The organism is Streptomyces avicenniae, assembly GCF_000719135.1.
GTDB lineage: Bacteria > Actinomycetota > Actinomycetes > Streptomycetales > Streptomycetaceae > Streptomyces > Streptomyces avicenniae.
On the sequence record NZ_JOEK01000004.1, the window covers coordinates 1 to 115,343 of the forward strand.

The 115,343-nt window shown below is 74.6% G+C and carries 91 protein-coding genes, 3 pseudogenes and 1 riboswitch; of the genes and pseudogenes, 63 read left to right on the plus strand and 31 right to left on the minus strand.

Features of this window, described 5'->3' with window-relative positions:
- Window positions 1–490, plus strand: a pseudogene (locus tag IF27_RS31940) (Crp/Fnr family transcriptional regulator); the annotation flags it as partial.
- Between the two features lie 351 nt (window positions 491–841).
- On the opposite strand, the pseudogene IF27_RS31945 reads toward IF27_RS31940, so the two are convergent.
- A pseudogene (locus tag IF27_RS31945) lies at window positions 842–1,249 on the minus strand (DUF6643 family protein); the annotation flags it as partial.
- 99 nt (window positions 1,250–1,348) lie between these two features.
- Between IF27_RS31945 and IF27_RS08795 the strand changes: the two are divergent.
- The 3 genes from IF27_RS08795 to IF27_RS08805 are packed head-to-tail and all read left to right on the plus strand — an operon-like array spanning window position 1,349 to window position 3,916.
- Complete coding sequence (locus IF27_RS08795; protein WP_110945701.1) at window positions 1,349–2,632, plus strand: TerD family protein; 1,284 nt, start codon at window positions 1,349–1,351, stop codon at window positions 2,630–2,632.
- Window positions 2,629–3,408: a glutamate racemase gene (locus IF27_RS08800; RefSeq protein ID WP_052848869.1), complete on the plus strand. Its 780-nt coding sequence runs from the start codon at window positions 2,629–2,631 to the stop codon at window positions 3,406–3,408. The genes IF27_RS08795 and IF27_RS08800 overlap by 4 nt, the downstream gene beginning before the upstream one ends.
- A gap of 10 nt (window positions 3,409–3,418) precedes the next feature.
- Window positions 3,419–3,916: an NUDIX hydrolase gene (locus tag IF27_RS08805; protein WP_052848870.1), complete on the plus strand. Its 498-nt coding sequence runs from the start codon at window positions 3,419–3,421 to the stop codon at window positions 3,914–3,916.
- A gap of 54 nt (window positions 3,917–3,970) precedes the next feature.
- Here the strand turns inward: IF27_RS08805 and IF27_RS08810 are convergent, their stop codons facing one another.
- The 3 genes from IF27_RS08810 to dhaK are packed head-to-tail and all read right to left on the minus strand — an operon-like array spanning window position 3,971 to window position 6,008.
- Window positions 3,971–4,381, minus strand: a complete 411-nt coding sequence (locus IF27_RS08810; protein WP_052848871.1) for a PTS-dependent dihydroxyacetone kinase phosphotransferase subunit DhaM — start codon at window positions 4,379–4,381, stop codon at window positions 3,971–3,973.
- Complete coding sequence (gene dhaL, locus IF27_RS08815; RefSeq protein WP_052848872.1) at window positions 4,374–4,994, minus strand: dihydroxyacetone kinase subunit DhaL; 621 nt, start codon at window positions 4,992–4,994, stop codon at window positions 4,374–4,376. The genes IF27_RS08810 and dhaL overlap by 8 nt, the downstream gene beginning before the upstream one ends.
- Window positions 4,995–5,015: 21 nt before the next feature.
- Window positions 5,016–6,008, minus strand: coding sequence for a dihydroxyacetone kinase subunit DhaK (dhaK, locus tag IF27_RS08820; RefSeq protein WP_052849063.1), 993 nt, complete (start codon window positions 6,006–6,008; stop codon window positions 5,016–5,018).
- Window positions 6,009–6,298: 290 nt separating this feature from the next.
- On the opposite strand from dhaK, the gene IF27_RS08825 reads away from it, so the two are divergent.
- Together IF27_RS08825 and IF27_RS08830 are read left to right on the plus strand one after the other, a co-directional pair.
- Window positions 6,299–6,994: a hypothetical protein gene (locus IF27_RS08825; RefSeq protein ID WP_190232869.1), complete on the plus strand. Its 696-nt coding sequence runs from the start codon at window positions 6,299–6,301 to the stop codon at window positions 6,992–6,994.
- Window positions 6,995–7,098: 104 nt separating this feature from the next.
- The gene (locus IF27_RS08830) at window positions 7,099–7,716 is read left to right on the plus strand and encodes a sigma-70 family RNA polymerase sigma factor (protein ID WP_110945702.1); all 618 of its coding nucleotides are present in this window, start codon (window positions 7,099–7,101) and stop codon (window positions 7,714–7,716) included.
- Window positions 7,717–7,749: 33 nt separating this feature from the next.
- Here IF27_RS08830 and IF27_RS08835 read toward each other — a convergent pair whose 3' ends face one another.
- Window positions 7,750–8,400, minus strand: coding sequence for a TetR/AcrR family transcriptional regulator (locus IF27_RS08835; protein ID WP_052848874.1), 651 nt, complete (start codon window positions 8,398–8,400; stop codon window positions 7,750–7,752).
- Between the two features lie 110 nt (window positions 8,401–8,510).
- Between IF27_RS08835 and IF27_RS08840 the strand changes: the two genes are divergently transcribed.
- Window positions 8,511–9,539, plus strand: coding sequence for an alcohol dehydrogenase catalytic domain-containing protein (locus tag IF27_RS08840; RefSeq protein ID WP_110945703.1), 1,029 nt, complete (start codon window positions 8,511–8,513; stop codon window positions 9,537–9,539).
- Here the strand turns inward: IF27_RS08840 and IF27_RS08845 are convergent.
- The 3 genes from IF27_RS08845 to IF27_RS08855 all read right to left on the minus strand — a co-directional run bounded on the left by IF27_RS08845 (window position 9,529) and on the right by IF27_RS08855 (window position 12,639).
- A complete protein-coding gene (locus IF27_RS08845; RefSeq protein WP_052848875.1) occupies window positions 9,529–10,755 on the minus strand; it encodes an ATP-grasp domain-containing protein in 1,227 nt (408 codons plus the stop codon). The genes IF27_RS08840 and IF27_RS08845 overlap by 11 nt on opposite strands.
- Window positions 10,752–11,840 carry a pyridoxal-phosphate dependent enzyme gene (locus IF27_RS08850; RefSeq protein WP_052848876.1) on the minus strand — a complete coding sequence of 363 codons (1,089 nt, stop codon included), beginning with the start codon at window positions 11,838–11,840 and terminating at the stop codon, window positions 10,752–10,754. The genes IF27_RS08845 and IF27_RS08850 overlap by 4 nt, the downstream gene beginning before the upstream one ends.
- Before the next feature lie 106 nt (window positions 11,841–11,946).
- Window positions 11,947–12,639 carry a class I SAM-dependent methyltransferase gene (locus IF27_RS08855; protein ID WP_052849066.1) on the minus strand — a complete coding sequence of 231 codons (693 nt, stop codon included), beginning with the start codon at window positions 12,637–12,639 and terminating at the stop codon, window positions 11,947–11,949.
- 408 nt (window positions 12,640–13,047) lie between these two features.
- Between IF27_RS08855 and IF27_RS08860 the strand changes: the two genes are divergently transcribed.
- The 13 genes from IF27_RS08860 (at window position 13,048) to IF27_RS08920 (ending at window position 29,729) form a co-directional block, all read left to right on the plus strand.
- Window positions 13,048–14,067, plus strand: a complete 1,020-nt coding sequence (locus IF27_RS08860) for an AfsA-related hotdog domain-containing protein (protein WP_052848877.1) — start codon at window positions 13,048–13,050, stop codon at window positions 14,065–14,067.
- Window positions 14,064–14,732 (plus strand): HAD family hydrolase, encoded by a 669-nt coding sequence (locus tag IF27_RS08865; protein WP_223290968.1) that lies wholly within the window; start codon window positions 14,064–14,066, stop codon window positions 14,730–14,732. Before IF27_RS08860 ends, IF27_RS08865 begins: the two co-directional genes overlap by 4 nt.
- Window positions 14,729–16,375 carry an FAD-dependent monooxygenase gene (locus IF27_RS08870; protein ID WP_052848879.1) on the plus strand — a complete coding sequence of 549 codons (1,647 nt, stop codon included), beginning with the start codon at window positions 14,729–14,731 and terminating at the stop codon, window positions 16,373–16,375. Before IF27_RS08865 ends, IF27_RS08870 begins: the two co-directional genes overlap by 4 nt.
- 8 nt (window positions 16,376–16,383) lie before the next feature.
- Window positions 16,384–18,738, plus strand: a complete 2,355-nt coding sequence (locus tag IF27_RS08875; RefSeq protein WP_190232870.1) for an MMPL family transporter — start codon at window positions 16,384–16,386, stop codon at window positions 18,736–18,738.
- Window positions 18,735–19,781 (plus strand): NAD-dependent epimerase/dehydratase family protein, encoded by a 1,047-nt coding sequence (locus IF27_RS30915; RefSeq protein WP_190232871.1) that lies wholly within the window; start codon window positions 18,735–18,737, stop codon window positions 19,779–19,781. The genes IF27_RS08875 and IF27_RS30915 overlap by 4 nt, the downstream gene beginning before the upstream one ends.
- A 72-nt stretch (window positions 19,782–19,853) precedes the next feature.
- Window positions 19,854–20,993: an alpha/beta hydrolase gene (locus IF27_RS08885; protein WP_052848881.1), complete on the plus strand. Its 1,140-nt coding sequence runs from the start codon at window positions 19,854–19,856 to the stop codon at window positions 20,991–20,993.
- A gap of 260 nt (window positions 20,994–21,253) precedes the next feature.
- Window positions 21,254–23,512, plus strand: coding sequence for an MMPL family transporter (locus IF27_RS08890; protein WP_052848882.1), 2,259 nt, complete (start codon window positions 21,254–21,256; stop codon window positions 23,510–23,512).
- Between the two features lie 192 nt (window positions 23,513–23,704).
- Window positions 23,705–24,904, plus strand: a complete 1,200-nt coding sequence (locus IF27_RS08895) for an MFS transporter (protein WP_052849068.1) — start codon at window positions 23,705–23,707, stop codon at window positions 24,902–24,904.
- 263 nt (window positions 24,905–25,167) lie between these two features.
- Window positions 25,168–25,353: a hypothetical protein gene (locus IF27_RS08900; RefSeq protein ID WP_052848883.1), complete on the plus strand. Its 186-nt coding sequence runs from the start codon at window positions 25,168–25,170 to the stop codon at window positions 25,351–25,353.
- Between the two features lie 68 nt (window positions 25,354–25,421).
- Complete coding sequence (locus IF27_RS08905) at window positions 25,422–26,210, plus strand: hypothetical protein (RefSeq protein WP_052848884.1); 789 nt, start codon at window positions 25,422–25,424, stop codon at window positions 26,208–26,210.
- Window positions 26,207–27,145, plus strand: coding sequence for a DUF6895 family protein (locus IF27_RS08910; protein WP_052848885.1), 939 nt, complete (start codon window positions 26,207–26,209; stop codon window positions 27,143–27,145). Before IF27_RS08905 ends, IF27_RS08910 begins: the two co-directional genes overlap by 4 nt.
- A gap of 239 nt (window positions 27,146–27,384) precedes the next feature.
- Window positions 27,385–29,208 (plus strand): serine/threonine-protein kinase, encoded by a 1,824-nt coding sequence (locus tag IF27_RS08915; protein ID WP_052848886.1) that lies wholly within the window; start codon window positions 27,385–27,387, stop codon window positions 29,206–29,208.
- Window positions 29,209–29,231: 23 nt separating this feature from the next.
- The gene (locus IF27_RS08920) at window positions 29,232–29,729 is read left to right on the plus strand and encodes a hypothetical protein (RefSeq protein WP_052849069.1); all 498 of its coding nucleotides are present in this window, start codon (window positions 29,232–29,234) and stop codon (window positions 29,727–29,729) included.
- Here IF27_RS08920 and IF27_RS08925 read toward each other — a convergent pair.
- Complete coding sequence (locus tag IF27_RS08925) at window positions 29,726–30,823, minus strand: aminoglycoside phosphotransferase family protein (protein ID WP_052848887.1); 1,098 nt, start codon at window positions 30,821–30,823, stop codon at window positions 29,726–29,728. The two genes, IF27_RS08920 and IF27_RS08925, sit on opposite strands and share 4 nt — an antisense overlap.
- 234 nt (window positions 30,824–31,057) lie before the next feature.
- On the opposite strand from IF27_RS08925, the gene IF27_RS08930 reads away from it, so the two are divergent.
- Window positions 31,058–32,539 (plus strand): DNA-binding protein NsdB, encoded by a 1,482-nt coding sequence (locus IF27_RS08930; protein ID WP_052848888.1) that lies wholly within the window; start codon window positions 31,058–31,060, stop codon window positions 32,537–32,539.
- Between the two features lie 76 nt (window positions 32,540–32,615).
- On the opposite strand, the gene IF27_RS08935 is transcribed toward IF27_RS08930, so the two are convergent.
- Window positions 32,616–33,791, minus strand: coding sequence for a SpoIIE family protein phosphatase (locus IF27_RS08935; protein WP_190232872.1), 1,176 nt, complete (start codon window positions 33,789–33,791; stop codon window positions 32,616–32,618).
- Between the two features lie 388 nt (window positions 33,792–34,179).
- Between IF27_RS08935 and IF27_RS08940 the strand changes: the two genes are divergently transcribed.
- Window positions 34,180–35,616 carry a HEAT repeat domain-containing protein gene (locus IF27_RS08940; RefSeq protein WP_052848890.1) on the plus strand — a complete coding sequence of 479 codons (1,437 nt, stop codon included), beginning with the start codon at window positions 34,180–34,182 and terminating at the stop codon, window positions 35,614–35,616.
- Between the two features lie 22 nt (window positions 35,617–35,638).
- Here the strand turns inward: IF27_RS08940 and IF27_RS08945 are convergent, their stop codons facing one another.
- Window positions 35,639–36,091: a Crp/Fnr family transcriptional regulator gene (locus IF27_RS08945; RefSeq protein ID WP_052848891.1), complete on the minus strand. Its 453-nt coding sequence runs from the start codon at window positions 36,089–36,091 to the stop codon at window positions 35,639–35,641.
- Between the two features lie 188 nt (window positions 36,092–36,279).
- Here IF27_RS08945 and IF27_RS08950 point away from each other — a divergent pair, with 188 nt between their 5' ends.
- Genes IF27_RS08950 through IF27_RS08970 form a run of 5 tightly spaced genes read left to right on the plus strand, consistent with a single transcriptional unit; the run spans window position 36,280 to window position 47,918 of the window.
- Window positions 36,280–38,733 carry a SpoIIE family protein phosphatase gene (locus IF27_RS08950; RefSeq protein WP_052848892.1) on the plus strand — a complete coding sequence of 818 codons (2,454 nt, stop codon included), beginning with the start codon at window positions 36,280–36,282 and terminating at the stop codon, window positions 38,731–38,733.
- A 13-nt stretch (window positions 38,734–38,746) separates the two neighbouring features.
- Window positions 38,747–40,804, plus strand: coding sequence for a SpoIIE family protein phosphatase (locus tag IF27_RS08955; protein ID WP_052848893.1), 2,058 nt, complete (start codon window positions 38,747–38,749; stop codon window positions 40,802–40,804).
- Between the two features lie 48 nt (window positions 40,805–40,852).
- Entirely contained in the window at window positions 40,853–42,418 is a 1,566-nt protein-coding gene (locus IF27_RS08960; protein ID WP_223290970.1) for a hypothetical protein, read from the plus strand.
- Entirely contained in the window at window positions 42,415–43,266 is an 852-nt protein-coding gene (locus IF27_RS08965; RefSeq protein ID WP_052848895.1) for a hypothetical protein, read from the plus strand. Before IF27_RS08960 ends, IF27_RS08965 begins: the two co-directional genes overlap by 4 nt.
- Before the next feature lie 11 nt (window positions 43,267–43,277).
- A complete protein-coding gene (locus IF27_RS08970; protein WP_052848896.1) occupies window positions 43,278–47,918 on the plus strand; it encodes a hypothetical protein in 4,641 nt (1,546 codons plus the stop codon).
- Between the two features lie 34 nt (window positions 47,919–47,952).
- Here IF27_RS08970 and IF27_RS08975 read toward each other — a convergent pair whose 3' ends face one another.
- Window positions 47,953–48,192 carry a hypothetical protein gene (locus IF27_RS08975; RefSeq protein ID WP_338058202.1) on the minus strand — a complete coding sequence of 80 codons (240 nt, stop codon included), beginning with the start codon at window positions 48,190–48,192 and terminating at the stop codon, window positions 47,953–47,955.
- A 275-nt stretch (window positions 48,193–48,467) separates the two neighbouring features.
- Here IF27_RS08975 and IF27_RS08980 point away from each other — a divergent pair, with 275 nt between their 5' ends.
- On the plus strand, window positions 48,468–50,900 hold the full coding sequence (locus tag IF27_RS08980; RefSeq protein ID WP_052848898.1) for a sensor histidine kinase: 2,433 nt from the start codon (window positions 48,468–48,470) through the stop codon (window positions 50,898–50,900).
- 34 nt (window positions 50,901–50,934) lie between these two features.
- The gene (locus IF27_RS08985) at window positions 50,935–51,381 is read left to right on the plus strand and encodes a roadblock/LC7 domain-containing protein (RefSeq protein WP_052848899.1); all 447 of its coding nucleotides are present in this window, start codon (window positions 50,935–50,937) and stop codon (window positions 51,379–51,381) included.
- 473 nt (window positions 51,382–51,854) lie between these two features.
- Here IF27_RS08985 and IF27_RS31505 read toward each other — a convergent pair.
- The 3 genes and pseudogenes from IF27_RS31505 to IF27_RS09005 all read right to left on the minus strand — a co-directional run.
- Window positions 51,855–52,810, minus strand: a pseudogene (locus IF27_RS31505) (phosphotransferase family protein); the annotation flags it as partial.
- 41 nt (window positions 52,811–52,851) lie between these two features.
- Window positions 52,852–53,229, minus strand: a complete 378-nt coding sequence (locus IF27_RS09000; RefSeq protein WP_190232874.1) for a hypothetical protein — start codon at window positions 53,227–53,229, stop codon at window positions 52,852–52,854.
- 75 nt (window positions 53,230–53,304) lie between these two features.
- Window positions 53,305–54,054: a M15 family metallopeptidase gene (locus IF27_RS09005; protein WP_052848901.1), complete on the minus strand. Its 750-nt coding sequence runs from the start codon at window positions 54,052–54,054 to the stop codon at window positions 53,305–53,307.
- A gap of 220 nt (window positions 54,055–54,274) precedes the next feature.
- Here IF27_RS09005 and IF27_RS09010 point away from each other — a divergent pair, with 220 nt between their 5' ends.
- From IF27_RS09010 to IF27_RS09020, 3 genes are all read left to right on the plus strand, one after another.
- Window positions 54,275–56,305, plus strand: a complete 2,031-nt coding sequence (locus IF27_RS09010) for an acetoacetate--CoA ligase (protein ID WP_052848902.1) — start codon at window positions 54,275–54,277, stop codon at window positions 56,303–56,305.
- 85 nt (window positions 56,306–56,390) lie between these two features.
- A complete protein-coding gene (locus IF27_RS09015) occupies window positions 56,391–57,326 on the plus strand; it encodes a hypothetical protein (RefSeq protein ID WP_052848903.1) in 936 nt (311 codons plus the stop codon).
- Window positions 57,327–57,528: 202 nt separating this feature from the next.
- Window positions 57,529–58,197: an NAD-dependent epimerase/dehydratase family protein gene (locus IF27_RS09020; protein WP_052848904.1), complete on the plus strand. Its 669-nt coding sequence runs from the start codon at window positions 57,529–57,531 to the stop codon at window positions 58,195–58,197.
- Window positions 58,198–58,348: 151 nt separating this feature from the next.
- Here the strand turns inward: IF27_RS09020 and ptsP are convergent, their stop codons facing one another.
- Complete coding sequence (gene ptsP, locus IF27_RS09025) at window positions 58,349–60,016, minus strand: phosphoenolpyruvate--protein phosphotransferase (protein ID WP_110945723.1); 1,668 nt, start codon at window positions 60,014–60,016, stop codon at window positions 58,349–58,351.
- Between the two features lie 152 nt (window positions 60,017–60,168).
- Between ptsP and clsA the strand changes: the two genes are divergently transcribed.
- The 9 genes from clsA (at window position 60,169) to IF27_RS09070 (ending at window position 69,479) form a co-directional block, all read left to right on the plus strand.
- Complete coding sequence (gene clsA / locus IF27_RS09030; RefSeq protein ID WP_052848906.1) at window positions 60,169–60,780, plus strand: cardiolipin synthase ClsA; 612 nt, start codon at window positions 60,169–60,171, stop codon at window positions 60,778–60,780.
- Between the two features lie 135 nt (window positions 60,781–60,915).
- Window positions 60,916–63,411, plus strand: a complete 2,496-nt coding sequence (locus IF27_RS09035) for a mannose-1-phosphate guanyltransferase (RefSeq protein ID WP_052848907.1) — start codon at window positions 60,916–60,918, stop codon at window positions 63,409–63,411.
- Between the two features lie 54 nt (window positions 63,412–63,465).
- On the plus strand, window positions 63,466–64,470 hold the full coding sequence (locus tag IF27_RS09040) for a DUF881 domain-containing protein (protein WP_223290971.1): 1,005 nt from the start codon (window positions 63,466–63,468) through the stop codon (window positions 64,468–64,470).
- A complete protein-coding gene (locus IF27_RS09045; RefSeq protein WP_052848908.1) occupies window positions 64,467–64,799 on the plus strand; it encodes a small basic family protein in 333 nt (110 codons plus the stop codon). Before IF27_RS09040 ends, IF27_RS09045 begins: the two co-directional genes overlap by 4 nt.
- Window positions 64,800–64,857: 58 nt before the next feature.
- The gene (locus tag IF27_RS09050; protein ID WP_052848909.1) at window positions 64,858–65,784 is read left to right on the plus strand and encodes a DUF881 domain-containing protein; all 927 of its coding nucleotides are present in this window, start codon (window positions 64,858–64,860) and stop codon (window positions 65,782–65,784) included.
- Between the two features lie 156 nt (window positions 65,785–65,940).
- The gene (locus IF27_RS31510; RefSeq protein WP_110945706.1) at window positions 65,941–66,645 is read left to right on the plus strand and encodes an FHA domain-containing protein; all 705 of its coding nucleotides are present in this window, start codon (window positions 65,941–65,943) and stop codon (window positions 66,643–66,645) included.
- A gap of 80 nt (window positions 66,646–66,725) precedes the next feature.
- Window positions 66,726–67,199: a bifunctional nuclease family protein gene (locus IF27_RS09060; protein WP_052848910.1), complete on the plus strand. Its 474-nt coding sequence runs from the start codon at window positions 66,726–66,728 to the stop codon at window positions 67,197–67,199.
- A gap of 146 nt (window positions 67,200–67,345) precedes the next feature.
- On the plus strand, window positions 67,346–67,945 hold the full coding sequence (locus IF27_RS09065) for a MerR family transcriptional regulator (RefSeq protein ID WP_110945707.1): 600 nt from the start codon (window positions 67,346–67,348) through the stop codon (window positions 67,943–67,945).
- 70 nt (window positions 67,946–68,015) lie between these two features.
- Entirely contained in the window at window positions 68,016–69,479 is a 1,464-nt protein-coding gene (locus IF27_RS09070; protein WP_052849072.1) for a DNA polymerase IV, read from the plus strand.
- On the opposite strand, the gene IF27_RS30065 is transcribed toward IF27_RS09070, so the two are convergent.
- Window positions 69,377–69,772: a PRC-barrel domain-containing protein gene (locus tag IF27_RS30065; RefSeq protein ID WP_190232875.1), complete on the minus strand. Its 396-nt coding sequence runs from the start codon at window positions 69,770–69,772 to the stop codon at window positions 69,377–69,379. The genes IF27_RS09070 and IF27_RS30065 overlap by 103 nt on opposite strands.
- 198 nt (window positions 69,773–69,970) lie before the next feature.
- A riboswitch (glycine riboswitch) is annotated at window positions 69,971–70,068 on the plus strand.
- A 193-nt stretch (window positions 70,069–70,261) separates the two neighbouring features.
- On the opposite strand from IF27_RS30065, the gene gcvP reads away from it, so the two are divergent.
- A complete protein-coding gene (gene gcvP / locus IF27_RS09080) occupies window positions 70,262–73,189 on the plus strand; it encodes an aminomethyl-transferring glycine dehydrogenase (RefSeq protein WP_052848912.1) in 2,928 nt (975 codons plus the stop codon).
- Between the two features lie 76 nt (window positions 73,190–73,265).
- Here gcvP and IF27_RS09085 read toward each other — a convergent pair whose 3' ends face one another.
- Window positions 73,266–73,835: a hypothetical protein gene (locus tag IF27_RS09085; protein WP_052848913.1), complete on the minus strand. Its 570-nt coding sequence runs from the start codon at window positions 73,833–73,835 to the stop codon at window positions 73,266–73,268.
- A 268-nt stretch (window positions 73,836–74,103) separates the two neighbouring features.
- On the opposite strand from IF27_RS09085, the gene IF27_RS09090 reads away from it, so the two are divergent.
- Window positions 74,104–75,582, plus strand: coding sequence for a glutamate-cysteine ligase family protein (locus IF27_RS09090; protein ID WP_052848914.1), 1,479 nt, complete (start codon window positions 74,104–74,106; stop codon window positions 75,580–75,582).
- Between the two features lie 68 nt (window positions 75,583–75,650).
- Window positions 75,651–76,499, plus strand: coding sequence for a CPBP family intramembrane glutamic endopeptidase (locus IF27_RS09095; protein WP_110945724.1), 849 nt, complete (start codon window positions 75,651–75,653; stop codon window positions 76,497–76,499).
- Window positions 76,500–76,561: 62 nt separating this feature from the next.
- Here IF27_RS09095 and IF27_RS09100 read toward each other — a convergent pair whose 3' ends face one another.
- Window positions 76,562–77,254 (minus strand): DUF4232 domain-containing protein, encoded by a 693-nt coding sequence (locus tag IF27_RS09100; protein ID WP_052848915.1) that lies wholly within the window; start codon window positions 77,252–77,254, stop codon window positions 76,562–76,564.
- A gap of 229 nt (window positions 77,255–77,483) precedes the next feature.
- Window positions 77,484–78,179, minus strand: coding sequence for a pyridoxamine 5'-phosphate oxidase family protein (locus IF27_RS09105; RefSeq protein ID WP_052848916.1), 696 nt, complete (start codon window positions 78,177–78,179; stop codon window positions 77,484–77,486).
- A gap of 65 nt (window positions 78,180–78,244) precedes the next feature.
- Here IF27_RS09105 and IF27_RS09110 point away from each other — a divergent pair, with 65 nt between their 5' ends.
- Both IF27_RS09110 and IF27_RS09115 read left to right on the plus strand, forming a co-directional pair.
- Entirely contained in the window at window positions 78,245–79,585 is a 1,341-nt protein-coding gene (locus IF27_RS09110) for an aminotransferase class I/II-fold pyridoxal phosphate-dependent enzyme (protein WP_052848917.1), read from the plus strand.
- A 73-nt stretch (window positions 79,586–79,658) separates the two neighbouring features.
- Entirely contained in the window at window positions 79,659–80,522 is an 864-nt protein-coding gene (locus IF27_RS09115; protein ID WP_052848918.1) for an IclR family transcriptional regulator, read from the plus strand.
- A 49-nt stretch (window positions 80,523–80,571) separates the two neighbouring features.
- Here the strand turns inward: IF27_RS09115 and IF27_RS09120 are convergent, their stop codons facing one another.
- Window positions 80,572–83,928 (minus strand): FG-GAP-like repeat-containing protein, encoded by a 3,357-nt coding sequence (locus IF27_RS09120; protein ID WP_190232876.1) that lies wholly within the window; start codon window positions 83,926–83,928, stop codon window positions 80,572–80,574.
- Window positions 83,929–84,602: 674 nt separating this feature from the next.
- Between IF27_RS09120 and IF27_RS09125 the strand changes: the two genes are divergently transcribed.
- From IF27_RS09125 to IF27_RS09135, 3 genes are read left to right on the plus strand one after another with little or no spacing between them, the layout of a single operon-like run.
- Window positions 84,603–92,126 (plus strand): ricin-type beta-trefoil lectin domain protein, encoded by a 7,524-nt coding sequence (locus IF27_RS09125; protein WP_052848920.1) that lies wholly within the window; start codon window positions 84,603–84,605, stop codon window positions 92,124–92,126.
- An 11-nt stretch (window positions 92,127–92,137) separates the two neighbouring features.
- Entirely contained in the window at window positions 92,138–92,470 is a 333-nt protein-coding gene (locus IF27_RS09130; protein WP_223290974.1) for a DUF2283 domain-containing protein, read from the plus strand.
- Window positions 92,442–92,984, plus strand: coding sequence for a DUF4265 domain-containing protein (locus IF27_RS09135; RefSeq protein WP_190232877.1), 543 nt, complete (start codon window positions 92,442–92,444; stop codon window positions 92,982–92,984). Before IF27_RS09130 ends, IF27_RS09135 begins: the two co-directional genes overlap by 29 nt.
- Window positions 92,985–93,051: 67 nt before the next feature.
- Here IF27_RS09135 and IF27_RS09140 read toward each other — a convergent pair whose 3' ends face one another.
- Window positions 93,052–94,125 (minus strand): enoyl-CoA hydratase/isomerase family protein, encoded by a 1,074-nt coding sequence (locus tag IF27_RS09140; RefSeq protein ID WP_052848922.1) that lies wholly within the window; start codon window positions 94,123–94,125, stop codon window positions 93,052–93,054.
- Between the two features lie 233 nt (window positions 94,126–94,358).
- Between IF27_RS09140 and IF27_RS09145 the strand changes: the two genes are divergently transcribed.
- Both IF27_RS09145 and IF27_RS09150 read left to right on the plus strand, forming a co-directional pair.
- Window positions 94,359–95,180, plus strand: a complete 822-nt coding sequence (locus IF27_RS09145; RefSeq protein ID WP_052848923.1) for an FAD binding domain-containing protein — start codon at window positions 94,359–94,361, stop codon at window positions 95,178–95,180.
- On the plus strand, window positions 95,177–97,894 hold the full coding sequence (locus IF27_RS09150; protein WP_052848924.1) for a molybdopterin-dependent oxidoreductase: 2,718 nt from the start codon (window positions 95,177–95,179) through the stop codon (window positions 97,892–97,894). The genes IF27_RS09145 and IF27_RS09150 overlap by 4 nt, the downstream gene beginning before the upstream one ends.
- Here the strand turns inward: IF27_RS09150 and IF27_RS30070 are convergent, their stop codons facing one another.
- Both IF27_RS30070 and IF27_RS09160 read right to left on the minus strand, forming a co-directional pair.
- Window positions 97,895–99,181, minus strand: a complete 1,287-nt coding sequence (locus IF27_RS30070; protein ID WP_110945710.1) for a methyltransferase domain-containing protein — start codon at window positions 99,179–99,181, stop codon at window positions 97,895–97,897. It abuts the gene before it with no gap.
- Between the two features lie 170 nt (window positions 99,182–99,351).
- Complete coding sequence (locus IF27_RS09160; RefSeq protein WP_110945711.1) at window positions 99,352–99,840, minus strand: hypothetical protein; 489 nt, start codon at window positions 99,838–99,840, stop codon at window positions 99,352–99,354.
- Between the two features lie 77 nt (window positions 99,841–99,917).
- Here IF27_RS09160 and IF27_RS09165 point away from each other — a divergent pair, with 77 nt between their 5' ends.
- The 5 genes from IF27_RS09165 to IF27_RS09185 all read left to right on the plus strand — a co-directional run bounded on the left by IF27_RS09165 (window position 99,918) and on the right by IF27_RS09185 (window position 103,787).
- Complete coding sequence (locus tag IF27_RS09165; protein WP_052848926.1) at window positions 99,918–100,748, plus strand: HipA family kinase; 831 nt, start codon at window positions 99,918–99,920, stop codon at window positions 100,746–100,748.
- Window positions 100,745–101,131: a DUF3037 domain-containing protein gene (locus tag IF27_RS09170; protein WP_052848927.1), complete on the plus strand. Its 387-nt coding sequence runs from the start codon at window positions 100,745–100,747 to the stop codon at window positions 101,129–101,131. The genes IF27_RS09165 and IF27_RS09170 overlap by 4 nt, the downstream gene beginning before the upstream one ends.
- A gap of 87 nt (window positions 101,132–101,218) precedes the next feature.
- A complete protein-coding gene (gene fabG, locus IF27_RS09175) occupies window positions 101,219–101,980 on the plus strand; it encodes a 3-oxoacyl-ACP reductase FabG (protein WP_052848928.1) in 762 nt (253 codons plus the stop codon).
- Window positions 101,981–102,097: 117 nt separating this feature from the next.
- Window positions 102,098–102,769, plus strand: coding sequence for a uracil-DNA glycosylase (gene ung, locus IF27_RS09180; RefSeq protein ID WP_110945726.1), 672 nt, complete (start codon window positions 102,098–102,100; stop codon window positions 102,767–102,769).
- Window positions 102,770–102,881: 112 nt separating this feature from the next.
- The gene (locus tag IF27_RS09185; protein WP_052848930.1) at window positions 102,882–103,787 is read left to right on the plus strand and encodes a Gfo/Idh/MocA family protein; all 906 of its coding nucleotides are present in this window, start codon (window positions 102,882–102,884) and stop codon (window positions 103,785–103,787) included.
- 28 nt (window positions 103,788–103,815) lie between these two features.
- Here the strand turns inward: IF27_RS09185 and IF27_RS09190 are convergent, their stop codons facing one another.
- Entirely contained in the window at window positions 103,816–104,727 is a 912-nt protein-coding gene (locus tag IF27_RS09190; RefSeq protein WP_052848931.1) for an undecaprenyl-diphosphate phosphatase, read from the minus strand.
- Window positions 104,728–104,898: 171 nt separating this feature from the next.
- On the opposite strand from IF27_RS09190, the gene IF27_RS09195 reads away from it, so the two are divergent.
- The gene (locus IF27_RS09195) at window positions 104,899–105,750 is read left to right on the plus strand and encodes a spermidine synthase (protein ID WP_052848932.1); all 852 of its coding nucleotides are present in this window, start codon (window positions 104,899–104,901) and stop codon (window positions 105,748–105,750) included.
- Window positions 105,751–105,769: 19 nt separating this feature from the next.
- On the opposite strand, the gene IF27_RS09200 is transcribed toward IF27_RS09195, so the two are convergent.
- A complete protein-coding gene (locus tag IF27_RS09200) occupies window positions 105,770–106,828 on the minus strand; it encodes a DUF8017 domain-containing protein (RefSeq protein WP_190232878.1) in 1,059 nt (352 codons plus the stop codon).
- An 82-nt stretch (window positions 106,829–106,910) separates the two neighbouring features.
- On the opposite strand from IF27_RS09200, the gene IF27_RS09205 reads away from it, so the two are divergent.
- Window positions 106,911–107,366, plus strand: a complete 456-nt coding sequence (locus tag IF27_RS09205) for a DUF4442 domain-containing protein (RefSeq protein WP_052848934.1) — start codon at window positions 106,911–106,913, stop codon at window positions 107,364–107,366.
- A 92-nt stretch (window positions 107,367–107,458) separates the two neighbouring features.
- Window positions 107,459–108,112 (plus strand): hypothetical protein, encoded by a 654-nt coding sequence (locus IF27_RS09210; protein ID WP_052848935.1) that lies wholly within the window; start codon window positions 107,459–107,461, stop codon window positions 108,110–108,112.
- Between the two features lie 11 nt (window positions 108,113–108,123).
- Here the strand turns inward: IF27_RS09210 and IF27_RS09215 are convergent, their stop codons facing one another.
- Window positions 108,124–108,984, minus strand: a complete 861-nt coding sequence (locus IF27_RS09215; RefSeq protein WP_052848936.1) for a DMT family transporter — start codon at window positions 108,982–108,984, stop codon at window positions 108,124–108,126.
- A 125-nt stretch (window positions 108,985–109,109) separates the two neighbouring features.
- Between IF27_RS09215 and IF27_RS09220 the strand changes: the two genes are divergently transcribed.
- From IF27_RS09220 to IF27_RS09230, 3 genes are all read left to right on the plus strand, one after another.
- Complete coding sequence (locus IF27_RS09220) at window positions 109,110–109,685, plus strand: helix-turn-helix domain-containing protein (RefSeq protein ID WP_052848937.1); 576 nt, start codon at window positions 109,110–109,112, stop codon at window positions 109,683–109,685.
- Window positions 109,686–109,708: 23 nt separating this feature from the next.
- Window positions 109,709–110,263, plus strand: coding sequence for a YbaK/EbsC family protein (locus tag IF27_RS09225; RefSeq protein ID WP_052848938.1), 555 nt, complete (start codon window positions 109,709–109,711; stop codon window positions 110,261–110,263).
- A gap of 131 nt (window positions 110,264–110,394) precedes the next feature.
- On the plus strand, window positions 110,395–111,192 hold the full coding sequence (locus tag IF27_RS09230) for an SDR family NAD(P)-dependent oxidoreductase (protein WP_052848939.1): 798 nt from the start codon (window positions 110,395–110,397) through the stop codon (window positions 111,190–111,192).
- Here the strand turns inward: IF27_RS09230 and IF27_RS09235 are convergent.
- The 4 genes from IF27_RS09235 to IF27_RS09250 form a co-directional block, all read right to left on the minus strand.
- Window positions 111,168–111,530, minus strand: a complete 363-nt coding sequence (locus IF27_RS09235; protein ID WP_052848940.1) for a deoxyxylulose-5-phosphate synthase — start codon at window positions 111,528–111,530, stop codon at window positions 111,168–111,170. The two genes, IF27_RS09230 and IF27_RS09235, sit on opposite strands and share 25 nt — an antisense overlap.
- A 48-nt stretch (window positions 111,531–111,578) precedes the next feature.
- Entirely contained in the window at window positions 111,579–112,220 is a 642-nt protein-coding gene (locus IF27_RS09240) for a response regulator transcription factor (protein WP_052848941.1), read from the minus strand.
- Window positions 112,208–113,464, minus strand: a complete 1,257-nt coding sequence (locus tag IF27_RS09245) for a sensor histidine kinase (protein WP_052848942.1) — start codon at window positions 113,462–113,464, stop codon at window positions 112,208–112,210. The genes IF27_RS09240 and IF27_RS09245 overlap by 13 nt, the downstream gene beginning before the upstream one ends.
- A gap of 76 nt (window positions 113,465–113,540) precedes the next feature.
- Entirely contained in the window at window positions 113,541–114,317 is a 777-nt protein-coding gene (locus IF27_RS09250) for a nucleotidyltransferase domain-containing protein (RefSeq protein WP_052848943.1), read from the minus strand.
- Between the two features lie 55 nt (window positions 114,318–114,372).
- On the opposite strand from IF27_RS09250, the gene IF27_RS09255 reads away from it, so the two are divergent.
- The gene (locus IF27_RS09255; protein ID WP_052848944.1) at window positions 114,373–115,233 is read left to right on the plus strand and encodes an arylamine N-acetyltransferase family protein; all 861 of its coding nucleotides are present in this window, start codon (window positions 114,373–114,375) and stop codon (window positions 115,231–115,233) included.
- Window positions 115,234–115,343 lie beyond the last annotated feature (110 nt).

Consider the following 115,343-nt stretch of genomic DNA (forward strand, 5'->3'; position numbering starts at 1 on the left):
GGTGAACAGCCGGGAGTTCGGGTTGTTGCACAACGCGGACGTGCGGCAGCGCATCCACACCCGTACCGGCCCGCCCACCCCCGACGACCTCGACGAACTGATCTCCCGCCGCCGCAAGACGCAGTACCTCCTGGCGCATCCCCGCACCATCGCCGCCATCGGCCGCGAGTGGAACGCCCGCGGCATCTACCCGGCCCAGACGGAGCTGGAGGGCAGCGTCCTGCGCGCGTGGCGGGGCATCCCGATCCTCCCCTGCAACAAGATCCCCATCACGCCCGAGGGCACCAGCTCCATCCTCGCGCTGCGCACCGGCCAGGAGAACCAGGGCGTCGTCGGGCTCCACCAGACCGGCATCCCCGACGAGTACGAGCCCAGCCTGAACGTCCGCTTCATGGGGATCAACGACCAGGCGGTCATCTCCTACCTGGTCAGCGCCTACTACTCCGCCGCCGTCCTCGTCCCCGACGCCCTCGGCATCCTGGAGGACGTCCGACCAGTAGCCGGGCGACTGGTACTGGTGCTGCTGCTGGGGGCGCTCCTGCGCCGGGTAGGGGTTCTGCCCGCCGCCCTGCCCCTGGTAGGGCGCGTTCTGGGGCTGCTGCTGCGCCTGGAACGCGCCCGGGTAGGGGCGGGGTGCGGCCGGGTGCGGCGCCGCCGGACGCATCTGCTGCGGCACGGGCGCCTGGGGCACGGGCGACGGGCTGCCGGGGAACGGCGGGCGCGGCGCGGCGGCCTGCTGCGGGAAGTACGACCCCGGCGCCTGCGCCACCGGCGCGGGCAACTGCTGGCGCGGGGGCGCGGCCTGGTACGCGGGGGCGCCCTGCTGCGGGAACGAGGGGAACCCCTGTCCCGAGGGGACGGGTCGCATCCCCTGCGGGGACTGCTGGAACGGCTGCGAGGGGGCCGAGGGCAGCGCCGGGAGGGCGGGCAGCGCCGACTGCGGCGCGGGGTGCTGGAACCCCACCGACGAGTCGTACGCGGCGGGCACGCGGATGGGGGCGATCTGCGGGGTTCCCCGCTCGGCCACCAGCCTGTCGTAGATCGGGGTGTCGGCGAACGACGGTGAGGAGTACCCACCGCCGTAGGGGCGCGGGGAGGTCATACCCCATAAGTTAAGCCCACGGTGTGCTTGTTGGGGAGTCTGACGAGAGGCTGATTTGGCCGGTCCGCGCCGGGTGCCGGTCCCGCCTTCACGGTAATCCGGAAAAACGCCGAAAAATCTCCCATGCGTGCCCCGGTCACGCCCCATCCGGGGTCGCCCCCGGGGTACTCGCGCACCGGGATGGCATAGTGGGCAGTGGCTGCGGAACACGTGGCGTGACGACGCCCCACGACGGAGGAATCCCCGATGCTCAAAGGTGCGAATGTCCCGGTGACCGCGCGGGCGGTCCGCGTCGAGATCGGCTGGGCCGCATCGCCTGGGACACCGGACGTGGACGCCTCGGCCCTCCTCCTCGTCGGCGGCCGGGTGCGCTCCGACGCCGACTTCGTCTTCTACAACCAGCCCGCGCACACCTCGGGCGCCGTCCGGTACGAGGGCAAGCAGCCGCAGGGCGGCGCCGTCGCCGACCGGCTCACCGTCGAGCTGGACACGGTCGAGCCCGCCGTCGAGACCGTCACGCTCGCCGCCTCGGCCGACGGCGGCACCTTCGGGGAGGTCCCCGGGCTGCACATCCGCCTGACCGACGCCGCCAGCGGCGCCGAGATCGCCCGCTTCGACAGCACCGACGCGACGTCCGAGACCGCCTTCGTCCTCGGCGAGCTGTACCGGCGCCAGGGCGGCTGGAAGTTCCGCGCCGTCGGGCAGGGGTACGACAGCGGCCTCGCCGGTCTCGCCACCGACTTCGGCATCAGCGTGGACGACGCGCCCCCGCCCCCGGCCGCGCAGGTCACGCCGCCCGCGCCCGCCCCGGCGCCGCTGCCCCCGCCCCCCGCCGGCGCGGTACCCGCCGCCGTGCCCCCGCCGCCCGCCGCCGCGGCCCCGCCGCCCGCGCCCGTCCGGCTGAGCAAGGTCACGCTCACCAAGGCGTCGCCGACCATCTCGCTGTCCAAGCAGGGCGCCACCTCGGGCCAGATGCGGGTCAACCTCAACTGGGAGCAGCGCCAGACCCAGGCCAAGGGCTGGAAGGAGCGCCTCAACAAGGCGATGTCCGGCGGCCTCGACCTCGACCTGTGCGCGCTGTTCGAGCTGACGGACGGCCGCAAGGGCGTCATCCAGTCGCTGGGCAACGCCTTCGGCTCCCTCCACCAGGCGCCGTACATCCACCTCGACGGCGACGACCGCACCGGCGCCGTCGCCCAGGGCGAGAACCTCACGATCAACCTGGACCACTCCCGCGAGCTGCGGCGCGTCGTCATCTTCGTGACGATCTACTCGGGCGCGGCCAGCTTCCAGGACATCTCCGCCACCGTCACGCTCACCCCGGAGAAGGGCGCGCCGGTCGATTTCTCCCTCGACGAGTGCACCGTCGCCTCGCCCGTCTGCGTGCTGGCCGAGCTGACCGGCAACAACGGCGAGCTGACCGTGAAGCGCGAGGCGCGCTACCTCGTCCCCGACCGGGGCGTCAGCCCGCAGCGCACCGTGGACCACGCGTACGGCTTCGGGCTCCAGTGGACCCCGGGCCGCAAGTGAGGATCGCGCTCGTCGATTCGGGGCTCGGCCTGCTGGCCGCCGCCGCGGCCGTGCGCAGGCAGCGGCCTGACGCCGACCTCGTGCTCTCAGGGGACCCGGACGGCATGCCCTGGGGGCCGCGTACCCCCGAGGACATCACCGCCCGGGCCCTGGTCTGCGCGCAGGCCGCGGCGGCGACGGAGCCGGACGCCCTGATCGTCGCCTGCAACACGGCGTCGGTGCACGCGCTGCCCGCCCTGCGCGCCGCGCTCGAACCGGCGATCCCGGTCGTCGGGACCGTCCCGGCGGTCAAACCGGCCGCCACACGCGGCGAGCCGTTCGCCGTCTGGGCGACCCCGGCGACCACGGCCAGCCGCTACCAGCAGCGGCTGATCGCCGACTTCGCCGCCGGGCTCCCGGCGGTCGGCGTGCCCTGCCACGGGCTGGCCGACGCCGTCGAGCGCGCCGACGACGCCGCGATCGGCGCCGCCGTCAAGGCCGCGGCAGGACTGACACCCCCCGACACCCGTACGGTCGTCCTCGGCTGCACGCACTACGAGCTGGTCGCCGACCGCATCCGCGACCACCTGGCCGCCGCGCACGGCGTCACCGTCGCCCTGCACGGATCGGCCGACGCCGTGGTCGCGCAGGCCCTGCGCCGGGCGGGGGCCGGGCCGGAACCCGCCGCGCCCGCGACGGGCCGCCTGACGGTGTTCGCGGCGGGCCGCCCCGCGGCGCTCCCGCACGCCGCGCTGGCCTACCCGGAGGGGCAGTTGCTCGCCGTCGGCCCCGCGTAGGCTCCCCGGCATGGCAACCCCCGACTTCATCCTCCGCCTGCGGCGCAGCATCGGGAACGACCTGCTGTGCCTGCCGGGCGTCAGCATGGTCGTCCACGACGACGCGGGCCGTGTCCTGCTGGGCCGCCGGGCCGACACCGGCCACTGGTCCATCCCCGGCGGCATCCCCGAGCCGGGCGAGCAGCCCGCGCAGACGGCGGTCCGTGAGGTCCTGGAGGAGACGGCCGTGCGCTGCGTCGCCGTACGCGTCCTGCTGGTCCAGACGCTGCCCCCCACCGTGTACCCGAACGGCGACCAGGTGCAGTTCACCGACATCGCCGTGCACTGCCGCGCCGTCGGCGGCGAGGCGCGCGTCAACGACGACGAGTCCCTCGAAGTCGGCTGGTTCGGGCCCGACGAGCTGCCGCCGGGGCTGAGCGAGTTCGCGCTGGAGCGGATCAGGCTGGCGGGGGACGACCTGCCGACCTGGTTCGAGCCCGCCGGGCCCGTCCCCGCCGTGGGCGGCTGAGCCGCCGCGCCGCGCGGCCGTACGTCGGGACCGCCCGCACGGCCGCGCGTGCGCTCAGAGCTTGCGGAAGTCGTACGCCTCGGCCGCCGCCTCCGCGACGGAGTTGAGGTCGCCGCCGCCCGACGCGGTCACCAGCGCGGCGACCGTGCCCTCGACGAAGGGCGCGTCCACCAGCCGTGTCCCGGCGGGCAGTTCGTCCCCCTCGGCCAGCATCGCCTGCACGGTCAGGACGGCGCTGCCGAGGTCGGCGAGCACCGCGACCCCGGCGCCGCCGTCCACCCGGCGTGCCGCCTCGGCGATCAGCTCCGAGCTGGTCCCGAGCCCGCCGTCTGGCGTGCCCCCCGCCGGTGCCACCGGGGCGAGGTCCCCGCCGCCCGCCAGCCCGGCGGCGAGCTCCGCCACCGACGCGGCGACCTCCGCGCTGTGCGACACCAGCACGATCCCCACGCGCGCCCGTTCAGCCATCGCCTTCCACCGTCCCGTCCTGCCCGGCCGCCGCCTCGTCCAGGGCGCCGATGAGCAGCGCCGAGGAGGCCGCGCCGGGGTCCATGTGTCCCTTGCTGCGCTCGCCCAGGTAGCTCGCCCTGCCCTTGCGGGCCTGGAGCGGGACGGTCGCCTCCGCGCCGCCGAGTGCCGCCGCCCGCGCCGCCGCGGTGTCCGGCAGGGCGTCCACGGCGGGCAGCAGCGCGTCGAGCATCGTCTTGTCGCCCGCCGCGCCGCCGCCGAGCCTGGCGACTGCCTCGACGCCCGCGCGCAGCGCGTCCCGCAGCTCCTCGCCGCTCACTTCCGCCCCGTCGCCCAGGGCCTTGCCGGTGCGCCGCAGCAGCGTGCCGTACAGCGGTCCCGAGGCGCCGCCGACCGTCGAGACGAGCGTGCGCCCGGCGAGCTGGAGGACTGCGCCCGGGGTGTCGGGGGAGTCCGCGTCGAGCGCGGCGGTCACGGCGGTGAAGCCGCGCCGCAGGTTGCTGCCGTGGTCGGCGTCGCCGACGGCCGAGTCCAGGTCGGTCAGCCGGGCGGCGTCACGGTCCACCGCGGCGGCGGCCAGCGTCAGCCAGCGCCGGAAGAACCCGGCGTCCATCGCAGCCACTTCGCGCTCCTCTCAGCGGCCCCAGCGCAGCCCCGCCGTGCTCACCGGCGCGTCCCACAGCCGCAGCAGTTCGTCGTCCACCTCGCACAGCGTCACGGAGCAGCCCGCCATGTCCAGCGACGTCACGTAGTTGCCGACGAGCGTACGCGCCACCTCCACGCCGCGCCCGCGCAAGGCGCGCTGCACCTCGGCGTTGAAGCCGTACAGCTCCAGCAGCGGCGTGGCGCCCATGCCGTTGACGAGCGCGAGCACCGGGCCGGACGGCATGCGGTCGGCCAGCAGCACGTCCACCGTGTAGTCCGCGATCTCGGCCGACGTCATGACGGCGCGCCGTTCGCGTCCCGGCTCGCCGTGGATGCCGATGCCCAGCTCCAGCTCGTCCGAGGGGAGGTCGAAGGTGGGGCCGCCCTTGGCGGGCGTCGTCGGCGCGCCGAGCGCCACGCCGAAGCTGCGGGAGGCGTCGGCCACGCGCTGCGCGATCGCCGTGACGCGCTCCAGCGGGGCGCCCTCCTCGGCCGCGGCCCCGGCGAGCTTCTCGACGAACAGCGTGCCGCCGGTGCCGCGGCGGCCCGCCGTGTAGAGGCTGTCGGTGACGGCGACGTCGTCCTCGACGAGCACGCGGGTGACGCGGATGTCCTCCTCGTCGGCCAGCTCGGCGCCCATGTCGAAGTTGAGGACGTCGCCCGTGTAGTTCTTGACGATGAACAGCACGCCCTCGCCGCCGTCCACCAGCGAGGCCGCGCGGAGCATCTGGTCGGGCACCGGGGAGGTGAACACCTCGCCGGGACAGGCCGCGTCGAGCATGCCGGGGCCGACGAAGCCGCCGTGCAGCGGTTCGTGCCCCGAGCCGCCGCCCGAGACGAGGGCGACCTTGCCGGAGACCGGCGCGTCCCGGCGGGCGACGACCCGGTTCTCGACGTCCACCGCGAGGTCGGGGTGGGCCTCGGCCATTCCGCGCAGGGCGTCGGCGACGACGGTCTCCGGCGCGTTGATCAGCATCCGCATGGCTACCTCCAGCTGGCTCCGGCCGTGGCCGGGCGCGGCCACGGCGCCGCGCACCCGCCAGTATCGGCCGGGGGACGCCGCGGTGCCCCTCCGCCGGGCCGGGTGTCCCGGCCGGGTGTCGGGCCGCGCGGGGCGGCGCGTAGGGTTCCGGCGGGACGGGGGACACCGCGCGCGGCTCATGTGACACAGATCACACCATGACCGTGTCCTGTCATAGCGGTCGAACAGGTGATCTATCGCCATCGCCCGCCCTTCCCGGGGCCGGGGGCCTCGCTGCCACCATGGCCCGCATGGGAGCCGGACCCGCACTCCGCCTCGCCCACGCCGCGCTGTACGCGACGGTGTGCGTCGTGGTGTCCGGACTCGGCCACGTCCTGTCCGCCGGGGACGGCCTGCCGCCGTCGAGCGTGGCCGTCGCGTTCGCCGTGACGTGCGGCGCGGGCTGGTGGCTCGCGGGCGCAGGGCGTGACCTCCGGCTGATCGCCGGGGTGAGCGCCCTCGGGCAGGCCGCGCTGCACGCGGTGTTCAGCGGCCTCCACCCCCTGCCCCCGGCCGCGCCCGCCGCGCCACGGCCCGTCACCCTGCCCGCCCAGGGGCACGAACACGGGCACGGGCACCACGGCGGGCACAGCCACCTCCACGACCCGTACGGCCCCGGTGCCGCGCCCGACCCGGCCGCAGCGGAACCGTTCGTCCCCCTGCTCGACGGGGCGTACGCCGGCGCGGGCATGGTCCTCGCGCACGGTCTGGCCGGGCTGCTGTGCGGCTGGTGGCTGTGGCGCGGCGAGGCCGCCGTGCGCCAGACGGCGCGCAGCGTCGCCCTTTTCCTGTACGCCCCGCTGCGGGCCGTCGAGCGGGCGCGCACCGGCGTACCGCCCCTGCCGCGCGTGAGCCCGCCGCCCGCCCCCCGCCCGGCGCGCAGGCCCCGCGACCTGCTCGCCCTGCACGGCGTGTCGCGTCGCGGCCCGCCGTCGCTCTCGTCCTGAACCCCACCTGTTCCCCGCCTCGCCCGCATGCGGCGCGGGGCGGTCGCCGAGGGGCCGCTGCGGCGTGCCGACGGCTCCGCGAGAACACCGAAGGACGAGTGGCGATGAGCGCTGCCCGGAACACCACGGCACCACCCAGGAGGACCGCACCACCCCGCCGCAGGCCCCCCGTCAGGAGAACGGCCGCGGCCGACGCGCAGATCACCCGGTGGGCACTCGCCGCCGGGCGCGGCGACCGCGAGGCGGCGGAACGGTTCGTCCGTGCCACCTACGAGGACGTACGGAGGTTCGTCACGCACTTGAGCGCCGACGGGGCGGGCGCGGACGACCTCGCCCAGGAGACGTTCGCGCGCGCCCTGGGGAGCCTGGCGGGCTTCGCCGGGCGCTCCTGCGCGCGCGTCTGGCTCCTGTCGATCGCGCGCCGGGTGGTCGTGGACCGCCACCGGCGCGCGGCGACGCGCCCTGCCGTCGCCGACACGGCCGACTGGCTGGCGGCGGCCGACCTTGCCCAGCCGCGCAGGGCGCCGGGCTTCGAGGAGGGCGTCGCGCTCCTCGACGCGCTGCGCGCCCTGGACGGCGGACGGCGGCAGGCGTTCGTGCTGACGCAGCTGGTCGGCCTGTCGTACGCGGAGGCCGCGGCGGTCGCCGACTGCCCGGTCGGCACCGTCCGCTCCCGCGTCGCGCGGGCACGGCGCGACCTCGCGAGCGCCTGGCTCGGCTGAGCACTCCGCGCGCGGCGCCCCCGGCCGTTCACCTCACGGCTCGGGGGCGCCGCCGTACAGCGCGAGGTCCACGAGACCGGTGAGGAAGCGCCCGTCGGGCGGCGGGCCGCCGAACAGTGCGCGGGTCAGCACGGGCGCGCACACCGCCTCGACGACGACGGACGCGTCGTGGCCCGGCGACAGCTCGCCGCGTTCGACGCCCCGGCGCACCAGCGTCTGCGCCAGCCGCAGGCGCTCCTCCCAGTAGGCCGCGCGGTGCTCGGCCCGGCGGGCGGCGACGGCCTCCGGGTCCTCACCTCCCGCGTCCTCGGCCTGCGCCGCCGTGGGCCGGACGGAGAGCTGCAACAGCGCCGCGCCCTCCGGCGTGGCGACCGCGCGCGCCAGGCCCTCGGCGAGGGCCAGCAGGTCGCCGCGCACCGAGCCGGTGTCAGGCAGCGGCAGGACGTCGTCGCTGTACTGCGTCGCGGCGTCGTGGATCAGGTTCTCGCGCGTCCCCCAGCGCCGGTAGAGCGACGTCTCGTGCAGGCCCGTCTCCCGTGCCACGGCGGCGATCGTCACCTCGTGCAGCGGCCGTGTCGCCAGGAGGCGGACGGTGGTGGCCAGGGCCGCCTGGCGCAGCCGTTCGCCACGGCGGCGCAGGGGAGGGGCCGCCTCCCCCGCCGTCCCGTCGTCGTCCTTCCGCATGCACCCAGCCTAACGCAAGGGCTCTTGCGTTGCCCCGATCCGCGCCGTACGTTCAAAGCAAGGAGGCTTGCGTTAGCCCCGCCGACCCCCGCACACCACGGAGAGTGATCATGACGAAGAACGCCGCCCCGACGATGCGCGCCGCGCGGCTGCGCTACCCGGACCTGGAGCTGCGGATCGAGGAGGTGCCCCGCCCCGCACCCGGCCCTGGCGAGGTGCTGGTCGAGGTGAAGGCGGCGGGCGTCTGCCTCTCCGACGTCCACCTCGTGGACGGCACGCTGGGCCGCGGCCCGCACCTGACGGCCGACGCCGTGACGCTCGGCCACGAGGTCGCCGGGGTCGTCGCGACGACAGGCCCCGGCGTCACCGCCTGGCGGCCCGGCGACCGCGTCGTCCTCCAGGCGGGCGAGACGCGCGACGGCCAGGTGTGGACGCGCGGCGTGGACTATGACGGCGGCTGGGCCGAGTACGCGCTCGCCACCGCCACCACCCTCTTCGCCCTCCCCGACACGATCCCCTTCGCTCAGGGCGCGATCATCCCCGACGCCGTGTCCACCCCCTGGGGCGCCATCACCGCCACCGCCGGGATCAGGCCCGCCCAGGCGGTCGGCGTCTGGGGCGTCGGCGGCCTCGGCGCGCACGGCGTGCAGCTGCTGCGCGCGGTCGGCGCCCACCCGGTCGTCGCCGTCGATCCTGCGCCCGCCGCCCGCGCACGCGCCCTCGCCTTCGGCGCCGACCTCGCGCTCGACCCCGCCGACCCCGGCCTCCAGGACGCGGTCCGCGCGGCGACGGGCGGCGCCGGGCTCGCCGCCGCGTTCGACTTCGCGGGCGTGGACGCCGTACGCGAGCAGGCGCTCGGCGCCCTCGGCCCCGGCGGCAGCCTCGTCCTCGTCGGCCTCACCGGCACGCCGCTGCGCGTCACGGACAGCACCGCGTTCAGCTTCCTCGGGCAGCGCATCCTCGGCCACTACGGCTCGGACGAGACCGCCGTCCCGCAGCTCATCGGCCTCACCGCCGGGGGGCGGCTCGACTTCTCCCGCTCCATCACGGACGTGCTGCCGCTCGACGCCGCCGCCGAGGCCGTCGCCCGCGTCCACGCCAAGACGGGCGACCCGATCCGCCTCGTGCTCACGCCGTGACGTCCCGCAGCACAGGACGCACCGTCACGGCCGCGCTCCACGCCCGGTGCAGCGCCAGCTCCGCCGTCTCCGCCTCGGCCAGCACGATGCCCGTGCACCCCCGCTGGTCCCCGACGTGCACCACCGCGTCGCCCGGCGCGCGCGTCGGGTACCAGCCCACCGCGCCGGGGAACGCGCCGAGCCCGTCGAGCCCGTGCCAGCCGGTGAGCACCCCGGGCCGGTCCGCGTAGACGAGGACCATGCCGCACGCCGGTCCAGGCCGCGCCTGGTCCGCGTCCAGCAGCGCGGGACGGCGGCCGAGGACCGTGTCGATCAGCGCGTCGTAGACGTCGGACCCGAGCGACCTGCACAGCGCCTCGCCGACCAGCGCGCCACCGATCCGCCGGTTGACCTCGACCAGTTCGGGGCCCTGCGCCGTCAGGATGAACTCGACGTGCGCGAAGCCCCCGTCGTGGCCCGCCACCGCGAGCACCCGCCCGACCCACTCCGCCAGCCGCGCCTCCCCGCCGGGCGGCAGCGCGACGGGGAACGCGGCGGCCTCCTCCCGCACCGCGGGCCACCGCGACGTCTGCCTGCTCAGCACGCCGAGCAGCCGCGTCCGTCCCCGCCAGGTCAGCGTCTCCGCGCTGTACAGCGGCCCGGCGAGGAACCGCTCGGCGAACAGCCGCCCCGACAGCCGCCGCCCCGCCGCCTCCGCGAGCGCCGCCCGCAGTGCCTCCTCGTCGTGGACGATCCACACGTCACGCGACGACGTGCCCCCCGAGTCCTTGAGTACCGCGGGCAGCCCCACGGCGCGCAGCACCGCCGCCGCCCCCTCGGGCCCCGGCGGCACCGGCAGCGCCCCGCCCGCGCTCAGCCCCGCGTCGTGCAGCAGCCCACGGACCCGCGCCTTGTCCCGCAGCACGCGCACGGCCTTCGGGTCGGGCCCCGGCAGCCCCAGCTCGGCGGCGAGGTCGGCGCCGGGCACGCTCCAGGTGTCCGTCGTGTTGATCAGCCCGGCCAGCCCCGGGAGCGCCCGCAGCGCCGCCCGCACGGCGTCCGTGTCCTGCGTGTCGATGTCCACGACGTCGAGCGTGTCGGGCGGCAGCAGTTCCAGCTCGTGCCGGTAGAACGAACGGTCGCCCGTCAGCAGCACGAGGCGGTGCCCGGCGCGCGCGGCGGCTGCGGCGGTCCTCCCCACCCCGAACGACAGGGCCTCAAGCGCGGCGATCGTCACGGTGTCCCCTCCTCCTCGGCGTGCAGCGCCCCCGGCGGTCCCTGGCGCCCGGCCCACTCCAGCACCGACCACGGCGGGCGCAGCTCGCCTGGCGCCGCGATGCGCACCGGGCGCAGCGCCGCCGGGTCGGGCGCCTCCTCGTGCCGCGCGAAGACGCGCTCCGCGTACCGGTGCCCCGTGTCGGGCCCGAGCACGAGGTACGGGCCGCCGGGACGGCGCGCCGCCTCGTAGCCGCCGACCAGGTACGCCGCGCCGGTGGACAGCCCGGCGAAGACGGCGTGCTCCCGCAGCAGGCCGACCGTACCGGCCATCGCGTGCCGGAAGTCCAGCCAGTGCACGGTGTCGTACAGCTCGTGCCGCACGTTCCCGAACGGGATCGAGCTGCCGATCCCGGCGATGATCGCCTCCGGGTCGCTGAACCGCTCGCTGCCGAACGTCACGCTGCCGAACGGCTGCACGCCGACGAGCCTGACCGCCCGCCCCGCCGCGCGCAGCGCCCGCGTCAGCCCGCCGGTGGACGCGCCCGTGCCCACCGCGCCGACGACCGTCAGCCGCTCGCCCGGCAGCGCCGCGTCCACCAGCGCGGCCAGTTCGCGGTACCCCGCGTGGTGCACCGGGTCGTGGTACTGCCGCATCCAGTACATGTCGGGCCGCCCCGCCAGGAGCCGCCGCACGTGACGCACACGCCGCTCCTGGTCCAGCCGCAGGCTGCTGGAGGGCGGCATCTGGTCCACGGTCGCGCCCAGCACTTCGAGCTGGGCGCGCATCACGGAGTCCACGGTGGTGGAGGCGACGATGTGGCAGCGCAGGCCGTAGCGGTGCGCCGCCATCGCGAGCGCCAGGGCGTAGATGCCGCTGGAGCTGTCGATGAGGGTCTGCCCGGGACGTATCCGGCCGCGCCGCAGCAGGGCGCGTACGGCGCCGAGCGCGGCGTAGACCTTCATCGTCTCGAAGCGGGCGAGGACGGTCTCGCCGTCGAGGCGTACGAGCGCGGGCGCCTTGATCGCGTCGGTGATGTGCTCGTGCACCGGCACGGCGGCCGGTACCGCGGCCGGAGGGGACAGGGGTGTGGGGGCGGATGGCATGACGTACCGGACCTCCTGGGCGTGCGGATGCCGAGCCGGGATGTGCAGCCGTGCGACGGGGGGACGTGGTGCCCGGCCCCGGGCGGGCCGCGCGTCCGGCGGGCGCTCACGGCTTCCTGCCGGTGACGACGAGCCGCCGCGCCCCGGGGCCGTACGGGCCGCCGTCGAAGTCGCCGTGGCAGGCGACGTCCACGAAACCGGCCGCCTCGAACAGGTCGTGCAGCTCGGCCGCGCTGTAGAGGAAGGAGTGGATCGACCGGCTGCTGGCCACGTCACCGCGCACCAGCGTCCAGTCGGTGCGCAGCCGCCGCCAGCTGTCCAGCACGGTGTCGCGCTGCACGACGTACGCGCCGTCCGGCAGGTCCACCACCTGCGGGCGCCCGATCCAGCCCGCAAGCACCTCCTTGCCCATCACGTCCACCAGCAGCCGCCCGCCGGGGGCCAGGCTCTCCCACGCGTTGCGCAGCACGCGCGCGTTGTCGCCCGGCTCGTCGAAGTACCCGAAGGACGTGAACACGTTGAGCACGACGTCGAACGCGCCGGGCGCCACGTACGCCAGCATGTCGGCGCGCACCAGCGTCACGTCCACACCGGCCGCCGCGCAGGCGCGCCCGGCACGCTCCAGCATGCCCGCGCTCAGATCGACGCCCGTCACCTCGTACCCGCGCCGCGCGAGCGGCACGACGAACAGGCCGGGCCCGCAGGCGAGATCGAGGACGCGCGCCCCCGCCGGGAAGTCGAGCAGCGCCGCGTCCCGCACCAGCCCGGCGACCGACGTGCCGCGCTCCGGCGAGAACATCACCGGCGCGAAGTCGGCCCACAACGCCTCGTCCTCGTACCACTGACCGTCCGCGGCCCCGTCCGTCACACCGGTCTCCTCACGTGTCCGCCCTCTGTCTCAGTGGTCGTCCGGCGGCGCGCATGAGTTCCCGGCGTGCCGGGCAGCAAGGAGACAGCGGGCCGGGTGACGGGGCGGCCCGGATCAGGGGAACACGGGGGAAAAGAAGGGCGGGGAACAGGAGAACGACGGGGTGGCGTGACGGCACGCCGTGTCGGAACCGGCACCGCGCGACCCCGCCCCGGCGGTACCGCCGTGCTTCAGCGCGGCTTCAGCGATCCTTCCAGCCAACGGTCAGCGCCGGGCGCCAAGATCCTCCGCAGGGCACCCGGGGGGCTCGCCCCAGCGGACCCGGAAGGAGAGCACGGCATGACCCTGCCCATGGAACTCCCCTCATCCACGCCCCGCGACCGACTCCGGTTCGACGCGACCGTCCCGCGCGCGCTGGTGCACCGGGCGTCGGTGGCTGAGGTCTTCATCACCGACTCCGTCGCTTCCCCGGCGAACACGCCGGACGGCGCGGAGGCGGTCTTCGACGTGGCCGCCCAACTGCCGCGCGGCCACCTCATCGGCGAGAACCCCGCGGCGTACGACTTCCTGCTCATCGTCGAGGTGCTGCGGCAGGCGGGCGTGCTCGTCGCCCACCAGCACCTCGGGGTGGCCATCGACAGCGCGTTCATCTTCAAGTCGATGAGCTACGAGGTCCGTTCGCCCGAGGCGCTGCGCATCGGCAGCCGGCCCGCGCACGTCGTCGTCGGCCTGACCGTCCGGCCGGAGCGCAACCGCGCCGGGCGCGTCCTCGGCTTCGAGTTCGACGGCGTCTTCGAGGTGGACGGCACCGTCGCCCTCCTGGCGTCCGGCGCCCTGGTGTTCGTCAGCCGCCGCGCCTTCGACCTGCTGCGCACCAAGGGCAGGGAACGGGTCCGCGCCGCCGACCCGGGCGCCACGCTCGTCAGCCGCCTCGCCCCCGCCGACCCGGCGGTCATCGGGCGCCGTGACCCGCGCAACGTCGTGGTCACCGACCCGGCCGTGGACACCGCGGGGAACGCGCTCGCCCGGGTCGTCGTGGACACGGCGCACCCGCACCTGTTCGACCACCAGCTCGACCATGTCCCGGGCAACCTCCAGCTGGAGGCGGCACGGCAGGTCGCGGTGGCGTCGGTGGCCAGACTGCACGGACTGGCCCCCGAGCACCTCGTGGTGACCGGCCTGCGCGCCGTGTTCACCGAGTTCGCCGAACTCGATCTCGGGACCACCGTGCTGGCCCGGATCGACGGCGTCCGGCAGGCCGAGGAGCTCGGACTCCTCGCCGTGCCCGTCGCCGTCCGCACCGAGCAGAGCGGGAGCCTCTGCAGCGACGTCACCGTGGAGGTGGCCCAGTGGGCGTGAAGCGCATCAGCACCCTTGTCGTGGACTACGGCGGTGTCCTGACCAATCCGCTGGGGGAGACGTATCAGCTCTTCGCCTCGCGGGTCGGGATACCGCTGGAGACCATCGTCACCGCGTTCATCGCGGCCACGGAACGGCACGGCGCGACGCCGATGGCCGATCTGGAGACGGGGGCCATCACCGAGGCCGAGATGGTCGGCCGGATCATCGCCGAGATGCCGCCGGGCACCGGCGACATCCTGGGCGGCCGTCCGTTCGGCGAGTTGTGGTTCCTCGGCAGGCACGCGAACGAGGAACTGGTGGACTTCCTGCGCGCCGTGCGCGCGGCCGGGATCCGCGTCGCGCTGCTGACCAACAACGTCCGCGAGTGGTCGGAGCGTTGGCGCGCCACGCTCCCCGTGGACGAGCTGTTCGACGTCGTCGTGGACTCCTCCGAGGAAGGCGTGCGCAAGCCCGACGCGGAGATCTACCACCGGCTCCTCGCCCGCCTCGGCGCCGACGCCGAGGAGTGCCTCTTCCTCGACGACACCGAGGAGAACCTCACCGCGGCCCGCGAACTCGGCATGCACACCGTGCTGTTCAGCACCACCGGCCAAGCCGTCAAGGACGTCGGCGGCCTCCTGGAACTCGACCTGGACCAGACCGCCGAAGGAGTCGGGGCATGAGCGCGGACCACACGGTACTGATCGTCGGGGCAGGACCCACCGGCCTCACCGCCGCCTGCACCCTGCTGCGCAGCGGCGTCCCCGTCCACGTCGTGGACCGCCGCCGCGGCCCGGCCACCGCCCCCAAGGCGCTGGTCCTGTGGAGCGGCGCCCTCGAAGTGCTCGACCGGCTCGACGTGGCCGCCCCGCTGGCCGAACGCGCCCTGCCGCTGGCCGGGGCCTCCTACTGGTCGCGGGGCCGCAAGGTCGCCAAGGTCCGCTTCGGCGGCCTCGGCAACACCCGCTTCCCCGGCCCGCTGTGCGTGCCCCAGCCGGTGACCGAGGAGCTGCTGTACGCCCGCCTCACCCAGCTCGGCGGCACCGTCGCCTGGAACACCGAGGTCTCCTCCGTCACCCAGGAGGCCGACGGCGTCACCGCGCTGCTGCGTGACGTGGACGGCCAGGAGAGCGCGACCACCGCCAGCTGGCTCATCGCCGCCGACGGCATGCACAGCACGGTGCGCGGCACGCTCGGCGTCCCGTTCGAAGGCGCCACCTACCCGCGGGACTTCCTGCTCGGCGACGTCGTCCTCGACCCGGCGGGCGGCATCGAACTGCCCGACCACGAGGCCCAGTACCACCTGACGCCCGAGGGCGTCCTCGTCGTCGTGTCGCTGCCCGAGGGCGGCCACCGCGTCTTCTTCGACCAGCCAGCCGGCACCCGCGAGGACCGTCCTGAGAAGCCCGAGCTGCAACAGCTGCTCGACGCGCGCGGGCCGGGCAAGTGGCGTATCTCCGAGGTCTGGTGGAGCAGCCGCTTCCAGGTGCACACCAAGGTCGCCGCCTCCTTCCGCTCCGGCCGGGTGTTCCTGGCGGGCGACGCCGCGCACGTCCACAGCCCGGCGGGCGGCCAGGGCCTCAACACCGGTGTGCAGGACGGCTTCGACATCGGCTGGAAGCTCGCCGCCGCCGTCCGCTCCGGCGACACCGGCCTGCTCGACAGCTACCAGCACGAGCGCCGCCCCGCCGCCGTCGGCGCGGTCCGCAACGCCGACCGCCAGACGAAGCTGTGGCTGGTCCGCAACCCGCTGGTGCGCCGCCTGCGCGACGTGCTGCTCGGCCGTCTGTCCAGCAGCGGCGCCCTGGAGCGCCGGATCATCCCCGAGCTGGCCCAGATCGACCTGGACCACACGGGCAGCCCCGTCGTCCAGCAGTCGTCCGCCCCGGCCGACGGCGTACGCCCGGGACGCCGCGTCCCCGACCTGCCGCTGACCCCGGTCCACGGCACCAAGGCCACGACGCTGCACGCCTACCTGGCCGCGGGCCGCCACACCGTCGTCGTCCTCGACGACGGCCGGGCCGCGACCGAGGCGGCGCGCGCCGCCGAGGAGGCCAGGGGACGCGCCCACCCCGAACTGTCCGACGTGCTGCTCGTGCGCACAGGCCCCACCGAGACGCCCAAGGCCGGGGGCGCGCCCGCGTACGACCTGGCGACCACCCCCGCCGGCTCCACCGCCCGCACCGCGCAGGCGGTGTACGTCCGCCCCGACGGCACCGTCGGGGCCCGCGTCCCGCTGGACGGCCCGGGGCGCGTCGCCGAACTCCTCGCCCACCTTCCCGTTCTCGCCCCGGCTCAGTCCGGCGACCTGCCCGGACAGCGGTGATGCCCACCATGCCCAGACCGTCCGCCACCACCGGCACCTCACGCCGCGAACGCCGGGCCGCCGCGCGCGCCCGGCGCGCCGAGGGCCCGCCACGCCCCCGCTGGCCCAAGTTCGTCCTGTTCTTCGCGGCCCTCTTCCTCGTGGACGCCGTCCTCGTCGGCGGCGGGGTCGCCGACCGGCTGCTGAACGGCGGCACCGAGGACCTGTCCTCCGAGTCGGCGCAGGCCGCCGACGCCCTGGAGGCCGACTTCCCGACCAGCGCGGCGAACTTCGTCCTCCTCGTCGAGGCACGTGACGACGCCGGGGTGGACGACGCCGCCGTCGCCGCCGACGGCATCGAGCTGACCAACCGGCTGGCGTTCGAGCCCGGACTGTCCGGCGTCACCTCCTACTGGCAGACCGGCGCCGACCAACTGCGCTCGGACGACGGCCGGTACGCGCTGATCCTGGCCCACATCGACGGCGTCGAGGACGAGCAGCAGAACGCGTTCGCCCGCATGGCGCCCTCCTACAGCGGCACGCCCGAGGGCACCGAGACCATCGACGTGCGCGTCGGCGGCCGGGTCGCCGTCCTGGAGGAGGTCCAGACGACGATCGAGGAGGACCTCCTCACCGCCGAGCTGATCGCCCTGCCGATCACCCTGCTCATCCTCATCCTGGTGTTCGGCGGCGTCGTCGCGGCCCTCCTGCCCCTCGGCGTCGGCATCGTCGCCATCCTCGGCACGAACGCGGCGCTGCGGGTCGTCACCGAGTTCACCGACGTCTCCGTCTTCGCGCAGAACCTCACCACGGCCCTCGGGCTCGGCCTGGCCATCGACTACGCCCTGCTCATCGTCCGCCGCTACCGCGAGGAACTGGCCGCCGGGCACGAGCCGGTCGAGGCCGTCTCGATCACGGTGCGCACCGCGGGCCGCGCCGTGCTGTTCTCCGCGCTGACCGTCGCCGTCTCGCTGTCCGCGATGCTCGTCTTCCCGCTGTACTTCCTGCGGTCCTTCGCGTACGCGGGCATCAGCGTCGTCATCCTCGCCGCCACAGCCGCGCTGACGATCCTCCCCGCCCTGCTCGTCCTGCTCGGGCACCGGGTGGACGCGCTGCGCATCCGGCGGCGCAAGAAGTCCGCGGACGAGGAGGGCCGCCTGTGGCAGCGCCTGGCGCAGGCGTCCGTAGGCCGCGCACCGCTGTTCGCCATCGGCACCACCGTCATCCTGATCGTCGTCGGACTCCCGTTCATGAACGTCCAGTTCGGCACGACCGACGACCGGCAGCTGCCGCCGGGCTCGGAGGCCAGGGTCGCGCAGGACATCATCCGCTCCGACTTCGACAGCAGCGCGACCGCCACCGTCGAGATCGTGGCCCGCACCGCGGACTCCGAGGACGACGCGGTCGCCGCCGCGCTGGACACCTACGCCATCGCCCTGTCGCAACTGCCCGACGTCTCCTACGTGGACAGCCCGGTGGGCACCTACGAGGACGGCGAGCAGACCATCTCCGTCACCCCGGCGCACGACATGCGCGCCCTCGACGGCAGCAGCCACATCTCCGTCGTCCCCGAGTCCGGCCTTGAGGTCAGCGCCCCCGCGGCCGGTGAACTCGTGCGCAGCGTCCGGGACATCAGCGCCCAGGCCGACTACCGCGACTTCGGCACCATGGTCGGCGGCGACGCGGCGGTCCTTGAGGACAGCAAGAACGCCATCTCCTCCCGGCTGCCCTGGGCCGCGTTCATCATCATCGGCGCCTCGCTGATCCTGATGTTCCTGCTCACCGGAAGCCTGCTGATCCCGATCATCTCCGTGGTGCTGAACGCGCTCAGCCTCACCGCGATGTTCGGCGCCGTCGTCTGGGTCTTCCAGGACGGCAACCTCTCCGGATTCCTCGGCTTCACCGCCACGGGCACGATAGAAGTGACGCTGCCCGTCCTGATGTTCTGCGTCGCCTTCGGCCTGTCCATGGACTACGGCGTCTTCCTCCTCTCCCGCGTCACCGAGGAGTACCGCAGGAGCGGCGACCCGAAGCAGGCCATCATCGCGGGCGTCCACCGCACCGGCGGCGTCATCACGGCGGCGGCCCTCATCCTGGCGGTCGTCCTGGTGGCCATCGGCACCTCGCGCATCACCAACACCAAGATGCTCGGGCTCGGCGTCGCGCTCGCCGTCATCGTGGACTCCACCGTCGTGCGCGGCCTGCTCGTCCCGGCCGTCATGCGGCTCGGCGGACGCGCCACCTGGTGGGCCCCCGCGCCCCTGCGGCGCTTCCAGGAGCGCTTCGGCCTGCGCGAGGAGCCGCTGGACGCGGAGCCCGCGCCCGCGCCGCCCGCGGCGGAGCAGCACCGCAGCCCGGAACCCGTCCTGGAGGAGACCAAGTGACCGGCCCCGTCCTGCGCCGCGTCGTCGTCACCGGGGCGACCGGCCTGCTCGGCAGCGCCGTCGTCGCCCGGCTGCTCGCCGACGGCACGGAGGCCGTCGCCCTCGTCCGCGACGCGGACAAGGCGCGGCGCCTCCTGCCGGGCGACGAGCGGCTGACCGTCGCCGTCGGCGACGTCACCGACCCGGCGAGCTACCGCAAGGCCCTCACCGGCGCCGACGCGGTGATCCACACGGCCGCGTACTTCCGCGAGTACTACCAGCCGGGCGCCGACCTGCCGCGCCTCTTCCGCACCAACGTGGACGCCGTCACGGACCTGCTGCGCGCCGCCGTGGACGCGTCCGTCCCCGTCGTCGTCCAGACCAGCTCCATCAACACCCTGGCGTCCGGGACTGAGGAGGCACCGGCCGACGAGTCCGCGCCGCCCCCGCCCGGCTGGGAGCGGAACGCGTACCGCGCCAGCAAGGTGCGCGCCGAGCGGGCCATCACGGCGTTCGTCGGCAAGGAGAAGGACCTGCGCGTCCCGCTCGTCCTCCCCGGCTGGATGTGGGGGCCGGGCGACGCGGGGCCGACGTCCGCCGGGCGCCTGTTCCTGTCCGTCGCCAAGGGCGCCCTGCGCGCCGTGCCCCGCGCGGGCAACCACGTCGTGGACGCCCGTGACGTCGCCGCCGCCTGCGTCCGCGCCGCCGAGAGCGGCCAGAGCCTGCGCCGCTACATCGCGGCAGGGCGCTGGCAGCGGCTGTCCGCCACCACCCAGGGCGTCGCCGACGCCGTGGGCGTGAGCGCGCCCCGGGAGATCCCGGCGGCGGCCGCCCTCACGTTCGCCACCCTGCTGGAGACCTCGGCCAAGCTGCGCCGCCGGGAGCCCGTCGCCACCCGCGAGGGCGTCCGCGTCCTCCTCGACGGCAACCGCACCCGCATCAGCTCGGCCCGCCTCCAGAGCGAACTCGGCGTCGAATTCAGGCCGTTGAGCGAGACCTTCGCCGACGAGGCCGCGTACTACCGCGCCACCGGGCTCCTCGCCCCCGCGGGGGGCGCCGCATGACCCCGCACCCGACCCGCCCCCAGCCCCCGCACGGCCACCGCGCGCCGTACGCATCCAGGAGGTCCTGACCCCATGCCCAGCACCAGAACGGTCGTCCTGGGCGCGGCTGCCACGCTGCTCGCGCTCACCCCCGCGTACTGGGCCGTCGCCGCCGGCTCCGAGACGGCGGAGACCGCCGACCCGGCTGCACAGCGCGCCACCGCCGAGGCCGACGCCGAGGAGGCCGCCGCCGCGACCGCCGCCCGGCTGGAGGCCGCGGACATCGTGGACCTCCCCGTCACCTTCACCGTCGTCAACCAGAACCGCACGCTCGCGGCCTGCGCGGTGGACGGGGAGACGTACCAGGTCCGCGGCCACCTGACCGCGCCGCGCGCCGTGCTCGACCAGGCGGCGGCGGGCGAGGAGACCGCGATCACGCTCTACGAGCACGGCATCGCCGCCGGTGAGTGGTACTGGCGCCTCGACGCCGAGGGCTACCACCACACGGAGGAGCTGGCCAGGCGCGGCCACGCCTCGCTCACCATCGACCGCCTCGGCTACGATTCGAGCGACACCCTCGACGGCCTCGCCTCCTGCATCGGCGGCCAGGCCGACATCGCCCACCAGATCACCGAGCAACTGCGGGCGGGAACCTACGAGATCGAGGGCGACGAGACGTACGCCTTCGACCGTATCTTCCTCGCGGGCCAGTCGAACGGCGGCCAGATCATCCAGATCGCCGCGTACTCGTTCCAGGACGTGGACGGGCTGGTCATCATGGACTGGACCGACCTCGGGCTGACCCCGCAGGCGAACGCCCGCTTCTTCACGTCGCTCCAGTCGTGCCTCCAGGGCGGCGAGGACGGCTACAGTTACTACGACCTCGGAACGGAGCAGTTCGCCAGCGGCAACTTCAACGACACCGATCCCGAGGTGCTCGAACTGGCTCTCCCGCACCAGAACCCGCACCCGTGCGGCGACATGGTCTCCCAGCTCGGCGGCGTCCTGATGGACGTGCAGCAGATCCCGGAGATCACCGTCCCGGTGCTGTTCCTGTACGGCGCGGAGGACGCCCGTGTCGAGGGCGGCGCCGAGCACGAGGCGCTGTTCACCGGCGCGGAGTCCACCGAGCTGCTGGAGATCCCCGAGGCCGGGCACTACATGGGCCTCGAACGCCAGGCCCCCCTGGTGCACGACACCCTCGCCGACTGGCTGGACCGGCAGGGCGGCTGATCGACGGCGATCCCGCGCCCTGCCCCTCCCCGTCCACCCACGGTCGGTCCCCACCCGTCCGTCCTCCCCACCTGGGCACCGGGGCCGGTTCCCCGACCGGATCCGGCCCCGCGCCCGCCGTACCCCTCCCGTACCCCCAGCTCGCACCACCGTACGAACCCCGCTCGTACCACCGCACCATGTCCCGGCTTTCCCCGTGTCGTGACCCCGTCACCCAGCCATGACCCCCACATGGTCAGACACAGAGGAGCTCCGTTCTCATGTCAGCATCACCGCCACTCCTGCGGCGGTTAGGAATCCTGGCGACCGCCCGACGCCGCGCCGTGCTCGTCACGGGAGGCGTCGTCTTCCTCCTCGCCGCGGTCTTCGGGGCGGGCGCGCAGAGCGTGCTGTCGCTCTCGCGCTTCGAGGCGTCGGGCTCGGAGTCCGACCGCGCGGAGCAGGTCCTGCGCGACGAGTTCCAGGACGGAAGTCCCAACTACCTGCTCCTCGTCACCGCGACGAGCGGCACGGTGGACGACCCGGCGGTCGCCGACGCGGCCCGCGAGGTGGCGGACGAGCTCGCCGCCCAGCCGCTGGTCACCACGGTCGATTCCTACTGGGCCCGCGACAACAGCCCCACGCTCGTCAGCGAGGACCGTACGCAGGCCCTCGTCGTCGCCTGGCTCGCCGGGGACGCCACGGACGTCCGCGAAGGGCTCGCCGACATCACCCCCGAGATGGTCACGGGCGACGACACGGACGGCCTCATCACCGTCCAGGCGGGCGGCCAGGACGAGATCTTCCGGCAGGTCAGCGACACCTCGCGCGAGGACTTCCTGCGCGCGGAGGCCGTCATCATCCCGGTCGTCCTGGTGCTCCTCGTCTGGGCCTACCGGCGCTGGTCGGCGGCCGGACTGACGCTGGCCGTCGGCCTGTTCTCCGTCCTCGCCACGCTGGCGCTCCTGCGCGGCGTCACCGCCTTCACCGAGGTCTCGACGTTCGCGGCCAACCTCGCGCTCGTCCTCGGCCTCGGACTCGGCATCGACTACAGCCTGTTCGTCATCGCCCGCTACCGCGAGGAACGGACGGCCGGGCGCGACAAGCACGCGGCCGTCGTCCGCACGGTCGAGACGGCGGGGCGCACCGTGCTCTTCAGCGGCGTGACCGTCGCGGCGTCCCTGGCCGCGCTGTTCGCGTTCCCCTTCCCCTTCCTCCAGTCGTTCGCGTACGCGGGCATCGCCGTCGTGGCGACCGCCGCGTTCGGCGCCGTCGTCCTGCTCCCGGCCGCGCTGGCCGCCGTCGGCCACCGCGTCGAGCGCCGTGACGCGCCGTCGGCCCCGGTGGACATCACCACGGGCCGCTGGTACCGGATCGCCCTGCGCGTCATGCGCAAGCCGCTGCTGTACGGGCTGCCCATCCTCGCCGTGCTCCTGGCACTCGGCTCGCCGTTCCTCGGCGCCCGCTTCGGCCTGCCGGACGAACGCGTCCTGCCGTCCGACGCCACGGCCCGCATCACCCAGGAGCACATCCGCGAGAACTTCCCCACCGAGGAGACCGACGCGCTCCAGATCGTCGCCCAGGGCGGCGCCCCCGCCGACCGGACGGCGGACACCGAGGAGTACGCCCTCACGCTGTCCGAGGTGCCAGGCGTCTTCCAGGTGGACACGTACACCGGCTCCTACCAGGAGGGCACCCGCGTCGCCGAACCACCGGGCACCGCCGAGCGGTACACGAGCGAGGACACCCTGCGCCTCGTCGTCACCGCCGACCGCGCCGCCCTGGACGGCGACCTGTCCGACCTCGTCGAGGACGTCCGCGCCCTGTCCCCGCCCTACGAGGTCGCCGTCGGCGGCTTCCCCGCGGCGATGACCGACTTCCGCGCCGACCTCTTCGACCGGCTGCCCCTGGTCGTCGGCATCATCCTGGTGGTCACCTTCGTGATCCTCTTCCTGATGACCGGCAGCCTCCTCATCCCGGCCAAGGCGACGGTTGCCAACATCCTCAGCCTCAGCGTGATGTTCGGCTCCCTCGTCTGGGTGTTCCAGGACGGCAACCTCTCGGGGCTGCTCGACTTCACCCCGGCAGGGCGCATGGAACCGAGCATCCCGATCCTGATGTTCTGCATCGCCTACGGGCTGTCGATGGACTACGAGGTGTTCATCATGGCCCGCATCAAGGACGAGTACGACCGCACGGGCGACAACACGACCGCCGTCGCGGCGGGCATCCAGCGCAGCGCGCCGCTGATCACGGCCGCCGCGGGCATCCTGGCGCTCACCTTCGCGGCGTACGTCACCGGGCAGGTGGTGTTCCTGAAGGAGCTGGGCGTCGGCATGGCCCTGGCCGTCCTGGTGGACGCGCTGCTCATCAGGACGGTGCTCGTCCCGGCGTTCATGCGGCTCGCGGGCGACGCCAACTGGTGGGCGCCGGGCCCGCTCCGGCGCCTGCACGCGCGCTTCGGCATCAGCGAGAGCGCGTCGGACGACGACCCGCCCGTGCCCGCGCGGGGCGCGCAACTCGCCGACAGCAAGCGGTAGCCGCCGCCGACCGGACCACGGCCCGTGGGGTGCGCCCCCACGGGCCGTGGGCGTCCGCGCGCGTGCGACAGTGGTGCGGCATCCCCGAGAGAGGCGACAACCGTGCGCGACGCCGCCCCCGCCGAGCCCACCGATCCCGCCGCCGACGCGACGGCCCGCGCCACCGCCAGACGCCGCGCCGGGCTGTTCCTCATGTTCCTCGCGCCGGGCGTCGCGCTCTCCTCGTGGGTGACCAGAACCCCCGCCATCCGGGACGCCGTTGACGCCTCGACCGCCGGGATGGGCCTCATCATCCTGGGCGCGGCCGTCGGCGCGCTCGCGGGCATCCTGGGCGCGGCGCGCGCCGTGGCCCGTCACGGCGCCCGCGCGGTCGCCACGGCCGGGGCGGCGCTCAACGTCGTCGGCCTCGTCGTGATCGCCGTCGGCGTCGCGAACGGCGGCGCGCCCACGGTCTTCTGCGGCCTCGCGTTCTTCGGCGCGGGCAGCGGGCTGATGGAGATCGCCGTCAACGTCGAGGGCGCCGCCGTCGAACGCGTACTCGGCCGCCCCGTACTCCCCGCGCTGCACGGCTGCTTCAGCCTCGGCAACCTCGCGGGCGCGGTGGGCGGCATCGTGCTGACGGCCCTGGGCTTCCCCGTGCTCTGGCACCTCGTCGCCGTCGCCGTGCTGCTCGCCGCGGCCAACGCGTGGGCGCTGCGCAACCTGCCGGGCGGCACGGGCAAGGAGCAGCGTCACGCACCGTCGCCGCAGGGCGGCAGCGCCCCGGCCACACCCCGTCAGCCCCTCTGGCGCGAGCGGCGCGTGCGGCTGCTCGGCCTCATCGTCCTCGGCATGGCGCTCGCCGAGGGCGCGGCGGCCGACTGGCTCCCGCTGATCATGGTGGACGGCTACGACCTCGGGCCCACCGCCGGATCGCTGGTCTACGCGCTGTTCGCCGCGTCGATGGCCGCCGGGCGCTTCGGCGGTGAGCGCGTGCTCGCGCGCCTCGGGCGCGTCACGGTCGTGCGCGCCAGCGCCGTGTGCGCGGCGGTCGGCATCGCCGCCGTCGTCCTGGCGCCCTGGCCCGGCCTCGCGGCGGCGGCCGTCGTCCTGTGGGGCCTGGGCGCCGCCCTCGGCTTCCCGGTCACGCTCTCGGCCGCGGGGGACGACCCGGACGGCGCGGCGGCCCGGGTCGGCGCCGTCGCGACGGCGGGGTACCTCGCGTTCCTCGCCGGGCCGCCCGCGCTCGGCTTCCTCGGCGAGACGTTCGGCCTGCGCAACGCGATGGTCGCCGTCCTCGCCGTCGTGCTCCTCGCCGGAGCGCTCGCACGGGCGGTCGGCCCCGTCACGCCCGCCGCCGTCCCCGACGCCCTGTCGGAGCCCGTCACACCCGCCGACCCGTCGCACGCCTAGGGTCCGTCTTCACAGGGGGCGCCTTAGCAGCCGGAGCCGCCTGGCACCAGCGCCCGGCCGGGTGGCCGTCGGCGGCTATGCCCCGACCGTGCTCACTCGAATGGATGAAACGGGCCATGATCACTCTTAGTGTTGGATGAAGTGCGGCATGTATCCCCCCGGCGCCCGGATGTCCCACTCGGGCACCGCGCGCCGGTCCGGCGGGAACACCGCCGGGCATCGGCTCATCCCGTCCTCGGACGGGACGTCCCCTTGGAGGCGTCATGCCCTTCCAGACGACCGCTCCCGCGCCGCTCGCCACCCAGGCCGAGCTGTCCGCGCTGACCGCCCTGACCGCCGCGACGGAGACCGAGATCAGCGGCGCTCCCGTCCACTCCGCCGAGGCCAGCGGCCTGCTGCTCCTCCTCCTGCTGCTCTCCCCGCAGGAGCCCGAGGAGTTCCGCAAGTAACCGGCGCTCCCCCCTGGTGAACCTACGAGAAACCGTGCTCGGCACCGCCGACGGAAAGTGAGTCACCGATGTCGGAACCGGACGCCTCGCCCCAGGCGCAGTTCTCCCTGGCGACCGAGGCGCTGGCCGGGCGCGTCCTGGGTGCCCTCACGGGCACCCAGGGTCCCCTCCCCCCTACGGGCCCGCCCGCCGCGGGCGCCCCCGGTGACGTGAAGGCGTACCTCGCCGCCGTCCGTGTCCTGGGCCCCGATCTCTACGCCCCCGCGCTGCTGCGCGGCACGCCCCCCGACCCGGCCGACACCGAGGCCGTCACCGAGGCGTTCCGCGTGTTCCCGCCCAGCCCCGCCGACCCGCCCGAGACCGTACGCCGCGACCGCGCGACGGCCCGGCTGCACCTCGGACTCGGCGGCGAGCCCCTGCCCGTGCCCCTCGCCCCCACGGCCGCGGAACCCGGGCTGCGCCCCGCCGCGGGACACGCCCTCCCACCGTGGCGCGCCTGGTCCGCGCACCTCGCGCCCCTGTCCGCCCTCGCCCTGCCGGGCGCCGACGACACGCTCCAGGCCGAGGCGACCCGCCACTCACGCGCCCTCGCCCTGGGCACCACCCGCGCCCTCCTGCGCCGCGACCACCCCACCGCCGCCCGCCTCGCCCGCTGGCTCGCCCTCACCGAACGGCGCGGCGCCGTCCCCGCCCTGGACACCGAGGCCGTCCTCACGCACATCGACCTGTTCGGCGGCGGCAGCGTCCGCGCCAGGCTCGACACCGCGGTCGCGCGCCTCCTCCTCGTCACGGCGCCCCGCCACCGCCGCCCCGACGACACCGGCGCGGCAGGACACCAGGAAAGGCCCCCCGCATGACCCACGAGCCGCCCGGCACCCCGTCCGTCCGCACGGTGGCCGCCCAGGTCGCCGCCGCCGCCCTCGGCTGGCTGCACCGCAACCGCCACCACGGCGCGCTCCCCGCCGGGACCACCGCGGAGCTGGCCGACCCCGACGGCGTCTACAAGCCGCTCGGCGAGTCCGCGCTCGCCGGCTCCCTCGTCCTGCGCGAAGGGCTCGCCTCCACCGCCGACCTGGCGGCGGCGCGCGAGCTGGTCGCGTTTGCCTGGACCCAGCTCGGCGAGGGAAACCTGCTGTACGAGCGGCAGTTGCGGTACATGACGATGACGGACCCGCTGGAGGTCTACACCCACTTCGCGCGTGCCGGATACCGGCACCGGCGGCTCCACACCCTGCTGACCCACCTGCACGGCCTCACGTCGCTGCGCGGCGCCGAGCAGATGCCCAACCGCCGCCTCGCCGTCGCCAACGCGGCCCGCGTCGCCCGCGTGGACCACGCCCTGGACTGGCCCGCGCTGACCCGCGCCACCTGGCTCGGCCACACCCCCGAGCCCTGGGCCCTCGACTGGATGACCGCCTACAGCGTCACGCACACCGTCTTCCACCTCACCGACTGGGGCGCGCGGCCCGACGGCCTGCCCGACGAGCTCCAGGACTACCTGCGGACCTGGCTGCCCGTCTGGATCGACGTCTGGCGCGAGATCCAGGAGTGGGACCTCGTCGCCGAACTGCTCATCGTGGACGCCTGCCTGGCCGAACCCCGCTGCGACCCGGAGGACTGGGCCCTGCTCGCCGCCGTGCAGCGCGAGGACGGGCTGCTGGCGCGCGACGGGCGGCCCGTGTCCGAGGACGAGGCCCAGGCGTTCCGCGAGCACCACCACACGACGGTCGTCGCGGCCGTCGCCGGAACGCTCGTCGCCTCCCGCTTCCGCGGCACGTCCGCCGCCGCCTGACCCGTGCGACGGCACGCCGTGCGGTCCACGAAGGGGCCGGGACCGACCACACGAAGGAGCGAACTTCTCGCGGCGCACCCCGCCCCGCGCAGACCGTTCCCCGCCCTGCCGGTGGCCGTCGCCGGCGCCCCGCTTTCCCGCGTTTCCCGCGCATTGGCATAGGAACGTCCCCGGCCGATGGCCATACTGGACGGTGGAGGGGGCGGCGCAGCCGACTGACGGGGGGCGACGGACACGCTATGGCCGAGGGCATGCTGATCCAGGGCCGGTACCACCTGCTCGAACTCATCGGGCGCGGAGGCATGGGGGAGGTCTGGCGGGCGCGGGACGAGGCACTCGACCGGAGGGTCGCCGTCAAATGCCTGAAGCCGATGGGCCCGCGCCAGGACGAGTCGTTCCTGCGCACGCTGCGCGAACGGTTCAGGCGCGAGGCCAGGGTCGCCGCCGCGCTCCAGCACCGGGGGGTCACCGTCGTCCACGACTTCGGTGAGTACGACGGGGTCCTGTTCCTCGTCATGGAGTTACTCGACGGCAGCAACCTGAGCGAACTGCTCGCGGACCGCGACCACGTGCCGCTGCCGGTGCCCGACATCGCCGACATCGCCGAACAGGTCGCCGTCGCGCTCAGCTACACGCACGAACAGGGCATCGTCCACCGGGACCTGAAGCCCGCCAACATCATGCGGCTCACCGACGGCACCGTGAAGATCTGCGACTTCGGCATCGCCCGCCTCGCCGACAGCATGGGCCTCACCGCCAAACTGACCAGCGTCGGCATGGCCATGGGCACGCCGCACTACATGTCGCCCGAGCAGATCGCCGGTGTGGACGTGGACCACCGCAGCGACCTCTACTCCCTCGGCTGCGTCCTGTACGAGATCGCCACCGGCTCCCCGCCGTTCGACCTCGGCGACCCCTGGTCCATCCTCATCGGCCACCGCGACACCCCGCCGGAGCCGCCGCGCGTCAGGCGCCCCGACCTGCCCGCCGAACTCGACGCCTTCATCCTCACGCTCCTCGCCAAGGACCCCGAGGACCGGCCCGACGACGCCTCCCACCTCGCCAGGACGCTGCGGACCGCCGCCCAGCCGCCCGCGACCCCCTGGGTGCCCCAGCAGCAGCGCCCGGCCGAGCGGCTGCCCTCCTGGACCCGCGGCATGCGCGCGGGCTCCCGCGCCTCCGGCTCCTGGTCCACGCGCCTGCCGCCGCCCGACCGTTCCGCCGGGCTCACCGGCCAGTGGACGGGCATGGTCCCCACCCTCGTGCGCCCCGTGCCCGCCGTCCGGTACGGCCCGGCTCCCGAGTACCTCGCGGTCCTGGAGAGCTACCACCGCACGGCCCTCGACCACGGTCGGCACGGCCGCTGGCAGCAGGCGTTCGACGTGCACCGCGCCGTCGCCGACGCCCGCGAGCAGGCACTCGGCCCCGAGCACGCCCTCACCCTCGCCAGCCAGGACGCCGCCTTCCACGCCCTCGGCCGCCTCGGCCGCTGGGAGGAGGCGCTCGCGGGCCACCTCCAGGTCGCCGGGGCCCGCGCCCACGTGCTCGGCCCCGAGGCGCCCGCCACCCTCGACACCCACTACGAGATCGCCGTCTGCCTCGGCCGCCTCGGCAGGCCGGGCGAGGCGCTGCGCCTGTACGAGAACCTGATCGCCGCCAGGACCCGCACCGGCGGCCCCACCCACCCCGAGACCCTGCGCGCCCGGCACGGCCACGGCATCAGCCTCGGGCGGCTCGACCGCTGGGACGAGGCCCTCGCCGAGGCCCACCAGGTGTGGACCCTGCGCGCGCAGACCCTCACCCCCGACCACCTCGACACCCTGGTCAGCCGCCGCGAGATGGCCGTCGCGCTCGGCTGGCTCGGCCGCTGGGAGGAGGCCCTCACGGTCTACCGCGAGGTACGGCGGGCGCGGGAGCGGATCTTCGGCCCGCAGGACCCCGACGCCCTCGCCAGCCGCAACGACGAGGCGCTGTGCCTGGAACAGCTCGGCCGCACCGCGGAGGCGGCCGAACTGTACCGGCAGGTGGCCGCCCTGTGGGATCACGGGACCACCGGCGCCTGACCGCGCGCACGTACCATGGCGGCATGTCGTTTCTCCGCCGCCGCAGCGCCGCTTCACCCGCAGGCCCCGACTTCGACGTGCTCGCCATGGACCCGGGCGACTGGCCGGGAGTGCTGGGCGCGGGGCTGCTTCCGGCGCCCGACGGCAGCTGCCAGGGCGTCGTGCTGCGCTACGACCTGTTCGGCGGGCGCGGACCCGCCATGGTCATCGGGAACCTCCCGGAGGGCTCACCCGCCCGGGAGGTCGCCGAGGGCGACGTGCCCTTCGAGGTCCACCAGCTGCTCGCCGCGCTGGAGATCGACGAGGAGGTCGTGACGACCGGCACCGAGGAGGTCCCCGTGATGCACGAGGACAGCCTCCTGATCGTCCGGCGGATCACCTGTAGCGAGAGCCGGGTGTCCTGCGTGCAGTTCGACCGCAGCGACGGCGTCCTCGTCACGATCGCCAGCTGGGACCGGCCGATCACCGACGAGCTGTACCAGCTCCTGAAGCCGCTGCCCGCCGAGATGTTCCAGCGCTAACGGGTCCCCACCGCGGCCCGGACCGCGCGCCGGGCCAGCGCCCAGTCCTCGTGCAGCCGCCGCAGGCGCAGGCGTTGCTCCTCGCCGTAGGACAGGCCGCCGGGCGGCGCCACCACGGTGTCCCGCATCGCGCGCTGCACGTTCTCCTCGCACTGCCGGATCTCGCGGGTGAGGACCAGCATGAGGTTCACGAGGAACGCGTCCCGGCCGCCCCGCCCGTCCGCGTGCGCCGCCTGGCTGATGCGGCGGCGCGTCCCCGTCGCCCCGCCCAGGTCCGTCCACAGCGTCGCCAGGTCGTAGCCCGGCAGGTACCAGCCGGCCGTCTCCCAGCCGACCAGGACGGGACCCGTGGGCGAGAGCAGGACGTTCCCGAGCCGCGCCGCGCCGTGGCTGAACTCGCGCGGCAGCTCGCGTCCCGGTCTGGCGAGGCAGAACAGCAGGGTGTGCAGATCGCTGACGTCGCGGTCCGTGAGCAGTCCCAGGGTGTGGAAACGGGCGAGCTGCGCCGGGTAGTTGACCGCGTCGGGGAACGTGCCGTCCGGCGGCGTCCAGGAGTTGACCCGGCCGATGGCCTGGAGCACGGCGCGCTGGTCGGCCGCCGAGGGCAGCCCCGCCGGATGCCGCCGGTGCGCCGCGGCCCGGCCCGGCACGAACTCGGTCAGCAGCGTGCAGCGGTGCGGGTCGTCGGCGATGAGCCGCGGCACGCGCACCGGGGGCCGCAGCCGGACGAAGGTCCGGTAGGCCGCTATCTCCAGCCGGAACCGCTCGGCCCGCGCGCCGCCGCGCTCCGGAAGGCACTTGGCGACGACGGCCCGCCGCCCGGCCGTCCCGGCGAGCACGACGGAGGGGCCCGCGTCCCGCAGGACCTGCGCCGGGGTGAAGTCGGGGCAGATCTCGTGGACGGCCGACAGCGCCTCGCGCAGCCGCTCCCCTCGCGCTCCCGAGAAGTCCAGGCGACCACCGGCCGCCCGGCCCGGCGCCGTGCGGCGGGGTCGGGGGGAGCGGTCGGCGGGGCCGGAGGCGTACGGGTCGCCGACGGCGGCGCGCGGCTGCTGCCGGACCCGACCGGCCACGGGTGAGGGTGACGGATACATAAGCGGGCATGGTCCCTTCGTGTGCCGGAAGGTTCACGGCGCCCTCCGGTCCGGTGGTGCCTGGCACCCTGGGGAAGTGTCGGCGTACGCCGGAACCGGAGTGACGCGGTGTCTACATCACTCCCTCCTACGGGTGGCACACCATGTGGCGCACCCTGGCGAACCCTGGCGAATGCGGTTCGGCGCGTTGCGCGGTGGTTACTGTCAACTCAGCCGAGATCCTGGGGGCTTGACGTGAGCAGCAGAACCAACACCCGCCTCGCGGACCTCTTCCGGCTCACCGGGTGGTCCAAGGGCGAGCTGGCCAGACTCGTGAACCGGCAGGCGGCGGCCCAGGGCTGCCCGCAGCTGGCGACCGACACCTCACGCGTGCGGCGCTGGATCGACATGGGGGAGATCCCCCGCGATCCGGTGCCCGAGGTGCTGGCGACGCTGTTCACCGAGCGACTCGGCCGTGTCGTGACCATCGAGGATCTCGGGTTGCGGCGGCCGGGCGAGGCGGGGAGCCAGCCGTCCCTGCGCGGACTGCCCTGGCCACCGGGCCGCACCGCCGAGGTCCTCACCGAATTCACGGGAATGGATCTCATGCTCAACCGACGCGGCATGGTGGGCGCGGGCGCCGCGCTCGCCGCGGGATCAGCACTCAGCGATGCCCTGTACGACTGGCTCGGCGCCGTCTCCGGCGCCCCACCCGGCCCCGGCTCCCTCCACGGCGTGGACGCCGCCGGGTTCGACCGCTACGACGCGACACCCGTCGGCTCGGAGGAGATCGACGCCCTGGAGCACTCGGTCGAGGTGTTCCGCGCCTGGGACGCCGCGCGCGGCGGCGGACTCCAGCGCAAGGCGGTCGTCGGCCAGCTCAACGAGGTGGGCGGCATGCTCGCCTACCACAACACCCCCCACATCCAGCGGCGGTTGTGGGCCGTCGCCGCCGATCTGGCCGTCCTCGCGGGCTGGATGTCGCACGACGTCGGCCTCGAACCCACGGCCCAGAAGTACTTCGTCATCGCCGCGCACGCCGCGCGCGAGGGCGGCGACCGGCCGCGCGCCGGTGAGGCGCTGTCCCGCGCCGCCCGCCAGATGCTCCACCTCGGGCGGCCCGACGACGCGCTGGACCTCATGCGGCTGGCCCGCGCGGGCTCCGGCCCCGGCGGGGAGGCCCTGCCGCGCACCCGCGCCATGTTCGCGACCGTCGAGGCATGGGCCGAGGCGGCGCGGGGCGAGGGCCAGGCGATGCGCCGCCGCCTGGGCGAGGCGGAGGAGCTGTTCGCCGCGGACGACGGCGGCACGCCGCCGCCCGGCTGGATGCAGATGTTCGACGAGGCCGACCTGTACGGCATGCAGGCCCTGTCCCACCGGACGCTCGCCGAGCACGAACCGGCCGCCGCCCGCACCGCCGAGGGGCACGCCAGGAGGGCCCTCGACCTGCGCGACGACACCAAGGCGAGGTCCCGGCTGTTCGACCAGATCTCCCTGGCCTCGGCCTGCCTCCTCGGGGACGACCCCGAGCAGGCCGAGAGCGCCGCGCGCGACGCGCTCCGGGTCATCGGCGAGAACTCCTCGCACCGCACCTGGGACCGGCTGCGTGAGGTGCAGCGCCTCACCGGCGCCTACGCGGCGCAGCCCCGGATCGCCGCGCTGCGCCAGGACCTCGACCAGGCCATGCCCGCGCCGCGCCGTACGGACACCTCGGCGCTGAGCACGCGGCTGATCTGAGCCGGAGGACGGCACCGCGCCCGTCCCGGCCGCCCGGCGTGACGGGGCGGGTCCGGGACGGGCGCGCCGCCCGTGGTCACGGCCTGACGCGTGCCACCAGGACGCAGGCGTCCTCCGCGCGGTCCGACTCGCCGCACGCCTCGGTGATCACCCGCAGCGCCTCCGCCGCCGACGCCGCGCTGGTCAGCCGGGCCGCCAACGCGAGCAGCCGCGGGTCCCCGGCGTGGTCGGGGGCCCCCGCCCCCGGGATGGCCGGAAACAGACCGTCCGTATGAAGTACCAGTACGTCACCGGGCTCCAGGCGGTCCGCGCGCTCGGCGTAGAACGCGTCCGAGACCGCGCCCAGCAGCGTCCCCGACGGGCGGGGCAGGGCCCGGCCCCTGCCGTCACGGCACAGGAGCGGCGCGGGATGGCCCGCCTGCGCCCACGTCATCATCCGCGCCGCCGGTGCGTACCGGCAGCACAGGACGCTCGCGAGCACCGGCTGCGTGCCCCGGTCGAGGAGCTGCCCGAGGTGACCGAGCAGCGGCCCGGGCCCTGCACCGGTCAGCGCGATGCCCCGGACGCCCCCCAGCACCGTCGCCGTGTCGGCTGCGGCCCCTGGCCCCTGGCCCGACAGGTCGCCCACGCTCAGCAGGAGCCCGCCGCCCGGCAGGTCGAGGGCGTCGTACCACTTGCCGCTCGCGGCCCCGCCGTCCCCCTCCGGCGCGCCGCCCCCGCCCGCCGGGAGGAACCTGGCCGCCAGCTCAAGCGTCCCGAGGACCCCGGCCCCGGGACCGTCGCCCGCGCCTCCGGGCCAGGGCACCAGGGCAGGACGGTCCGCCACCGGCACGGCGGCGCGCCTCGCCCCCACGGGCGCCGCCGGGACCGGGGCGTCCACCTCCTGGATCAGCGCCCACATCGCGACGGTGCCGCCCTCTGCGTCCACGACGGGCTCGCCCGCCATGCGGACCGCGCGCCGGCTGCCGTCGGGGCGCAGGACGCGGAACTCGCAGTCCATCGCCCGGCCGTCCACCAGGCAGCCGGTGACGGCGGCCGTCAGCAGCGGCTGGTCCTCCGCGGGCAGCCAGGACGGCAGCTGGTCGAGCGTGAGCGGCCCGTCGCCCGGCGGCCTGCCGAAGATCGTGTAGAGGCCGGGCGACCAGCGCGCGCCGTCGGTGAGCAGGTCCCACTCCGCCCTGCCGGTGCCCGCGCCGCCACCCGCCGAGCGCGGCTGTTCCAGCGCGCCGCCCGCCTCGTCGAGCTGTCCCATCGCCGCCTCCCACCGGTCGCGAGCCTCTCCCGCCGCGTGCGCCGCCTCGCCGTCCGGCACCGCCCGCGGCGACCGCCTCCCGCACGCGGTAGACGCGGAGGGCGCGGCACAGGCGCGGCACGACGGGAGGGGCGGACGCGGAGTCCGGGCACGGAGCCCCTGGCCGGGGACCCGCGCGGCGTCCCCGTACGGGGCGGCCGGGCCGGACAGTCCCCGACTCTGGCACAGCCCTACCCATTCCGCGCGGGAATCAGCCGCCCGGGATCGCCGTTCGTTAGGGCCACGGCCCCTCGGAGTGGCAAGGTTGAGCACGGCTCCGCACCCCCCGCGAGCCGCCGGAACGGAAATCCCGTTGCCACCGGCACAACCGCACCGGATGCTGACTCATATGTTCGCCAGTCCCACCGAAACAGACATAGCGCCCAGCGGAAGCCTCCTCGGGCTCCTCCAGCGAGGGCGCGGCGACGGCTGGCTGCACGCACTGGCCGCCCCCCGGCCGGAAGCGATGGCCGCCCTCGACCGGTGTGTCCTGCACGACCCCCGCCTGGACTGGCAGCTCGAACACCGCTCCCTCTACTACGCGCGCCTGTACGCCGAACTCGACGCGGACCTCGGCGCCCTCGCCTCGCACCTCTTCCACCCCGACGACCTCGGCCGTCCCGAGGAGGAGCGCACCGGCCTCGCCCTCTCCGTCCTCGGCCACCTGACCTCGTACGACAACGACGCCGCCCGCGGCCTCCTGCGCCGCTACGCGGTCGAGGGCGCCAACTGGCGCTGGGCCCTCGACGAGCTGGCCGTCCGCGACGACGACGCCGGGCTGCGCGCCCTCGGCCCGGCCGTCCTCGGCCGCTTCCCGGCCACCGAGGAGGGCGAGGCGGAACTCGTCGCCGCCGTCCGCGACGCCTTCGAGCCCCGGCCCTGGCGCCTGTGGGCCGAGGACCCCGCCCACCCGCGGCAGCGCGCCCGGCTGGCCCGCGCCCTCGAAGGCGGCCACTTCGACCGCTGGCAGCGCCAGCTCCGCCCCCCGGGCCCCCGCCCCGGCTGGAGCGTCGCCGCCGTCCTCGACTGGGCCCGCGAGGGGTACGAGAGCACCCCCCGCCAGTGGCGCGAGGCGCCCGCCGCCCGCTGCCTGTCCGCCGTGGCGGGCCCGGAGGACAGGCCGGAACTGCTCAGGGCCGCCGCCGACGGCGAGCCGCCCGTACGCGCCGCCGCCCTGCGTCACCTCGCCGAACGCGACGACCCCGACGTCTGCCCGCTCATCGAGGCGGCGGCCGTCACCGGCGACGCGGACGTGGCACGCGCCGCGCTGACCGCGTTCTCCCGCATGTGCGGGCCCGGCGTCCTGGCGCAGGCGCGGCGCTGGGCCGGGCGCACGGACGCCCTCGGTCTCACCGCGGCCACCGTGCTCGCCCGGCGCGGCGACGCGCACGACGCGCCCTCCGTGCTCGGCGCGCTGCACCGCGTCCTGCGGTCGGGCGAGGCGGGCACCTGCGAGATGCGACCCCTGGTCGAGGGCGCGGGCCGCCTCGCCATCCGCGGCGCCGCGCCGCTCCTGCGGTACGTCTACCGCGAGACGCCGTCCTCGCAGCTGCGCGGCCACACGGCCAAGGCCCTCGCCGCCGTCGATCCCGGCTTCGCGGCGGGCTTCGCCGTCGAGTGCCTGTGGGACTGCGAGGAGGACACCCGCGAGACCGGCGCCCGTCACGCCACCACGGGGGACACCCGCGTCATGGAACGGCTCCGCAGACTGGCCACCGATCCCGCCGAGGAGGCCGGGGTCCAGACCGCCGTCAGGGGCCGCCTCGACGGGCGCGCCGCGCCCTGAGCCACGCCGGGCGGGACGCCCGTCAGCCGTGCCCGGCGTGCGGCGCGAACAGGTCGAGCAGCCGGGTCCGCGCCGCGCGGACCCGGAAGGCCAGGATCTCCGAGATCACCCGCAGCAGGGCGTAGCCGAAGGCCGGGTCCGCGTCGCACATCGCCTGCACCTCGGCGCCCGCGAACTCGTACGCCCGCACCGGGCTGAGCGCCTCGGCGCCGAAGTCCCACTCGAAGGGCGGGAACAGCCAGGACCAGCCCAGCAGGTCGCCCGTGTCCAGGGACGACACGGCCGTGGGCCGCCGCCCGCCGAGCCGCAGGTCCAGCCGGACCGTCCCCGACCTGACGACCCAGAACCGGTCGGCGTGCCCCCGTTCCTCGAAGATCCGCGTCCCCTGGCCGAACGCGACCTCCCTGGCGAGGGTCATCAGCCGGTCGCGGTCGTCGGTCGGCAGGACCCTGAGCAGCCGTGGTGGTGCGGTCATCGTGCGCCTCCTCCCGTCGCGGGGCGCGGGCCCGCGCGCCCGTCCTCCCATTGCACCCCCGGCCGGGCGCCCCCGCATCCGTGCGGCACTGACACGGACGGCGGCGCCCCGGTCGCCGCGGGTGCGTGGCTCCCGCACAGTGGGCGACGGGGGAGGCCGTGGTCCGGCAGTCAGGCCGAGGGAGGAACGTGAGCGCCACCCCGCACCCGCCCGCCGGTCAGCTGCCCGGCGGAGCGTCGTTGCTGTTCGTGGTCGGAGCGGACGGCGAGATCCGGGCCCGCGCCGGGGAGTCCGAGGGGCTGACGGAGGAGCTGACCGGACGGCCGTTCGACGAGCTGGCCGGTCGCCTCCTGCCCGACCTGCTGGCCGACCCCGGCGCCTGGGCGGCGCTCGCCGCCGAGGGACGGCCCGCCCACCGCATCGCCGGGCTGCGCCACCGGGACGGGCGGGTCACGGACGTCCGGATCGACCTGTTCCCCATGGACACCAGGCCAGGCGTCGGCAGCCGCTTCCTGGCCGTCCTCACCCCGGGACGCGCCGCCAGGCGCCAGGACGAGGACCGGGCGCTGCTGCGCGCCCTGTTCACCCAGCACCAGGTCGGCATCGCCATCCACGACGCCGACATGCGGGTCACCCGCATGAACACCCTGCCCGGCCGGTACGCCGACCCGGGGCCGCAGCGCGACATCCCCGAGCTCCCGCAGACACTCGACGCCCTCATGCACCAGGACGACGCCGCCGAGGTCCTCGCGCGCCTGGAACACGTGGCCCGCACCGGAGAGCCGCTGATCTACTGGGAGCACTCCGCGCGCCTGTCCACCGCGCCGGAACGCGACCGCGTCCTCGCCGTCACCGCGCTGCGGCTCACCGGCGCGGACGGCCGCGTCCTCGGCGTCGTCAGCATCTTCACCGACATCACCGAACAGCACCTGGCGCGCCGCCGCCTCGCGATGCTCCACGCCGCGGCAGAACGCATCGGGCCGTCCCTCGACGTGACGCGCAACGCAGAGGAGCTGGCGGACCTCCTCGTCCCCGACTTCGCCGACATCGTCACCGTGGACCTCGGCGCCGCCGTGCTGGCCGGCGACGACCCGGGCATCACCCTCCTCGGCCCGCTCGTCCGCCGGGTCGCCACCGCCAGCTCCGACGGCCGCTGGCCCGGGGAACTGCACCGCGCCGGGGCGCTGTTCCGCGTCGAGGGCAAGACCTCCACCGGGCTCGACGGCCACGCCGTGCTCGAACCGCGCGAACACCTCGTCAGGTCCGTGCCCGAGGGCGAGGTCACCGAGGACGGCCCCTATGCCACGAAGGGCACCGGCCTGCTGCCCGAGGGACCCGGCTCGCTGATGCTCGTCCCGCTGCGCGCCCGGGGCCAGGAACTCGGCATCCTCACGCTCTGGCGCCAGCCGCGACATCCCGCGTTCACCCGTCAGGACGCCGACCTCGCCGAGGAGATCGGCTCCCGCGCCGCCCTCAGCCTCGACAACGCGCGCCGCTACACGCGCGAGCACCGCACGCTGGAGACGTTGCAGCGCAGCCTGCTGCCCCAGCCCGTGTTCGAACTGCCGGGCGCGCGCACGGCGGGCAGCTACATCCCCGCCGCCACCGCGGCCGGGCTCGGCGGCAGCTGGTACGACGTCATCCCGCTGTCGTCCGCGCGCGTCGCGTTCGTCATCGGCGACGTCGCCGGGCACGGCCTCAACGCCACGGCCACGATGGGGCGGCTGCGCACCGCCGTGCAGACCCTCGCCGACCTCGACCTCGCCCCCGACGAACTCCTCACCCGCCTCGACGACCTGGCCATCCGGCTCGCCGACACCCAGCCGGACGGCGGCACCAGCCCCGGCGGCGCGGTCGGCGCCACCTGCCTGTACTGCGTCTACGACCCGGTCTCCGGCCAGTGCGTCCTGGCGGCGGCGGGCCGCGTCCCGCCGCTGCTCGCGCTGCCTGGCCGCGCCGCCGAGGAGATCGCCCTCAAGGCCGGACCACCCCTCGGCGTCGGCGGGACACCGTTCGAGTCCGTGCGCGTCCGGCTCGACCCGGGCAGCCTCCTCGTCCTGTTCAGCCAGGAGCTGGTCGCCCCCGGCCCCGACGGACGCAACAGCGAGGAACGCATGGCCCTGCTGCGCGAACGCGTCACCGAGGAGGCGGCGCATTCGCGTTCGCCCGCCGACACGGGCCACGCCCTGCTGGACGCGCTCCTGCCGGGACGCGCGCCCGACAACGACGTGGCGCTGCTCGTCGCCCGCGTCCAGCCCCTGCCACCCGACGCCACCGCCGACTGGCAGTTCCCCGCCGACGCCGAGGTGGTCGGGCGCGCCCGCGACGCCGTCATCCAGCAGCTGAAGAACTGGAACCTGACGGGCAACGCCTTCCCCACCGAACTCATCGTCAGCGAACTCGTCACCAACGCCATCCGCTACGCGGGCGGCCCCATCGGACTGCGGCTCATCCTCAACGACAGCCTGGTGTGCGAGGTGTCCGACCCCAGCGAGACGCAGCCCCACCTGCGCCGCGCGCGCCCCACGGACGAGGGCGGACGCGGCCTCTTCCTGGTGGCCCAGCTCGCCCACCGCTGGGGCAGCCGCTACACCGGCGCGGGCAAGACGATCTGGACCGAGCAGCCCCTGGACCGGGACTGAACGGGGCCGCGCCATGACCCACGACCGCGCCCCCGTCAGCACCGGCCGCGAGGCGGTCACCCTCGCCGACGGCCTGCTCGAAACCCTCACCCTCGCCGGGATCGTCCTCGACGGCACGGGCCGCGTCCTGCTGTGGGGCTCGGGCGCCGAACGCCTCTTCGGCCACGTGGCGGCCGACGTGACGGGCCGTCCCGTCACCCAGCTCCTCGGCCCCGGCAGGCCGCGCCGCCTCGCCGAGATGTGGCTGCGCCAGCCCGGCGGCCCCGACTGGTCGGGCGGGCTGCCCGTGCGGTTCGCGGACGGTGTCCTGCGCCGCGCCGAGTTCCGCGCCCAGTGGACGGTCGGCATGGACGGCGCGCCGCACGCGCTCGTCATCGCCGCCGACACGGCCACCGTCCGCCGCCTGGAGACCGACCTCGCGCTGTCCGCCGCCATCGTGGACCAGTCGCCGCTGGCCATCGCCCTGTTCGACGCCAAGATCCACTGGCTCCGCGCCAACCCCGCGCTCCAGAAGATGGTCGGCCTGCCCGCCGATCGGCTCATCGGCCACCGTTTCGGCGAGGTCATGCGCGACACGGACCTGTCGTCGATCGAGGGCGCCCTGCGCCACGTCCTGGACACCGGCGAGCCGCTGCTCGGCCAGATCGTCAGCGCGAGGCCGCTCGCCGACCCCGCGCACGAACACGTCTGGTCCGTCTCGTACTACCGCGTCGCCGTGCCGGGCGGCAGGACCTGCGGCGTCGTCGGCTCGGCCATCGACGTCACCGAGCCGCGCAACGCCGTCGCCGGGCTGGCCGCGGCGCGCAGCCGCCTGGCCCTCATCGCCGAGGCGGGCGCCAGCATCGGCACCACGCTCGACCTCGCCACCACCGCGCGCGAACTCGCCGGAGTCACCGTCCCGCGGCTCGCCGACCTGGCCGCCGTGGACATCCTGGAGGCCGTGCTCGACGAGGCGCCGGGACCGCCGTCGGCCCGCGAGGGCCCCGCCCGGTTCCGCACCCTGGCCGCCCTCGCCTGCGACAGCACCCAGGCGGGCTGCGCGGCCTACCCCGTCGGCGAGGCGGGCAGTTACGACGCCTCGCCGATCGTCACCGGCGTCGTCCGCACCGGCAAGTCCCGGCTCCTGCCGCGGCTCGGGCCCGACCAGCTGCGCGGCATCGCCCGCGACGACCAGGCCGCCGCCGTCCTGCGCGACACCGGCGTGACGTCCGCGCTCATCGTCCCACTCACGGCGCGCGGCGACGTGCTGGGCACCCTCACGCTCTGCCGCACGCGCCACCGCAGCCCGTTCGACACCGACGACCTCGCGCTCGCCACCGAACTGGCCGCCCGCGCCGCCATCAGCGTGGACAACGCCCGCCTCTACGGCCGCGAACGCAACATCGCCCTCATCCTCCAGCGCAGCATGCGACCCCAACTGCCCGAGGGCAACGACCTCGACGTCGCCCTGCGCTACCTGCCCGCCATCAGCGAGGCGGGCGGCGACTGGTGCGACGTGCTGCGGCTGCCCGGCGGACGCATCGGCCTCGTCGTCGGCGACGTCATGGGCAAGGGCGTCCACGCCGCCGCCATCATGGGACAACTGCGCTCCACGATCCGGGCGCTGGCGCGCCTCGACCTGCCGCCCGACGCCCTCCTCGGCCATCTGGAGGACACCGTCGAATCCCTCGGCGACACGACCGCCACCTGCGTCTACGCCATCTGCGACCCGGTCGGCGGCTACTGCGACATCGCCAGCGCGGGCCACCTGCCGCCCGTCCTCGTCCAGCCGGACGGCGCCGCCGAACTCGTCAACCTGCCGAACGCCGTACCCCTCGGCGTCGGCGGCGTGCCGTTCACCACACACCGCCGCGACCTGCGGGACGGCGCGACCATCGCGCTCTACACCGACGGCCTGGTCGAGGAGCGCGACGCGCCCATCGACACCGGCCTGCGCGCCATCTGCGAACTGCTCCAGGACCCGCCCGTGTCCCTGGAGGAGACCTGCGACCGCGTCCTGCACGGCCTGCGCCCCACCACGCCGACCGACGACGTCGCCCTTCTGCTGGCGCGCAACCACCGCCCGCGCTGACCGCGCGCCCCGACCGGGACAACAGCCGCATCCGGCCCGAATCGCTCGATGTCAGTGCCACCCCCTAGGGTGTGCCACGTGACCGCAGCAGCACCGCCGGAACGCACACCCCCCGGCCCCCTCCAGCCCCTCGGCCGACCCGCACCCGGGCCCGCCGCGGACGAGGGGCTCGCCCGGCGCCTGCGCGCGCTCGCCTGCACCGCCCCGCTGCACGACCTCGACGTCCGCAAGGCCAACCTCGCGGGAGAGTACAGCACTTACAGCATGGCCGAGGTCGCCCTCGCCGCCATCGACGCGATCACCCTGGCCATGGACTTCGACACGGGCGCCGACCACGAGCGCGTCGTCGGCCGCCTCCTGCCCCGCGTCGCCGCCCAGGCCCCCGGCCGCCCCACGGCCGAACACGAGCGTGTCGCCCGCTGGGTCCTCGACAACCTCATCAACGTCGGCAGCGTGGACCGCGGCTTCCGCGCCGTCTACGGCACGTTCGGGCCCGAAGGCGCCTACGTGCGGCGCGACTACGACTTCAAGCTCATCGAGGAGGTCCCGGGTCCCGGCGGCGGCGTCTGGCTGCGCACCACCGACGAGGCCGTCAACGTCCTCGTCGGCGCCCTCGACACCGACGTCACCAGCGCCCAGATCGCCGCCGAGGTCAAGCTCGACGTCCTCATCGCCCGCGGCCGTCTCGCCGACGCCCAGCTCGCCGCCGAACAGGCCCGCTACCGCACCGTCCAGTACGCCGAGACCCTGCGCCGCACCCTGGAGAGCACCCGCCGCGACGTCCGCGCCGTGGACTGGCTGCACGCCGTCCCCGACATGATCGACGAGGCGCTCGCGCACATCGCCGACCGCTACCGCCACGAGAACGCGATCCTCACCAACATCCGCCGCGCCCGCGACGAGGCCACCGCCACGGGCCACAAGCTGCGCGCCGCCGAACTCGTGGACATCGTCAAGGACTGCATCCGCAGGCACACCCAGCTCCAGTCACGGCTGCTCGAAGCGGGCCCGCTGTTCCGCGCCGAGCAGGACCGCCAGGCGTTCCGCCCCCCGGCGGCGCGCGCGGGCACCGACCTGTACGGGCAGCTCCTCGCGCCGCTGCTGACACAGCCGGTCGAACGGGCCGTCCGCGTCACCGACGCCTGGTTCGCCCGCGCCACCGGCCCCCGCCCGCCGGGCGCCGTCCGCCTCACCGACCTCACCGAGCTGCTGCTCACCCCGCCCGTGCCGCGCGAACACCTCGGCGCCGAACTGCCCGAGCCCGACCTCGTCGCCACCCCGGACGACAGCCGCTTCACCGAGGAACAGCTCACCGCCGCCCTCGACCTCCTGCGGCTCCCCGAGGACGCGCCCCGGCGCCTGTCGGGACTGCTCGCCGACGCCAGGCGCCGCGACCCCGAACTGCCGCACCTCGTCGCGCTCCTCGCGGTCCACGCCGCCAGCCCGGCCGTCGGCACCGCGTACCGGCAGGGCGAGCCCCGGCTGCTGTTCGCCGTGGACGACGGCGCGCAGCTCACGGACGACCCCGACATCGGCGGCGCCGACCTCGTCGTCGGCACCGCCCTGCTGGACGCGGCCGGGATGGCCGCCGAGCGGACGGAAGGCACCGCATGACCGACACCCAGCGGCCCCCCGCCGCCCCCGCCACCCCGGCCGACGCCGCCGACGCCGCGCGGCTCGTCTCCTTCGGGCTCCAGCCGAAGATCTCGCCCGCCCGCGACGCCGAGTACGGCGGCCTGCTGCGCCGCTACCAGGAGGAGCCGCCGTTCGCGCGGCTCGCCGACGCCGTCGCCGCAGGGCTCGGCCTCGTCGTCCTTGAGGTCTCCCCGCGCGCCGGGATGGCCGTCGCCGCCGCCGAGGACTCCGTCTTCGCCGTCCGCATGGGCGAGTACGCGCGCCGCGCCGCCACCGAGACGGCTGACCGCTTCCTCCACGGCCTGGCCCATCTCGCCGTCGCCGCGCTCGCGTTCCCCCGCCCCGCCGACCTCGCCGACGACGGGTACATCGGTCGCGTCACCGTGGCCGGTGTCGAGGCGTTCGTCCGCCAGGCGTGCCACCGCCTGGCGGAACGGGCCGCCGCCCAGGGCGAGAACACCGACCCGGCCACCGACGCGCCGGGGCTCGAAGCCGCCTGGCGCGTCTGGTCCCGCCGCACCGCGACCGGCGCCACCAAGGACGCGCGCCGCCTCGCCGGTTCGACCACCGGCATCATCGGCAAGGCCGTCGCGTTCCTCGCCGACGCCGGATTCCTCCAGCGCACCGGCGACGACGCGGGCGGCACCTACCGCACCACCGCCCGCTACCAGCTCCAGGTCCGCGAGCTGGCCGCGAGCAGCGCCATGGCCGAACTGCTCGCCCTCGGTGTCGTCCCGGTCGGCGACGGCAGCGGCTCCCTCGTGCCCCCCACCGACGACGACGCGCTCGGCCTCGTGCCGGACGCCGGTCTCCCGTTCCACGGCTAAGGACCCACCCGATGTACGAGCTGGCACGCATCCGCCTCTACTCCATCGGCCCGGCGGGCGCCCGGTACGCCGACACGGTCCTCGACCTGCGCGGCGTCGGCGCGCCCGTGCCGAGGCCCGCCCCCGCGCAGGCGGACTTCTTCGAGGACGAGCCGCAGGGCCCGCCGCGCAGGCCCGCGCCCGCCGGTGTCCTGTTCCTGGAGAACGGCGGCGGCAAGTCCGTGCTGCTGAAGCTGATCTTCTCGGTCATGCTGCCGGGCCACCGCAACACGCTCGGCGGCGCCAGCTCAGGCGTCCTGCGCAAGTTCCTCCTCGCGGACGACTGCGGCCACGTCGCCCTCGAATGGCAGCACACGCTGACGGGCGAGACCGTCGTCGTCGGCAAGGTCAGCGAGTGGCGCGGCCACCAGGTCTCCGGCGACCCGCGCCGCTTCGCCGAGGCGTGGTACTCGTTCCGCCCCGGGCCCGGCATGAGCCTCGACTCGCTGCCCGTCGCCGAGTCCGCGGCCCTGCGCCCCCGGGCCGACGGCACCTCGGGCGCGCGGGGCCGCCGCCGCACCATGAAGGGCTTCCGCGACGTCCTCACCGAGACCGCCAAGGCGTACGCCAACCTCGACGTCGTCTGGGAGGAGATCCACGAACGCTGGATCGACCACCTCGGCGCCCTCGGCCTCGACCCCGAACTGTTCCGCTACCAGCGGGAGATGAACGCCGACGAGGGCGAGGCCGCCGGTCTGTTCGCCGTCCGGCGCGACGCCGACTTCACCGACCTGCTGCTGCGCGCCGTCACCGACACCCGGGACACCGACGGCCTCGCCGACCTCGTCCACGGCTTCGCCCACAAGCTCGGCCGCCGCGCCGAACTGACCGCCGAGCGCGACTTCACGGCGGGCTCCGCCGACCTGCTGGTCCGTATCACCGAGGCCGCCGCCGAACGGGACACGGCCCGCGCCGTCCACGGCGCCGCCGAGCAGCGCGCCCGCGCCCTCGCCCGGCGCCTCACCGCGCGCGCCCTGCGCGAGCGCGAGCGGGCCGCCGTCCTCGCCGGGCGGGTCGCCGACGCCGCGACGACCGTCGCCGACGCGGACCGCGCGCGGGGCCTCGCCGCCCGCACCGCCGCCGAACTCGCCTACCGGCACGCCTCCCTCGCCCTCGCCGCCGCCGAGAAGGCCGCCGCGGCCCAGCGCCGCGAACTGATCGACGCGCGCACCCTCCAGGCCGCGTGGCAGGCGGCCGAGACCGTCCTCCAGCACCGGGCCGCAGCCGACCGGTCCGCCCGGGTGGCCGCCGCCATCCGCGAGGCCGAACGGGACGCAGCCCCCGCCCTCGCCGCCCGCGGCCGGGCCGCCGCCGCGCTCGTCCGCGCCCTGCACACCGCCGCCGCCGGGAGCGAGCGGGCCGCGACGGGACACGAGGAACGCTCCGCCGCCCTCCAGGCCGAGGCCGAGGCCGCGCACCGCGACGCCACCACCGCCGCCACCGAGGCGCAGCGCGCCCGCAGCGAGGCCGAGCACCTGCGCCAGCGGCTCGCCGAGATGGACCAGGAGACCGACCGGGCCGTCCGCGCCGGATGGCTCGACGGCGCCGACCCGGCGCGCGCCGCCCTCGCGGCCGACGACGCCGCCCAGACCGCCGCCGCCGCGTTCGAGTCGGCCCGCGAGGCAGCCGCCCGCACGGCCGACCACGCCCGGCAGACCGCCGCCGCGCACGGCCGCGCCGAACTGGCCGCCGCCCGCGCCGCGGACGCCGCCGAGGCCGCGCGGGCCGCCTGGGACGGCGAGCACCGCACGGCCGCCGCCCTCGCCGCAGAACCACGGCTCGCCGAACTGCTGAGCCTGCCGACCACGCCGGGCGGCGGCGCGGCGGACGGCCCGGCGGGCGGGGACCCCGCGCTGACGGCCGAGGAGCTGGACCGCGGCGCCGACGAGCTGACCCGCCTCTTCGACGAGCGCCTCACCACGGACGAGCGCCGCCTGTTCGACCTGCGCACCGCCGCCGCCGACGACGCCCGCATCCTCGCCGCACTCGGCGACGGCGGCCTCCTGCCCCCAGGACCCGACGTCCTCGCGACCGTCGAACACCTCGGCGAGCACGGCATCCCGGCCCTCCCCGGCTGGCGCTACCTGGCCCAGGCCGTCGATCCCGGCGACCACGCCGCCGTCCTCGCCGCGCGCCCCGAACTGGTGGACGGCGTCGTCGTCACCGATCCGGCCGGGCACGCGCGGGCGCGCGAGGTGCTGGCCCAGGCAGCTCTGCTGCCACGCTCCGCCGTCGCCGTCGGCACGGCCGCCGCGCTCCTCGCCCCCACCCCGCCGCCGGGCGGCGGCGACAGCGGCGTCTTCCTCGTCCCGCCCAACCCCGCCATGCACGACGAGCGCGCGGCCGACGACGAACGCCAGGCCCTCCGCCGCCGCACGGCCGAACGCGACACCGACATCCGCGCGCTGGCCGCCCGCACGGCCGCCGACCGCCGCCTCGCCGCCCGCCTCGCCTCCTGGCGCGCCGGCTGCCCCACCGGGCGGCTCGCCGAACTGGCCGCCGCCGCCGAGCGGGCCACGGCGGAGTCCGAGGCGGCCCACCGCCGCCTGGCCGAGTCGGGCGCCGCCCACGCCGCCGCCGAGGACGCCTCGGCCGAGGCGTCCCGCGCCCGCGACGAACGGCAGGACGCCGCCCAGCGCGCCCGTCGCGCGGCCGACGCCCTCGCCGGGCTCGCCTTCCGCCTGCGCGAACGCCCCAGGCAGCAGGCGCGGCTGCGCGAACTGGCCGCCGAGACGGCCGAGGCGGAGGCACGGGCCGCCGTCCTCCTCGACCGCGCCCGCGCCGCCGACGAGGACCGCCGCAGCGTCCAGCGCGCCGCCGACGACGCCCGCCGCACCGCCCGCGCGCTGCGCGCGGAACGCGCCGAGGTCACCGGCGCTCCCGAACCCGCGGACGGCGAGGACGTCCCCCCGGCCCCGCCGACGGACGACACGCCGCCCGCGCCCCTCCCCGCGCTGCGCGAGGCGTACCGGTCGGCCTCCCAGCTCTACGAGAAGGTCGGCGTCGGCGCCGACCTGCGCGCGGAGCAGGCCCGCGCGGAGAGCGAGGAGAGCGCGGCCCTCGCCGGTCTCGACCGGCTCAGCAACAAGGTCCGCACCCGCGCCGCCCGCCTCCTGGAGGGCACCGAGGGCGCCGACGGCCCCTCACGCCAGGCCGCCGCCGCCCGCGCCGAGTCCCTGGTGCACCTGCTGGAGACCCGCGCCTCCGCCGCCAGCGAGCAGCTGGGCCGCCTGCGCGGCGAGGCCGAACGGCTCGCCCCCACCGACGGCACCCGCCACATCGACCTGCCCGACGACGACGCGCCCGCCGACGCCGACCGTGCCCGCCTCCTCCTGCGCGACGCCACCGCCGCGCTCGCCGCGCAGGACGACGCCCTCGCCGCCGCCCGCGACACCCACGAGGCCCTGCTCCACGACCACCACGCCGCCCAGGACGCGGTCGGGGGCTTCGAGGAGATCGCCGCGCTCCTGCGCGACCTGCTGCGCGACCCGGCGCCCGGCCAGGCGACGCCCGAGGGCGACGACACCCCCGCCGGGCAGGACGACACGGAGGCGTACGCGGGCACCCTCGCCGAGGCACGGCAGGCCGCGACCGACACCCGCCGCGCCCTGCGCGCCGACGCCGCCGGGCTCGCCACCGCCGAGTCCGCCGTCCGCGAGGCGTCCGACCGCCTCGTCCGGCACGCAAACTCCACGCGCTACGAGCACGTACGCACCCCCGCCCGGCAGCAGATCCGCGAACTGCCCGCCGCCGCCCTGCCCACCCACGCCGCCGCCTGGTCCCAGGCGTTCGCGCCACGCCTGCGCGTCCTCACGGACGAGCTGGCGCAGCTCGAACGCAACCGCGACAGCATCACCGACCGGCTGCGCGGCCTCGTCGAGTCGTCCCTGACGACCCTGCGCGCCGCGCAGCGGCTCTCCCGGCTGCCCGAGGGCCTCGGGGAGTGGTCGGGGCAGGAGTTCCTGCGCATCCGGTTCGAGGACCCGGACCAGGCGAGCCTCACCGAGCGGCTCGGCGAGGTCATCGACGAGACCACCCGCGCCGCCGTGAAGAAGAACTCCGACCTGCGCCGCGACGGCATGTCCCTCCTCCTGCGCGGGGTCCAGGCGGCGCTCCAGCCCCGGGGCGTGCGCGTCGAGATCCTGAAGCCGGACGCCGTGCTGCGCGCCGAGCGCGTCCCCGTCGGACAGATGGGCGACGTCTTCTCCGGCGGCCAGCTCCTCACCGCCGCCATCGCCCTCTACTGCACGATGGCCGCGCTGCGCAGCAACGACCGCGGCCACGACCGGCACCGGCACGCGGGCACGCTGTTCCTCGACAACCCCATCGGGCGCGCCAACGCGACCTACCTGCTGGAGCTGCAACGCGCCGTCGCCGACGCCCTGGGCGTCCAACTCCTCTACACGACCGGCCTGTTCGACACGACGGCACTCGCCGAGTTCCCGCTCGTCATCCGGCTGCGCAACGACGCGGACCTCCGCGCGGGCCTGAAGTACATCAGCGTGGAGGAGCACCTGCGCCCCGGCCTGCCCGAGGCCGACCCCGACGCCGGGGCCGTCCACGGCGAGATCACCGCGACGCGGGTGTTCCGCCGCCCGCCCGCGGCGCCCTGACGCACCTCGCCCTGACCCGCGACGTGGCGCCGGGTCAGGGTCTGCGCACCCGTGGACGGTTCCGCGCCGCGCTGCTCGGCACGGACACGACCCCGTTGCGCTGCCGCCACTGCTGCCGTGTGACCCAGATGTCGAGCACCGACCACGTGGCGACCACGCTGCTCGCCAGCGTGGCCACCAGCATCGGGAACGCCAGCCATGATCCGGCCAGTGTGCACAGCAGGACGACGACCAGCTGACTGAGCGTCAGCGCGATGATGATCCCGGCGCGCACACACGCCGCTCGCACCGGGTCCGGCATTCGGTGTCTCGCGTACACGCCGCCTTCGCTTCCTGCACGAATCGGATACGCGGAAATGCCCGCGACGTCCATGGTAGAACGCCTTGCGCGTGTGCGGGGGACGGACGAGTATGAGGCGCCCGCACGCCAACTGCCGCCGCCCGCACCCTTGTACCGCGGGCCGATACGCGCCCCTCGCGCCGATGCCGGTAGTAGGCTCGCGCTGCGGACGCGGGAACCCCACAGGCCGACTCGATCAAGGGGAGGGCATGCGCTTTCGCGGCAAGTCGATCCGGCGGAAGGTCGGGGCGCTGGTCCTGGTACCGCTGCTGTCCCTCGCGGCGCTCTGGGCCTGCGCCGCGACCGTCACGATGTCCGACGCGCGCCGCGCGGGCGCGGCGGGGGACGCCGCCGACACGCTCACCGGACCCGTCCTCGCCGTGGTGGACGCCGTCCAGGAGGAGCGCAGACAGACCCTCGTCCACCTCGCCGACCCCCGCCGCGCCGAAGGGCTCGACGCCCTCACCGCGACCCACGAGACGGCCGACGCGGCCACCCGCCGCGTACGCGACCTGGCGGACGACGCGGGGGACGGCCTCGGCACCACCGCGCGCGCCCGGCTCGACGGCCTCCTCGCCGCCCTCGACGGCCTGGGCAGACTGCGTGAGGCGGTCGGCAGCAACACCACCTCGCGCCCCGACGCGCTCGACGCGTACACGGGCGTCGTCGGCCCCGCGTTCCGCCTCCTCGACGCGCTGCGGCCCGTCGCCGACCCGGACCACGACGCCCAGGGCGGCGCGGTCGTCGCGCTCGCCCGCGCCCGCGACCTGCTGTCCCAGGAGGACGCCCTCGTCGCCGGGGCGCTCGCCTTCGGCCGCACCACCGAGGACGAACTGCGCACGCTGGCCGACCTGATGGCCCAGCGTCGGCTGACCCTGGACACCGCCCTGCCCGAACTGACCGTCGAGGACCGCGAGGTCTTCGAGGAGTTCACCGGCGGCGGCACCGTCGGCGTCCTCACCGCGGCGGAGCAGAACCTGATCGACGGCCGTACCGCCACGGTCCAGGCCGACCGCTGGCAGGCGGCGACCGCCGCCGCGCTCGACGAGCTGACGCGCCTCACCGACCAGGCCCGCGACCGTTACCGGGACGGCGTCGAGCCCGGCGCGTCCGGCCTGCGCACGCGCGCGCTGCTGCTCGGCGCCGTCGGCCTGGCCGCCGTCGCGCTGTCCGCGTTCGTCGCCCTGCGGACCGGACGGTCCCTGGTACGCGACCTGCGCGCCCTCGCCCGCGAGGCCACCGAGTCCGCCGACGTCAAGCTGCCGGGCGTCACCCGCAGGCTCGCGGCGGGCGAGCACATCGACGTCGAGACCGAGGCGCCGCGCCTCGACTACGGGCCGGACGAGATAGGCCGCGTCGGGCAGGCCCTGAACACGCTCCAGCGCGCCGCCGTCTCGGCCACCGTGGAGCGCACCCGCACGCGGCGCGGCATCTCCCAGGTGTTCGTGAACGTCGCCCGCCGCAACCAGGTCCTGCTGCACCGCCAGTTGAACCTGATCGAGTCGCTGGAGCGCCGGACCGAGGACCCGGAGGACGCCGGGGACCTCGTCCGCGCCGCGCACCTCGCCTTCCGCATGCGGCGCCACGCCGAGGGGCTCGTCGTCCTCTCCGGCGCCGCCCCCGCCCGGCAGTGGCGCAAGCCCGAGTCGCTGATGGACGTGGTGCGCGCCGCCGTCCGCGAGGTGGAGGACTTCGAACGCGTCGAGGTCCGCATGCTGCCGCCGCTCACCGTGGCGGGCGGCGCCGTCGCCGACCTCGTGCACCTCGTCGCCGAACTCCTGGAGAACGCGACGCTGTTCTCCCCGCCGCACACCGCCGTACAGGTCAGCGGCGAGCGCGTCCCGCACGGCTTCACGCTGGAGATCCACGACCGCGGCCTCGGCATGGCGGCGGAGGCGCTGCACGAGGCGAACCAACGGCTCGCCGAGAGCCCCGAGTTCGAGCCGTCGGACACGGATCGCGTCGGCCTGTTCGTCATCGCGCGGCTCGCGCGGCGGCACGGCGTCAGGGTCGCGCTGCGCGAATCCCCGTACGGCGGCACCACCGCCGTCACCCTCATCCCCGGCGAACTCCTCACCGAGGCACGGGAGGAGGCGCCCAGGCGGCTCACGCACGTGCCCGGCAGACCGGCGCTGCACGGCGGCGTGATGGACGGCCCCGTCGAACTGGACGGGCCGGTCGGCGTCGGCCACGCGGCCGACGGCGTCCACGAGCACGCCCACGCCGCCGGGCCCGAGGCCGCCCGCGAACCCGGGCGCCCCGGCGACCGCCCGGGACTGCCGCGCCGCCACCGCGCGCCGGTCCTGGTGTCCGACCACGGGCGCCCCGTCGGGCCCCGCTCGGGCGCCGAGGACGCGCCCGGCCCCGCCGACACCCCGGCCGACACCCCTGGCGAGCCGCCCGAGCCCGCTGCCCCGGCCACCACCGCCACCGGACTGCCCCGGCGCGTACGCCGGGCGCAGGCCGCCCCCACCGGCCCGCCGCCCGTCGGCAGGTCCGGTGACGACGTCGCCGACGACGCCGACGCCGAGGAACCCGAGCTGGACGCCGACGAGATCCGCGCCCGCATGGCGGCCCTCCAGCGCGGCTGGCGGCGCGGCCGGGAGCAGAACGGCGAACGGCCGGGCCGTCCGTCCGCATGACACCGTCACCAGCGACACCCGTGAGGCAGGACCGATGACCGCACCCAAGGACACGGCGGCGGGCCCACCACCGCAGACCGGCCACGGCAGCGACACCGCACGGCTCGACGGCCTCCTGGCCGACCTGGCGGACCGCGTCCCGGACGTCAGACACGCCCTCCTGCTGGCCTCCGACGGCCTGCCGCGCGGCGGTTCGCGCGGCCTGGCGCAGAGCGACGCCGAGCAGCTCGCCGCCGTGGCGTCCGGCTTCCACAGCCTCGCGCGCGGCGTCGGCGGGCACTTCGCGACGGGCTCGGTCCGCCAGACCCTGGTCGAACTGGACGACGCCTTCCTGCTGGTGACCGCGGCGGGCCGGGGGAGCGCGCTGGCCGTGCTCGCCGAGGTGGAGGCGGACCTCGGGCAGATCGCGTACGAGATGGCGCTGCTGGTGAAACGTGCCGCGCCCCTCCTCCAGACGCCCCCGCGGCACGGCCCCGCCTGAGCCCGTCCGGCCTCCGCGCGGCCGTCGCGCGGCTCCCGTGCGGCCCGGAAGGTCTCCGGTCGGCTGCGCCGATGTCGCGAACCGGTGACAACGCGCGGGCGTGCGAACCGTTTCCGCACCTCCGCCGTCCCAGTGAGCGACAGCGGAGGCCCGGGACCGACGGGGGTGGCTCCGGGCCCCGTTGTCGGCGGCGGGCCGTCAGGGCGCCCTCGCCGCATCACCGGTGAGACGCGCTCAGCAGCATCGGCTGTGCGTCGCGCAGCTCGCGGTGCCCGTAGGTGCCGGTGTGCCCCCGGGGAGATGTGGGTGGTGACGGGCGCGCCGAGGTCCCGCAGCCTGCGGCTCAGCGCGCGGGCCTTCCGGCAGCAGACGGCCTCGGTGACGGAGACGACGTCGTCGGGCAGCAGGGCCGCGCCGGCCAGCACGGCACGGCGCGTCGGTGCGCGTGTCATACGCGGGCCATCGGCCGTCGGCGCGTGCATCAGGGCGGTGACATAGGCATCCAGCCGCTCCTCCACGACCCGTGTCGTCAGCTCCGTCCTTCCTGCCTCCCGCCATGGCCGCGCCACCAGCCGGACCTCTTCCGAGCTCGCCAGGCCGTCCCGCACCTGCCAGTACAGCCGCTCGCCCGTGGACGCGGCCGGCGTCCCACCGGCCTCCTCGTACGCCTCGGTGAACCGCAGCCCCCACGCCGGGCCGTGCAGCAGTGCGAGAACGGTGGAACAGTGCGCCACGTCGAGATCCGCGGGGCCCCAGGAGGTTGCCGCCCGGTCCACGACGCCGCTGATCCGGGCACCCGCCGGGCCCGAGGGCGGTACGTCGAACAGCACGTTGCCCGGTTGGAAGTCCTGGTGCAGGAACCGCCCTTCGCAGCGCGGCGCGGGCCTGCGGATCACGTCGATCGCCGCCGCCCACACCGCCGCGTCGGCGTTCCTCGGGATCACGACGGTATCGGCGGTCGTCAACGTCACGTACTCCCGGGGCCGCTCGGCGGGGCGCAGCGCGTGGATCGCCACGAGTTGACGGGCCAGCAGCGGGAGGCGGGTCGCCAGCCCCTCGTCGTCGAGGACCGTCCGGCCCGGCATGTGCGTCATCAGGAGCGACGGGAACTCGCAGTGCGCGGCGGCCGGATCGACCGCGACCAGACCGGGAGCCGAGACGTCCGTCGTCCCCGTGAGCCGGGACAGGGCGTCGGCTCCCTGTGCAGCGAGTCCTCGGCGCGTTCCTGGTGGAGCGGGTCGATGAAGCTCCGCAGCACCAGGTGACGGGGGGCTCCGTCCCGTGTGCCGATGGTCAGCCTCCGCATGTCGGCGGTGATGCCGCCGTGCAGCGCCTCGGTCCTGACGACCCGCTCCCCGGCATGCAGGTGTCGGCCCACCCAGGCCAGGGTCAACGGGGGGACAGGCGTCGCCTTGTCGTGGTCGGTCACCGGGCCACCCCCTCATCCGCCGGGCTGTGCGCGCGACTGCCTCACGGCGCCGCTCCGTGGCTCAGCCGGGCGTCGAGGCGGCTGACGACCGCGCGGAGTTCGCGGGCGCTCCGCGGCGACATCGCCGCCGACACGGTGTCGAGGAGGGCGCGGGCTTCGAGCGGGTCGCCGCAGCAGTACCAGTGCGCGCCGCCCCACTCGTACGCGTGGACCGACCGCCCCCGGGAGAGGCGGACATGGTCCTTCCACAGGCGCACGGCAGCGGCGACGTCCCCCGGCCCCAAGTAGCCGCGGGTGCGTTCGAGGCGGACGATCTCGGACAGCGCGCCGGTGGACAGGCCGTCGATTCCCGGCTGTTCGCGGGTGGTCCTTCGGCGGGGGAGTCCCGCCCGGACGATTCCTGGGCGCCTACGCGGCATGGACCTTTCGGATGGTCGTCATGCCGTCCATCGTGCCACGTGCCCGGCCCGGCCACCCGTGCGGGGCCGTCGGCCTCAGTCCCCGCCGGGCGCGTCGCGCGACACGGGGAAGTCGAAGTGCGTGTCGGGGAACGGCTCGGGCTCGTACCCGAAGTGCCACCACTCCGTCGTCACCGGGACGAAGCCCTCGCGCGTCAGCGCCCCCCGCAGCGTCGCGCGGGCCGTCCGCTGGTCGGCGTCCAGGTCCCGCTCCCCGACGTGCGAGCGCGGGTCGAAGAAGTCGAAGTCCGTGCCCATGTCCACCGGTTCGCCGTCGCGCACCAGCGTCACGTCCACGGTGCTGCCGCGGCTGTGCCCCGAGCGCTCGGCGAGGTAACCCTCGTCGAACAGCCGGTCCTTGGGCACCCGCGGGTAGAACTCGTCCTTCGTGCGGGTGTCGTCCTCGTCGTCCGCCCAGCGCAGGAAGTGGTCCACGGCGCGCTGCGGCCGGTAGCAGTCGTACACCAGGAGGCCGTAGCCGCGTCCGCCCAGCGCCCGGTGAGCCCGCCGCAGCGCCTGCGCGCTCTCCTCCGTCAGCAGGCACTCGGCGTCGCGGTAGCCGTCCACGGGCTCGCCGACGAAGTTGTGCCGCCCCGCGTAGCGGATGTCCTGGCGGATGCCGGGCGCCACGTCGCGCAGGGCGACGAACTCCTCAGGCACCCGCGACGGGTCGGCGTCCGCGCCGCCGCCCCCGCGCTCCGCCGTGCCGCCGAACCCGGCGGCGAGCAGGCCGACGACGCCCACGGCTGCTGCGAGCCCGGCTGCTGCGGTGTATCGGCGGCGCACCCTCCCACAGCTACCCGACGGGCCCGGCGCGCGACAGCCGGGGCGGCGCGGCGGGCGGCATCCGGGTGGCGGTGACGGCCACCCCGCCGCCTCCCGCCGCGACCGACCCACCGGGCTCCCTTGACCGATCCGGCCGCGAAGTGAGCAGATAACGCTCTGAACGGTGAAAATCCCCATCGTGGTCCCGTCCCCGTCCGCGCCACCCGTACCGGGAGCCGACATGCCCACCGACACCGCCCCCACCTCGCCCGCACCCCTGTGGCGCCCCGCCCCCGAACGGATCGCGGACGCCCGTCTCACCGCCTTCCACGCCTTCGCCGCCGACCGGTACGGCGCGCCCACCCCCCGCGCGGGCGACCCCGCCGCCGACTACGCGGCACTCCACCGCTGGTCGGTCACGGAGCTGGACGCGTTCTGGCGGGCGATCGCGGACTGGTTCCGCGTGGCCTTCCGCACGCCGTACACGGCCGCCCTCGCCGACCCGGCGATGCCCGGCGCCCGCTGGTTCCCCGGCGCGACCCTCAACTACGCGGAACACGCCCTGCGCACGGCCGACGACCCGGCGCGCGCCGACACCCCCGCGCTGCTGCGGATCGACGAACGGCTCGCGCCCGAGGCCGTCTCCTGGGCCGAGCTGCGCCGCCTGACCGCCTCGCTCGCCGCCGCCCTGCGCGACCTGGGCGTGCGGCCCGGCGACCGGGTCGGCGGCTACCTGCCGAACGTCCCCGAGGCCGTCGTCGCCCTGCTCGCGACGGCGGCGGTCGGCGCCGTCTGGACGTCCTGCGCGCCCGACTTCGGCGCCCGAGCCGTCCTCGACCGCCTCCAGCAGGTGGAGCCGGTCGTCCTGATCGCGGTGGACGGCTACCGCTACGGCGGCAAGGTCCACGACCGCGCCGGGACCGTCGCCGAGCTGCGCCGCGGCCTCCCCACGCTGCGGGCCGTCGTCCACGTGCCGCTGCTCGGTTCCGCGCCGCCGGAAGGGGCCCTGGCCTGGGACGACCTCACGGGCGGTGACGCGCCGCCCGTGTACGACGCGGTGCCGTTCGACCATCCGCTGTGGGTGCTGTACTCGTCGGGCACGACCGGCCTGCCGAAGGCCATCGTGCACTCCCAGGGCGGCATCCTCCTCGAACACCTCAAGCAGATCGGGCTCCACTGCGACCTCGGTCCTGGCGACCGGCTGTTCTGGTACACGTCCACCGGCTGGATGATGTGGAACTTCCTCGTCTCCGCGCTGCTCACCGGCACCACGGCAGTCCTGTACGACGGCAGCCCCGCCCATCCCTCCACCGACGTCCAGTGGCGCGTGGCCGAGCGCACGGGCGCGACGCTGCTGGGCACGTCCGCCTCCTACGTCATGGCGTGCGCCAAGGCGGGCGTCCGCCCGGGCCGCGACCTGGACCTGTCGGCGACGCGCTGTGTCGCGACGACGGGCTCCCCGCTGCCGCCCGACGGCTTCCGCTGGCTGCACGAGGAGGCCGGGGCCGACCTGTGGATCGCCTCGGTCAGCGGCGGCACCGACGTGTGCAGCTGCTTCGCGGGGGCCGTCCCCACGCTGCCCGTCCACACCGGCGAACTCCAGGCGCCAGGTCTCGGCACCGCGCTCGCCGCGTGGAGCCCCGAGGGCGAACCGCTCGTCGGCGCGGTCGGCGAGCTGGTGGTGACCGCGCCGATGCCCTCCATGCCGATCCGCTTCTGGAACGACCCGGGCGACACCCGCTACCTGGACAGCTACTTCGCCATGTACCCGGGGGTGTGGCGGCACGGCGACTGGACGACGCTGACGGCGCACGGCGGCGTCGTCATCCACGGCCGCTCGGACTCGACGCTCAACCGGCAGGGCGTCCGCATGGGCTCCGCCGACCTGTACGAGACGGTCGAGCGGCTGCCGGAGATCCGCGAGTCGCTGGTCGTCGGGGTCGAGGAGCCCGGCGGCGGGTACTGGATGCCGTTGTTCGTCCGGCTCGCGGACGGTGCGGTGCTCGACGACGCGCTGCGCGAGCGGGTCAGGACGGCGATCCGCGCCGAACTGTCCCCACGCCACGTGCCCGACGAGATCGTCCAGGTCCCCGCGCTCCCGCACACCCTGACGGGCAAGCGCCTCGAAGTGCCGGTCAAGCGGCTCCTCCAGGGCGCCGCGCTCGCCGAGGCCGTCAACCCGGGTTCCGTGGACGATCCCGAGCTGCTGCGCTTCTACGAGCGCCTCGCCCGCGAGCGGGCCGCTGTCAGTGGTGCCGATTACTCTGAGTGACGTGCTGGTCGGCTGCCCGGGATCCCCGGGCGGCCGACCGGGGAACGGCGCGCGGAAACAGCGCGCCATGAAGCGAGGGGGAGTCATGACATCGAGGACACGACGCGCCGGGCGGAACGGCCGGGGGCGAGGCGGGGGAGGCGGCGGCCGGGGGACGGCCGCGCGCTGGCAGGAGAGCGCGGGGACGGTCGCGGTCGTCGCCGACGAGGTGGCGTTCCGGCGGATGCGCCGCTACCCGACCTTCGCGCACACCGACCACGCCGGATATCTCAGGCGGACCGAGGCACTGCTCCGCTCCCTGGCGAGACGGCACGGGCACACCAGCGTCGCCCTGTTCGACCCGGCGGACTACGACGAGTACTGCGGCCAGGAGGGGATCGACCGGGACAGCCCCGCCAGCCGCGCCCGCTACACGGCCGAGATCGCCGCGCGCGGCGCGACCGTCCCGTACGACGGGCAGCCCCTGGCGCGGCTCGTGCCGCTCCTGCTCACCGCGCACCGGCGGCAGGAGACGTGGGGCCGGGCCGGTGACCTGCTGGCGGCGTCCGGCCCCTGCGCCGACTGCGGCGCGCCGCTGGCCCGCTGCGCCTTCCAGCGGGCCGCCACGCTGCTCACCGGCGTCCTGGAGCGCACCGGGCCCGGCGGGCACCACCTGGTCGCCAGCCTGCTGACCGGCGCGGGCCCCTTCACGGCGGCGCTGCGCGCCGAGGTGGGGTCGGACGGGGGCGTACGGCTGGCCGACGCGGACGCCCTCGTGCTCTGCACCGTCCTGGCCGCCGGCCTGGCCACCGACGACCCCGGCGGCCTGGTCCTGCGCTCCACACCGGCGGACGGCGGCGGCGCGCCCGAGCAGGTCTGCGGCTGGAGCCTGCGCGGCGGGCGCCTGCACGCGCTCACCGAGGGCGAGGTCTTCGCGGCCTACTGTACCGACGCGCTGACGGGCGACCCCGTCCCGCCCGAGCCTGACGTCGTCTACCGGGCCGCGCCCGGCATCGCGCGCCCACCCTGCCCGGAGGGCTGACGGGCCCCGCCGCCCGGCCCCGGCGCCGGGGCCGGGCGGCACGGGCCGACGGTGCGGCCTGGCGGCACGGCCTGGCAGCGCTGGGCGACCGTGCCGGGGACGGCGACGCCGGATGGTGCCGCCGGGGGGCGGGACCGGTACGCTCGGGCTCCAATCGGAGGAAGCTCCGTTTCTCCGTGACCTGCCTGGCGAGGAGTCCCGTATGAAGGTCGCCGTCTTCGGCGCGAGCGGCATGGTCGGGCAGGGCGTCCTGCGCGCCTGCCTCCTGGACGAGGCCGTGACGGAGGTCGTGGCCGTCGTCCGCCGCCCGCTCGGCGCGCCCCACCCGAAGCTCCGCGAGATCGTCCACACGGACTTCACCGACCTGTCCGCCGTCGCCGACGCCCTCGGCGCACCCGACGCCTGCTTCTACTGCCTGGGCATCTCCTCCGCCGGGCTCGCCGAGGCCGAGTACACCGTCATCACCCACGACTACACCCTCGCCGCGGCCGAGACCCTGCTCGCCCGCAACCCCGCCCTGACCTTCGTCTACGTCTCGGGCTCTGGCGCCGACAGCACCGAGTCCGGCTCGACGATGTGGGCCCGCGTCAGAGGCAGGACCGAGAACGCGCTGCTCGCCCTGTCACCACGCGCCCGCGTCATCCGGCCCGGATACATCAGGCCGCGCCACGGAGCCCGCTCCCGCACGCGCTCCTACCGCGTCCTGTACGCCACGACGTCGTGGCTCTACCCCCTGTTCCACCGCCTCCTGCCCCGGCACACCACGACGACGGACACCCTCGGCCGCGCCATGCTCGCGCTGGCGCGCACCACGGACGAGGACCTCCCGCGCATCCTCACCAGCGAGCACGTCAACCGCCTCGGCGCCTGACCACACCTCCGGGTGACCCGCGGTGGCCCCCGGGGGCGGCGCCGGGCAGGCGCGCGCCCGGCCGCCCACGTCCGGCGCACCGCGCACAGGGGCGCGCCCCGGTGCGACGCCCCGCCCTGCCGCCCCACGGCACGACGTCACCGCCCGGCGCTCACTCCCCGGAGAGCACCCCCCGCGCCGCCGCCTTGGCCGCCGCACCGTCCTCGGCCGCCCGCGCCGCCGCCGCCGCGCGCTCGCACTGCGCCAGCGTGTGACGCCCCAGCGTCTCGCGCACCGGCGCGATCGCCGCAGGACTCATCGACAGACTCGTCACGCCCAGCCCCGTCAGCACCGCAGCCAGCAGCGGGTCGGCCGCCGCCTCCCCGCACACCCCGCAGCTCTTCCCCGCGTCCCGCGCCGCCCCCGCGGCCATCGCCACCAGATCCAGCAGCGCGGGCTGCCACGGGTCCTGCCACCGCGCCACACCGCCCAGCTGACGGTCCGCCGCGAACGTGTACTGCGCCAGGTCGTTCGTCCCCAGCGACAGGAACTCGACCTCCCGCAGCAGCGCCCGCGCCCGCAGCGCGGCCGACGGCACCTCCACCATCACCCCCGCCTTCGCGTGCAGCCCCGCCGCACGGCACGCCTCCGCGAACGCCCGCGCGTCCGCCCGATCGGCGACCATGGGCGCCATCACCTCCAGATGGACCGGCAGCCCCTCCGCCGCCCGCGCCAGCGCCCGCAGCTGGGCCCCCAGCACCTCGGGATGCCCCAGCAGCGCCCGCAACCCCCGCACGCCGAGCGCCGGATTCGGCTCCTCGCCCGGCGTGAGGAACGCCAGCGGCTTGTCCGCACCCGCGTCCAGCACCCGCACCACCACCCGCCCCTGCGGGAACGCCTCCAGCACCTCCCGGTACACGGCGGCCTGCTCCTCCTCCGACGGCGCCTGCGCCCGGTCGAGGAACAGGAACTCCGTCCTGAACAGCCCCACGCCCTCCGCCCCTGCCTCGACGGCGCCGCCGACGTCCCCCGGCCCGCCGATGTTCGCCAGCAGCGGCACCGTGTGGCCGTCCGACGTCGTCCCGGGACCGCTGGAGCGCCCCAGCGCCTCCCGCCGCTCCTCCGCCTCCCGCGTCAGCGCCTCCCGCCGCTCAGGACCCGGATCGACCACGACCTCGCCCGTGCTCCCGTCCACCGCCACGACCGTGCCCTCGGCGACCTCGCACGCCCCCGGCAGCGCCACCACCGCGGGCACGCCCAGCGCACGCGCCAGGATCGCGCTGTGACTCGTCGGCCCGCCCTCCTCGGTGACGAAGCCCAGGACCAGCCGGGGATCGAGCAGCGCCGTGTCCGCGGGCGCGAGATCCCGCGCGATGAGCACGTACGGCTCGTCACTGTCCGGCACCCCGGGGATCGGCACCCCGAGCAGCCGCGCCACGACCCGGTTGCGCACGTCGTCCAGGTCCGCCACCCGGCCCGCCAGGTACTCACCCGCGCCCGCCAGCAGCGCCCGGTAGGACGCCAGCGCGTCGGACACCGCACGCTCCGCCGCCGCCCCCACCCCGATCCGCCGCTCGACGTCCGCCAGCAGCTCCGGGTCGAGCGCCATCAGCGCCTGCGCCTCCAGCACGGACTGCGCCTCACCCCCCGCCAGGTTCCCGCGCGCCCGCAGATCGGCCGCCACCGCCTCCGCCGCCTGCCGCGCCCTGGCCAGCTCGCGCGGCGCCTCGTCAGGACCGATCCGCCGCTCCGGCGCCTCCAGCACAGCCGTTCCCAGGTGCCGCACCTCACCGATCGCCACGCCGTGACTGACACCGACACCCCGAAGCCTGGACTCCATCTCACCCGCCTTGCGCTCGCCGCCCGACCCGTTCAGGGCCGCAAACCACATAAAAGCCTAAGTCGCGCCCCTCGGCCCCTCCGCTCACGCCCGGGGGGCCGACGGGTAAGGTGCACAGGCCAGGCGGACACGGGGACACAGGAGGCTTCCGGGTGGAGGTCCAGGAGACACGCATTCAGACGGACCGCGTCCTCACCATTCCCAACATCCTCAGCATGGCCCGCCTCGTGGGCGTCCCGGTCTTCCTCTGGCTCGTCCTCTCCCCGGTCTTCGACGGCCCCGACCTCGACGGATGGGCGCTCCTCGTCCTCGCCGCCAGCGGCGTCAGCGACTACCTCGACGGCAAACTCGCCCGCCGCTGGAACCAGATCAGCGCGCTGGGTCGCATCCTCGACCCGGCCGCCGACCGCCTCTACATCCTCTCCACCCTCGTCGGCCTCACCTGGCGCGAGATCCTTCCCTGGTGGCTCACCGCCCTGCTGGTCGCCCGCGAGCTGATGCTCCTCGTCACGGTGTGGCGCCTCGACCGGCACGGCTACGCCCCGCCGCAGGTGAACTTCCTCGGCAAGGCGGCCACTTTCAACCTGATGTACGCCTTCCCGCTCCTGCTGCTCAGTGACGGCAGTGGCTGGCTCGCCTCACTCGCTGCTATTTTCGGATGGGCGTTCGCCGGCTGGGGTACAGGGCTGTACTGGTGGGCAGGGATTCTCTACGTGGTCCAGGTCCGCCGCCTGCTGACGACGGATCATCCCACCGCCGACTGAGCTCGCCCTGGCAGTGTCGCAGGGGCCTGGCGCCCGCTTGTGCCGCACTTTTCCGGGGAGCCACCCCGGGCCTGGGCCCCTCCGGACGGGCGCGGTCGGAGTGACTGCCGAATCCTCAAGGAGGACACTTCCGATATGAAGGCCGTAGTAATGGCTGGTGGCGAAGGCACCCGGCTTCGCCCGATGACCGCGAGCATGCCGAAACCCCTGCTGCCCGTGGCGAACCGTCCCATCATGGAGCACGTCCTGCGGCTCCTGAAGCGCCACGGACTCACCGAGACCGTGGTCACCGTGCAATTCCTCGCCTCACTCGTCAAGAACTATTTCGGCGACGGCGATGAACTCGGGATGGATCTCACCTATGCCCACGAGGAAAAGCCACTCGGTACCGCCGGGAGTGTGAAGAACGCCGAGGACGCGCTCAAGGACGACTCGTTCCTGGTGATTTCCGGTGACGCCCTCACCGACTTCGACCTGACCGAACTCATCCGCTACCACAAGGAACGCGGCGCCCTGGTCACCGTCTGCCTGACCCGCGTTCCGAACCCGCTCGAATTCGGCATCACCATCGTCGATGACGACGGCCGCGTCGAGCGCTTCCTGGAGAAGCCGACCTGGGGCCAGGTCTTCTCCGACACCGTCAACACCGGTATCTACGTCATGGAACCCGAGGTCTTCGACTACGTCGAGCCCGACACCTCCGTGGACTGGTCGGGCGACGTCTTCCCCCGCCTGATGAAGGAGGGCAAGCCTGTCTACGGCTACGTCGCCGAGGGCTACTGGGAGGACGTCGGCACCCACGAGAGCTATGTGAAGGCCCAGGCCGACGTCCTTGAGGGCAAGGTCGATGTGGAGATCGACGGCTTCGAGATCTCCCCCGGCGTCTGGATCGCGGAAGGCGCCGAGGTCCACCCCGACGCCAAGCTCCGCGGCCCCCTGTACGTCGGCGACTACGCCAAGATCGAGGCCGGGGCCGAGGTGCGCGAGCACACCGTCATCGGCTCCAACGTCGTCGTCAAGTCCGACGCCTTCCTGCACCGCGCTGTCGTCCACGACAACGTCTACATCGGCCCGCAGACCAACCTGCGCGGCTGCGTCGTCGGCAAGAACACCGACGTCATGCGCGCCGCCCGCATCGAGGACGGCGCCGTCATCGGCGACGAGTGTCTCATCGGCGAGGAATCCATCGTCCAGGGCAACGTCCGCGTCTACCCGTTCAAGACGATCGAGGCCGGCGCCTTCGTCAACACCTCCGTCATCTGGGAGTCCCGCGGCCAGGCCAACCTCTTCGGCGCCCGCGGCGTCTCCGGCATCCTCAACGTCGAGATCACGCCGGAGCTGGCCGTCCGTCTGGCCAGCGCCTACGCCACCACCCTCAAGAAGGGCTCGACCGTCACCACCGCCCGTGACCACTCACGCGGCGCCCGCGCCCTCAAACGTGCCGTCATCTCCGCCCTCCAGGCCAGCGCCATCGACGTGCGGGACCTGGAGAACGTGCCGCTCCCGGTCGCCCGTCAGCAGACCGCGCGCGGCAGCGCGGGCGGCGTCATGATCCGCACCACGCCCGGTGTCCCCGACTCCGTGGACATCATGTTCTTCGACGAGCGCGGCGCCGACCTCTCCCAGGCGGGCCAGCGCAAGCTCGACCGCGTCTACGCCCGGCAGGAGTACCGCAGGGCGTTCCCCGGCGAGATCGGCGACCTCACGTTCCCCGCGAGCGTCTTCGACGCGTACACCGGCTCCGTGCTGCGCGCCGTGGACACGACGGGCGTCGCCGAGTCGGGCCTGAAGATCGTCGTGGACGCCGCCCACGGCAGCGCGGGACTCGTCCTCCCCAGCCTGATCGGCCGCCTCGGCGTGGACGCCCTCACCATCAACCCCGGCCTCGACGAGGCCCGTCCCACCGAGACCGCCGAGGACCGCCGCGCCGGGCTGGTGCGGCTCGGCGAGATGGTCTCCTCGGCCCGCGCCGCCTTCGGCGTCCGCTTCGACCCCGTCGGCGAGCGGTTCGCGCTGGTGGACGAGCGCGGCCGGATCATCGAGGACCAGCGCGCCCTGCTGGTCATGCTCGACCTCATCGCCGCGGAACGCCGCGGCGGACGCGTCGCCCTGCCCGTCACCACGACCCGTATCGCCGAACAGGTGGCCGCCTACCACGGCACCGAGGTGGAGTGGACCACCACGTCGCCCGACGACCTGACCCGCGTCGCCCACAAGGAGGGCTCCGTCTTCGGCGGTGACGGTCAGGGCGGCTTCATCGTGCCCGAGTTCAGCTCCGTCTTCGACGCGACCGCCGCGTTCACCCGGCTCATCGGCCTGGTGGCCCGCACGCAGCTGTCGCTCAGCCAGATCGAGGCACGCATCCCGCGCGCCCACGTCCTCGGCCGCGACGTCGCGACCCCCTGGGCCATCAAGGGACTGGTGATGCGCCGCGTCGTCGAGGCCGCGGGCGACCGGTCCGTGGACACGACCGACGGCGTCCGCGTCGTCGAACCGGACGGGCGGTGGGTCCTGGTGCTCCCCGACCCCGCCGAGGCCGTCACCCACCTGTGGGCGGAGGGACCTGACGACGCGGCGGCACAGGAACTGCTCGACGTCTGGGCGGGCGTCGTGGACAGCGCCGAGCACTGACCGGCGGGCCTGACCACCGGCCCGTTTCGATCAATCGAGGGGCGGCGTGCAATCATGCCCGCCATGCCACAGCAGGAGTCAGGACCGCGCCGCCCCGCGCGCCCGGACGCCTCCATGTCGTTGCTGACCACCGTCATGAGCCACACCCTCGACGAGGGGTACGCGCAGGCGGCGGCGGGACGGCGGGCGGCGCCCGGGGCACCACTGCCCCGCCCCCTGCGGGCCCGGCTGTGGCTCGCGTGCGGCCTCCTGCTGGCCGCGCTCGTCGTCACCCTCGGCGCCGCCCACGCCAGGGAGGCGGCCCCCGCCGTCGCCCGCGAACGCGAGGACCTGCTGGAGCGGGTGGACGCCGGGACCGCCAGGCTCGACCGGCTCCAGGAGGACGTGGACGCCCTCCGCGAGGACGTCGCCGCCATGCGGCGCGACGTCCTCGCGGACCAGGACGCGCGGGACAGCCCGGCGGCCGTCCTCGCCGGTGCCACCGAGGTCGAGGGGCCCGGCGTCGAACTCACCGTGGACGACGCGGAACGCGCCTCGGGCGGCGTCGCCGGCACGCCGCGCGACGACGGTTTCGCCGACACGGGGCGCGTCCGCGACCGCGATCTCCAACGGGTCGTCAACGGCCTGTGGCAGGCGGGCGCCGAGGCGATATCCGTCAACGGACAGCGCCTCACCGCCCTGTCCGCCATCCGCGCCGCCGGTGACGCCGTCCTCGTGGACAACCGGCCGCTCGTCCCGCCCTACACGCTGCTCGCCATCGGCGGCGGCGCGGAGTTCGCCGACGGCTTCGACGCGACGCCCGCGGGCCGCTACCTCGCCGAACTCGGCGACGACTACGGCATCCGCGTGTCCGCACGCGTCCGGGACGACCTGCGGCTGCCCGCGGCGACGAACCCGGCCGTCCGCACGGCGACACCCGTGCCCGAGCCGGGCGAGGAAGCCGACGCGGCGTCGGACGGGGCGGCGCCGGACGGGTCGGCGCCGGACGGGGCAGGGCCGGGCAGTGACGCCGCATCCGGGGGCGCCGCCGCCGGGAACACAGGGGAGGGAAACCAGTGATCGCCGTCGTCGGGCTCGTCCTGGGCGTGCTGGCCGGGGTGCTGACCACGCCCGTGGTGCCCACCGGGGTCGAGCCGTACCTGCCCATCGCGGTGGTCGCCGCGCTCGACGCGGTCTTCGGCGGGCTGCGGGCGATGCTCGACCGGGTCTTCGACGACCGGGTGTTCGTCGTCTCGTTCCTCTCGAACGTCACCGTGGCCGCCCTCATCGTCTTCCTCGGCGACGAACTGGGCGTCGGCTCCCAGCTGTCCACCGGCGTCGTGGTCGTCCTCGGCATCCGCATCTTCTCCAACGCGGCGGCCATCCGCCGCCACGTCTTCGGAGCGTGACCACGTGCAGTCAGCGGAACGCCCAGGCGCCGCCGGGCCCGAGGACGCCGCCCCCGGGGTGCCCGCCGCGCGTGACGCCGCGGGCCCGCCGCCCGGGGACCCCGACGCCGCCGGGACGCCCCGTGACCCCGCGCCCGCCGGGCGGCCCGCCGAGAGCCCCGAGCGGCCTGACACGGCCCCTGACGGCGGGACGGACCCACCACCTTCCCCGGACGGCGTAACGGACGCCCCCGCGGACGGCACGGCGCAGGACCCCGGCCGCGCACCGAGCGGCGCCGCCCTCCTGCGCGCCGCCCTGTGGCCGCCGCGCGCCACCCGCAGCCAGCTCGTCGTCGCCGCCCTCCTGTTCGCCCTGGGCCTCGGCCTGGCCATCCAGGTCAGGGCGGCGGGCAGCGACGACACGGCCCTGCGCGGCGCGCGCCCCGAGGACCTCGTCCGCATCCTGAGCGACCTCGACGACCGCACCGCGCGCCTCGACGACGAGAAGCGCCAGCTGGAGGCGCAGCGCACCGAGCTGGAGACCAGCTCGGACCAGGCGGAGGAGGCGCGCCGCCAGAACGAGGAGCGCGAGCGCCGTCTCGGTGTCCTGGCCGGTACGGTCGCCGCCGAGGGACCCGGCGTCACGTTGCGCATCGGGGATCCCCTGGGCGTGGTCGGGGCGGATATGCTGCTCGACGCGGTGCAGGAACTGCGCGCGGCGGGCGCCGAGGCCATCCAGATCAACGAGGTCAGGATCGTCGCGGAGACCGCGTTCACGGACCGGAACGGCGGCGTCCGGCTGGACGACGAGCCGGTCTCCGCGCCGTACGTCGTCCGGGCCATCGGCCGGCCCCAGGACCTGGAGCCGGCGCTGAACATCCCCGGAGGGGTCGTGCAGTCCCTGGAGAACGATTCGGCCTCGGTGCGCGTTGACCGACCGGAGAGGGTCACGGTGGACGCCTTGCGGCCGACGGAGCTGCCTGACTACGCTCAGTCGTCGCCGTGATCGTGTCCGCCACCCGGGGCCGCCCGTCCCAGGTGGCGCCCGGTAAGGGAAACTGAACGGTGGCCGCGGACGTTCTCGGTTCGTCCGCGGCGGCCGGTGAGAGAGAATGGACCGTCCCGCCGCCGGCGGGACGGGCTAGGTGCGAGGGGATCGCTGGTGAGTTTTTTCGCTCGGTTGTTCGGCAGGCGTCAGAGTGGGCAGCACAGTGCCGCACGGCCCCGCGCCCGCCAGCATGGCGACACACCGACGTCCGGTGCCGAGCGGGAGCGCCCGTTGTTCCGTGACGAGGTCGGCGCGCCCGGCGGAATAGGCGCCCCCGCAGGCGGCGGCGCGGACGTGCAGACCTGCTCCCGCTGCGGCCACCGCAGCTCCGGGACCAGCCGTTTCTGCTCCAACTGCGGCAATCCGCTGCGTCCTGGGCTCGAAGGCTCGTCCGAGACGACCTCCACGATCTCCATCAGCGGCCTGGAGGCGTACGAGGCCGAGATCACCGGGCAGCACCCGGCCCCCGCGCTCTCGGCCGAGGCCCAGGCCGCCGTGGACGCGCTGCCCCCCGGCTCGGCGCTCCTGATCGTGCGGCGCGGCCCGAACTCCGGCAGCCGCTTCCTGCTCGACGGCGAGCTGACCACGGCCGGACGCCACCCGCAGTGCGACATCTTCCTCGACGACGTGACGGTCTCCCGTCGGCACGTCGAGTTCCGTCGGCAGCCCGACGGGACCTTCACCGCGAGTGACGTCGGCAGCCTCAACGGCACCTATGTCAACCGCGAGCCGATCGACTCGACCGTGCTCGCGAACGGCGACGAGGTGCAGATCGGCAAGTACCGGCTGGTCTTCTTCGGCAGCAGGCAGGGCTTCTGACCGCCTCGGCCGGGGCGGTCGGGGGCCGCGTGGCGGTGCTCGACTATCCAAATGCCCCGGGCACCGCCTAGGGTTGCCGTGTGAATCAGCTCGACGTCGTGGGTGTACGGGTGGAAATGCCCAACAATCAACCCATCGTGCTACTCCGTGAAGTCGGTGGTGATCGCTATCTCCCGATCTGGATCGGACCGGGAGAGGCGACCGCCATCGCGTTCGCCCAGCAGGGGATGACTCCTGCCCGGCCGCTGACGCACGATCTCTTCAAGAACGTGCTGGAAGCCGTGGGGCAGGAGCTGAGCGCCGTACGGATCACCGACCTGCGGGACGGCGTCTTCTACGCGGAACTGGTGTTCGCCGGGGGGATCGAGGTCAGCGCCCGCCCGTCCGACGCCATAGCCCTCGCCCTCCGCGTCGGCAGCCCCATCTACGGCAGCGACGCGGTGCTCGACGACGCCGGGATCATCATCCCGGACGAGCAGGAGGACGAGGTGGAACGGTTCCGCGAGTTCCTCGACCAGATCTCGCCGGAGGACTTCGGCAGGAACAGCCAGTGACGGCGCGCGGGACGAATTCCCGCGCGCCGCGTGTGGATGCCCGGCGTCCACGGGGCATGTCTGGTGGTGAACGCCGCGCGCGTCCCCACCGTGACAGCCGGTGAGCGACGAGGGCGCGGTCAAGGACATGCGGAACGGAGACCGGCGTGACAGGTAACGGCGACAGCAGAGCGGTCGGGGGAACGACCGCCCTTCCCGGCCCGGCGCGGCACGGTTCCGTGCCGCAGGCCGCGCCGCAGGGGCGGCCCACCCCGGACGCGCTCGGCTATCGCGGCCCGAGCGCCTGCGCCGCCGCCGGGATCACCTACCGCCAGCTGGACTACTGGGCCCGCACGGGCCTGGTCCAGCCCAGCGTGCGGCCGGCCCACGGCTCCGGCACCCAGCGGCTCTACAGCTTCCGGGACGTGCTCGTCCTCAAGATCGTGAAACGGCTGCTCGACGCCGGGGTCTCCCTCCAGTCCATCAGGACCGCCGTGCGCGCCCTGTGCGCCACCGACCTGGACGAGCTGTCCGGCATGACCCTCATGAGCGACGGGGCCGCCGTCTACCGGTGCGGCTCGCCCGACGACCTCGCCGAGCTGCTCCAGGACGGCAGGGGCGTCTTCGGCATCGCGGTCGGGGCGGTGTGGCAGGACGTCGAGGACGCCCTCGCGGGGCTGCACGCCGAGCACGCCCTCACCGGCGAGACGGTGCACGCCGAGCGCCCGGCCGACGAGCTGGCCCGCCGCCGCGCACGGGGTCTGTGACCCCGGCGGCGCCCGCCGCGCCGCCGCCGTCCCGGGCCGGATGTCGGACCCGTGCGGCACCATCGGGGGTGTGCGCAGCGCCCCGACCATCCTCCATCTCGACATGGACGCCTTCTACGCCTCGGTGGAGCAGGCGGCCAAGCCGAGTCTGCGCGGCAAGCCGGTCGTCGTGGGCGGTATCGGCCCGCGCGGCGTGGTCGCCACCGCCTCGTACGAGGCGCGCCGCTTCGGCGTCCACTCCGCGATGCCGACGGCGCAGGCCCGCCGCCTGACGCCGAACGCCGCCTTCCTCGTCCCGCGCTTCGCCGTCTACCGGGAGATCAGCGAGCGCGTGATGGCGCTCCTCGCCGGGCTGTCGCCGCTGGTCGAGCCGCTGAGCCTGGACGAGGCGTTCGTCGATCTCGCGGCGGGCGGCACGGCCGCGACCACGGGCGAGGCCCGCGCCGCCGGGGAGGACCTGCGCCGCCGCATCCGCGCGCGGACCGGCCTCACCGGCTCCGTCGGCCTCGCCGGGTCCAAGATGCTCGCCAAGATCGCCTCCGAGCAGGCCAAGCCGGACGGGCTGCTGCTCATCGAGCCGGGCACGGAACGCGACCTGCTCGCCCCCCTGCCCGTCAGGACGCTGCCCGGCGTCGGCCCGGCGACCGCCGAGACGCTGCGCCGGGCCGGGCTGCACACCGTGGGGGAGGCGGCCGAGGCGGGGGAGGCCGAGCTGCTGCGGCTCCTGGGCAAGGCGCACGGGCACGGCGTGCACGCCATGGCGACCGGCAGGGACGACCGCCCGGTGGTCGCCGAGCGGGACGCCAAGTCGGTGTCGGTCGAGGACACCTTCGACACGGACGTGACCGACCGTGCCCGCGTCAGGTACGAGGTCGCCCGGCTCGCCGACCGCTGCGTGGCGCGGCTGCGAGGCGCGGGCCGCTCCGGCAGGACCGTCGTGCTGAAGGTCAGGCGCTACGACTTCACGACGCTCACGCGCTCCGAGACCCTGCGGGGGCCGACGGACGACCCCGCCGTGGTGCGGGAGGCCGCCGCGCGGCTGCTGGAGGGCGTGGAGACCACCGAGGGCGTGCGGTTGCTCGGCGTGGGCGTCACGGGCCTGGCGGACTACACGCAGGAGGACCTGTTCGCCCAGGCGCAGCGGGCCGAGGAGGGCGGTGGGGACGAGGGCGCCGCGGACGGCGAGCCGTCCCCCGAGGCGCCTCCTGCCGTGGGGCCGGGGGCCGCGGGGGAGACGGGGCCACCGCGCTGGCTGCCCGGGCAGGACGTCACCCACCCCCGGCACGGGCCCGGCTGGGTGCAGGGCAGCGGCGTGGGCCGCGTCACCGTCCGCTTCGAGCGCCCCGACACCCCGCCGGGCCGCGTGCGCACGTTCGCGGTGGACGACCCCGAGCTGACGCCAGGCGAGCCGCTGCCGCTGGTGCCCGCGGCTCAGCTCTCCTCCGCCGCCTCCCCCGCCGGGGGCTCGGGGTGGGCCAGCCGCCCGAAGTCGGCGTCGGGCGGCGGCGCCGCGCCCGGCACGTCCAGCCCGTAGTGGTGGTAGAGCTGGAGCTCCTGCTCGGGCGAGAGGTGCCGCCCGACGCCGAAGTCAGGCGCCTCCTTGATGAGCGCCCGCGCGTACGGCACCCGCAGCGTGCCGCCGACCAGTTCGCTCGGTTCGAGCGGCACGAACGCGTCCCGGCTGAACAGGCCCGTCCGCACGGCCGCCCACTCGGGCACGCCGGTGGCGTCGTCGAGGTAGACCTCGTCCACCGTGCCGATCTTGGTGCCGTCGCGGTCGAGGGCCTTGCACCCGATCAGACTGCGGGGGTCGATATCGGTCTGCACGGTTCCTCCAACTGATCGCCTCTGCTCCGGCAGATGCCCTGTACCACCTACAAAAGGTCACATCGCGTCCGGCGGCCAGTCGAGGCGCTCCCCAGGTGGACCCGGGCGGTCCCTGGCCGCCCCTCGTCGCCCCCCGTCGTGCCTCGTCGGGACGGGGGAGACGGGCCAGGGGGGCGCTGGTACGCTCGAACCGGTTGACGACCTCGCGCGGGAGAGCCCTGACGTCCCCGGACGGCAGGCGCCGAAGGAGCAACTCCTCCCCGGAATCTCTCAGGCCCACGTACCGCGCGAGTCAGACCACTCTGGAAAGCAGGACGGCGGATCCGGCGCGAGCCGGCGGCCGGCCTCACCGACGGTGCAAGCCGGGCGCACGACCGCCCGGTGAAGCTCTCAGGTCCGGACGGCGTCCGGATGACAGAGGGGGAGGCAGACCGGGCAGCGCCGCCCGGTACCCCGAGGTCGCCGCGACCCGTGAGGAGCCTTCCGCACATGACCGTCAGCCGTACCCCGCTCACCGGCCTGGAACAGGCGAGCCCCTTCGCCGACCGTCACATCGGTCCTGGCGAGGGCGACGTCGCCAAGATGCTCGCCCAGGTCGGCTTCGGCTCCCTGGACGACCTGACGGCCGCCGCCGTCCCCGAGGCCATCCGCGCCACCGAGGCCCTGGACCTGCCGCCCGCCCGCGACGAGGCCGCCGTCCTCGCCGACCTGCGGGCCCTCGCCGACCGCAACACCGTCGCCCGCCCCATGATCGGCCTCGGCTACCACGGCACGTTCACCCCGCCCGTCATCCTGCGCAACGTCATGGAGAACCCCGCCTGGTACACGGCCTACACGCCCTACCAGCCCGAGATCTCCCAGGGCCGCCTGGAGGCGCTCCTCACCTTCCAGACGGTCGTCTCCGACCTCACGGGGCTGCCCACGGCGGGCGCGTCCCTGCTGGACGAGGGCACGGCCGCCGCCGAGGCGATGGCGCTGTCCCGCCGCGTCGGCAAGGTGAAGGACGGCGTGTTCCTCGTGGACGCGGACTGCCTCCCGCAGACCGTCGCCGTCGTCACCACCCGGGCCGAGCCCACCGGCGTCGAGGTCGTCGTCGCGGACCTGTCCGACGGCATCCCGGCCGACGTGGCGGAGCGCGGCGTCTTCGGCGTCCTGCTCCAGTACCCCGGCGCGTCCGGCGCCGTCCGCGACCTGCGGCCCGTCGTCGAGGCCGCGCACGGGCTCGGCGCCGTCGTCACGGTCGCCGCCGACCTGCTCGCGCTCACGCTCCTGACGTCCCCGGGCGACCTGGGCGCGGACATCGCGGTCGGCTCCAGCCAGCGGTTCGGCGTCCCCCTCGGCTTCGGCGGCCCGCACGCCGGGTTCATGGCCGTCCGCGACACGTACGCCCGCAGCCTGCCGGGCCGCCTCGTCGGCGTCTCGCGTGACGCGGCGGGCCACCCCGCGTACCGCCTGGCGCTCCAGACCCGCGAGCAGCACATCCGCCGTGAGAAGGCCACCAGCAACATCTGCACGGCGCAGGTGCTGCTGGCCGTGATGGCGGGCATGTACGCCGTCTACCACGGCCCCGACGGGCTCGCCGTCATCGCCCGCCGCACCCACCGGTACGCGGCGCTGCTCGCCGCCGGGCTGCGCGAGGGCGGCGTGGAGATCGTCCACGACCGGTTCTTCGACACGGTGACCGCCCGGGTGCCTGGACGCGCCGCCGACATGGTGGCCGCCGCCCGCGCGGCCGGCGTCAACCTGCGCCTCACCGACGCCGACCACGTCGGCATCAGCTGCGACGAGACCACGGGCCGCGCCGATCTGGCCGCCGTCCGGGCCGCGTTCGGCCTCCCCGCCCCCGCGGACGGGACCGATCCGCTCGACGCCCTCGACGCCCGCACCGGCGACGCCCTGCCCGCCGGGCTGCTGCGCACCGACGCGTACCTCACCCACCCCGTCTTCCACCGCCACCGCTCCGAGACGGCCATGCTGCGCTACCTGCGCCGCCTGTCCGACCGCGACTACGCGCTGGACCGGGGCATGATCCCGCTGGGCTCCTGCACGATGAAGCTCAACGCGACGACCGAGATGGAGCCGGTCACCTGGCCGGAGTTCGCGGCGCTCCACCCGTTCGCGCCCGTCGAGCAGGCCGAGGGCTACCTGACGCTCATCCGCGAACTGGAGGACACGCTCGCCGAGATCACCGGCTACGCCGCCGTCTCCCTCCAGCCCAATGCCGGTTCGCAAGGCGAGCTGGCCGGTCTGCTGGCCGTACGCGCCTACCACCGCGCCGCAGGGAACCCGCAGCGCACCGTCTGCCTGATCCCCTCCTCCGCGCACGGCACGAACGCCGCGAGCGCCGTCATGGCGGGCATGCGCGTGGTCGTCGTCGCCACCGGCGAGAACGGCGACGTGGACGCCGACGACCTGCGCGCCAAGATCGAGCGGCACCGCGACGAACTGGCCGTCCTCATGGTCACCTACCCGTCCACGCACGGGGTGTTCGAGGAGGACATCGCCGCCATCTGCGCCGCCGTCCACGACGCGGGCGGCCAGGTCTACGTGGACGGCGCGAACCTCAACGCGCTCGTCGGCCTGGCGAGGCCGGGCCGGTTCGGCGCCGACGTCTCACACCTCAACCTGCACAAGACGTTCTGCATCCCGCACGGCGGCGGCGGTCCCGGCGTCGGCCCGGTCGCCGTCCGCGCCCACCTCGCGCCCCACCTCCCCGGCCACCCGCTCCAGCCCGCCGCCGGGCCGGAGGGCGGCGGCACGGGACCTGTCTCGGCCGCGCCCTGGGGGTCGGCCGGCATCCTGCCGATCTCCTGGGCGTACGTCCGGCTGATGGGCGCGGAGGGCCTGCGCCGCGCCACGCAGTCGGCGGTGCTGGCCGCCAACTACGTGGCCAGGCGCCTGGAGCCGCACTACCCGGTGCTCTACACCGGTCCAGGCGGTCTGGTGGCGCACGAGTGCATCATCGACGTCCGGCCGCTCACCAAGGCGACCGGCGTCACCATCGACGACGTCGCCAAGCGGCTGATCGACTACGGCTTCCACGCGCCGACCATGTCGTTCCCGGTCGCGGGCACGCTGATGATCGAGCCGACCGAGAGCGAGGACCTGGCCGAACTCGACCGTTTCTGCGACGCGATGATCGCCATTCGCGCGGAGATCGACCGGGTCGGCGCGGGGGAGTGGCCGCGCGACGACAACCCGCTGCGCAACGCCCCGCACACCGCCGAGCAGACGGCGGGGGAGTGGCCGCACCCGTACACCCGGCAGGAGGCCGTCTTCCCCGGCGGCGCGGGGCTCGGCGCCGGGCACGGCACGGGACACGACAAGTACTGGCCGCCGGTCCGCCGCATCGACGGCGCCTTCGGCGACCGCAACCTCGTCTGCTCCTGCCCGCCCGTGGAGGACTACGCGGGCTGACGGCGCGTCCGGCGCCCTGGCACGGCACCGGGGGACGCGCGCGGCCGACGGTAGCCCCGCGCGTCCCCCGGCCCGGTCAGCTCGCCAGGCCCAGCGGCGCCACGCGGCTCGTGAGCAACGGCAGCAGCGCGTCGGTCCTGGTCGGACGCTCGGCGGCGATGCCGGGCGGCGCGGGTGCCAGCGGCACCAGCAGGTCCTGCGGTTCCGGGCTGCCGGACGCCGGGGCGGCGCCCGGGTCCGCGTGCAGCCACAGGGTGACCATGTACAGCTCGGGGACGGACAGCAGCCGCGGCTGGTAGGGAGTCGTCATCGACTCCGCCAGCGCCACGGCCCGCGCCGTCGAGGCGATGAAGGGCCCGGTCGAGAAGTGGGAGAACTCCCAGCCGTTCGCGGTGAGATCGGTCTGGGCTCCGCCCACGGTCACGCCGTCGTGGTCGAGCAGGAAGCGCCACCCGGCGAGCCGGGAACGCGGGGGCACGGTCAGGCCCGTGACGGGGGCCAGCTCGTGCACGGGCAGGGGGAGCACGGGTCGCAGCGACGCACGGTGGCGCTGCAACGGGAGCGGGAGCCACACGGCGGGCTGGCGGAGCGCGTCCAGGACGCTGGCCTCCGCGCCGGCGGGTACCGCGGGGATGTTCAAGGGCATGATGGGTCGCCTCTCGCTTTGGAGTAGGTCGCCTCTTAACAGGAGACACGCCGTGGAGGAATATTAGCCTCCGGGTGTTCTCGTCATGTTTCAGGTAGCCGACCCCGGATGTTTCGGCAAGAACAAAACAGGACGCCGGGCGGGGGGCCCGCGGGGCGATTCTTCCCCTGGAATATGCCGGGGTGAGGTGCCGGTCGCCTGACGGGACGTGTTAGGTCTCCCGGGACGCGGGCAGTATCGGTACACCGTTCGACACAGGAGGTGTCCCATGGGGGCGGAAGTCGTGGCCGACCGGTTCGACCTGACCGCGAGGCAGCGGTTCCGTGCCCGCCTGCGCGCGTGTCTCGACGCGTTCACGCGCATGCTGGGCGAAGAACGTTTCGAAGGACCGCGGGACATGATCGGTCTGGAGATGGAGTTGTGCCTGGCGGATTCGGACGGGGCGCCGTGCATGGTGAACAGCGACCTCCTCGCGCGAATGGCCACCCAGGATTTCCAGAGCGAGCTGGGTAAATTCACGATCGAACTCAATATGCCGCCGCATCACCTGTCGGGGCGCGTCTTCGACGATATGGCCGAAGAGTTGCGTGTCGCCGTGGGATACGCCGACCGCACGGCCGCGGAATTCGGCGCCCAACTCGTCCTCACCGGCGTCCTGCCGACGATCGAGCCCCACCAGGTCGGCCCCGGCACCCTCTCGCCCGAGGGCCGCTACACCCTGCTCAACGACCAGATACTCGCCCTGCGCGGCGAGGCCATCACCCTCGCCATCACCGGCACGGAGACCCTCGACCGGTCCTTCGAGTCCATCGCGCCCGAGGCCGCCTGCACCTCCGTCCAGTTCCACACCCAGGTGACGCCGGGACGCTTCCCCGCCGTCTGGAACGCCGCCCAGGCCGTCGCGGGAGCACAGATCGCCGTCGGAGCGAACGCGCCGTTCGTCTTCGGCCGCGAACTGTGGCAGGAGACCAGGCCCATGCTCTTCAGCCAGGCCACCGACAGCCGCCCGCCCGAGCTGGCCGCCCAGGGCGTACGGCCGCGCACCTGGTTCGGCGAGCGCTGGATCACCTCGGCCGCCGACCTCTTCGAGGAGAACGCCCGCTACTTCCCCGCCCTGCTGCCCGTCCTGTCCGACGAGGACCCCCTCGCCGTCCTCGACGCGGGGGGCGTCCCCGAGCTGGCCGAGCTGAGCCTCCACAACGGCAGCGTCTACCGCTGGAACCGCCCGGTCTACGGCATCGCGAACGGCGTCCCCCACCTGCGCGTCGAGAACCGCATCCTCTCCACGGGCCCCACGGTCACCGACACCGTCGCCAACACCGCGTTCTTCCACGGCCTCGTCCGCGCCCTCGCCGACCAGCCCGACCCGGTCTGGAACCACCTCGCCTTCGCCGACGCCGAGCGCAACTTCGACCAGGCGTGCCGCCACGGCATCGAGGCCCGCCTCGTCTGGCCGGGCGACGGCGCCCGCCCGGCGTACGAGCTGATCCCCGACCGCCTGCTGCCGCTCGCGGAACAGGGACTGGCCTCGGCCGGGGTCGCCGCGGCCGACCGCGACCGCTACCTCGGCGTCATCGAGGGACGGTGCCGCCGCCGCGTCACCGGCGCGGGCTGGCAGACTGCCGTCTACCACCGCTTGGTGGCGGACGGAGCGGACCGTACGAGCGCGCTGCGCGGGCTCGTACGCCGGTACTGCGAACTGTCGCGTACGGACGCCCCCGTGCACACCTGGCCGGACGGCGCCTGACCGCGCCGCGCACCGGCCGCGCACGCACGGCGGCCCCGGCGCGCCGGACAGGAGACGGAGTGGGCTCGATGCCGGAGGCGGGCCGCGCGGCGGACACCACCCCACGGGAGGCGCGTCCGCCGGGTACGGCGCCGCAGGCGCCCCAGGCGCCGCCGCGCGTGCTGCGCCACGAGCTGCTGCTCGTGCTCGCGCTGTCCCTCGGCGCGAGCGGGATCAGCGCCGTCATCTCGTTCACGGGCGTGCTCACCAGGCCGGGCGGCCTGAGCGACCACGCGGCGACGCTCAACGGCTCCCGCGCGCCCGACCGGCCCTGGCTCGACCTGGCCTGGCAGCTGTTCGGCATCAGCACCGCCCTCGTGCCGGTCGCCCTCGTCGCCCACCTGCTGCTGCGCGAGCGCGGCGGCGCGTACGAGGGGGCGGGGCTGCGCGGCATCGGCTTCGACCTGCGGCGGCCCCTGCCCGACCTGGGGTGGGGCGCGCTCGTCGCGGCGGGGATCGGGGGCAGCGGGCTGTTGCTCTACCTCGGCGCGCACGCCGCCGGGGCCAGCCTGACCGTCGTGCCCGAGTCGCTGCCCGACGAGTGGTGGAAGTACCCGGTCCTGATCGCCTCCGCCGTGCAGAACTCGGTGCTTGAGGAGGTCATCGTCGTCGGCTACCTGCTGCGCCGCCTCCAGCAGCTCGGCTGGTCCCCGGTGGCGGCGCTGGTGGCCAGCTCGGTGCTGCGCGGCTCGTACCACCTCTACCAGGGCATCGGCGGGTTCTTCGGGAACGTCGCGATGGGCGTGATCTTCGTCTGGCTGTACCGGCGCTGGGGGCGGGTGATGCCGTTGGTCGTCGCGCACGCGCTGATCGACATCGTCGCCTTCGTCGGGTACGCGCTGCTGGCGGGCCGTGTCGGCTGGCTGCCGACCGCCTGAGCCGCCGACGCGCCGGTCCTGGTGAGGGCCCGGCACGTCGGCGGCGCAGGCGGGGGCGGGCGTCAGGCGCCGGGGCCGCTGCCCAGGGCCAGCGGCAGCGCCTCGATCGTGCCCGCGCCGCACACCGCGCCGAGATCCCAGGCGGCGTCGGTCGCGTCGTACTCGTCGGGCGGGATGACGCCGACCCCCGCGGGGTCGGGGCCGCAGCTGCCGTCCGCCGGGTCGTCCTCGCCCGGGACGACGGTCCAGTGCAGCTGGGCCCAGGCGCTGGCGCCCGGCTCGACCGTGAGCTGTGCGGCCTCCTCGGAGTCGTCGCGCACCGTCGTGGTCGGCAGCTCCTCGCCGTTCTCGGCGACGAGCTGGAGCCCCGGCCAGCCCTCGGTGCGGCAGGCGGTGTCGGAGGTGTTGGTCAGGACGAGCGCGGCGTACCGCTGGCCCGCGCCCGAGTCGAGGCCCGTGATCTCGGCGGTCAGCGCGTCGCTCGTGCACCAGTCGGACGCGGGCGCCCCGGCGCCACCTGCGGTACCGGCGGGGTCGTCGCCGCCGTCCTCGGGCGCGCCGCCCGGGTCGGTGGCCGTGTCGTCCTCGTCGGGGGCGGGCGGTGTGGTGGGGGAGGCGTCCTGGCTCTCCGAGGAGGCCGGTGGGTCCGCCGTGGCGGACGAGTCGGCGGGGTCCTCGGCACATCCGGCCGCGGCGAACAGGGCGAGGACGGCGAGGGTGGTCAGTGCGGCGGGACGCCGGTGGTGAACGGCCATGATGGTCCTTCGTGTGGGGGAACCGACTGAGCGGAGGGTCTCTCCGTGGCGCTCGCGGATTCGACGTCACGGCGGAACCGGCGGTTCCACCGCCGTCGTGTGCCCGGTCCCGGCCGCGGGGTGCCGCGGCGGGCGGGCCGTCCGCTTTCACGCATGTCTTCCTGCTGCCCTGCCCCGGCCCCCGGGACGCACGGAAGTCGCGACCCCACCGGTGCGGGCCCGCGCGCGGTCAGCGCCTGGCGTACGCCGTGAGGTACGCGGGGGGCTGCGCGTCCCGGTCCGCGTGCCCGTTCGCCCCGTCGTCCACCGGCTCCGGCGGGCCGTACACCGTGCGCACCGGCAGGACGCCGCTCCAGTGCGGCAGGTCCAGGTCCTCCGGCTCGTCGTTCGGCCCGCCCGTGCGCACCTTCGCGGACACCTCCGCCAGGTCGAGCGCCAGCAGCGCCGTGGCGGCCAGCTCCCTGGCGTTCCCCGGCCGGCAGTCGGCGGCGCGGCCGGGGACGACCTGGTTGACCGTGGCGTCGAAGCCGAGGGCGCGCTCGGCCGGGTCGGTCACCTGGCGGGCGACGCCGTGCACCACCACCGAGCGGTAGTTGATGGAGTGGTGGAACGCCGAGCGGGCCAGGACGATGCCGTCGATGTGGGTGACGGTCACGCAGACGGGCAGGCCGTCGGGCGCGGTGGCCGCCGCGCGGGCGGGGCGCTGGCCGGTGGACCCGTGGAGGTAGAGGCGTTCGCCGACGCGCGCGTAGAGCGTGGGGAGCACGACGGGCGCGCCGTCGCGGACGAACCCCAGGTGGCACACGTAGCCCTCGTCGAGGACGGCGTGCACCAGCGCGCGGTCGTACGTGGCCCGTTCGCGGCCCCTGGTCGGGGTGGTGCGCGGGGTGCGCGGATAGCTGTCGCCCTGCGGTGTGTCAGGCATCGGTTTCCCTCCCGCCCCGCGCGTCCACCTTGCGGGGCTGTTTGAACTAGTGCAATATGTGGTTTGTGCTAGGAGAATATACGGTCGAAGGGCGCGGCGCAGCCGAGATCGCGGCCAGCGTCGAACAAGGCGTAGCCACCGGGGCGCTCGTCCCCGGCGCCGCCCTCCCGCCGCTGCGCGACCTCGCCGCCCGGCTCGGCGTGAACGCCAACACGGTCGCCGCCGCCTACCGCCTGCTGCGCGACCGGGGCGTCATCGAGACGGCGGGCCGCCGCGGCAGCCGCGTCCGCGCGCGCCCCGCGTCCGCGCCGCGCGACGCCGCCCGCGTCACCGTCCCGCCGGGCGCCCGCGACCTGTCCGAGGGCAACCCCGACCCCGCCCTCCTGCCCCCGCTCGGCCCCGCGCTGGCCGCCGCGGCCGAGCGCGCCGACCGTGCGCCCGTCCTCTACGGCGCCCCGCCCGTCGCCCCCGGCCTGGCCCGCGCCGCGCGGGCCGCGTTCGACCGCGACGCCGTGCCCGCCGGGCCCGTCGCCGTCACCTCGGGCACCCTCGACTGCGTGGAACGCGCCCTCGCCGCCTGGCTGCGGCCGGGCGACGCCGTCGCCGTCGAGGACCCGGGCTGGGGCAGCCTCCTCGACCTGGTGCCCGCGCTCGGCCTGCGGCCCGTGCCCGTCGCCGTGGACGAGGAGGGGCCGCTGCCGGAGCGCGTCGCGCAGGCCCTGGAGCGCGGCGCCCGCGCCCTCGTCGTCACCGCGCGCGCCCAGAACCCGACGGGTGCCGCCGTCGGTGCCGAGCGCGCGGCACGGCTGCGCGCGGTCCTGGCGGCGCACCCCGACGTCCTGCTGATCGAGGACGACCACGGCTTCGGCATCGTCACGCAGCCCCTGCACACGCTCGCCGGTCACGGCCGCCGCTGGGTGTTCGTCCGCTCCACGGCCAAGGCGTACGGCCCCGACCTGCGGCTCGCGGTGTGGACGGGGGACGGCGTCACCGTCGATCGGGTGCGCGGCAGGCAGCGCCTCGGGCCCGGCTGGGTCAGCCACCTGCTCCAGGACGCGGTGGAGCGGCTGTGGGGCAGCGGCGCCGTCGATCCCGCCGTGGTCGCCGCGTCCTACGGTGCCCGGCGTGACGACCTCGTGGCCGCCCTCCGTGGACGCGGTGTGTGGGCGACGGGGCGCAGCGGCATGAACGTGTGGGTGCCCGTGCCGGACGAGACGGCCGCCGTCGCGGCGCTGTCCCAGCGCGGCTGGGTCGCCGCGCCGGGCGCGCGCTTCCGCCTTGAGGCGCCGCCCGGCCTGCGGCTGACGGTCTCGGCGCTGGCGCCCGGGGACGTCGCGCCGCTCGCCGACGCGGTCGCGGCGGCCGTCCTCGGGACGCGGGCGGGCACCGACCGCCGCTGGGAGTGACCGGCGCCACCCCCGCACGTTACAGTGAGCGTCAGTATGTTTCGCACCACAAAACCAGCCTGGGAGGGCCGACGTGCCGCGGACCGGAAAAGCGCAGACCGGCGAGGCGCAGGGCGCGCCCGCGGCCAAGCACTCGTACCACATCGAGGCGCTGGCCCGTGGCCTCGCCGTGCTCGACGCCTTCGGGCCGCTGCGGCGTGAACTGACGCTCAAGGACGTCGCCGAGGCGGCACGCGTCACCCAGCCGAGCGCCCTGCGCATCGGGTACACCCTCGTGGAGGCGGGCTACCTCGTCCGCAACCCCGGCACCAAGGGCTACCGCCTCGGGCCGCGCGCGCTCTCCGTGGGGCTCGCCACCCTCGGCGCGATGACCCTGCCGGAGATCGCCGAGCCGTACCTCACGGACCTGCGCAACCGGACGCAGGAGAACATCAAGCTCGCCGTCCCCAGCGGCACGAACTCGGTCGTCGTCGGCCGCGTCCCCTCCTACCTGCATCCCGACAGCACCATGTACATCGGCTCGACGGGGAAGATGCACGTCTCCTCCCTCGGCCGTGCCATCCTCGCCTGGCGCTCCGAGGAGGAGATCGCCGCGATCCTGGAGCGGGTCGAGGAGGAACGGCTCACCGCCAGGACGCTCACGAAGCCGGACGTCCTCGCCGAACTGGAGGCGACCAGGCGGCGCGGCTACGCCGTCAACGACCAGGGCACCACGCTCGACCACCGCTCCGTCGCCGCCCCGCTGTTCGGCACGGACGGGCGCTCCCTCGCGGCCGTCAACCTCTCGATGTCCGTGCAGCGCATCAGCCGCGCCGACCTGGAGAAGGAGATGGCGCCGCTGGTCGTGGAGACCGCGCGCGCGATCAGCGCGGTGCTGCCCCCGCAGGTCCAGGGCGCGGGCCACTTCGGCACCGACCCCGGCACGGCCGACGCCTGACCGCCGCCGCTCCGGGACCGGCCCGGTCCTGGAACGGCGGCGGCGGGGCTCAGCCGAAGGCCAGCAGGCCGTCCCGCCACCCGCTGGCGGCGCTGACCACGACCGTCCCCGCACCGAGCGCCGACGCCCCGCCCCTGTAGAGCCGCACACTCCCGTCGGGCGCGACACTCCAGATGTCGGGCAGCCCGTCGCCGGTGACGTCGGGAGCGGCGTAGATGTGGGTGATGGGCATGGTGGTCTCCGACCAGCCCTCGGCGTACAGAGTGTCGGTCCCGTTCAACGAGCCGCCCGCGGAGGAGAGGGACGCCACGGTGGAGCCGCGCGAACCGTCCCGTATGCCGTACCGCAGCCACAGCCGGTCGCTGCCGTGGGAACGGAAGAGCAGGTCCGGGGCCCCGTCCTTGTTGAAGTCGGCCAGCGAGACGAGGTCGAGCCCGTTCCCCGCGGTGGCGGAGATCTGATGCGCCGCCGTGAACGTGGCCCCGGTGTAGCCCGAGAGCAGCCAGACGCCGCCGCCCGTGGTCCGCACGAACAGGTCGGGCCGCTCGTCGAGGTTGTAGTCACCGGTGATCATCTGGACGATCGCCGCCGGGTCGGGGGCGCCGGACGGCAGGCGGACCGCCTCACGCAGGCCGACGTCGAAGCTGCCGTAGCCGTCGCCAGGGAAGAGGTAGAGCTGCCCGTCGGGCAGGCGGGCGAACATGTCGGTCACGCCGTCGCCCGGCAGCGCGTCGCCGCCGTGGGTGAACGGGACGGGCGTGCCGTCGGGGTTGCGCCAGTAGCCCGCCATCCCGGGGATGTCCTGGATGGGCCTGCCGTCCAGGTGCGCCGCCTTGAGACTGGTGTGGATGTCACCGCCCCGGGAGGCCGCGTACATGCCCAGGTTGCCGGACGGGGTGATGACGAACAGGTCCGACGTGCCGTCGCCGTTGACGTCGCCCGGCCCGTCCGCCGCGTCCCTCGGGGTGACGTAGAACAGGTAGCGCGTGCCGGAGGAGACGTTGCCCGCGCTGTCCGCCGCCCGGACGTGCAGGATGTGCGGCCCTGCGGCGGGCGGCGAGAGGGTGACGGTGAGCGGCTGCCCGGCCGCGACGGTGCGGGACGTGCCGTAGCCGGTCGAGTCGAAGCTGTACTGGTAGGCCGTGACGTCGCGGTCGCCGTCCGGGGTCAGCGTGAACGCCCCCGAGCTGCCGAACTTCTTCACCGACCAGACCGTTCCGTCGGCGTCCGCCTCGGGGAAGTCCTGCGACGTCACGAGCGGCGGGTTCGGCGCCCGTCCGTCGAAGACGAACCGGCAGACGCCGCCGGTCGCCGCGTACGCCGACGCCGATCCGGTGGAGTCCACCGAACGGACGCGCCACGCGTACTCCCTGCCGCTCACCAGCTGGGACGCGGGGATGGTGGCCGACCCACGCTGGCCGCTGCGCAGCCGGACGTCGGCCCCCACGTCCCGTGGGTCGTCCCCGGTGAGCCACAGCTCGAAGTCGAGGTGCCCCTCGTCGCCGTCGGGGTCGGCATAGGCGGCCGAGAGGATCAGGTCGCGCCTGCCGATGGACGGGTAGGGCGCGGAGTTGTCGCAGCCGGGGCCCGGGTTCATGTCCAGACCCGTGGGCACGTTCGGCCTGCGGTTGTAGACCAGGGTGATCTTGGGGGCGGCCTCGCCCTCCGCGCTGAACTTCTTCCACGACGCCGCCGAGCCCTCGTTCTCCGCGCGCAGCCCGATCGTGAAGTCGGTCCAGCCGCCGTCCGCCGCGTCCTGCGCGACGCCCCGGGCGTCGAAGGTGACGTACGCGTCCGGGCACGAGGAGTTCCAGCCGTGTGCGAACGACTTGGCGCCGATCTCCTCCCGCCAGGCGGGCTGCCGGTTCCAGGTCGTGGACGAGGAGATGCCACCGGTGAGCCAGACCTGCATCTCCCGCGGTGTACAGGACCAGGCGTAGGTCTCCTTGAGCCGGATGCTGGCCGAGGTGACGTCGGCGCCCCGGATGCTGGACGTCCAGCCGAGGCGGAAGAACGAGCGGGACAGGCCGCCGGTCGTGGACTCCCAGCCGACGCGGGCCTCGGTGGTGCCGGTGTTGTAGTTGGCGCCGTCGTAGAAGCTGGAGTCGGGGTACTTCTCGTACGTGGTCGTCCAGTTGCGGGTCTTGCCGGTGATGGACGGGTCGATGAACACCGGCCAGACCGTCTCCTCGTCGGTCAGCCACTCCTCGTCCGGCGTGACGGTCAGCTCGGCGGACGTGCTCCCCTGACCGGCGAGGGTGACCCGCCCGACGGCGGCGTGGGTACCGGGCTGCGGTCCTGCCAGGTTCGGCAGGGCCAGGACGTCCTCGGCGGACGGGGCGCCGTCGGCCCGGAAGGCCGCCTGTTCGACGGGGTCGTCGGACGGCGACGGGGCGTCGGTGTCCAACTCGTCCGACGGCACGTCCGGCTCCGGATCGGGGCCGGGCGCCTCGCCGGGCTCCTCGGTGTACGGCGGCGCGGTCGGCTCCGCCGGTTCGACCGGCTCCGGGTCGGGCCCCTCGGTGACGGCCGGGGTGCCTGCCGAGTCCCACATGTACGGGGTGGGGGAGACGGCGACCTCCGCGCCCTCCGGGTCGTGGGCCGTCACCACCTGGGTCACCGGGTCGAGATGGAACGTCAGGTCGGGGGACGTCAGTCGGTAGGGGATGTCCGCGAGCGGCGCGCCGGCCGCCGCCTCGGGGCTGTGCACGACCAGCAGGTGGCTGAAGCCGCTGTCCCGCGCGGTGAGCATCAGGTCCACGCCGTCGAAGACGTTCCGGTACAGGGCGGTCGGTCCGGACACGACCGGTTCGGGGAGCGGCCCGGGCCACGCCACGGTCAGCTCGTGCCCGGCGCTGGTGAACGTGACGAGGTCGGTGTACGCGGTGTCGGCGGCGGGGACCGCCCGTCCGTCCGCCGGTGCGGCGGAGTACACCGCATTCCTCGTGAACACGGTCGCCGACCTGGCGGAATCTGCCGCCGCTCCGGAAACGCCGCTGCCGCCGTCGGAGAAATGCACCGGATCGGAAGTCGCCACCGGCGTCCAACCGTTGTCACTTTCCGCGAGGTCGGTGTTAATGTTTTCCCACTCGCCGTTCACCTTCGCCCGGATCGGGGCGGCGTGGGCGGTCAGTTCGAATGACCCGTCGGGCAACGCGAAAGTTGTGGAGGTGGCGTTGCGCAACGCGACCACCTCCACGCGTTCCCCGGTGCGCCGCGCCTCTTCCCTGGCGGAATTCTCGGCGCTGATCTCCGTGGTGGTGGCGGGCGCGTCGTCCGCCCGGGGAGTGTCTCCCCCGGACCCGTCGGGGACGAGCAGGCTGGCGGTGACGGCGGCGGCGAGCAGGGCGGCCACACCGGCCGTGGCGCGGCGGGGCGTCACCCGGGGCGGGCGGAGACGTTTCACGGTGCTGAGGGCCTCTCTCGGTTCGGTCTCGCCCGGAGCCGGACGCCGCACCCTCACTGCGAGTGCTCTGACATGGACTTTCTTCCGATCCGGCACCGCGCGTGCGCACGGTCGTGGCGGGAGGAAGGGCCGGGCGGAAGCATGGCCGATGACGGCGGGTGGCGCCATCCCCGTACGGGTGGGCCACGCGCCGACCGCGACGCCGCCCCCTGGGACGGCCGCCGCACCGGCAGGCGTACGCCGCCGGGTGGCACGTCCCGCCGTGCGGACGCGGCCTCGTGCAAATGGGGGCAACAGCCCATCAAATTCCCTCGCGCTCGGCCCTGTTTGCCCCACGGCGCGCCAAGGGATTCCCCTTACTTTGTAATGTGTGCGTGCGTGAGTTGTGAAGACCCTTTGGGTCAGTAGGCGTGCTATCTGCGCGGGATGGCGATTCGATCCGTGATCAACATCACTCGCTCCGCCAAATGTTTGACGCGCTGTGACACATTGCCCGAGCATGCGTGTTCGTCAGCGTTTTCGATCGGCGGCAGAGGCGGGTAAACGAGCCTCTGTCGCCGATCCGGTGTGTGAGGACCGTGGGCTTCGTGTGGAATTCGCTTTCCCGGGCAGGGCGGGGCAATGCGCCCCGCGCACGGGCCGCGTGGCGCCGCAGGGCACGCTTCCGTGTCGGCGTGACGCTCACGGTGGTCGGAGCGCTGACGGTCGGGGTGCTCCCGGCCGCCCTCGCCGTACCGCCTCCGGAGGACCGCCGTACCGGCGTCGAACTGGTCGATCTGCCGGAGCCCGAGGCGGCCGACGGCGAGGACGGCGGCGCGTTCACCGAGCTGACGACCGCGGAGATCGAGCAGGCGCCTGAGTACGAGCCCAGCAGGACCACCCTCCCTCCGGGGGACGAGGCGACGACGGCGGTCTCCGGGCTCGCCGCGGGCGAGATGGTCCAGGTGGGCGACCTGCCCGTCGCGGTCGGCGCCCCCGACGAGGCGTCACCGGAACAGGCCCAGGCACTGGAGGGCGACTGGAGCGTCGCCCTCGCCGACCCGGCCGACCTCGTCGCGGCGGACGTCGGCGGGCCGGTCTTCACCGTCACGCCGCCCGACGGGGCCACCGGCGAGGCGGTGGTCGCCCTGGACTACACGGAGTTCACCGAGCTGTACGGCGCCGACTGGGCGGACCGGCTCCAGTTCACGCAGTACCCGGAGTGCTTCCTGACGACGCCGGAGGACGCGGCCTGCACCGAACCGACCGAGGTGCACACCGAGAACGTCACCCAGGAGCGGGACGGCGACGTCGTCGGCGACGGAAGGATCGACGGCACGCGGCGCATCGAGGCGACCGTCGATGTCGCCACCCTGACCGACCCCACGGCTGCCATGGCCACCAGGACCGCCGCGCGGTCCGACGCCCCCCTCGCCACGCTCGCCGCCGCAGCACCGGGCGCCTCCGTCTTCGTCGCCGCCTCGTCCGGCAGCGGCTCGAAGGGCGACTTCTCCGCGACCCCGCTGATCAGCGCGGGGTCCTGGTCGGCCGTCGGCAGCTCAGGCGCTTTCACGTACTCCTACCCCTTGGGCACGCCGAGCGTGCCGAACGGCCCGTCGCCCAGTGTGTCGTTCGGCTACAACTCCCAAGTGGTGGACGGCCGTACCTCGGCCACCAACAACCAGGCGTCCTGGGTCGGCGACGGCTGGGAGTACAACCCCGGCTCGGTCACCCGCACCTACCGTGCGTGCCGTGACGACCGCACCGACGGCAACAACGCCGAGCGCAAGACCGGCGACATGTGCTGGGGCTCCTCGAACGCCACCCTCACCCTCGGCGGTGCCACCACCGAACTTGTCAGGGACGACACGACCGGCCGGTGGGAGACCGCCAGCGGCGACGGGTCCCGCGTCGAACTGCTGACCAACACCTCGTTCGACAACGGTGACGACAACAACGAGTTCTGGCGCGTCACCACTCGTGACGGCATGCAGTACTGGTTCGGCCGCCACCGTCTCCCCGGCTGGTCCGAGGGCGACGAGACGACCGACTCGGTGCTCACCGTCCCCGTGTCGGGCAACCAGCCCGGCGAACCCTGCTACGACGCCGACTTCGCCCGCTCCTTCTGCTCCCAGGCATGGCGCTGGAACCTCGACTACGTCGTGGACACCCACGGCAACGCCATGTCCCTGTGGTGGAACCAGGAGACCAACCATTACGCGCGGAACCTCCAGTTCAAGACCCCTGTCGCCTACGACCGGGCCGGCTACCTCACTCGGATCGACTACGGGCAGCGCGCAGACACCCTCTTCGACGCCGAACCCCTCGCCCGCGTCACCTTCGCCGTCGCCGAACGCTGCTACGCCGAGGACGGCATCGCCTGCACCGAGGACAACTTCACCTCGGGCCACTTCTCTCGCAACCGGATCTGGTACGACACCCCCGCCGACCTCCACTGCGCCGCCTCCGGCAAGGACTGCTATGTCGGGGCGCCCACCTTCTGGTCGCGCAAGCGCCTCAGCACCGTCGTCACCCACACCCAGCGCACGTCCGGCTCCACCACCCTCACCCCGGTGGACCGCTGGACCCTCCAGCAGTCGCTCCCGGCCGAACGCACCGACGAGGGAACCGCGTTGTGGCTGGAGTCCGTCACCCGCGCCGGGTACGGGACCGACGGCGAGACGATCACCCTCAACCCGGTGACGTTCCTCGCCAACACCACCCCGATGCCGAACCGTGTCAGGGAAGGCCCCCAGGACCCCAACCCCACCTTCGACCGGCTCCGCATCGCCCGGATCGTCGGCGAGTACGGCGGCGAGACCGTCATCGACTACGCCACCCCGACCGGTCCCTGCGCCACCGGCAGCAGCTTCCCCGCCCCCGAGGACAACACCGGGCGCTGCTTTCCCGCCCACTGGCACCCGGACCCCGACCGGGCCGACGAGTCCCTCGACTGGTTCAACAAGTACGTCGTGGAGTCCGTGCAGGAACAGCCGGGTGTCGTCGGTGTCCCGCCCGTCACCACGTCCTACGAGTACGTGGGCGGCGGCGCCTGGGCCCTCAACCAGGCCGAGTTCTCCAAGAAGAAGACCCGCACCTACGACCAGTGGCGCGGATACGCCCTCGTCCGCACCGTCACCGGCGCCGACTCCTCCGCCACCTACACCGGCACCGAACGCGGCATGACCGAGGTCCGCTACTTCCGCGGCATGGACGGCGACCCCTTGCCCGGCGGCGGCACCCGCTCGGTCACCGTGCAGGACAGCGCAGGCGACCCGATCGCCACCGACGAACAACCCTACGCCGGACGCGTCGCCGAGCAGATGACGTACACCGCCTACGGCGGGACGCTCCTCACCCGCACCGTGGACCACCCGACGCTACGCGTCCTCGCCACGCGCGACCGCGACGGCGGCGTCCCCGACCTGCACGCGTACCGCGTTCTCACCGACCGGAGCTTCGCGGAGAGCCGGGCCTCCGGCACCCTCCCTGGCGACACCAGGACCACGCGTACCGTCCGCACCCAGACCACCTACGACGACACGTACGGCCTGCCGCTGCGCGTCGAGATGTCCGGCGACACCGGCAGGACAGGCGACGAGAGCTGCACCGTCTCCTCGTACGTTCACAACACCGAACGCCACCTCATCGGTCTTCTCCGGCAGAGCCTCGCCACGGCGGGCCCCTGCGCCGAGGCCGACACCGCGCCTGCCGCCGACTGGCTGGGCGGCACACGCGCGGCCTACGACGGCGGCGCCTACGGGGACGCCCCGCTGGGCGGTCTGCCCACCGCCACCTGGGCCATCACCGGCACCGGCGGCGGCTGGGCACCGAGCGGCACCCTCGGCTACGACGACTACGGCCGCAACACCGGTACGACCGATGCCCTCGGCAACCCGACCTCCACCACGTACGTGCCCGCCACCGGACAGGTGCATCGCATCACCACCACCAACGCCGCCGGTCACACGACGACCACGACCGTTGACCCGGGCCGCGGCACCGCGCTGCGCGAGACCGACGCCAACGACCGCACCAGCACGTACGTCTACGACGCGCTGGGCCGCGCCACCCAGGTCTGGGCGGCGGGCCAGGACGCCGACGGCCCGGCGTCCGCGAAGCTCTCCTACCACGCGGTCCCCCGCGAGCCGGTCCACATCGTCACCTCCAGCCTGGGCGACAACGGCGAGTACCGTGACTCGGTCACCTTCTACGACGGCCTGGGCCGCGAACGGCAGAGCCAGACACCGGCGGTCGGCGACGGACGGCTCATCACGGACGTCCACTACAGCGCCAACGGCACCATTCAGCGCACGGACAACGCCTACTACGCGAGCGGCGACCCGCAGACGGTGATGTACGAGGTCGCCTCGGACTTCCAGATCCCCAACGCGACCCTCTACGCGTACGACGGCCTCGGGCGCACCCTCTCCGAGACCCCCTACGAGGCCGCCATCGCACAGCCGGGCAAGGCCGTGCGCTACGAGTACGGGTACGACCACTCCTCGACCATCAACCCGTCCGGCGCCGCCTCGCAGCGCACCTACGACGACGCCCTCGGCCGCCCCGTACGCGTCGAGACGTATGCCGGGACGGTCCCCGACGGTCGGCGGGCCATCACCTACCAGTACGACGAACGTGGCAACCGTACGTCCATGCGCGACGCCGAGGACAACGCCTGGTCCTGGACGTATGACGCCCGAGGCCGCCAGCTGACGGCCACCGACCCGGACACCGGCACCTCCACGACCACCTATGACGTCCTCGACCGTCCCGTGACGTCGCGGGACGCGCGCGGTGTCACCGTCTGGCACGGCTACGACGACCTCTCCCGCCCGACCGAACAGCGCATCGGCGACAGCGACGGCCTCCTGCTCGCGCGCAGCACGTACGACACCGCGCCCGGCGGCATCGGTCTCCCCACGAGCGAGACCCGCTACACCGACGGGCTGCCGTACACCACCTCGGTCACCGGCTACACAGCCGACTACCAGCCCACGGGGACCCGTGTCTCCCTGCCTGCCTCCGTCGCCCAGGAGTACGGCTTCTCCGAGAGCTACTCGTACTCGTACACCTACACGAGGACCGGGCTGGGGAAGTCCGCCCGCCTCCCGGCGGCGGGCGCCCTGCCCGCCGAAGAGGTCATCACCCGCTACAACGAGGACGGCCTCCCCGTCTCCACCTCAGGCGACGTGTGGTACACGGCCGACACGAGCTACAGCCCGTACGGTGAGATCCTCCGCACCGTCAGTGGCGAGCATCCCAACCGCTTCTGGTCCACGAGCATCTACGACGAGTCCGGCGGTCAACTTGCCAGGACCATCGTGGACCGGGAGGCGATCGGCGACACCACGTCCGTCCCGGGTCATCGGGTGGCGTCCCGCGACTACACGTACGACGACGCGGGCAACGTCACGGGTATCGCCGAGCGCCGGGACACCGTCACCGAGCAGCAGTGCTTCCGCTACGACGCCATCGGGCAGCTCACCCAGGCATGGACATCCGGGGCGACCGACTGTGCCGTCAAGGCCGACGGTTCGCCCGCCTCCCTGTCCGCCGGACCCGCGAGCGACGGCTACTGGCACAACTACTCCTACGACGGGATCGGCAATCGCACCGAGCTGATCCGTCACCACCTCGCCCGGTCGGGCGACACCACGGTCAACGACCCCTCGCGAGACTCCGTCACCACCTCGACGTACGGCCGGCCGGACGGCTCGCGACCGCACACGCTCACCGGGACGGAGAGCGAGTTCTCCACCGACAGCGGGGCTCGTTTCACCGAGAACGGCGCGTGGATCTACGACAGCGCGGGCAACACGGTGAGCCGGACGGACGGAGGTGACAGCCAGACGCTCGCGTGGACATGGGACGGAAGGGTCGAGAAGGTCACCGGCTTCGGCGAGAACGGCGCGGGTGCCTGGACCGGCGTCGGCGGTCGCTGCCTCGACCTGACCGGCTCCGACACCGACCCGGGCACGGCGCTCGAACTGTGGAACTGCAACGGCAGTTCCGCCCAGGAGTTCCGCATCGACGCGTCGGCGTCGGGCAGCGACCCGGCCACGGGCGCACTCAAGATCCTCGGCATGTGCGCCGCGCCCGCCGGGACGGGTGCGGCCGTGGTCATCGCCACCTGCACCGGTGCCGCCGACCAGCAGTGGACGGCGACGGAGGACGGGCACGAGCTGCGTCACGTGGCCACGGGCACCTGCCTGACCGCGCCGGGCGCCTCCCCGAGTGCGGGTACCCCCTTGGTCCTGGCGGCTTGCGGCACGAGCGGCGCCGGGCAGTCGTGGACCCCGGCGAACGAGACCCGGTACATCTACGGCGCCTCCGGCGAGCGACTCTTGGCGGTCAGCGGTTCCGAGCACACCCTGTACCTGGGCGAGACGACCATAGCCACTGACGCGTCGGGCGCGCACGCGTACAGCGAGCGGTACTACTCCCACCCTGGCGCCCCGACGGTCATGCGCCATGTGAAGGACGGCGGCCGGGCCACGGTCTCCGCCCAGGTGACAGACCACCAGGGCACGGCGTACGCCGACGTCACCCTCTCCGGTGGCAGCGCGGTGTCGTTCTCGCGGACGGACCCCTTCGGAGTCGAGCGAAGCCAGGCGACGGGCTGGCGTTCGCACCGATCCTTCGTGGGCGGCGGGGACGACGACAGCACCGGTCTGGTCCATCTCGGCGCGCGGGAGTACGACCCGTACACGGGCCGCTTCCTGTCCGCCGATCCTGTGCTGGACCTGGCCGACCCGATCCAGATGAACGGGTACCTCTACAGCGCGAACAACCCGGTCACCTTCTCCGACCCCTCCGGTCTGATGTGGGGAGACGACATCACGGCACCGGAAGGGACGGAGGCGTGGGCCGACCAGGTGGAGGGGATCACGCTCACCGATGTCGTCCTGAGTACCGGCTGGGCGGTGCTCGGAGACTTTCTCGGCATCAGCGATGCCGTCAGCTGCTTCGGCGGAGGCGACAAATGGGCGTGCGCCGGTCTCATCTTCGACGGCCTTTCGCTCCTGGTGGGAATAGCCAAAGCCCCCAAGATCTGGCGTGCGATCAATGCCACGCTCGATGCCATCAGCGCATGGCGTGCGACGCAGAGGATCGCGAGACAGCTCCGCGCGGCGCTTGAGCGTGCGAGGGCTGCCGACCGAGACGTGGAAGCGATGCTGGACAGGGTCGCCGAGCGTGCTGCGCAGGCGGAGGAAACAGCACGACAGCAGGCGGCGACACGGGCGCGGCAGGATGCGGCGCGGAACTCGGGCAACGGATCGCAGCGCGCGGCGGCCGACCGCTCCGGTCCTGACGAGGCGCCTTCCCGAACCGGGAACAGGGACGGAGCCGGCCCGCGCATGGGTGGTGGGGGGCGATCCCGGAACGCGGACAACGGCTCGACGGGTGGCGCGGCCGGGGAATCGAGCTGCAACAGTTTCGTGGCGGGAACGTTGGTCCTGATGGCCGACGGCTCCGCGCGCCCGATCGAGGAGTTGGGGAACGGCGAACTGGTCGTGGCCACGGACCCGGAGACCGGCGAGACCAGCGTGGAGCCGGTCACGGCGGAGATCACCGGCGAGGGCACCAAGAATCTGGTGCGGATCACGGTGGACACCGACGGCGACGAGGGGGACCGCACGGCGTCCCTGACGGCGACCGACGGCCACCCGTTCTGGCTACCGGAAGTAGGCGCTTGGACCGACGCCACCGACCTGAACCCCGGCCAATGGCTCCGCACCAGTGCTGGCACCCGCGTCCAGATCACAGCGGTCACCCGTTACACGACCACCGCCACCGTCCACAACCTGACCGTCGCCGACCTCCACACGTACCATGTGCTGGCGGGCGAGACGCCGGTACTCGTTCACAACTGTGGAGGATATTTCGACGGCCATGATCCGTCGTGTACATGTGAGGGGCAGCCGGGCAATGATGTAACGCTGAAGCCCGCCCCCGCGCCTGCTCCGCCAAGTGCAAGTTCTGCGTTCACGTCGCATGCCCTTCAGCGTTTGAGTCAGCGCGGAGTTTCGCCGGAGGAGGCTGAGAGAGTCCTCGGAAACCAGCCGTTCTCCTATCTTCATGACGATCAATGGAAGACTGGATACTACGATTCCGGCTCGAAGATCTTCATCGCCAAGACGATCGATGGAAACATCAATACCGTGATGACGAACGTGGACAGGGCTTACATCAATCGACTCACGGGAGGGCGTTGACCATGGCTGAGGTGAGGATCACCTACGATGCCGAGGCAGATGCGGCGTACTTGTATTTCGCTGACCCCCGGGTCGAAACGAGAGTTGCGCGGATGTACCCCTGCGACCCGGTTCAAGTGGAGGGTATGATCAATCTGGATTTTGATGAGGCCAGTCACCTCGTTGGTATCGAAATCCTCGCAGCCCGGTCGAAGCTTCCTGGATATTTGCTTGAAATGGCGGAGCGGGTCGGCCCGAGTGGCGAGTGTAACGGTGCTGTGGCCTGCCGTCGATGCAACAAGGACGAGTCAACGAAGACCGTGGAAGTGCGGGAAGATGAGCTCAGAGACTACCTCGAACCCTAACGGCGGCGAGTCGGTGCCATCGGGTAAGCCTGAGCGGTTGTACAAGGTGGCCTTCGACCTTCCTGAGGAGACTGCCGAACGGGCCCGTGCTTCCGCGGAGCGGCTCTGGACCAGGAAGACCTCCACGCAGTTCGAGGTCCAGGTCCGGAACACGCCCTTCTGCGTAAAGGGAATTTCCTTCGGCGATGTCGCGCGAGTCAGAGCTGATCGCGAACGCAGAGAGTTCGTCTTCGAGAGGTTCGTGTCGGAGGCCGGGCATTCGACCGTCCGTATCATCATCAAGGATAGCGATGTCAGGGACCCGATCGATGCCATGCTCCGTGATTTCGGGTGTTCTTGGGAGATTGACGTGAGCGGCCATCTTTGGGCAATTGATGTGCCTCCCCACGTTGATTATTCGTCCATGAAAGTCGCTCTCCTTCGTGCTGCCGATGAAGGGCAAATCGGCATCGAAGAGGGTGCCCTTGCCAGAGCTCATCGCGAAAGGGGCGGATCGCCGGAGACCGATCGTTGATCAGGCTCACGAACCGCGCCCGGCCGCCCGGGAATCGGCGGCCAGGCCGGCGGTCCCGCTCGTCGGGTCACCTCCCCTGGGGGGTGCTCCTTCTGGTGGCGAGGCCGAGTTCGCGTGGGCCGAGTGGGGTGAAGAAGCGTGCGACGTCCGTCTCGGTGACGTCGCCGAGCTGGGGCGGGGACCAGCGTGGGGCGCGGTCCTTGTCGATGATCTGCGCGCGGATGCCCTCCACCAGGTCGGCGGTGGCGAGGGTCGCGCACGAGACCCGGTACTCCTGGTCGAGGACCTCCTCCAGACTGCCCAGCCCACGGGCGCGGCGTACGGCGGCCAGCGTGACCTTCAGCGCGGTGGGCGACCTGGTGAGCAGCGTCTCGGCGGCCTCCCCGGCGGCCGGGTGACCGTGCGCGCGCAACCGCCGGACGATCTCCTCGACCGTGTCGGCGGCGTAGCAGGCGTCGATCCACCCGCGCAGCCCGGCCAGTTCACCCGGAGGCGGCGGCTGCGCGTGACGGGCGACGGCCTCCCGCGCGGGCAGCTCGGCGAGGTCGTCCACGAGGCGCGGGAGCGCGGCGGACGGCACGAAGTGGTCGGCCAGCCCGCACAGCAGGGCGTCGGCGGCCCCGATCGGCGCGCCCGTCAGGGCGAGATGCGTGCCGAGTTCCCCCGGCGCGAGGGCGAGCAGACGGGTGCCGCCGACGTCCGGCACGAAGCCGATGCCCGTCTCCGGCATGGCGATCCGCGACCGCTCGGTGACGACGCGGACGTCCCCGTGCGCGGAGACGCCGACGCCGCCGCCCATCACGATGCCGTCCATGACGGCGACATACGGCTTGGGAAAGCGGGCGATGCGGGCGTTGAGACGGTACTCGTCGCGCCAGAACGCCTCAGCCGCCGTGCCGTCCCCGTCGCGCGCGTCGTCGTGGACGGCACGGATGTCCCCGCCCGCGCACAGGCCCCGCCCGCCCGCCCCCGTGACGACGACGGTCCCCACGGCCGGGTCGTGTTCCCAGGCGGTGAGCGCGTCGGCGATACGGCGGACCATCGTGTGGTTCAGGGCGTTGAGGGCCCCCGGGCGGTTGAGGACGACGTGGGCGGCCCGTCCGGTGACGCGGAGCAGGACGGGGCTGTCGGCGTCGGTCATCCGAACTCCTCTGTCAGGCCGTGGGTCTCGACGGCACGCAGGTGGAGTGCCATTCTCTCGGCACCATGGTGGCCGAGGCAGCCGTGACCCGTGGGGCGGAACACCGGCCACCGCGTAGCGGTGTCCCGCCCCGCGCCGTTGGACGATCGTCCAGCAACGTCTGCGGAATAACTTCGTGTTTCCGTTCGGTGTACCAATCGTCCGGCACCGGCCTGTGCGCTTAGCTTGCGGGTATGGACCTGAACACGGTGGCGGAGGTGCGCGACGCCCGGCAGCCCGCTCCCTGGCGCCCCGGCGACGCCTGGCTCGCCGGAGGCACGTACCTGTTCTCCGAACCGCAGCCCCACCTCCGCCGCCTGGTCGATCTCGGCCGCACCGGCTGGCCCCCCGTGCAGCGGCGGGAGGACGGCGCGCTGGAGATCGCGGCCACCTGCACCATCACCCAGCTCGCCACGTACGCCCGCGACCTCACGGTCCCCGCCGCGCCCCTGTTCGAGCAGTGCTGCCGGGCGTTCCTCGCCTCGTTCAAGGTCCGCAACGTCGCCACCGTCGGCGGCAACCTCTGCACCGCCCTCCCGGCCGGTCCGATGATCTCCCTCACGGCCGCGCTCGACGGCGAGTGCCTGCTCATCGCGCCGGACGGGACGCACCGCCGCGTGCCCGCCGCCGAGTTCGTCACGGACCCCGGCCGGACGGTCCTCGCCGAGGGTGAACTCCTGCGGTCGATCACCCTGCCCGCCCGCACCCTGGCCCACCGCACGGCGTTCCGGCAGGCGTCCCTGTACGCGCTCGGGCGCTCCGCCGCGCTGGTCATCGGCACGCGCGACCCGGCCGACGGCGCCACGACGCTCACCCTCACGGCCTCGACCGTCCGCCCGGTGCGGCTGCCGTTCCCGGCCCCGCCGACCGCCGGGGCACTGCGCGCGGCGATCGCCTCGGCGGTCGCCGCCGACGAGTGGTTCGACGACGTCCACGGGCTGCCGGAGTGGCGCGCCCACATGACGTACCGCCACGCCGAACAGATCCGCCGCGAGCTGGACGGGGCGCCCGGATGAGGGTCGAGGTGAACGGCCGGTGCCACGACGAGGAGCCGCGCCCCGGCCAGTGCCTGCGCACCTACCTGCGCGACCGCGGCTGCTTCGGCGTGAAGAAGGGCTGTGACGCGGGCGACTGCGGCGCCTGCACGGTCCACGTCGATGGCGAGCCGGTCCACAGCTGCCTCTACCCGGCCTTCCGCGCCGACGGCCGGACGGTCACCACCGTGGAGGGCCTGGCACCCGACGGCGGCGAACTCCACCCCGTCCAGCAGCGGTTCCTGGACGCCCAGGGCTTCCAGTGCGGCTTCTGCACCCCCGGATTCCTCATGACCACCGCCGCCCTGAGCGAGGAGCAACTCGGCGACCTGCCCGGCGCGTTCAAGGGCAACCTGTGCCGCTGCACCGGCTACCGGGCGATCGAGGACGCCGTACGCGGGGTCAGGCACGTGGAGGACCCGGACGCCGGGCAGGCGGTCGGCCGCAGCCTGCCCGCCCCGGCAGGGCCGCAGGTCGTCACGGGCACCGCCCGCTACACGTTCGACCTGGAGGTGCCCGGCGTCCTCCACATGAAGCTGCTGCGCTCCCCGCACGCCCACGCGCGCATCACCGGGATCGACACGGCTGCCGCCCTGCAAGTCCCCGGCGTGCACGCCGTGTTCACCCACCACGACGCCCCACGGCGGCACTTCTCCACCGCCCGCCACGAGCACGCCGAGGAGGACCCGGCCGACACGCGCGTCCTCGACGACACCGTCCGCCACGTCGGCCAGCGGGTCGCCGCCGTCGTCGCGGACAGCGAGGCCGCCGCCGAGGAGGGCTGTCGGCGCGTCCTGGTGACGTACGAGGTGCTGCCCGCCGTGTTCGACCCGGAGGAGGCGATGCGGCCGGGCGCGCCCGTCGTCCACGACAAGGACGCCGGGACGGCGCGGATCGCCCGGCCACGCGAGAACGTCGTCGGCGAGGTGCACGGCGAGATCGGCGACGTCGAGGCCGGGTTCGCCGAGGCCGACGCCGTCCACGAGCAGACGTTCCACACCCAGCGGGTCCAGCACGCCAGCCTGGAGACCCACGGAGCCGTCGCCTGGACGGACGAGGACGGGCGGCTCGTCGTCCGCTCCAGCACCCAGACGCCGTTCCTGACCCGTCGCGCGCTGTGCGCCCTCTACGACCTGCCGCCCGCCCGGGTCCGGGTGCTCACGGGCCGGGTCGGCGGGGGCTTCGGCGGCAAGCAGGAGATGCTCGTCGAGGACGTCGTCGCCCTGGCCGTGCTGCGGCTCGGCCGCCCGGTGAAGCTGGAGTTCACCCGTGCGGAGCAGTTCCTCGGGGCGACCACCCGCCACCCGTTCACCGTGCGGGTCAAGGCGGGCGCGCGCCGCGACGGTACCCTCACCGCGCTTCAGCTGCGGGTCGTCGCGGACACCGGCGCGTACGGGAACCACGGCCCGGCCGTCATGTTCCACAGCGTCGGCGAGTCCATGGCCGTCTACCGCGTCCCCAACAAGAAGGTGGACGCGTACGCCGTCTACACCCACACCGTCCCTGCGGGCGCCTTCCGGGGCTACGGCCTCGGGCAGGTGATGTTCGCCGTCGAGTCCGCCTTCGACGACCTCGCCCGCCGCCTCGCGATCGACCCGCTGGAGTTCAAGGCCCGCAACATCATCGGCCCGGGCGAGCCGATGGTCACCCCGGGCGGCGAGGACGAGGACCTGCACGTCGCCAGCTACGGGCTGGACCAGTGCCTGGCGATCGTCCGCCGCGCCCGCTCCGAGCCCGGCGGCGAACCAGCGCCGGACGGCTGGCTGGTCGGGGAGGGCGCCGCCCTCGCCATGATCGCCACAGGACCGCCGGGCGGCCACCTCGCCGACGCCACGGCCGCGCTGCTCCCGGACGGCACCTTCGACCTGGCCGTCGGGACCGCCGAGTTCGGGAACGGCACGACCACCGTGCACCGGCAGATCGCGGCGGGTGAACTCGCCACCACGGTCGGCCGGATCTCCGTCCGCCAGTCCGACACCGACGTCGTGCGCCACGACACCGGCGCCTTCGCCTCGACAGGCGTCGTGGTCGCGGGCAAGGCCACGCTGCGCGCCGCCCACGCCCTCGCCGCCCGGCTGCTGGACTTCGCCGCCTCCCACCTGCGCGTCCCGCGTGCCCACTGCCGACTCGCGGAGGACGCCGTGCTGTACCCCGGGGGCCGTCTGCCGCTGAAGGAGCTGTACCCGGCGGCGCGGGCGGTCGGGGTCGCACTCGCCGCCGACGGCCACTTCGGCGGGACGCCGCGCTCCGTCGCCTTCAACGCGCACTGGTTCACGGTGGCCGTCGCTCCCGACACCGGCGAGATCCGCGTCCTGCGCAGCGTCCACGCGGCCGACGCCGGGATCGTCATGAACCCGATGCAGTGCCGGGGCCAGGTGGAGGGCGGCGTGGCCCAGGCGCTCGGCGCGGCCCTCTTCGAACATGTCCGTATCGACGCCGAGGGGCGGGTCGGGACGGCGGCCTTCCGCACCTACCGCCTCCCGCAGTTCGCCGACGTCCCGCGCACCGAGGTCCACTTCATGAGGACGGCGGACGCCATCGGCCCGCTCGGCGCCAAGTCGATGAGCGAGAGCCCGTTCAACCCGGTCGCCCCTGCCCTCGCCAACGCCCTGCGCGACGCGACCGGCGTCCGCTTCACCACGCTTCCCCTGACCCGCGACCGGGTGTGGCTGGCGCTGCGCGACCGCCCCGCGTGATCACCCGGCCGGGTCCCGGACACGGGCCGCCCGGGCCAGGAAGTGGTGGGGGCCGTCCTCGTAGGCGAGCGGTTCCCAGCCCGCCGCCTCCAACGTCTCGCGCAGCTCGCCCTCGGCCAGCGGGTCGCCCGCTTCCGGGGAACGGCCGTGGCGGACGGCGTGTTCGGCGCGCGAGGAAGGGGCGAAGAGCAGCAGGACCCCGTCGCGGGCCGTGACGCGCGCCCACTCGCGCAGGGCCGCCGCCGGGTCGGGGACGTGCTCGACCAGTCCCGCGCTGAACACGCCCTGGACCGAACCGGTCGCGAACGGGAGGCGGCACGCGTCGGCCAGCGTCAGGTGCCCGTGCCGCCGTCGCCCGCTGCGCGTCGCGGCGTCGAGCATCGCCGGGGTGAGGTCGATGCCGACGACGGTCCCCGCCGCGCCGACCTGGGCACGCAGCGCGGGCAGGGCACGGCCGGTCCCGCAGCCGAGGTCGAGCACGCGCCCACCGGGGCGCATCCCCATCCGTCCGGCCGCCGCTGCGTAGCGGGGCCCGTCGTCGGCGAACCGCTCATCCCACGTGGCCGCACGCCGGGTGAAGAACGCACGGGCCGCCGTCCGCGTGGCCCGCCCGGCGACGAGAGCCGCGAAGCGCGCGAACACGCCGTCGCGGTGCGGCGCGAGGTCGGCGATCGCGGCGGGAGTGGCCTCCAGCAGGTCCGGTGCGTGAGCGGCCTCTTCAGGGAAGGCCTCGGCGAACGCGGCGACCGCCGCCTCATCGACCTCCAGGTGGAACTGGAGCCCCCACGCCGAGCCGCCGATCCGGAACGCCTGCACCGGATAGCTGTCGCAGGAGGCCAACAGCGTCGCCCCGTCCGAGAGATCGACGGTGTCACCGTGCCAGTGCAGGACGCGCAGCCGCTCGGGGACCGCCTGGAACAGCGGGTCGGCGCGTGCAGCCTCGGCCGTCCGGACGCCGCCCCAGCCGATCTGCGGGCCGACACCCGGCCGCGCGGCACCCCCTGCCGCGACAGCCAGGAGCTGAGCGCCGAGACACACGCCCAGCACGGGCACGTCGGCCTGCAACGCCGCTTGCAACAAGGCCAGTTCCCGGTCGCGGGCGGGGAAGTCGTCGTAGGCGGCCATCGGCCCGCCCATCACCACGAGGCCCACGAGCCCGTCCACCGTCCCCGGCACCTCGTCACCGGCCCACGTCCGGCAGACGCGGACGGGGAGCCCGGCCGCTTCGAGCGCCGTGCGGACGGCGTACGCCCGTTCCTGGGGGACATGCTCCACGATCTGGATCACGACCCATCACCTCCCGCACGACCGTACCCGGCCGCCGGGCCGCGACACAGGCACTTGCGAGCCAACTGGCTGGCTGTGTGTCGCAGATGCGATGCCAGATACGCGATCACCCACGCACGTGCGGGACGCGCTCAGCCGGTGTCCCGCGCCGACCTCGCGGTGGCGGGGCGTCAGGACGGGGCCGCGTCCACGTTCCACACCTCGGGCAGATCGGCGCCGCAGAAGACGCAGACGAAGTCGCCCTCACGCACGATGTTGTGCTCCTGGCAGCCGGAGGGCCGCACCAGCCCTGCGGCGTCCACGGCGTGCGCGACCGCCGCCCACGAGCCGACGTCGGGGCAGTACCCGGTTGACTGGTTGCTGACCTCGCCCACGGCCCACCGGCCCGCCTCGCGCAGGAAGCCGATCTCACCGGCGCTCAGGACCGGTTCCCCCTCGGCGCAGGCCACGTGCTCACTCCGCCGTGGCGCCAGCCGCAGCACACCGTCCGTGCCGACCACGAAGGTGAACGGTTCCGCCAGCTCCGGCGCCGACCGCCGGGCGACCCAGCCGTCGAAGTCGGCCGCCGAGCCGATCCGGCACCCGCCTCCGCCGGGCCGGACCATGGCCGTCAGCTCGACCGGCCCGACATACCGGTAGCTCCGCCCCCGCGCACGCACGGGGGCCAGCCTATCCGCGCCGGACCACGGGGAGCCGGGCGCGGGTTTGGTGGCCGGGTGGCGGATAGCCTGGCGCAATGCTCACGGAAGTCACCGCCACCCGCTATGTCACGCCCCTGCGGGAGGGCGGGTCGCTGCCCGGGATCGTGGAGGCCGACGATCTCGGCACGTACGTGATGAAATTCACCGGCGCGGGCCAGGGGCGCAAGTCGTTGGTTGCCGAGGTGGTGTGCGGCGGGATCGCCAGGCGGCTGGGGCTGCGGGTGCCCGAGCTGGTCGGGATATGGCTCGACCCGGTGATCGGCCTGGGGGAGCCCGACCAGGAGGTGCAGGCTCTGCTCAAGGCGAGCGGCGGGCTCAACCTGGGCATGGACTACCTGCCGGGCTCCCTCGGCTTCGACCCGCTCGCCTACGAGGTCGATCCGCTGGAGGCCGGACGCGTCGTGTGGTTCGACGCCCTGGTCGGCAACGTGGACCGCTCCTGGCGCAACCCCAACCTCCTCGTCTGGCACGGCGACCTGTGGCTCATCGACCACGGCGCCTCGCTGATCTGGCACCACAACTGGCCCACGGCCGCCACCTCGGCGGCCAGGCCCTTCGACGCCTCCGACCACGTCCTCGCCCCCTTCCGCCCCGACGTCGCCGCCGCGTCGGCCGCGCTCGGGCCCCGCGTCACGCCTGAGCTGCTGGCCGCCGCCGTGGCCGACGTCCCCGACGCCTGGCTCGCCGACGAACCCGGCTTCGACAGCCCGGCCGACGTGCGCGACGCCTACGCCACGACGCTCGCCGCCCGCGCCGACGGGCTCGCCGACCGGATCACCATCGGCGCCCCCACCCCCGACCGCCCCTCCCAGGCCCCCGGCTGGCTGACCGGCCGTCTCCACCGCACCGACGGGAGCACCCGATGAGCACCGGCCGCGACGTGTTCGAGTACGCGGTCCTGCGCGTCGTCCCCCGCGTGGAGCGGGGCGAGTTCATCAACGCCGGGGTGCTCGTCTACTGCCGCGCGCGCTCGTTCCTCGCCGCCCGCACCCACCTGGACGAGGCCAGGCTGCGCGCCCTGGACCCCGGCGCCGACGTCACCGGCGTCCGGGCCGCGCTGCACGCCGCCGAGTGCGTCTGCCGGGGAGGCCCCGGCGCAGGCGCGGCGGCGGACGACGAGACGGGCCGCCGCTTCCGCTGGCTGGTCGCGCCCCGCAGCACCGTCGTCCAGCCGGGGCCGGTGCACACCGGGCTGACGGGCGATCCCGCCGCCGAGCTGGACAGGCTGCTGGCGATACTGGTCCGTTGACAGGGGGCGGCGCGGCTCCTAGCGTCGTCGCCACGGGAGTTACCGGCCGGTAGTGGCCGGTCGGCGCGGGCGAGGAGAGGGTCTTCCATGGCGCGGAGCGAGCAGCGGGTAGCGGTCGTCACCGGCGCGGCCAGGGGCATCGGCGCGGCCACCGCCGTCCGGCTGGCCGCCGAGGGCCGCGCGGTCGCCGTGCTCGACCTGGACGAGGCGGCCTGCGCCGGGACGGTGGAGCGCGTCCGGGCGGGCGGCGGGACCGCGTTCGCCGTGGGCGCCGACGTGTCCGACACCGAGGCGGTGACGGCCGCCGTCGCCCGGGTCGCCGACGCGCTCGGCCCGCCCGTCGTCCTCGTCAACAACGCCGGTGTCCTGCGCGACAACCTGCTGTTCCGTATGACCGACAGCGACTGGGACACGGTCCTCGGCGTCCACCTGCGCGGCGCGTTCCTCATGGCGCGTGCCTGCCAGAAGCACATGGTGGACGCCGGGTTCGGCCGCATCGTGAACCTGTCGTCCAGCTCCGCGCTCGGCAACCGGGGGCAGGCCAACTACTCCGCGGCCAAGGCGGGGTTGCAGGGCTTCACCAAGACCCTCGCCATCGAGCTGGGCAAGTTCGGGATCACGGCGAACGCCGTCGCGCCCGGCTTCATCGCCACCGACATGACGGCGAGCACCGCCGCGCGGGTGGGCGTCGGGTTCGACGACTTCCAGGCGGCGGCGGCCGACCGCATCCCCGTGCGCCGCGTGGGCCGCCCCGAGGACGTGGCGAACGCCGTCGCCTTCTTCACCGGCGAGGACGCCGGGTTCGTGTCGGGCCAGGTCCTGTACGTGGCGGGCGGCCCCCTCGACTGACGCCGCCCGCGCCCGACTCCCGGGGAGTGGCACGCCGTTGTCAGTGCATGCCGGTACGTTGAGCCCATCAACGGATCACGGATCCCTGATCTACCCGGAGGTTCAGAGGTGACCGGCATGCTGCCCGAGTCCTGGCAGGACGTTCTTGGCGAGGAACTCGACAAGCCCTACTTCAAGGAGCTGACCGAGTTCGTCGAGGAGGAACGGGCGCGCGGACCGGTGTACCCGCCCCGCGACGAGGTGTTCGCCGCCCTGGAGGCGACGCCGTTCGACCAGGTCAAGGTGCTCGTCCTCGGCCAGGACCCGTACCACGGCGAGGGCCAGGGCCACGGCCTGTGCTTCTCCGTCCGCCCCGGCGTGCGGACGCCGCCCTCGCTGCGGAACATCTACAAGGAGCTGCACGCCGAGAAGGGCCTGCCCGTCCCGGACAACGGCTACCTGATGCCGTGGGCCCGGCAGGGCGTCCTGCTGCTCAACGCGGTGCTGACGGTGCGCTCGGCCGAGCCCAACTCACACAAGGGCAAGGGCTGGGAGAAGTTCACCGACGCGGTGATCCGCGCCGTCGCCGACCGCGAGGACCCGGCCGTGTTCGTCCTGTGGGGCGCGTACGCGCAGAAGAAGCTGCCGCTCATCGACGCCGAGCGGCACGCCGTCGTGAAGGGCGCGCACCCCTCGCCGCTCTCGGCGAAGAAGTTCATGGGCTCACGGCCCTTCACCCAGATCGACGAGGCGATCGCCGCGCAGGGACACGCACCGATCGACTGGCGCATCCCCGACCTCGGCGCCTGACCCCGGCGGCCGTGTCCCTCCCGCCGCCCGGCGGCGGGGGCGGCACGGCCGTCCGCGTATGCTTCCGCTCCACGGCACCGCCTCTTCCGGCCAAGGACAGCGAGGAGCACGCGTGAGAGTCGGCGTGATAGGGCTCGGCGACATAGCCCAGAAGGCATACCTGCCCGTGCTCACCACGCGGCCGGGCGTCGAACCGCACCTGTGCACCCGCACCCCCGCCACGCTCGAACGCGTGGGCAGCGCCTACCGCGTGCCGCAGGCCCACCGGCACGCCGACCTGGACGCGCTGCTCGCCGCGCGCCCCGACGCGGCGTTCGTCCACGCCCCCACCGCCGCGCACCCCGAGATCGTGACGCGGCTGCTGACGGCCGGGATACCCACGTTCGTGGACAAGCCCCTGGCCTTCCGCCTGGACGACGCGCGCCGCCTCGCCGACCTGGCCGACGCCCGCGAGGTCGGCCTGACCGTCGGCTTCAACCGCCGCCACGCGCCCGCGTACGCGCACTGCCTCGACCACCCGCGCGACCTGGTCGTCCTCCAGAAGCACCGCCGCGGCCTCCCGGAGGACCCGCGCCGCATGGTCTTCGACGACTTCATCCACGTCGCCGACACGCTGCGCTTCCTCGTGCCTGGCCCCGTCGAGGACGTCCACATCAGCACGCGGGTCCGCGACGGGCTGCTGCACCACGTCGTCCTGCACCTCTCCGGCGACGGCTTCACCGCCATAGGCGCCATGAACCGGCTCTCCGGCTCGGCCGAGGAGATCCTGGAGGTCTCGGGCGCGGACGCGAAGCGCGAGGTCCGCGACCTGGCGGCCATCGTGGACCACAAGGGCCAGCCCAGCGTCAGGCGCCGGGGCGACTGGGTGTCCGTGGCGCGCCAGCGCGGCATAGAGCAGTGCGCGGTCGCCTTCCTCGACGCCGTGCGCGCGGGCCGCACCCCCGACGCCAGGGACGCCGTGCTGACCCACGAGCTGTGCGAGCGGATCGTCCGCGCGGCGGAGGCCGGGGCGGGCTGACGGCCCGCGCGGCCCGGGGGCGGCGGCGTCAGCTGTCGGTCGTCGGGATCTCGTCGCCGCCGGTGCCGATCTCGTCGCCCGCGTGCGGCTCGACCACGCCGAACCAGATCAGCACCAGCAGCACCAGGCCGATCACGATGCGGTACCAGACGAACGGCATGAAGCTGCGCGTCGAGATGTACTTCATGAACCAGGCGATGATCGCGTAGCCCACGCCGAAGGCGATCACGGTCGCGAAGATCGTCGGCCCCCACCGGACGTGCGAGCCCTCCTCGCCGATCGACGTCAGCTCGTACGCGCCCGACGCCACGACCGCCGGGATCGCGAGGAGGAACGAGTAGCGCGCCGCCGCCTCCCGCCGGTAGCCGAGGAACAGCCCGCCGGTGATCGTCGCGCCCGACCTGGACACGCCGGGCACCAGCGCCATCGCCTGGCACAGACCGAACAGCAGGCCGTCACGGACGCTGAGCCGGTCGAGGTCCTTGCGCTCCCGCGTCGCCCGGTGCCGCCCGCCCACCGCGTCACGCATCGCCATCCGGTCCGCGACGCCCAGGATGATCCCGAGGACGATGAGGTTCACGGCGATCAGCCGCAGGTCGCGGAACGGGCCCTCGATCGCGTCCTGGAGCGTCAGGCCGAGCACGCCGATCGGGATCGAGCCGACGATCACCAGCCAGCCCATCCGCGCGTCCGGGTCGGAGCGGGCCGCCCTGTCGGTCAGCGAGCGGAACCAGGCGCCGACGATCCGGACGATGTCCTTGCGGAAGTAGATGATCACCGCCGCCTCGGTGCCGATCTGGGTGACGGCGGTGAACGCCGCTCCCGGGTCCTGCCAGTCGAACGCGACGGCCGTCAGCCGCAGATGGGCACTGGACGAGATCGGCAGGAACTCCGTCAGCCCCTGCACGAGCCCGAGGATCAACGATTCGAACCAAGACATGGACTCTGCGGCATCCCGGGGAGGCGAGCGGGCAACAGGAGGAGAACGGTGGAGACGGTGAAGAAGGGGTGGGCGGGACACACTCTAAGCCAGACGCCCGGCCGCCCCGCACAACGGACCACGCCGTGCCCGGCCGTCCCGGGGGGCCCGCGGAGGCGCGACAATGGGGCGGTGACCGAGCCGATTCCCGTCGTGCGGGCCGTGGACCTGGGCACCGCCCGCCTCCTGCCCGACCTCGACCGGCCGCGCGCCTGGCTCCTCACCGTGGACGGCGCGCCCCAGTCGTACGTGGACCTGACCGATCCCGTTCACCTGGAGTTCGAGTACGTCCGGCGCATCGCGCACGTCCTGGACGTGGCGGCCCCGCCCGGCGCCCCCCTCGACCTCCTCCACCTGGGCGGCGGCGCCCTCACCCTGCCGCGCTACGCCGCGGCCACCCGCCCCGGCTCGCGGCAGCGGGTCGTCGAGGCCGACCGGGCGCTCGCCGCGCTCGTCGCCGAACGGCTGCCGCTGCCGCAGGACAGCGGCGTCACCGTCGAGACCGCCGACGCGCGCGACGCCGTCGCCCACGCACCGGCGGCGTCCGCCGACGTGGTCGTCGCCGACGTGTTCGGCGGCTCGCGCGTCCCGGCCCGCCTCACCTCGCTCGGTTACGCGCGCGACGCCGCCCGCGTCCTGCGGCCCGGCGGCCTGTACGCGGCCAACGTCGCGGACGCCGCGCCGTTCACGTTCCTGCGGCCCCAGCTCGCCACGCTGGCCGCCGTCTTCGCCGAGGTGTGCCTGATCGCCGAGCCCGCGACCCTGCGGGGCCGCCGCTTCGGCAACGCCGTCCTCGTCGCCGGGCACGCCCCGCCGCCGCTCGCCGCGCTGACGCGCCGCGCCGCCGCCGACCCGTTCCCGGCGCGCGTGGTCCACGGCCCGGCGCTCGCGGAGCTGATCGGCGACGCCCGGCCGGTCGAGGACGCCGCCGCCGTGCCCTCGCCCCGGCCCCCGGCCGGTGCTTTCGGCACGCCCCGCGCCTGACGGCGCCCTGCGCGGCCGGTCACTCGGCCGGATACGGGCGCAGGCTGCGCATCATCGTGTCGATCGTCTCGTCGGCCAGCTCCTCGGGGACCCCGGCGTCCGCGACCACCACCCAGGTGGCCAGGTCGTTGCGCGCGTTGACGTACGTGAACGCGACGGCCTTCCCGTCCGTGGTGCCGCAGGCGTTCTCCGGGTCGTCGGGCACGTCGGTGACGGTCGCCCGCACGACATGGCCGCTGAGCCCGTGGTCGCTCTCGAAGGGCTCGGCCTCCGAGACGTCGAGGGTGCCCTCCTGCGCCTGGTCGTACCCGGCCAGCACCCAGTTGACCGCCTCGTTCTCCGCGGCCTCGGCGGTGCCGGTCGCGCCCTGCGCGCCCTTGGTGCCGACCTTCGCCCGGTCGCTGCTGCCGTCCGCCTCGGGGCACCAGCCGTCGAGGTACGTCGCGACGGCCGTCATCGTGACCAGGGGCGCGCCCGGCTCCTCCGCGTCGGGCCGGTCGTCCGCGAAGCCGACGTACCTGTCCTCGGCGCCGATCTGCCAGTCGTCCGGCGGGACGTCGAAGGCGTTGCCCCGGTTCTCGCTCGTCTGCACCTGCCAGTCGGGCGCGACGACCGGGTCGGGGACGCGCGGCACGCCCTGGCGCGGGTCGTCCGGCGCGTAGCTGCGCTCGGGGGCGGGCCCGTCCGAGGATCCGTCGGACGGCGTCCCCTCCGGGGTCGAGGCGCCGCTCCCGTCCGCCGTGGGCTCGCGCCCGCCGTCGTCGCCGCCGAGCGCGTAGACACCGGCGACCGCCAGCGCCGCCACCGCGGCGACGGACGCCACGACCGCGACCGCCGTCCTCCTGCCCCGCCGCCCGCCGTCGCCGCCGGGCCCGCCCGCCGGTGGTGGCGATGGCGGGCCGGGGGGTTCCCATCCCGCGCCGCCCCCGGCGCCAGGCCCCGGTACCGGCATCTGCGGCGGCGTGTACGGCTCCGGCGGCTGCTGGTACGGGTTGGGCTGCTGGTAGCCCGGCTGCTGATAGGGGTTCGGCCACGAAGGGGTGGGGCCGCCCCCGTGCTGCTGCTCTCCTGGTCCCATGACAGGTGACCTTAAGGCCGGGCACCGACAGGGACGCCATCGGCCGCCCCACGAACCGGTTACCCGCTGGTAATATCGTGGGATGAGCGATTCCGGCGCGCCCGCAGCGGGCGAACTCCTCACGTCCCTCGTCCCGATGGTCCGCACGCTCGGTCTCGAATTCCTGGAGACGACGCGGGAGCGCGCGGTCGTCCGCCTGCCCGACCGGCCCGAGTACCGCAACCACGTCGGCGGGCCGCACGCCGGGGCCATGTTCACGCTGGCCGAGTCGGCGAGCGGCGCCGTCGTCCTGGCCGCGTTCGGCGACCGCCTCGACCGGGTCGTGCCTCTGCCGGTCCACGCGGGCATCGACTTCCGCAAGCTGGCCAGGGGCGTCGTCACCGCCACCGCGGAACTGGGCCGCGCCGAGGCGGAGATCGTCGCCGAGCTGGAGGCGGGCGGGCGGCCCGAGTTCCCAGTCGCCGTCACCCTCCGGCGCGCCGACGGCGCCGTCACCGGCGAGATGACCGTGATCTGGACGCTGCGGCCCCACACCTGACGGCCCGGCGACCGACGGCCCACCGGCCGACGGCCCTGCGCCGCCGCGTACCATTCCGCGCACACCGACCGCGCGTCCGTACGGGGGACTTGTTGACAGCCGGCCGACCCACCGCACCACCACGCCCGTCCGGCCGCGCCACGGCCGCCGTCCTCGCCGGGGCCGCGCTCCTGCTGCTCGGCGGCTGCGGCAGCGAGCCGGGCGGCGAGAAGCCGGACCGTGCCGGGCAGGAGAAGCCCACGGAGCACGCCGACCGGCAGGCGGGCGCGGGCGAACTGCCCGACCTGACCGGCCTGTCGCTCCCGGAGGCCCGCGAGAGCGCCGGTGCCGCCGGGTTCGAGGCGGTCACCTCCCACGACGCCCTCGGGCGCGACCGCATGCAACTCGTGGACGGCAACTGGGTCGTCTGCTCCCAGCAGCCACCGGCCGGTCCCCACGCGGGCGGCACCGAGGTGGCCCTGGCAGTCGTCAAGGCGGAGGAGGAGTGCCCGGAGGGGGACCGCTCCACCGCGCCGCCCGAGGCGGGCGACACCGCGCCCGACCTCACCGGCGAGTCCGTCAACGTGGCCCGCGCCGCCCTGGGACGGGCGGCGTCCGTGGACGTGCGGGACGTCTCGGGGGACGGGCGCATGATCCTCGTCGAGTCCAACTGGCAGGTCTGCGCGCAGACCCCGGGGCCCGGCGCGCCGCTCGACGGCGCGCGGGCCCGTCTCGACGCCGTGAAGTTCGGCGAGGACTGCCCCTGACCGCCGCCGGGTCAGCCGGTGGCGAGCAGCAGCGTCCCGGCCATCGCCAGCCCCGCGCCCGCCGTCTGCACCGGCCGCAGCCGCTCCCGCAGGAGGCCGCGCGCCGCGAGGGCGGTGACGACCGGGTAGAGCGACGCGAGCACGGCGGCGACGGTCACCGGTCCGACGCGCGCGGCGAGGGCGTACGTCGCGTTGGCCGCCACGTCCGCCAGCCCGACGAACGCCAGCGCGGGCAGCGCGCCCGTCACCACGGACCTGCCGCCGGACGGCAGCGCGGGACGGCCCCGCCGCGTCCCCGCGTACAGGGCCGTGCCGCCCACCACGACGTTGACGGCGCGCTGCACGAACAGCGCGAGGAACAGCCCGGTCGTCGTCTCCGACGCCTCGGCGATGAGCGCCAGCACCGCGCCGAAGCCCAGCGCGGCCACCAGCGTGTACCCCATGGTCCGGCGCTGGACCGCCGGTCCGCCGCGCTGCGGGCCGCCCGCGAGCACGACGCCGACGAACGCGACCAGGATGCCCGAGTACTGCACGAGCCCCGGCCGTTCGCCCGCCAGCAGCGCCACGCCGACCGGCACCGCGACCGCCGTCGAGGCCAGCGGGGAGACGACGCCCATCGGGCCGAGCGCGAGCGCGCGGTAGAAGCAGAGCATCGCCACCGGGCCGACCGCCCCGGCCGCCACCGCGAACCACAGGAGCGGGCTCGCCTCGCTCCACGCCCCCGTGGCCACTACGATCGCCCCCAGCACGGCCATGGCCAGCGCCTGCGAGACCACGACGACGGTCAGCGCGGGCATGCGCCGGGTCAGCAGCCCGCCGCCGAAGTCGGCCAGTCCCCACAGGAGACTGGTGGCCAGGGCAAGGGCGAGCATCGCGGTACCTCGTTCGTCGTCGTCGCTGTCGTCCGGTCCGGTCGGGACAGGGGTGTCCCACCGCCGGGCAGTCCATCAGAGTGAACTGTCGCTGACAAAATATTAATCCCCATGAGAGGGCCTGTGTGACCGACATCGACCAGCTCACCCAGGCGCTGGCCCGCAACCTCAAGCGGCTGCGCACCGAACGCGGCTTCACCCTCGACGGCCTCGCCGCCCGCGCCCGGGTCAGCCGGGGCATGATCGTGCAGATCGAGCAGGCCAGGACCAACCCGAGCATCGGCACGGTCGTGAAGATCGTGGACGCGCTCGGCGTCGGCATCCCGACGCTGCTCGACTTCGACCAGGCGCCCGCCGTACGCCTCTTCCCGCCGGAGCGTGCGGTGCGGCTGTGGGAGACGGGCGCGGGCAGCCACGGCGTGCTGCTCGCCGGGACGGACGCGCCGGGGCCGCTGGAGCTGTGGCACTGGCGGTTGATGCCGGGCGAGGGCAGCGAGTCGGACCCGCACCCGGTCGGCACCTCAGAGCTGCTGCACGTCACGACGGGCAGCGTCGTCCTGACGGTGGACGGCGTCGAACACACCGTCCCCGCAGGGACGTCCGCCGCGTTCGAGTCGCACGTCCCGCACAGCTACCGCAACGACGGCGCCGAGCCCGCCGAGATGTCCATGGCCGTCTCGGTGCCGGGAACTCCCCGCTGACCAGGGCTGGTACGGTGCCCGCCATGCGTGCTCCCCTCGGTGACTTCCCCGACGCCGCCCCCGCCCCCGACCGCCTCGCCATGCTCCCCGGCCCGGTGGCCGACGCCCTGCGCGCCTGGGAGGGGCCCGTCCCGGCGGGCGAGGTCGTCTTCGTGGACAGCGACCCGGAGGTGGCGGACACCGCCGCGTTCGTCGCCGCCTACGGGCAGGAACTGCTGGACGCCTCGGCGAACTGCGTCGTGGTCGCGGGGAAGCGCGGCGCCGATGTACGGCTCGCGGCCTGCCTGGTGCCCTCGGCCGCGCGCCTCGACGTGAACGGCACGGTGCGGCGGCGGCTCGACGTGCGCAAGGCGTCGTTCGCGCCGCACGACACGGCCGTGGGGGAGACGGGCATGGAGTACGGCGGCATCACGCCCGTCGGCCTGCCCGCGGGCTGGCCGCTGCTGATCGACGCGTCCCTCACCGAGCTGCCGTGGGTGCTCGTCGGCAGCGGGCGCCGCCGGGGCAAGCTGATCCTGCCGGGGAAGGCGCTCCCCCAACTGCCGGGCGCGGAGATCCTGGAGGGGCTCGCCCGCTGACCGAAGCGCCGACGCGCCGACGGCTGACCCGCCGTCCACCCTCCGCCGCCACCGCCCGTCGTGATGATGTGATGGTCGCGGCCGTGTCGCACGGCCGTGAACCCCCACGACAGCGAAGGCGGTACACAGGGATGCAGATCGATCTCGCGGGCAGGACGGCCCTCGTCACCGGCTCGACCCAGGGCATCGGCGCCGCGATCGCCACCGGACTCGCCCGCGCCGGGGCGCGCGTCGCCGTCAACGGCCGCAACGCCGACCGGGTCGGGGCGGCCGTCGCCCGGCTGATGGAGGACGTCCCGGAGGCGCCCGAGCCGGTCGCCGTCGCCGCCGACGTCTCCACCGACGAGGGCACGGCCCGGCTGCTCGACCTGCTGCCCGACGTGGACGTGCTCGTCAACAACCTCGGCATCTTCGGCGCCCAGCCCGCCCTGGAGATCACCGACGACGACTGGCGCCGCTACTTCGAGGTGAACGTCCTCGCCGCCGTCCGCCTCACCCGCGCCTACCTGCCTGGCATGAAGGACCGGGGCTTCGGCCGCGTCCAGTACATCGCCAGCGACTCCGCCGTCGCCATCCCGGCCGAGATGATCCACTACGGCATGACGAAGACCGCGCTCCTCGGCGTCAGCCGCGGCTTCGCGAAGGCGGCGGCCGGGACGGGCGTCACCGTCAACTGCGTCATGGCGGGGCCCACGCACACCGGCGGCGTCGAGGACTTCGTCTACCAGCTCGTTGACCGCGACCTCCCGTGGGACGAGGCGCAGCGCGAGTTCATGCGCAGCCACCGCCCGCAGTCGCTGCTGCAGCGTCTTATCGAGCCGGAGGAGATCGCCCACATGGTCGTCTACCTCGCCTCGGAGTTCTCCTCGGCCACCACGGGCGGCGCGCTGCGCGTGGACGGCGGCTACGTGGACGCGATCCTGCCCTGACGCCGCCGCGCGACGCCCGGCACGTCCCGTGAGACCAGGGCCCGCGCGACCGGCATGCCCGTCCGCCCGGCGGCCGTCAGCCGCTCCCGTACCTCGCGGGGCGTGCGCGGTCGCCACCCGGGGCCCCAGCAGCAGGACGAGCGGAAGCCGACGCCCGCGTGCAGCAGGGTGGTCAGCACGCGCCAGCCCGCCGCGTCCGAACGCCGGGGCACGGCCAGCGCGTCGCCCGCGTACAGCACCTCACGGCGGCAGCGCGGGCAGACCCCGGTCGGGCCCTCCCAGGGCGGCGGGCGCTTGTAGGCGGCCCGGCAGGGTGGGCAGACGTAGTGATGACGCATCGCGCCAGTATGACGATCCGACAGTCCGGTGGTCCGCCGGTTTTCCGCTCACGCCCCCAGGTACGCCAGCACCGCGAGCACCCTGCGGTGCCCGCCGTCCGTGACCGGCAGCCCGAGCTTGGCGAAGATGTTCCCGATGTGCTTGTGCACCGCGTTGTCGGTGACGCACAGCATCCTGCCGATCTCGCCGTTGCCGAGGCCCCGCGCCATCAGCGACAGCACCTCGCGCTCCCGCGCGGTGAGCGACGCGAGACCGCCCGCGCCGCCGCCCGCCATCAGCTGCGCGATCACCTCGGGGTCCATCACCGTCCCGCCCGCCGCCACCCGGCGCAGGTCCTCCACGAACCGGCCGACCCGGCTGACGCGGTCCTTGAGGAGATAGCCGACCCCGCCCGCGTCCTCCGCCAGCAACTCCCGCGCGTACACCCGCTCCACGTACTGCGACAGCACCAGCACCGGCAGCCCGGGATGCGCGCGGCGCACGGCGAGCGCCGCCCGTACGCCCTCGTCGCGGAACGTCGGCGGCAGCCGCACGTCGGCGATCACCGCGTCCGGCGCGTGCCGTTCCACGGCGGCGACGAGGGCGGGCCCCTCCGTGACGACGGCGGCGACCTCGATGTCCGCGCTGTTCAGGATGAGTTCGAGCCCGGTGGACAGCAGCACGTTGTCCTCGGCGATCACGACCCGCACGGCAGCTCCACGGTGAGCGCGGTCGGCCCGCCGGGCGGCGAGGAGACCAGCACCGTCCCGTCCAGCGCGGCGGCGCGGCGCCGTATGCCGACGACGCCGCTGCCCCGGCTCTCGTCCACGCCGCCGAGACCGTCGTCCGTGACCTCGACCAGCAGCCCGCCCCCGCTCCGGCTCAGCCGCACCACGACGCGGGACGCGCCGCTGTGCTTCGCCGCGTTGGTGACCGCCTCGGCGACCGTGAAGTACGCGGCGGCCTCCACGGCGGCCGGTACCTGCCCCGGCCCGCCCGCGTCCAGCCCGCCCGTGTCCAGCTCGACCGGCACCGCCGACTGCGCGGCCAGTGCCGCCAGCGCGCCGTCCAGACCCCGGTCGGCGAGGATCGGCGGATACATCGTCCTGATCACCTGGCGCAGCTCCGTCATCGCCTCCTCGGCGCCCTCGTGCGCCTCTTGGAGCAGCCGCGCGAGGGTGCCCGACGGATCGTCCCGCAGCGCCTCGCGCGCCACGCCGAGGCGCATCGCGATCGCGACGAGCCTGGCCTGCGTGCCGTCGTGCAGGTCGCGCTCGATGCGGCGGAGTTCGGCGCCGTGCGCGTCCACGACGCCCGCGCGGCTCTCCGTCAGCTCGCCGACCCGCTCCGCCAGCCGTTCCCGCGCCGACGGCTCAAGCGCGCGGACGGAGAGCCCCGCGTGCGCCCGCGCCAGCCACGGCACGCACCGCCAGGTGACGCCCGCCGCGACGAGCGTCTGCGCGAGGCCCAGGGACAGCGCGGTCCCCCAACCACCCACCTCCACGCCGAAGGCCGTGAAGCCGTTTCCTTCCGGGAACGCCCACCACAGCCCGGTCGCCACCGCGCCGCCCACCATGCCGCCCACGCACAGCAGCGCGGCGGCCCCGGCCGCGAAGCCGCTCGCGAAGTGCAGCGCCGACCAGCGCAGGTCGCGCCGCACGCCCGGGTCCTCGCGTATCCCGCGCCACTGCGCGCGGACGCCTTCCGGCAGGCCGGTGCGCCGGGGCGCCACCGTGACGCCCAGCAGCCGCGCGGCGCGGCGCCTGTGCCACTCGGCCCACCGGCGCAGACCGAGCAGCGTCCGGGGGAAGAGGACGAGTCCGAGACCGCCCAAGGCGGTCGTCACCAGGCTGAGCAGCAGCAGCGGCAGGGCGAGCAGCGTCGCCACGGCCGTCACCAGGCAGACCAGCAGATACGCGGCGCCGCGCCGTACCTCGTCCCATCGATCGCGCATGCGAGGAAGTCTCCCGCACGGCCGGGCGGCCGCGCAGTACAGGTGGCTGTAGTGACGGCCGCCACAGGCCGCCGTCTCAGACGGCCCGCGCGCGGGCGACGGCCTCCGTCAGCAGGGACTCCGCGCGGTCCAGCGCGCCGCGCAGGACGTCCTGGTCCGTCGTCAGGCCCGCGAGGACGGCATCGACGCCGCGCAGCCCGGCCCGGTCCAGCAGCGTCTTCTCGTTGGTCACCCACCGGCCCTGCGCCGCCAGCACCGCGTGCGCCGCCTGGGCCGCGGCCGTCGCGACCGCGCCCGCGCAGTCCGCGAGGTGCCCCTTCGGCGCGTGGGCGTCACGGGCGTACGCGAGCGTCAGCCGCGCCTCGCCCTCCCACCGCTCGGGCGCCGCCTCGCGCAGCGCCCGCGGGTAGGCGGGCCGCGGCAGCTCCCCCGACAGGAGGCGGTTCACGGCCAGTTCCGCGACGAGCAGGTAGCTCGGGACGCCCGCCAGGTGGAACAGCAGCCGCTCCACGTCGAAGCGGCCCTCCCGCGCCTCGGCGAGACAGCGCTCCACCGTGTCGAGGTCGCGGTAGTGCACGTCCACACGGCGCCCCTCGACCCGCAGCCACGCGCCGCCGTTGAAGACGCCGCCGCCCCAGCCGCCGATCTCCGAGACCTCGCCTGGCCAGCCGAGCGCGCGCAGCGCCGCCGGGTCGAACGGGCCCCGGTAGTAGACGGCGAGGTCCCAGTCGCTGCCGGGGCCGTGCGTGCCCGTCGCCCGGGAACCGCCCAGCGCCACCGCCCGTACGGTGGGAAGCCCGGCGAGCCGGGCGGTGACCTGGTGCAGGAACGCGTCGTCGTCCGTCGTCGGCATGCCCCGGAGCCTACGTGGCTCGTCCTTCCCGTCGGCGCCCGCCTACGGTTGCAGCATGACCACGCACGACCCTGACATATTCGATCTCGCCGCCTACCTCGACCGCATAGGCCACGACGGTCCCGTCGCCGCCGACCTGGCCACCGTCCAGGCCCTCCAGCGCGCCCACATCATGGCGATCCCCTTCGAGAACCTCGACCCGGTGCGCGGCATCGTCCCCTCCCTCGAACTGGCCGATCTCCAGGACAAGTTGGTCCGGCGCGGCCGGGGCGGCTACTGCTACGAGCACAACCGGCTCTTCGGCGCCGCCCTGGAGACCGTCGGACTGAACGTGCGGTACGTGGCGGGCCGTGTGGTGCTCGGCACGGACCGGTACGCGAGCCGGGCGCACACCCACCTGACGCTGCTGGTCGGCGTACCGGGCGAGCCGGGCACGTACCTCGTGGAGGCGGGCTTCGGCGGCACGGGGATGCCCTTCGCCCCGCTGCCCCTCACCGAGGGCACCGAGCACACGGCGCACGGCCGCCGCCATCGGCTGCTGCGCCTGCCGTCCGTCACGGACCGGCCGCTGCCGGACGGCATCACCGCCGGGCACGGCGACGGGGAACCGTTCGGCTGGCTGCTCCAGGCGCACGAGCCGGGCGGCTGGGCCGACCAGTACGTCTTCACGACGGAGCCCAGCCCCTACATCGACCAGGTCGTCGGCAACTGGTACGTCGCGGCGCACGCCCGTTCGCCGTTCAGCGGGCGCATCGTCGCGCAGCGCACCACCCCCGGCCTCCACTGGCTGCTGGTCGGGCGCGAACTCGTCCTCACGCGCGACGACGGCACGGAGGAACGGCGCACGCTCGCCGACGACGACGAGGTGCGCAAGGTGCTGGTGACCGACATGGGCATCCCGGTGGACGACGACTGACCCGGCGGCCCGGCCGGACACGCCGACGGCCCACCCCCGTGCGGGGGGACACCGCCGGGTGATGCGGCGGGCCGCGTGACGTCGGCCTTCGCGATGCGGTTGCGCTCGCG

What these genes read in the sequence shown, in the direction of transcription:
- IF27_RS08795 (WP_110945701.1), top strand. Translation starts at nt 1,349, where the DNA reads ATGCTCAAAGGTGCGAATGTCCCGGTGACCGCGCGGGCGGTCCGCGTC.
- IF27_RS08805 (WP_052848870.1), top strand. Translation starts at nt 3,419, where the DNA reads ATGGCAACCCCCGACTTCATCCTCCGCCTGCGGCGCAGCATCGGGAAC.
- IF27_RS08810 (WP_052848871.1), bottom strand. Translation starts at nt 4,381, where the DNA reads ATGGCTGAACGGGCGCGCGTGGGGATCGTGCTGGTGTCGCACAGCGCG.
- dhaL (WP_052848872.1), bottom strand. Translation starts at nt 4,994, where the DNA reads ATGGACGCCGGGTTCTTCCGGCGCTGGCTGACGCTGGCCGCCGCCGCG.
- dhaK (WP_052849063.1), bottom strand. Translation starts at nt 6,008, where the DNA reads ATGCGGATGCTGATCAACGCGCCGGAGACCGTCGTCGCCGACGCCCTG.
- IF27_RS08825 (WP_190232869.1), top strand. Translation starts at nt 6,299, where the DNA reads ATGGGAGCCGGACCCGCACTCCGCCTCGCCCACGCCGCGCTGTACGCG.
- IF27_RS08830 (WP_110945702.1), top strand. Translation starts at nt 7,099, where the DNA reads ATGAGCGCTGCCCGGAACACCACGGCACCACCCAGGAGGACCGCACCA.
- IF27_RS08835 (WP_052848874.1), bottom strand. Translation starts at nt 8,400, where the DNA reads ATGCGGAAGGACGACGACGGGACGGCGGGGGAGGCGGCCCCTCCCCTG.
- IF27_RS08840 (WP_110945703.1), top strand. Translation starts at nt 8,511, where the DNA reads ATGACGAAGAACGCCGCCCCGACGATGCGCGCCGCGCGGCTGCGCTAC.
- IF27_RS08850 (WP_052848876.1), bottom strand. Translation starts at nt 11,840, where the DNA reads ATGCCATCCGCCCCCACACCCCTGTCCCCTCCGGCCGCGGTACCGGCC.
- IF27_RS08855 (WP_052849066.1), bottom strand. Translation starts at nt 12,639, where the DNA reads ATGTTCTCGCCGGAGCGCGGCACGTCGGTCGCCGGGCTGGTGCGGGAC.
- IF27_RS08860 (WP_052848877.1), top strand. Translation starts at nt 13,048, where the DNA reads ATGACCCTGCCCATGGAACTCCCCTCATCCACGCCCCGCGACCGACTC.
- IF27_RS08870 (WP_052848879.1), top strand. Translation starts at nt 14,729, where the DNA reads ATGAGCGCGGACCACACGGTACTGATCGTCGGGGCAGGACCCACCGGC.
- IF27_RS08875 (WP_190232870.1), top strand. Translation starts at nt 16,384, where the DNA reads ATGCCCAGACCGTCCGCCACCACCGGCACCTCACGCCGCGAACGCCGG.
- IF27_RS08885 (WP_052848881.1), top strand. Translation starts at nt 19,854, where the DNA reads ATGCCCAGCACCAGAACGGTCGTCCTGGGCGCGGCTGCCACGCTGCTC.
- IF27_RS08890 (WP_052848882.1), top strand. Translation starts at nt 21,254, where the DNA reads ATGTCAGCATCACCGCCACTCCTGCGGCGGTTAGGAATCCTGGCGACC.
- IF27_RS08895 (WP_052849068.1), top strand. Translation starts at nt 23,705, where the DNA reads ATGTTCCTCGCGCCGGGCGTCGCGCTCTCCTCGTGGGTGACCAGAACC.
- IF27_RS08900 (WP_052848883.1), top strand. Translation starts at nt 25,168, where the DNA reads ATGCCCTTCCAGACGACCGCTCCCGCGCCGCTCGCCACCCAGGCCGAG.
- IF27_RS08905 (WP_052848884.1), top strand. Translation starts at nt 25,422, where the DNA reads ATGTCGGAACCGGACGCCTCGCCCCAGGCGCAGTTCTCCCTGGCGACC.
- IF27_RS08910 (WP_052848885.1), top strand. Translation starts at nt 26,207, where the DNA reads ATGACCCACGAGCCGCCCGGCACCCCGTCCGTCCGCACGGTGGCCGCC.
- IF27_RS08915 (WP_052848886.1), top strand. Translation starts at nt 27,385, where the DNA reads ATGGCCGAGGGCATGCTGATCCAGGGCCGGTACCACCTGCTCGAACTC.
- IF27_RS08920 (WP_052849069.1), top strand. Translation starts at nt 29,232, where the DNA reads ATGTCGTTTCTCCGCCGCCGCAGCGCCGCTTCACCCGCAGGCCCCGAC.
- IF27_RS08925 (WP_052848887.1), bottom strand. Translation starts at nt 30,823, where the DNA reads ATGTATCCGTCACCCTCACCCGTGGCCGGTCGGGTCCGGCAGCAGCCG.
- IF27_RS08935 (WP_190232872.1), bottom strand. Translation starts at nt 33,791, where the DNA reads ATGGGACAGCTCGACGAGGCGGGCGGCGCGCTGGAACAGCCGCGCTCG.
- IF27_RS08940 (WP_052848890.1), top strand. Translation starts at nt 34,180, where the DNA reads ATGTTCGCCAGTCCCACCGAAACAGACATAGCGCCCAGCGGAAGCCTC.
- IF27_RS08945 (WP_052848891.1), bottom strand. Translation starts at nt 36,091, where the DNA reads ATGACCGCACCACCACGGCTGCTCAGGGTCCTGCCGACCGACGACCGC.
- IF27_RS08955 (WP_052848893.1), top strand. Translation starts at nt 38,747, where the DNA reads ATGACCCACGACCGCGCCCCCGTCAGCACCGGCCGCGAGGCGGTCACC.
- IF27_RS08960 (WP_223290970.1), top strand. Translation starts at nt 40,853, where the DNA reads ATGTCAGTGCCACCCCCTAGGGTGTGCCACGTGACCGCAGCAGCACCG.
- IF27_RS08965 (WP_052848895.1), top strand. Translation starts at nt 42,415, where the DNA reads ATGACCGACACCCAGCGGCCCCCCGCCGCCCCCGCCACCCCGGCCGAC.
- IF27_RS08970 (WP_052848896.1), top strand. Translation starts at nt 43,278, where the DNA reads ATGTACGAGCTGGCACGCATCCGCCTCTACTCCATCGGCCCGGCGGGC.
- IF27_RS08980 (WP_052848898.1), top strand. Translation starts at nt 48,468, where the DNA reads ATGCGCTTTCGCGGCAAGTCGATCCGGCGGAAGGTCGGGGCGCTGGTC.
- IF27_RS08985 (WP_052848899.1), top strand. Translation starts at nt 50,935, where the DNA reads ATGACCGCACCCAAGGACACGGCGGCGGGCCCACCACCGCAGACCGGC.
- IF27_RS09000 (WP_190232874.1), bottom strand. Translation starts at nt 53,229, where the DNA reads ATGCCGCGTAGGCGCCCAGGAATCGTCCGGGCGGGACTCCCCCGCCGA.
- IF27_RS09010 (WP_052848902.1), top strand. Translation starts at nt 54,275, where the DNA reads ATGCCCACCGACACCGCCCCCACCTCGCCCGCACCCCTGTGGCGCCCC.
- IF27_RS09015 (WP_052848903.1), top strand. Translation starts at nt 56,391, where the DNA reads ATGACATCGAGGACACGACGCGCCGGGCGGAACGGCCGGGGGCGAGGC.
- IF27_RS09020 (WP_052848904.1), top strand. Translation starts at nt 57,529, where the DNA reads ATGAAGGTCGCCGTCTTCGGCGCGAGCGGCATGGTCGGGCAGGGCGTC.
- ptsP (WP_110945723.1), bottom strand. Translation starts at nt 60,016, where the DNA reads ATGGAGTCCAGGCTTCGGGGTGTCGGTGTCAGTCACGGCGTGGCGATC.
- IF27_RS09035 (WP_052848907.1), top strand. Translation starts at nt 60,916, where the DNA reads ATGAAGGCCGTAGTAATGGCTGGTGGCGAAGGCACCCGGCTTCGCCCG.
- IF27_RS09040 (WP_223290971.1), top strand. Translation starts at nt 63,466, where the DNA reads ATGCCCGCCATGCCACAGCAGGAGTCAGGACCGCGCCGCCCCGCGCGC.
- gcvP (WP_052848912.1), top strand. Translation starts at nt 70,262, where the DNA reads ATGACCGTCAGCCGTACCCCGCTCACCGGCCTGGAACAGGCGAGCCCC.
- IF27_RS09085 (WP_052848913.1), bottom strand. Translation starts at nt 73,835, where the DNA reads ATGCCCTTGAACATCCCCGCGGTACCCGCCGGCGCGGAGGCCAGCGTC.
- IF27_RS09090 (WP_052848914.1), top strand. Translation starts at nt 74,104, where the DNA reads ATGGGGGCGGAAGTCGTGGCCGACCGGTTCGACCTGACCGCGAGGCAG.
- IF27_RS09095 (WP_110945724.1), top strand. Translation starts at nt 75,651, where the DNA reads ATGCCGGAGGCGGGCCGCGCGGCGGACACCACCCCACGGGAGGCGCGT.
- IF27_RS09100 (WP_052848915.1), bottom strand. Translation starts at nt 77,254, where the DNA reads ATGGCCGTTCACCACCGGCGTCCCGCCGCACTGACCACCCTCGCCGTC.
- IF27_RS09105 (WP_052848916.1), bottom strand. Translation starts at nt 78,179, where the DNA reads ATGCCTGACACACCGCAGGGCGACAGCTATCCGCGCACCCCGCGCACC.
- IF27_RS09135 (WP_190232877.1), top strand. Translation starts at nt 92,442, where the DNA reads ATGAGCTCAGAGACTACCTCGAACCCTAACGGCGGCGAGTCGGTGCCA.
- IF27_RS09140 (WP_052848922.1), bottom strand. Translation starts at nt 94,125, where the DNA reads ATGACCGACGCCGACAGCCCCGTCCTGCTCCGCGTCACCGGACGGGCC.
- IF27_RS09145 (WP_052848923.1), top strand. Translation starts at nt 94,359, where the DNA reads ATGGACCTGAACACGGTGGCGGAGGTGCGCGACGCCCGGCAGCCCGCT.
- IF27_RS09150 (WP_052848924.1), top strand. Translation starts at nt 95,177, where the DNA reads ATGAGGGTCGAGGTGAACGGCCGGTGCCACGACGAGGAGCCGCGCCCC.
- IF27_RS09165 (WP_052848926.1), top strand. Translation starts at nt 99,918, where the DNA reads ATGCTCACGGAAGTCACCGCCACCCGCTATGTCACGCCCCTGCGGGAG.
- IF27_RS09170 (WP_052848927.1), top strand. Translation starts at nt 100,745, where the DNA reads ATGAGCACCGGCCGCGACGTGTTCGAGTACGCGGTCCTGCGCGTCGTC.
- fabG (WP_052848928.1), top strand. Translation starts at nt 101,219, where the DNA reads ATGGCGCGGAGCGAGCAGCGGGTAGCGGTCGTCACCGGCGCGGCCAGG.
- ung (WP_110945726.1), top strand. Translation starts at nt 102,098, where the DNA reads ATGCTGCCCGAGTCCTGGCAGGACGTTCTTGGCGAGGAACTCGACAAG.
- IF27_RS09190 (WP_052848931.1), bottom strand. Translation starts at nt 104,727, where the DNA reads ATGTCTTGGTTCGAATCGTTGATCCTCGGGCTCGTGCAGGGGCTGACG.
- IF27_RS09200 (WP_190232878.1), bottom strand. Translation starts at nt 106,828, where the DNA reads ATGGGACCAGGAGAGCAGCAGCACGGGGGCGGCCCCACCCCTTCGTGG.
- IF27_RS09205 (WP_052848934.1), top strand. Translation starts at nt 106,911, where the DNA reads ATGAGCGATTCCGGCGCGCCCGCAGCGGGCGAACTCCTCACGTCCCTC.
- IF27_RS09215 (WP_052848936.1), bottom strand. Translation starts at nt 108,984, where the DNA reads ATGCTCGCCCTTGCCCTGGCCACCAGTCTCCTGTGGGGACTGGCCGAC.
- IF27_RS09225 (WP_052848938.1), top strand. Translation starts at nt 109,709, where the DNA reads ATGCGTGCTCCCCTCGGTGACTTCCCCGACGCCGCCCCCGCCCCCGAC.
- IF27_RS09230 (WP_052848939.1), top strand. Translation starts at nt 110,395, where the DNA reads ATGCAGATCGATCTCGCGGGCAGGACGGCCCTCGTCACCGGCTCGACC.
- IF27_RS09235 (WP_052848940.1), bottom strand. Translation starts at nt 111,530, where the DNA reads ATGCGTCATCACTACGTCTGCCCACCCTGCCGGGCCGCCTACAAGCGC.
- IF27_RS09245 (WP_052848942.1), bottom strand. Translation starts at nt 113,464, where the DNA reads ATGCGCGATCGATGGGACGAGGTACGGCGCGGCGCCGCGTATCTGCTG.
- IF27_RS09250 (WP_052848943.1), bottom strand. Translation starts at nt 114,317, where the DNA reads ATGCCGACGACGGACGACGACGCGTTCCTGCACCAGGTCACCGCCCGG.
- IF27_RS09255 (WP_052848944.1), top strand. Translation starts at nt 114,373, where the DNA reads ATGACCACGCACGACCCTGACATATTCGATCTCGCCGCCTACCTCGAC.